The organism is Algibacter ulvanivorans, from assembly GCF_048381495.1.
GTDB classification, from domain to species: domain Bacteria; phylum Bacteroidota; class Bacteroidia; order Flavobacteriales; family Flavobacteriaceae; genus Algibacter_B; species Algibacter_B ulvanivorans.
Genome location: NZ_JBLWGD010000007.1, coordinates 115,343 through 203,673 on the forward strand (window position 1 = coordinate 115,343; position 88,331 = coordinate 203,673).

At 32.4% G+C, this 88,331-nt stretch carries 76 protein-coding genes, 1 tRNA gene and 1 pseudogene (1 of these 78 cut by a window edge); 30 read left to right on the plus strand and 48 right to left on the minus strand.

The annotated features are described in order from the left end of the window. The 18 genes and pseudogenes from ACNG5D_RS15110 to ACNG5D_RS15195 form a co-directional block, all read right to left on the minus strand. Positions 1–587, minus strand: the 5' end (the start) of a protein-coding gene (locus ACNG5D_RS15110; RefSeq protein WP_418184370.1) for a glycoside hydrolase family 2 TIM barrel-domain containing protein. The gene continues 2,275 nt to the left of window position 1, outside the view; the window shows 587 of its 2,862 coding nt (coding positions 1–587); the start codon lies at positions 585–587; its stop codon lies off the left edge, out of view. After that, entirely contained in the window at positions 574–1,338 is a 765-nt protein-coding gene (locus ACNG5D_RS15115; protein WP_418184371.1) for an SGNH/GDSL hydrolase family protein, read from the minus strand. Before ACNG5D_RS15115 ends, ACNG5D_RS15110 begins: the two co-directional genes overlap by 14 nt. A gap of 5 nt (positions 1,339–1,343) precedes the next feature. Then, positions 1,344–2,747 carry a sugar porter family MFS transporter gene (locus ACNG5D_RS15120; RefSeq protein ID WP_418184372.1) on the minus strand — a complete coding sequence of 468 codons (1,404 nt, stop codon included), beginning with the start codon at positions 2,745–2,747 and terminating at the stop codon, positions 1,344–1,346. A gap of 30 nt (positions 2,748–2,777) precedes the next feature. Then, a complete protein-coding gene (locus tag ACNG5D_RS15125; RefSeq protein WP_418184373.1) occupies positions 2,778–4,382 on the minus strand; it encodes a sulfatase in 1,605 nt (534 codons plus the stop codon). An 84-nt stretch (positions 4,383–4,466) separates the two neighbouring features. Then, on the minus strand, positions 4,467–6,038 hold the full coding sequence (locus tag ACNG5D_RS15130) for a glycoside hydrolase (protein ID WP_418184374.1): 1,572 nt from the start codon (positions 6,036–6,038) through the stop codon (positions 4,467–4,469). 117 nt (positions 6,039–6,155) lie between these two features. Then, positions 6,156–7,583 carry a hypothetical protein gene (locus tag ACNG5D_RS15135; protein ID WP_418184375.1) on the minus strand — a complete coding sequence of 476 codons (1,428 nt, stop codon included), beginning with the start codon at positions 7,581–7,583 and terminating at the stop codon, positions 6,156–6,158. 91 nt (positions 7,584–7,674) lie between these two features. Next, positions 7,675–9,300, minus strand: coding sequence for a glycoside hydrolase (locus ACNG5D_RS15140; RefSeq protein ID WP_418184376.1), 1,626 nt, complete (start codon positions 9,298–9,300; stop codon positions 7,675–7,677). Between the two features lie 19 nt (positions 9,301–9,319). After that, on the minus strand, positions 9,320–10,900 hold the full coding sequence (locus ACNG5D_RS15145; RefSeq protein ID WP_418184377.1) for a RagB/SusD family nutrient uptake outer membrane protein: 1,581 nt from the start codon (positions 10,898–10,900) through the stop codon (positions 9,320–9,322). A 4-nt stretch (positions 10,901–10,904) separates the two neighbouring features. Then, entirely contained in the window at positions 10,905–13,904 is a 3,000-nt protein-coding gene (locus ACNG5D_RS15150) for a SusC/RagA family TonB-linked outer membrane protein (RefSeq protein ID WP_418184378.1), read from the minus strand. Between the two features lie 61 nt (positions 13,905–13,965). Next, the gene (locus tag ACNG5D_RS15155; RefSeq protein WP_418184379.1) at positions 13,966–15,381 is read right to left on the minus strand and encodes a hypothetical protein; all 1,416 of its coding nucleotides are present in this window, start codon (positions 15,379–15,381) and stop codon (positions 13,966–13,968) included. A gap of 799 nt (positions 15,382–16,180) precedes the next feature. Continuing rightward, a pseudogene (locus tag ACNG5D_RS15160) lies at positions 16,181–16,448 on the minus strand (transposase); the annotation flags it as partial. Between the two features lie 190 nt (positions 16,449–16,638). Continuing rightward, on the minus strand, positions 16,639–17,985 hold the full coding sequence (locus ACNG5D_RS15165; RefSeq protein ID WP_418184380.1) for a GntP family permease: 1,347 nt from the start codon (positions 17,983–17,985) through the stop codon (positions 16,639–16,641). Positions 17,986–17,987: 2 nt separating this feature from the next. Then, positions 17,988–19,385, minus strand: a complete 1,398-nt coding sequence (gndA, locus tag ACNG5D_RS15170; RefSeq protein ID WP_418184381.1) for an NADP-dependent phosphogluconate dehydrogenase — start codon at positions 19,383–19,385, stop codon at positions 17,988–17,990. A gap of 5 nt (positions 19,386–19,390) precedes the next feature. Beyond that, entirely contained in the window at positions 19,391–19,870 is a 480-nt protein-coding gene (locus tag ACNG5D_RS15175) for a gluconokinase (RefSeq protein WP_418184382.1), read from the minus strand. Between the two features lie 4 nt (positions 19,871–19,874). Next, positions 19,875–22,118: a glycoside hydrolase family 3 N-terminal domain-containing protein gene (locus ACNG5D_RS15180; protein ID WP_418184383.1), complete on the minus strand. Its 2,244-nt coding sequence runs from the start codon at positions 22,116–22,118 to the stop codon at positions 19,875–19,877. Positions 22,119–22,158: 40 nt separating this feature from the next. Then, positions 22,159–23,277 (minus strand): glycoside hydrolase family 5 protein, encoded by a 1,119-nt coding sequence (locus ACNG5D_RS15185; protein WP_418184384.1) that lies wholly within the window; start codon positions 23,275–23,277, stop codon positions 22,159–22,161. A 785-nt stretch (positions 23,278–24,062) separates the two neighbouring features. After that, complete coding sequence (locus tag ACNG5D_RS15190; RefSeq protein WP_418184385.1) at positions 24,063–24,443, minus strand: hypothetical protein; 381 nt, start codon at positions 24,441–24,443, stop codon at positions 24,063–24,065. 289 nt (positions 24,444–24,732) lie between these two features. Next, positions 24,733–25,380 carry a hypothetical protein gene (locus ACNG5D_RS15195; RefSeq protein WP_418184386.1) on the minus strand — a complete coding sequence of 216 codons (648 nt, stop codon included), beginning with the start codon at positions 25,378–25,380 and terminating at the stop codon, positions 24,733–24,735. 100 nt (positions 25,381–25,480) lie between these two features. Between ACNG5D_RS15195 and ACNG5D_RS15200 the strand changes: the two genes are divergently transcribed. Continuing rightward, positions 25,481–25,705 (plus strand): helix-turn-helix domain-containing protein, encoded by a 225-nt coding sequence (locus ACNG5D_RS15200; RefSeq protein WP_418184387.1) that lies wholly within the window; start codon positions 25,481–25,483, stop codon positions 25,703–25,705. A 77-nt stretch (positions 25,706–25,782) separates the two neighbouring features. Here ACNG5D_RS15200 and ACNG5D_RS15205 read toward each other — a convergent pair whose 3' ends face one another. Beyond that, positions 25,783–26,220 carry a JAB domain-containing protein gene (locus tag ACNG5D_RS15205; RefSeq protein ID WP_338734015.1) on the minus strand — a complete coding sequence of 146 codons (438 nt, stop codon included), beginning with the start codon at positions 26,218–26,220 and terminating at the stop codon, positions 25,783–25,785. A gap of 48 nt (positions 26,221–26,268) precedes the next feature. Further along, the gene (locus tag ACNG5D_RS15210; RefSeq protein ID WP_418184388.1) at positions 26,269–26,697 is read right to left on the minus strand and encodes a hypothetical protein; all 429 of its coding nucleotides are present in this window, start codon (positions 26,695–26,697) and stop codon (positions 26,269–26,271) included. Between the two features lie 250 nt (positions 26,698–26,947). Between ACNG5D_RS15210 and ACNG5D_RS15215 the strand changes: the two genes are divergently transcribed. The 6 genes from ACNG5D_RS15215 to ACNG5D_RS15240 are packed head-to-tail and all read left to right on the plus strand — an operon-like array spanning position 26,948 to position 36,203. Next, on the plus strand, positions 26,948–27,241 hold the full coding sequence (locus ACNG5D_RS15215) for a helix-turn-helix domain-containing protein (protein ID WP_418184389.1): 294 nt from the start codon (positions 26,948–26,950) through the stop codon (positions 27,239–27,241). A gap of 4 nt (positions 27,242–27,245) precedes the next feature. Continuing rightward, a complete protein-coding gene (locus tag ACNG5D_RS15220) occupies positions 27,246–28,943 on the plus strand; it encodes a site-specific DNA-methyltransferase (RefSeq protein ID WP_418184390.1) in 1,698 nt (565 codons plus the stop codon). Positions 28,944–28,953: 10 nt separating this feature from the next. After that, positions 28,954–29,808, plus strand: coding sequence for a hypothetical protein (locus ACNG5D_RS15225; protein ID WP_418184391.1), 855 nt, complete (start codon positions 28,954–28,956; stop codon positions 29,806–29,808). After that, positions 29,808–32,489 (plus strand): DEAD/DEAH box helicase, encoded by a 2,682-nt coding sequence (locus ACNG5D_RS15230; RefSeq protein WP_418184392.1) that lies wholly within the window; start codon positions 29,808–29,810, stop codon positions 32,487–32,489. Before ACNG5D_RS15225 ends, ACNG5D_RS15230 begins: the two co-directional genes overlap by 1 nt. A 1-nt stretch (position 32,490) precedes the next feature. Next, positions 32,491–33,096 (plus strand): hypothetical protein, encoded by a 606-nt coding sequence (locus ACNG5D_RS15235; protein WP_418184393.1) that lies wholly within the window; start codon positions 32,491–32,493, stop codon positions 33,094–33,096. Between the two features lie 11 nt (positions 33,097–33,107). Then, entirely contained in the window at positions 33,108–36,203 is a 3,096-nt protein-coding gene (locus ACNG5D_RS15240) for an SIR2 family protein (RefSeq protein WP_418184394.1), read from the plus strand. Positions 36,204–36,244: 41 nt separating this feature from the next. On the opposite strand, the gene ACNG5D_RS15245 is transcribed toward ACNG5D_RS15240, so the two are convergent. The 7 genes from ACNG5D_RS15245 to ACNG5D_RS15275 all read right to left on the minus strand — a co-directional run bounded on the left by ACNG5D_RS15245 (position 36,245) and on the right by ACNG5D_RS15275 (position 43,867). After that, a complete protein-coding gene (locus ACNG5D_RS15245) occupies positions 36,245–37,267 on the minus strand; it encodes a DUF3871 family protein (RefSeq protein ID WP_418184395.1) in 1,023 nt (340 codons plus the stop codon). After that, the gene (locus tag ACNG5D_RS15250) at positions 37,236–38,102 is read right to left on the minus strand and encodes an AAA family ATPase (RefSeq protein ID WP_418184396.1); all 867 of its coding nucleotides are present in this window, start codon (positions 38,100–38,102) and stop codon (positions 37,236–37,238) included. The genes ACNG5D_RS15245 and ACNG5D_RS15250 overlap by 32 nt, the downstream gene beginning before the upstream one ends. 168 nt (positions 38,103–38,270) lie before the next feature. Continuing rightward, a complete protein-coding gene (locus tag ACNG5D_RS15255; RefSeq protein ID WP_418184397.1) occupies positions 38,271–39,008 on the minus strand; it encodes a hypothetical protein in 738 nt (245 codons plus the stop codon). Between the two features lie 161 nt (positions 39,009–39,169). Further along, complete coding sequence (locus ACNG5D_RS15260) at positions 39,170–40,381, minus strand: site-specific integrase (RefSeq protein ID WP_418184398.1); 1,212 nt, start codon at positions 40,379–40,381, stop codon at positions 39,170–39,172. 197 nt (positions 40,382–40,578) lie between these two features. Then, positions 40,579–40,651 (minus strand) — tRNA-Met (locus tag ACNG5D_RS15265). 382 nt (positions 40,652–41,033) lie between these two features. Beyond that, the gene (locus ACNG5D_RS15270) at positions 41,034–41,858 is read right to left on the minus strand and encodes a leucine-rich repeat domain-containing protein (protein WP_418184399.1); all 825 of its coding nucleotides are present in this window, start codon (positions 41,856–41,858) and stop codon (positions 41,034–41,036) included. 95 nt (positions 41,859–41,953) lie between these two features. Further along, a complete protein-coding gene (locus tag ACNG5D_RS15275) occupies positions 41,954–43,867 on the minus strand; it encodes an ABC-F family ATP-binding cassette domain-containing protein (protein WP_418184400.1) in 1,914 nt (637 codons plus the stop codon). 86 nt (positions 43,868–43,953) lie between these two features. Here ACNG5D_RS15275 and ACNG5D_RS15280 point away from each other — a divergent pair, with 86 nt between their 5' ends. Beyond that, positions 43,954–44,337: a DUF983 domain-containing protein gene (locus ACNG5D_RS15280; protein WP_418184401.1), complete on the plus strand. Its 384-nt coding sequence runs from the start codon at positions 43,954–43,956 to the stop codon at positions 44,335–44,337. Between the two features lie 143 nt (positions 44,338–44,480). Here the strand turns inward: ACNG5D_RS15280 and ACNG5D_RS15285 are convergent, their stop codons facing one another. From ACNG5D_RS15285 to ACNG5D_RS15330, 10 genes are all read right to left on the minus strand, one after another. Beyond that, the gene (locus tag ACNG5D_RS15285) at positions 44,481–45,530 is read right to left on the minus strand and encodes an NAD(P)/FAD-dependent oxidoreductase (RefSeq protein ID WP_418184402.1); all 1,050 of its coding nucleotides are present in this window, start codon (positions 45,528–45,530) and stop codon (positions 44,481–44,483) included. A gap of 126 nt (positions 45,531–45,656) precedes the next feature. Beyond that, positions 45,657–46,547, minus strand: coding sequence for a type IX secretion system ring subunit PorN/GldN (gene porN / locus ACNG5D_RS15290; RefSeq protein WP_418184403.1), 891 nt, complete (start codon positions 46,545–46,547; stop codon positions 45,657–45,659). A 69-nt stretch (positions 46,548–46,616) separates the two neighbouring features. Beyond that, the gene (gene porM, locus ACNG5D_RS15295; protein ID WP_418184404.1) at positions 46,617–48,179 is read right to left on the minus strand and encodes a type IX secretion system motor protein PorM/GldM; all 1,563 of its coding nucleotides are present in this window, start codon (positions 48,177–48,179) and stop codon (positions 46,617–46,619) included. A gap of 59 nt (positions 48,180–48,238) precedes the next feature. Then, a complete protein-coding gene (gene porL / locus ACNG5D_RS15300; protein ID WP_418184405.1) occupies positions 48,239–48,877 on the minus strand; it encodes a type IX secretion system motor protein PorL/GldL in 639 nt (212 codons plus the stop codon). Positions 48,878–48,967: 90 nt separating this feature from the next. Further along, the gene (porK, locus tag ACNG5D_RS15305; RefSeq protein ID WP_472249519.1) at positions 48,968–50,332 is read right to left on the minus strand and encodes a T9SS ring complex lipoprotein PorK/GldK; all 1,365 of its coding nucleotides are present in this window, start codon (positions 50,330–50,332) and stop codon (positions 48,968–48,970) included. A gap of 164 nt (positions 50,333–50,496) precedes the next feature. Next, positions 50,497–51,663, minus strand: a complete 1,167-nt coding sequence (locus ACNG5D_RS15310; protein ID WP_418184407.1) for a formimidoylglutamase — start codon at positions 51,661–51,663, stop codon at positions 50,497–50,499. A gap of 3 nt (positions 51,664–51,666) precedes the next feature. Then, complete coding sequence (topA, locus tag ACNG5D_RS15315; protein ID WP_418184408.1) at positions 51,667–54,177, minus strand: type I DNA topoisomerase; 2,511 nt, start codon at positions 54,175–54,177, stop codon at positions 51,667–51,669. A gap of 138 nt (positions 54,178–54,315) precedes the next feature. Next, complete coding sequence (locus tag ACNG5D_RS15320) at positions 54,316–55,101, minus strand: hypothetical protein (RefSeq protein ID WP_418184409.1); 786 nt, start codon at positions 55,099–55,101, stop codon at positions 54,316–54,318. Positions 55,102–55,210: 109 nt separating this feature from the next. After that, positions 55,211–56,446: an LVIVD repeat-containing protein gene (locus ACNG5D_RS15325; RefSeq protein WP_418184410.1), complete on the minus strand. Its 1,236-nt coding sequence runs from the start codon at positions 56,444–56,446 to the stop codon at positions 55,211–55,213. A 17-nt stretch (positions 56,447–56,463) separates the two neighbouring features. Continuing rightward, on the minus strand, positions 56,464–56,907 hold the full coding sequence (locus tag ACNG5D_RS15330) for a hypothetical protein (protein ID WP_418184411.1): 444 nt from the start codon (positions 56,905–56,907) through the stop codon (positions 56,464–56,466). Positions 56,908–57,056: 149 nt separating this feature from the next. Between ACNG5D_RS15330 and miaB the strand changes: the two genes are divergently transcribed. From miaB to groL, 7 genes are all read left to right on the plus strand, one after another. Next, positions 57,057–58,505, plus strand: coding sequence for a tRNA (N6-isopentenyl adenosine(37)-C2)-methylthiotransferase MiaB (gene miaB, locus ACNG5D_RS15335; protein ID WP_418184412.1), 1,449 nt, complete (start codon positions 57,057–57,059; stop codon positions 58,503–58,505). Between the two features lie 73 nt (positions 58,506–58,578). After that, a complete protein-coding gene (locus ACNG5D_RS15340; protein ID WP_418184413.1) occupies positions 58,579–59,850 on the plus strand; it encodes a sigma 54-interacting transcriptional regulator in 1,272 nt (423 codons plus the stop codon). A gap of 92 nt (positions 59,851–59,942) precedes the next feature. Next, entirely contained in the window at positions 59,943–60,449 is a 507-nt protein-coding gene (gene lptE, locus ACNG5D_RS15345; protein WP_418184414.1) for an LPS assembly lipoprotein LptE, read from the plus strand. 12 nt (positions 60,450–60,461) lie between these two features. Then, on the plus strand, positions 60,462–61,403 hold the full coding sequence (locus ACNG5D_RS15350) for a hypothetical protein (protein ID WP_418184415.1): 942 nt from the start codon (positions 60,462–60,464) through the stop codon (positions 61,401–61,403). Further along, positions 61,403–61,765: a preprotein translocase subunit SecG gene (gene secG, locus ACNG5D_RS15355; protein ID WP_418184416.1), complete on the plus strand. Its 363-nt coding sequence runs from the start codon at positions 61,403–61,405 to the stop codon at positions 61,763–61,765. The genes ACNG5D_RS15350 and secG overlap by 1 nt, the downstream gene beginning before the upstream one ends. A 144-nt stretch (positions 61,766–61,909) precedes the next feature. Further along, positions 61,910–62,185, plus strand: a complete 276-nt coding sequence (locus ACNG5D_RS15360; RefSeq protein ID WP_418184417.1) for a co-chaperone GroES — start codon at positions 61,910–61,912, stop codon at positions 62,183–62,185. 107 nt (positions 62,186–62,292) lie between these two features. Next, positions 62,293–63,924: a chaperonin GroEL gene (gene groL, locus ACNG5D_RS15365; RefSeq protein ID WP_418184418.1), complete on the plus strand. Its 1,632-nt coding sequence runs from the start codon at positions 62,293–62,295 to the stop codon at positions 63,922–63,924. Between the two features lie 77 nt (positions 63,925–64,001). On the opposite strand, the gene ACNG5D_RS15370 is transcribed toward groL, so the two are convergent. The 8 genes from ACNG5D_RS15370 to xrtF all read right to left on the minus strand — a co-directional run bounded on the left by ACNG5D_RS15370 (position 64,002) and on the right by xrtF (position 69,696). Next, positions 64,002–64,352: a ribose-5-phosphate isomerase gene (locus ACNG5D_RS15370; protein WP_418184419.1), complete on the minus strand. Its 351-nt coding sequence runs from the start codon at positions 64,350–64,352 to the stop codon at positions 64,002–64,004. A 21-nt stretch (positions 64,353–64,373) separates the two neighbouring features. Continuing rightward, positions 64,374–64,739, minus strand: coding sequence for a DUF2200 domain-containing protein (locus tag ACNG5D_RS15375; protein WP_418184420.1), 366 nt, complete (start codon positions 64,737–64,739; stop codon positions 64,374–64,376). Between the two features lie 3 nt (positions 64,740–64,742). Next, a complete protein-coding gene (locus tag ACNG5D_RS15380) occupies positions 64,743–65,138 on the minus strand; it encodes a heavy-metal-associated domain-containing protein (RefSeq protein ID WP_418184421.1) in 396 nt (131 codons plus the stop codon). Positions 65,139–65,188: 50 nt separating this feature from the next. Next, positions 65,189–67,441, minus strand: a complete 2,253-nt coding sequence (locus ACNG5D_RS15385) for a TonB-dependent receptor (RefSeq protein WP_418184422.1) — start codon at positions 67,439–67,441, stop codon at positions 65,189–65,191. A gap of 2 nt (positions 67,442–67,443) precedes the next feature. Further along, entirely contained in the window at positions 67,444–68,166 is a 723-nt protein-coding gene (locus ACNG5D_RS15390; protein ID WP_418184423.1) for a heavy-metal-associated domain-containing protein, read from the minus strand. A 98-nt stretch (positions 68,167–68,264) separates the two neighbouring features. Further along, the gene (locus ACNG5D_RS15395; protein WP_418184424.1) at positions 68,265–68,666 is read right to left on the minus strand and encodes an HYC_CC_PP family protein; all 402 of its coding nucleotides are present in this window, start codon (positions 68,664–68,666) and stop codon (positions 68,265–68,267) included. A 57-nt stretch (positions 68,667–68,723) separates the two neighbouring features. Continuing rightward, a complete protein-coding gene (locus tag ACNG5D_RS15400) occupies positions 68,724–69,152 on the minus strand; it encodes an exosortase F system-associated membrane protein (protein WP_418184425.1) in 429 nt (142 codons plus the stop codon). Further along, complete coding sequence (xrtF, locus tag ACNG5D_RS15405) at positions 69,145–69,696, minus strand: exosortase family protein XrtF (RefSeq protein WP_418184426.1); 552 nt, start codon at positions 69,694–69,696, stop codon at positions 69,145–69,147. Before xrtF ends, ACNG5D_RS15400 begins: the two co-directional genes overlap by 8 nt. A gap of 104 nt (positions 69,697–69,800) precedes the next feature. On the opposite strand from xrtF, the gene ACNG5D_RS15410 reads away from it, so the two are divergent. The 9 genes from ACNG5D_RS15410 to ACNG5D_RS15450 all read left to right on the plus strand — a co-directional run bounded on the left by ACNG5D_RS15410 (position 69,801) and on the right by ACNG5D_RS15450 (position 79,025). Continuing rightward, on the plus strand, positions 69,801–70,259 hold the full coding sequence (locus tag ACNG5D_RS15410) for a GAF domain-containing protein (RefSeq protein ID WP_418184427.1): 459 nt from the start codon (positions 69,801–69,803) through the stop codon (positions 70,257–70,259). A gap of 197 nt (positions 70,260–70,456) precedes the next feature. Then, a complete protein-coding gene (gene purH, locus ACNG5D_RS15415) occupies positions 70,457–71,989 on the plus strand; it encodes a bifunctional phosphoribosylaminoimidazolecarboxamide formyltransferase/IMP cyclohydrolase (RefSeq protein WP_418184428.1) in 1,533 nt (510 codons plus the stop codon). A 184-nt stretch (positions 71,990–72,173) separates the two neighbouring features. Further along, positions 72,174–73,202, plus strand: coding sequence for a rod shape-determining protein (locus ACNG5D_RS15420; protein WP_418184429.1), 1,029 nt, complete (start codon positions 72,174–72,176; stop codon positions 73,200–73,202). 22 nt (positions 73,203–73,224) lie between these two features. Then, a complete protein-coding gene (gene mreC / locus ACNG5D_RS15425; protein WP_418184430.1) occupies positions 73,225–74,040 on the plus strand; it encodes a rod shape-determining protein MreC in 816 nt (271 codons plus the stop codon). Continuing rightward, positions 74,041–74,547: a rod shape-determining protein MreD gene (locus tag ACNG5D_RS15430; protein ID WP_418184431.1), complete on the plus strand. Its 507-nt coding sequence runs from the start codon at positions 74,041–74,043 to the stop codon at positions 74,545–74,547. It abuts the gene before it with no gap. Then, entirely contained in the window at positions 74,544–76,481 is a 1,938-nt protein-coding gene (gene mrdA / locus ACNG5D_RS15435; protein ID WP_418184432.1) for a penicillin-binding protein 2, read from the plus strand. Before ACNG5D_RS15430 ends, mrdA begins: the two co-directional genes overlap by 4 nt. After that, the gene (gene rodA / locus ACNG5D_RS15440) at positions 76,481–77,758 is read left to right on the plus strand and encodes a rod shape-determining protein RodA (RefSeq protein ID WP_418184433.1); all 1,278 of its coding nucleotides are present in this window, start codon (positions 76,481–76,483) and stop codon (positions 77,756–77,758) included. The genes mrdA and rodA overlap by 1 nt, the downstream gene beginning before the upstream one ends. Positions 77,759–77,772: 14 nt before the next feature. Beyond that, positions 77,773–78,429 carry a peptide deformylase gene (gene def / locus ACNG5D_RS15445; RefSeq protein ID WP_418184434.1) on the plus strand — a complete coding sequence of 219 codons (657 nt, stop codon included), beginning with the start codon at positions 77,773–77,775 and terminating at the stop codon, positions 78,427–78,429. Between the two features lie 119 nt (positions 78,430–78,548). After that, the gene (locus ACNG5D_RS15450; RefSeq protein WP_418184435.1) at positions 78,549–79,025 is read left to right on the plus strand and encodes a hypothetical protein; all 477 of its coding nucleotides are present in this window, start codon (positions 78,549–78,551) and stop codon (positions 79,023–79,025) included. Positions 79,026–79,032: 7 nt separating this feature from the next. Here ACNG5D_RS15450 and gldC read toward each other — a convergent pair whose 3' ends face one another. Beyond that, complete coding sequence (gene gldC / locus ACNG5D_RS15455) at positions 79,033–79,368, minus strand: gliding motility protein GldC (protein ID WP_418184436.1); 336 nt, start codon at positions 79,366–79,368, stop codon at positions 79,033–79,035. Further along, entirely contained in the window at positions 79,368–80,330 is a 963-nt protein-coding gene (gene gldB, locus ACNG5D_RS15460; protein WP_418184437.1) for a gliding motility lipoprotein GldB, read from the minus strand. Before gldB ends, gldC begins: the two co-directional genes overlap by 1 nt. Positions 80,331–80,422: 92 nt before the next feature. Between gldB and nadE the strand changes: the two genes are divergently transcribed. After that, positions 80,423–81,220, plus strand: coding sequence for an NAD(+) synthase (nadE, locus tag ACNG5D_RS15465; RefSeq protein WP_418184438.1), 798 nt, complete (start codon positions 80,423–80,425; stop codon positions 81,218–81,220). Positions 81,221–81,308: 88 nt separating this feature from the next. Further along, positions 81,309–81,938, plus strand: a complete 630-nt coding sequence (locus ACNG5D_RS15470) for a response regulator (protein ID WP_418184439.1) — start codon at positions 81,309–81,311, stop codon at positions 81,936–81,938. Positions 81,939–81,943: 5 nt separating this feature from the next. Here the strand turns inward: ACNG5D_RS15470 and dnaG are convergent, their stop codons facing one another. Next, a complete protein-coding gene (gene dnaG, locus ACNG5D_RS15475) occupies positions 81,944–83,902 on the minus strand; it encodes a DNA primase (protein WP_418184440.1) in 1,959 nt (652 codons plus the stop codon). Between the two features lie 90 nt (positions 83,903–83,992). On the opposite strand from dnaG, the gene ACNG5D_RS15480 reads away from it, so the two are divergent. The 4 genes from ACNG5D_RS15480 (at position 83,993) to ACNG5D_RS15495 (ending at position 88,070) form a co-directional block, all read left to right on the plus strand. Then, positions 83,993–85,174 carry a tyrosine-type recombinase/integrase gene (locus ACNG5D_RS15480; protein WP_418184441.1) on the plus strand — a complete coding sequence of 394 codons (1,182 nt, stop codon included), beginning with the start codon at positions 83,993–83,995 and terminating at the stop codon, positions 85,172–85,174. Positions 85,175–85,259: 85 nt separating this feature from the next. Continuing rightward, positions 85,260–85,649 (plus strand): hypothetical protein, encoded by a 390-nt coding sequence (locus tag ACNG5D_RS15485; RefSeq protein ID WP_418184442.1) that lies wholly within the window; start codon positions 85,260–85,262, stop codon positions 85,647–85,649. Continuing rightward, positions 85,646–86,980 carry a hypothetical protein gene (locus ACNG5D_RS15490; RefSeq protein WP_418184443.1) on the plus strand — a complete coding sequence of 445 codons (1,335 nt, stop codon included), beginning with the start codon at positions 85,646–85,648 and terminating at the stop codon, positions 86,978–86,980. The genes ACNG5D_RS15485 and ACNG5D_RS15490 overlap by 4 nt, the downstream gene beginning before the upstream one ends. A gap of 160 nt (positions 86,981–87,140) precedes the next feature. Continuing rightward, positions 87,141–88,070 carry a hypothetical protein gene (locus tag ACNG5D_RS15495; RefSeq protein ID WP_418184444.1) on the plus strand — a complete coding sequence of 310 codons (930 nt, stop codon included), beginning with the start codon at positions 87,141–87,143 and terminating at the stop codon, positions 88,068–88,070. Positions 88,071–88,331: the final 261 nt, after the last annotated feature.

Below are 88,331 nucleotides of genomic sequence, written 5' to 3' on the forward strand. Positions count from 1 at the left end.
TTGTCCACTCGAATAGAAACAGTATGTTCTCCTGCCGTCAATTCACCTAAATTATAGTGATGAGCAGTAGCCAGACTGTTCTGCATTCCCAGTTTCTTGTCATCTATCCAAACTGCAGATTCCCAATGCACACGTTCCAGATTTAAGACAATATCTTTACCTCCCCAAGATTGTGGAATGGCTATTCTTTTCTGATACCAAGCAGACCCTTTATAATCTTTAACAGGCGTTAACCAAAACGACACTTTTACGTTGCCTTCTTGTCGGTACTTTTTCATCTCTTCAGATTTATACCATAGGCTATCATTCCACATGTTGCCCGTCCAGTTGGTTTTAACCGATATATCATTACCCTTACCATTTTCGGGCATTGAACCAGGTAATTTGATGCTGTCCCCTAAATTCAATTTGAACCACTTTTCTTTTTCTCCTTGGTCTAGCGAATCAATTTTAAAGCTCCACGTTCCAGACAAATCGATATAAGTAGTTTCATCACTTTTACAATTGCACAAAGTGAAGCTTAATGCGACTAATAAAAGAATGATGTGCTTTCTAAAAATCTTCATTTTTTGATTAATTGGTTTCACAATTCGAGGTTTTAAAATATTCGAAAATGGCATCCGCAACAAATTGATGTCCTTTCTGATTGATATGATTATTCTGCGACATATACCCTATTAGAGGTTCTGTTTCGGCTAGCTTTTTAAATAGCGCATAACTATCTATAAGACCTACCTTATGTTTTCTCGCCAAATCACGAATCATCTCACTATGTTTTGCCAATGGTGTTTCATTGGAAGCAATATCTTCTTTTAAATCAGGTGTTGGTGTTAGTAAAATCACCTTGGTTCCGTATTCTAAAGCTTCTAGAATCATTTGTTCCCAAGCTGCTTTTGCTCTATCCACGCCCATTTTCCTATCATTAAGCGCATAATCGATAAACAGCACATCTGGTTTATAAATTAAAACTTCCTCTTTAAAACGCTTAGCGCCTTGTTCTGCCTGCTCACCTCCAATAGAAGTGGTTATAGTATTCACCACAGCATAAGGATAAAAGTCATTAACCTTTTTTAGTGTGCGAAATGGATAAGCATTTATCCTATCCAACACACCTCTTGTAGTATATCCCGTAGGTACCGAATGCCCATGAAATACTAAATTTATAATGCGGTTATTTGGCCATTTTACTTTAAGCTCGGTTTTTAAGCTATCTAAGTAATGTACTGAATGAGGACAATCATTTATCGCATCATTAGCTATATCCTGAGCATAAGACTTACAGGCATTACAGATTAAAAACACCCCTAAAAACATGTATGTAACAAATACTTTCTTCATCGTTTCTATTCCTTATCTTTAGTCAATTCTAGTTCTATTTCTTCAAGACTTTTCCCTTTTGTTTCTGGCAACTTCGACTTAATAAATAAGAATCCAGCAATACATATTATACTATATACCCAGAACGTCCCTGAAGCTCCTAAAGCATCATTTAAAATTGGGAATGTAAAGGTTAAAACAAACGACGCTATCCATAAAGAAAACGTAGCAATAGACATGGCAACCCCTCTAATTTTATTCGGAAAAATTTCGGAAAGAACAACCCATGTAATTGGAGCTAAAGACATGGCGTAAATAGCAATTGCGGTAATTACTAACAATAGTACTGGCCACCCCGTAAACTGAAAAAAGTAAGCACCGCCTAGAATTAAATACACTATTCCTAAACCTATAGAACCAAAGAGCATCAATTTTCTACGCCCCCAACTATCTACAGTTTTCATTGCGATTAAAGTAAAAATTAAATTAACACTTCCTGTAATTACTATATTAAACAGCATATCTCCAACGCTGTAGCCTGCAGCCGTAAATATTTCTTCTGCATAATTGAAGATAATGTTTATACCGCACCATTGTTGGAAAACAGCCAATACAATGCCAATAACCAAAATAGGTTTAATTTTTGACGATTTTAAATCTGAACCACTAACTTTGGCTTGTCCACTTTCTTGCAAGGTTAACTTAATACTTTCCAACTCTTCTTCTGCGTAAGCTTCTCCTCCAATTTTTGCAAGTACTTTTTTGGCGGTTTCATACTGATTTATCTTTACCAAAAACCTAGGACTTTTTGGCACAACAAACATTAAAACAAAAAACAAAGTTGCCGACACTAATTCTGCCCAAAACATCCATCGCCAACCAGTTTGTCCGTTCCAAGAATTTAAAATCATTTCGGGAGTATTATTTTCCGGAATAGCTTCTGCGATAAAATAATTGACTACTTGGGCTGCCAAAATTCCAACGACGAGGGTTAACTGGTTTATAGCTACAAACTGGCCACGATATTTCGCTGGAGCTATTTCTGCTATATACATTGGCGATAATGTAGAAGCCAGACCAATTCCCAGTCCACCAATAAGCCTATAAATTATAAATGGTGTAAAACTATCCACATACCCTGTACCAAATGCAGAGATAATAAATAGAATTGCAGAAAAAATTAATGGAACTTTTCGGCCTAATTTATCGGCTACGAAACCAGATATTACTGCTCCAAAAATACAACCTATAAGCGCACTACTCATCGCCCACCCTTGTAAAGTAGGGTTTAAGGATATATCAAAAAACAGTTCGTAAAACGGCTTAGCTCCTCCAATCACTACCCAGTCATAACCGAACAGGAAACCGCCCATAGCAGATACAAGCGCTAGAAATAATAAATAAGTAAAATTAAATTTTGTTTTATTCATGGTGTTTAGTTAGTTGGTTTGTTTAAAACTTTAGTCTTTTGTATTTAAACTACTATCGTACCAATTATTATTGGGATTAAAATCTTTATTAAGAAAATCCATACGTTGTTTTTCTAAACGTTGCTTCATTTTAGTTTTTCGCTCTTCATACTTGACTTTTGCCTTGCTATCATCATACTTAGCATAAACTTTTGGAAATCTAGCATTTACACTCTCTAAATAAGCGTGCAGCTCCTTACTTAAATTTTGTGTTACCTCTGAGTTGTCTGAAGAAATATCATTTGCTTCACTTGGGTCTGATGATAAATTATATAGTTCATCATGTCCATCTTCCCAGAAATGAATAAGCTTATAATCTCCTTTTCTTATAATACTTACAGGATCGCCACCCTGATTTCCATAATGAGGATAATGCCAGAACAGAGGTCTGTCTTCTAATTCTCCACCCTTTAACAGCGGTACTAAACTTACTCCATCAATTATATGGTTTGGGTCTTTTTCTGCCCCAGCCATATCTAATAATGTTGGATAAAAATCTATTCCTGAAGCAGGATACTCAATTTGTTTAGGCACGTTTTTTATCATGGGTGCTTTAATTAGGTACGGCTCTCTAATACCACCTTCCCATTGGTATCCCTTACCACCTCTCAAAGGATAGTTTGTAGTAGAAAAGGCATCTCCACTAGCTACACCTCCATTATCAGATGTAAATACTACAATGGTATTCTCTTCTAAACCCAACTCTTTTAACCTATTGAGAACAACGCCTACTGCATCATCCATAGACTCTACCAAGCCTGCATAAATAGGGTTATCCTGTACGGTTCTAATAGGTAATCTAGCTTCCATTTCAAAACCAGATTCAGGAATTCCTTGTGATTCTGCCTTATCTCTGTACTTTTTCCATTTTGCCTCTGTTGTTTCTATAGGGCCATGTACCGCGTAAAAAGAAAGGTATGCAAAGAACGGTTTGTCTTTATTTGCGGTAATGAAATCAGCTGTTTCTAAGGCTAAACGCTTAGTAAGGTTTTCACCTTCATATTTATAATCTAACTTAGGATTTCTCCAAGGCGCATAATATCCACCTTTAGGACCTCCAACTTCCCAGCCTCCTTTGTTTATATCGAAACCATTGTTTTCAGGACCATATGGCACATCTCCTAAATGCCATTTCCCTGCAAAAAAGGTTTTGTATCCGTTTTGTTTTAGTGCTTCAGCTATAGTGATACTTTCTTCGGGAAGCGCGTGAACATATTCTGGTGGCATAACTTTGGTATTGTAATAATCGCCCCATTTTTCACCTGTAGCGGCTCCAATCCAGTCTGTTATACCATGTCGTGCAGGATCTTGACCTGTCATTAAACTGGCCCTTGAAGGACTACATACCTGACATGCGGCATAACCTTGTGTAAACTCAGTTCCTTCCTTTGCTATACGATCAATATTAGGTGTTTCATAATAGTTACTCCCTGCATAGCTTAAATCGTGTGCACCCAAATCGTCTGCAAGAATAAACAATACATTAGGTTTTTTATCTACTTTAACCACTTCGTTATCAACTTTGCTTTTGCAGCTATTAAAAACAATAGCCGCTAAGCAAAGTGCAACTAAACTAAACTTATTCCTATTTTTCATTTGTGTCATTATAATTTATTGGTACCCAAAATCTCCAACCTACTTTTGCTAATTCTTAGTGCTGTTTTGGTTTAGGGTGTTTTATTACTTTTTTAAAGACCCTGTTAGCGTATTTATTGATTTTGCTTTAAGGACAATGTCTTTGCCGTCTACTTTAAATGTTTCTAAATTGCTATTTTCGGAGGTAACGCTTATATTTTCAATTTTACAGTTGGTTACATTTAAAACCTGATCCTCGTTACTGTAATTAATCGCAACTAAAACCACCTCTGAAGTATCTTTATCAAGGTATCCTGAAACCATCATATTGTTGTATGCTTTTGTTAAAGCTTCTTTGTTTTGGTTTGACTCAACCTCTACCCTTACCACTCCAGGCTTTACAAATCTCGAATAGTTTCCCAACGCCCATAATAATTTAGAATCGTGGTATTCTCCATCATCTTTTAGCGATTGTTTATTATAGAGGTCATTTGGGTTACCTGTATCTAAATAAATAAGCCCGTCTTTAAAATTGGCTATGGTCAAGGCAGTCCACCATTGCCAAGAACTGGCATTGGCTAGAGTTAAATCGGCATGTATAACACGAGCTACGTATAGCGCAGTACTAATTCCCAAATCCCGTTTATGCCCTCCGCCTATGTCATCATTTTTTTCTAGAATACAAAACTCACTTTGCCAATAATCAAGACCTTGATATTCATTTAGTTTATGTTTCAACTTTTTTCGTATACCAATTAGGCTATCTACTGGCCAAGTTGTAAAATAGCTATGACCTGTAATTGTATTATCTAGATGCTTTAGTTCTTTCTTTTCGTCGAAAAAAAAGTCGATTTGATTACCTCGTTCTGACTTATTGTAGTTTGAGTATAACCAACGTAAATCGGCTGCTTCCCCCAATACTATTTTTGTAGACATACCACTCTCGTCTATACCCCTATCTAACATTTTAGTAAGTTCCAAAATATTTTGATTGGTTGCTGGTGTGCCTTCTTGAGATTTTTTCTCCCAGTCCCATTGCGGTTCGTTTATTGGGCTTAGATAATCAAAATGGATTCCTTTTGACTCAAAATGTTTTAAAAACTCTATCATGAAACTGGCATAATCATCAAAATGTTCTGGTTTTAAATTAATTTCACCATCTTTATTATCTCCATTATAACCCTTCCCATTTTTTGTCCACTGTACGGGGGCAGAAATTGAAAATGCTAAGAATTGATCTACACCATAATCCTTGGCCTTTTTCAAAAACCATTGCTGCCCCTCTTGTTTTTTCCAATTGTAATCTCCATTAGCATCTATAAAAGATTCTGCTCTTCTCCATTCATTTGTAATATTAGAATCATCACCTTTCTCAGCAGTTCCTGCTCCGATATAAAACCGCCACATAGAAAGCCCGATGCCTTTAGGATTTCCTTTTTCATCTGTTTCTTTACTAAAAAGCCATTCTGCTATTTTCTCCTTTTTATGTTCTGGCCAATTGCTGCCAACAAACTGACACCTCCAAGCATCAGAAGCTCCAAAACCTACAATAGTTTGATATTCCTTTTCAGTATTTAATTGTACTTTTATAGTTTGTGCCATACCAGCGTTACTGATAAAGCCTACAAACCATACCACAACAAAAACATGCACAAAAATTGCTTTTTTATATCTCATTTATAACACAGCAAATCACTTAAACATCTATTTTACATAAACAAATTTAAAAACATGTTCTTTCTTAAAAATAGACACAATAACTAAAAACATAGACAATAATATTTTCAACACTATTTAATTCCCTTTAACAACAATTTTATAGATTTGATACAAACCTTCTTTATTAACATCTACCACGACATGGTTTGAGCTAATTTTAGCTAACGCCGTTTCTACAAGATAAGGTTCTGCTTTTGCCGTATCATTATAATCTACTGGTACAAAACGTTCTACACTCTGTATAGAACTTATAGCAAACCCATTTACTTTAACTGCTACTTTTTTACCACTCTCCTTCGCTCCTGTAATATACATTACCATGGTATTAGTGTCTTGTAAAGCGGCTGCTAAATGAAATTTATTTGATGTTGTTTTTAAAGATTTCCCTTTATATGAAGCTGCCATATCTCCTAAAATTTGCCCTGTTGGTAACACTTTAGAATAGTTCCAGTTAGTTATACCCAAACCAGGCACAGGACTATTTATTGGTGGCCAATATGCTGCCGCTTGAGCTCCTGACCTAGCATAAATATGAATAATATCTGGTATAATATTAGCGGCTTCCATGTATAATGCTCTTTCGTTGTAATCTCGAGAGGGCATCCATTCTGATAGGTATTTAAAGTTCTTGTCAGGGTTGAAGTTATCGGCACATTTCTTTATTCTTTCTTCTAAATCAGCGATATTATGCGTATCAGTAGTATAACCTGTATAGGTATGTAAACCTACCCCATCAATAGCATCATAACCTCTAATAAACTTATTCTTCATGGTTGTAAATTCATGAGGCTCTGTATAATCTCCGTTAATTAACAACTTAAACTTACGGTTTGGATATTCATTAACTATATATTCCGTCAAGTCCATGGCAATGTTAACATATTTATCCAGTTTTTGCGACCTACTTACACCTCCTGCCCATTGCAACCACCATTCATTACCAATTTCCACAAGACCTCCGTTAACAGAGCTAATGCCAGACATGTCTAAAGCCTGTTTAGCTCTAGCCTTTAAGTTCGCAATTGCAAGGTTATATTGAGAAGAACCAACCGCTGTAATCATTGCTTCTTCCGTTGGTAGAACAATACTATAATTTGAAACATTGCTCTTTAACGTTTCTATTGAAGCTCCAGGCGTTTCGGGTGATTTGTCCCATCTAGGAGTTGTATTGGTTGTCCAGTCGTAAAATTCAGATTCCCAACCTCCAGGGTATCTTATCACTGTGCTACCAATTGTACCGAGTGTAGAAGCAAAAGCTGAAAAGGTATTATCTGGAACTAGACGCCAATCATTATTAACACCAAAAATTTCTGGACTTATATCAACACCATCAGTAGCATCGACCATAATAACCACATCTGCATTTACCTCTTCCTCACCTTCATCTTCGCCTCCTATTCCATCTTCAATATCACCAAATTTAGGGTCGTTAGGATCTGTAAAATCATTCGAAGTGCAGGAAAAAATTATTCCTAGCAATAGCATTAATATTGTCTTTTTCATTTTTTTTGTTTTTTTAAAATTTTATAATAACATCAAAAAAATTACACCATTTTTGTTGTAATTTAATAGCTTTAAAGCTGTTTTAACAAGCTTATTTTATCTGAGCCCTTAAAGTTACTATTGATTTAGACGGCACAACTATATTGTCATACGTAGTTGTAGATTTTTTTAAGTTCTTAGTAGATGATGTTGTATAAACCTCGAAAAGATCATTTACAACCTCAAATTGCGTCCCATATTCTTCTAATATAATTTCCCTATTACTATTGGTATTGTTAACACATACTAAAACCAAATCGTTGCCCGAGGTACTTTTGTAGCCCGAAATCATGAAATTTTCAACCGAAGTATTATCACTATAATCAGGGTCTTTAACTTCAAACCTTACCATTCCAGGCCTAACAAACCTACTATAGTTCCCTAGCGCCCACAATAACTTATTATCTTCAACCGTACCATCTGTATGTGCTGGACTATTGGAATTGGGTGTCCAAAGTACAAGGTTGAATCGGTATGGATGATCTCCGAAAGTAGAACTATTAAGAGCTGTCCAGAAGCTCCAGCCAGTAGCATTACCAAAAACTAAATCTGTGTGGATTATACGACTCATCCATAACGCATAGTCAATTTCTTGAAAAGTTGATACGTCTTTGTTTTGCTGATACGCAGTACCCAAAAGACTATACTCCGTTTGCCAATAATTCAAACCATAATTTTCTAGTGTTGTTCTCAAAGACTTGCGTTGCCTTAAAGACTCATTAGTGGTTTCATTACTGAAATAGCTATGTCCTGCTATATTTTTTGATAGATTAGTTAAATTACCTATATAATTAGCACTAGAAGGGTTAAAGAAATCATTAACCTGATTTACCGTATTACCGGAACCTTCAAACAGGTATTTTAACTGAGCCGCTTCAGGAATCATTATTTGGGCATTTACCCCCTTTTCCGTAAACCTCTCATCAATGATTCTGGTAACGGTGGCCACCTCGCTATTGGTAGCCCGGGTACCGGATTGTTGCGCACTACCAACCTCTGCGTTCCATTCATATTGCGTTTCATTAAACGGGCATACGGTTGCAATATTAAAACCTTTATTTTCATAATTTTTAACAACATCCGCAAGAAAATGAGCATAGTTATCATACTTATCGGAGTCGCAATTAAAGCCAGCAACATCAGCGGTACTAAACACATATCCGTTTTTAGACATAAAATATGGTGGAGCCGTAGCCCAGGCTGTAAATTTATTAACCCCATACTCTCTGGCTTTCTCCATAAACCATTGCTCTCCCGCTTGTTTTGTCCAGTTATAAGTACCATCTGGCGACAAATAACATTCTGTTTCACGGAACCAAGAATTTGACCTAAAACCACTATTTGCTTGATCGGCCGCACCATCACCAATGATAGTTCGCCATAGTGAAAGGCCGATGCCTTGAGGGCTACCTTGCCCATCAGTTTCAGAGCTAAAAAACCATTTGGCCACTTGGTTTTTTGTTGCTTCTGGCCATTTTCCAACCCATTGATCTTGAAACCCTCCAGACGCCCCAAAATGATCTATGATTTGAAACGTGTTATTTAAATTTAGTACTATTCCTTCTTCTGGATCATCAAACTTAGGATCGTTGGGATCTGTAGCCTTATCTGTACTGCATCCAAAAATCGCTAAAACTAATAACAAGCAAAATGATACTTTAAAAAATCTATACACCATACATCTCTGTTTTATTTTATTAATAGCCAGGGTTTTGCTCTAAATTACCTCTAGAAGCCTGTATCTCTTCAGGAGGAATAGGCCAAAGTAGATGTATACTCGGATCAAACAATACACCACTATCCTGAGACTCTTTTAAATTTGTTGTTTCAAATGGATCGGTACTTACCTCCGTATTATATTTAACAAAAGATCCCGTAGAACCTAGGATTAATGCAATTCTAGGTACTCCATTAATTTTTTGTCTTCTTAAATCATACAACCTATGCTGTTCCAAAGCCAATTCCAAACGTCTTTCTTTCCAAATTGCATCTCTCAAAGCAGAATCGGCCAAAGACATATTAGTACTTAAACCTACTCTATCTCTAATTAGCTTTAAAGAATTCTTAGCCGAAGTTTCATCGCCATTAAAAAATGCAGCCTCTGCGTGTATTAAAATAACATCAGCTAACCTTAAGTAAAGTACATGTCCTGGCAATTGACCTTGCACATAATTTGCTGGCCTTTCCGCTTTGGGTAAATAGTATTTTCTGTTGGTACGACCTGACTTATTTTCAGAAGGCTTGCCGTCGAATTCCGTAACCTCGGGGTCGCCAAAAACAGGTTCGCCATGTTTAATTATTGTTGACTGCAACCTGATATTATCGCCTTCACTTAAAAACGCATTTTCTAAATCGCTTGTTGGCGAGCCCCAGCCCCAGCCTCCGTCTCCACGACTTCCGTTGGTTTGAGAAAGATAACCTCCAACATCTACTAGATTAGGATTACTTACAAATTCTACACCGAATATTGATTCTACGCCATTGGCATTACCTACTTTATAAATATCGGCAAAATCAGGCTCTAAACTATACTCTCCCAAATCCATTACTGTTTTTGCCATAGCTTGAGCTTCTGCCCATTTTTCTTGAAATAAATACACTTTAGCTAATAAAGCTTGAGCTGCACCTTTGGTTGCTCTACCTAAATCTTCTGCTGCGTATTCGCTTTTTTCTGGCAATCCGTTTATCGCATCTTCTAAATCGTCCTCGATTAAAGCATAAACCTCTGCTACGGTTGCTCTTGTTTTATCATTAATAGATGGATCGAATAACTCACTGTAGGTGGTAACAATTGGTACACCTCCAAAATTCCTAACTAACTCAAAATAAAAAAATGCCCTTAAAAATTGTGCTTCACCTGTAAATCGACTTTTTAAATCTTCAGAAATACTACTCTCTGGAAGATTGTCTAACGCAATATTTACCCTTGTAATACCAATGTAATTATGCTCCCAAAATGCATTAAAATAAGTTGAACCGGCAAATACATTATATTGGGCTATTCCAAATATATCTGGTCTTGGCTGTGCCGTATTACCTGCCCAGTTATCATCGGTTGCCATGTCATTGATTTGACGCTGAAAATTAACCATCCACCATTTTTCTCCATTTACTTTCCTATACAAACCGTTAACAAAGCCTTCTAAGTTATCTGGATTACTTAAAAAATCATCTAACGTTTCTCTACCCTGTAGAGGCTGATCTAAAAAATCTTCTTTATCGCAACCCACTACAAAAAGGGCCGCCGTTATTGTTAATAATAATACTATCTTTTTCATAATTTTATAAACTTAAATTTAACCCTACCAAATACGTTTTTGATACTGGATTTCTACCAAAATCTACCCCTAAGCCATTAATAATACCTCCACTTTGAACTTCTGGATCAAATCCCGAATAATCCGTAAGCGTTATTAAATTCTGTCCGGACACATACAATCTACATTTTTCAAACCCTTTAACTTTAAAGTTGTATCCCAATTGTATATTACGCAACCTAACGTAGGTACCATCCTCAATAAAAAGATCGGATGGGTTTTTATAGTTTCCATTTAGATCAAGTTCTGTAAGTCTAGGGAAGCTCCCATCAGTATTGGTTGGCGACCATACCACATCTGTTGTCCCTGCCAAAACGTTTAGATTTTGAGTACCTGATCTTATATATTCTAAATTACCATTATAAACATCATTACCAAATGTACCGTACCACTGCATAGATAAGTCTATATTTTTATAGCTCATGTTTATATTTAACCCTCCAAAAAAGTCTGGAAACGGATTACCAATGGTCGTTAAATCTGCATCGTCAATTTTACCGTCTTTGTTTTGATCTACAAATCTCAAATCACCTACTTGAGCATTTGGTTGAATGATAGTCCCATCCTCTGAAGTATGCGAGTTTAATTCCGTTGGATTTTGAAAAATCCCATCTGTTTGATAGCCTTGAAATAAACCTACTATTTCACCCACCTCTGTAATTTTAACATTTCGATTACCTAAGGTTGCTCTCTTTTGCCCTAAAATGACCTCATTTGAGGGGTCGAGTTCTATTGTTCTACTTTCGTTAGAAGATAGTGTTAAGTTAACCCCTAAATTAAAGTCGTTCCAAGTTTTATTTAATCCTAAAGCGATATCGATACCTTTAGATTCTATACTTCCAACATTACGAGCAACTGTACCCGGAATACCGGTATAACCTGGTTGCTCTACTTGATTTAACAAGTCTTCAGAGGTTTTTACATAATATTCGCCCGAAAAAGTCAAGGCGTTATTAAACAGCCCAAGGTCAACGCCAAAGTTTTTATCTTTTACAGTTTCCCATCTTAAATCTTGATTACCAAACTGACTCAAGAAGTTAGAGACAACACTCTGCCCTCCTAGAATAACGTTATCTGAGCCTACTGTAAAAAACGAACCATCTCTATCTATATTTTGATTTCCCAATTCTCCTGCACCAGCTTTTAAACGTAAATTATTAATAGTTTCTGAAGTAAACCAATCTTCAGAATCTACATCCCAAGCTACCGAGGCACTAGAAAATATACCTGTTCTTCTATCCTTTGGAAAACGAGAGGATTGATCAACTCTTACCGATGCGTTTATTGTGTATTTATTATCAAAACTATAAATGGTTCTAAAAACTCCCGAAAGAATATTCTGCTTACCTTGATTTCCCTTAGCAGAAATAAGCAGTCCTTCATCATTAACAGCCGCATCCAACTGCCAAAGCCTTGAGTCCGTATCACTAGGTATGCCCTCTCTAGAACCTCTTAAATAATTAGTACTTTCTGAATCAAAAAGAACACCCCCAACAACATTTAAATAATGCTTATCGAGAATTGTTTTTTCAAAGGTGATTGTGTTGTTAATTACATAATCAAAATTCTGAGTAACATTTTTTGTGTATTGGTTAATCAATCGCCTTCTATTAGGATCAAATTCGTAGGCCGGATTAAATGTTTCCCAAGTTAGAGCATCTACATTTAAACCTACCTGAGACACGAAGGTAAAAGCAGGTGATATTTTATACTCCAATTGGGTATTAGACAACAAACCATAAAATTTATTTTCTGTAAACAGTTGAGCAATTTGAGCAACTGGGTTTGGCACTAAATTATTAGATACAGGGTATATGCTATATATATTGCGCCCTACTCTTTCACTTTGTGGAAGATATACTTCGGTTAAAGGATCTATTCTTATAGAATTAAATAATAAATCTGGCGTATTTTCCCATTTCTCCGACCTAGGGCTAAGATCTTGTTTTAAGGTAACTTTATCAGAAATCTTAAAATCTACGTTAAAACGACCTGTAACCCTTTGATAGTATCCTTTTGCATAATTGGATTGCTGATCGAAAAAACTTAAACTAGCCGCATACTTAAGTTTCTCATCTCCACCTGAAGCTCTTAGGTTTGCATTAACCACCGGTGTATAATCCCTAACTACCTCATCCCACCAATCGGTTCCTTCACCATAATCATTTGGATCGTAAAGTGGAGACGCATTATCATTTGTTCTCCTTGTGTTTATAACTTCTATATATTCTTGCGCCCCTGCCATTTCAATCTTGTCCCAGCTCTGAACACCGTAGTTAAAATCAAAACTTATTTTTGCCTTGCCTGATTTTCCTCTTTTTGTTGTTATCAACACCACTCCGTTTGAAGCTCTTGAACCATATATGGCTGATGCTGCAGCATCCTTCAAAATATCCATACTTTTAATATCTTGAGCATTAACAGCGTTTAATGAAGTGCCACTAGGCTGCAAAATACCGTCGATAACAATTAGAGGACTAGAAGACCCAAGAACAGTTGTGATACCACGAACCAAAATTTTTGGAGAAGCACCCGGAGAACCTCCCGAAGATAACACCTGAACACCTGCAGCTTTACCTTGCAACGCTTCTGCAGCATTACTAGCTACTTGTTTGGTAATTTCTTCGCCATCTACAGAAGCAATAGATGTGGCTATTTTATCTCTTTTAACCGCACCATACCCAATAACAACCACTTCATCTAATTGTGCACTATCTTCCTGAAGCGTAATGGATATATTTTGCCTACCAGAAACAGACACCTCCTGAGTTTTGTATCCAATATAACTAAACACCAAAGTTGTACCATCATTTACCGTTATTGAGTAATTTCCATCAAAATCGGACGCCACTCCCTTATTAGTGTTCATTTCAATAACATTTACACCAGGTAACGGCTGACCACTTTGGTCTGTAATAGTACCCGAAACGGTATTTTGGGCAATTACCTTGAATCCCAGCAACATAAAGCTGAGTATTATCAATTTTGTAAGTTTCATATAATCGTATATTAATTTAGTTGATTTTTTATCTCGCCAGAAATGACAATCTGTTTAGGTGCGTATCAAATACCACCTTATAATCCTTTCCTAAGGCATCATCTGGAAAAACATAGTTTGTTCCCCCGCCTGGGACAGTAGCTTCTGGATCGGCAGCATTATCAACTCTCCAGAAAGGAGCCCATCCAGAGGCATTTGAATTTAAAATAAACCCGTTAGCACCCTCATCGCCAGGTTGGTCATCAACACTAATATCTAAGGTCCATAGATAAGGGTTGCTAGAATCTACGTTAAAAGGTTTTCCTGAATTAAAGTGCCAACACTGTGTGGCTCCTGTTGTATTGTTTACGCAGGTAGAAGAATCTCCAACAAACACTCCTCGACCTAAAATGTACACTTGATCAAAAGCATCATCGGTTGGAATATAGGCATTTACCGTGTAGGTTAGATTTTTTACATCTATTATCACTTCGTAGTATCCTATTTGCGGCAGAACTATAGGAGTTACTGTATTATCCGAACCAATATCTAGCACTCCTGGCTGGTCTTGACTTGCACCGAAAGTATAAGGTTCAAAAGAGCCTTTCTGAGGAATGAATCGCAATTCGACATTCTCTGTAGCAGCATAATACCGGGCTGTAAACACATATCCGTCTTCGCCACTTAAGGTACTAGCCTCGGTTGCATAAGGCACCCCAAACAAATCAGTATTTAATTCTGCATCACTAGAGACATCTGCTAAATACATAGCATCAAACAACAATTCGTTAAGTACATTAACATAAAGCGTTTCCGTTGTTAAGTTTCCTGAGGCATCTGCAACAGTAATCGTGAAATCGTACCTGCCTTCATCTTCAATATCCAACGATTTCATATAATTATAACTTGTTCCCGAAACTGGAATAGTTTCGTTTAACATTGTACTTTCAATTTTAAACTCTGCCAACTCTTGATCAGTAATAACTATATCGAACTCTATTTCGTTTCCTTCACCAATTAAAACAGTAGTTCCATTAGTTGGGCTATTTACCTGAACAATAGGACTGGCTATATCCTGATCTAGAGTAACCACTAAGTTTTCGGTAGACTGATTTCCTCCTTGATTGATTACCGTTATAAGAATTAGATGCTCACTACCTTCAATAGCATCTTCTGGAACTTTAAACTTATAATCTAATTCATAAGTTTTATATACTGAATCATTTTTTGTTATGGTTTTATCTAAAAACCACGGTTCATACTTCAAATTTACAGATTGAATACCCGCTGGATCAACCAACGTTCCTTTAACAACAAAAGTTTCGCCTGGAAGCGAAGAAATACTCTTTGTTAACAAATTAATCTCCGGCACAGAATCTGTTTTAACCGAATCATCATCGCTACACCCAATAACCAATAACAATAGGCAAGCAATTATTAACACTCCTAGTTTTTTTGTCTTCATTTTTTAGTCAATATTTAGTTTAATTTCAAGATATTATATAGCCTAATACGATACGCTCACAATAGTGTGGTTTTAGCGAGCTGTTATTTTTCAACTATTTAGCATTATTAAATTCTAAAAAAAAGGTTAAAAAAAAGACATAATCGTAATAATACCGATATAATATTTCAAAATTAATAATAGCCATAAGCAAAAAAATAGACACAAAACCTCAATACATGGACAATAACATTCTTTTTTAATACAAACCAATGTTTACTGCTCTCTTTATATGAAAATAGCTTATTAATATTAATAATTTCGCACAATTCTTTTTTTCTTACACTAAGTCTACTCTCAAAACTAAGAGAACAAAATAAAAGGGTAACACCCTGTGCGATGTTATACATTTATATTTTATTGATTTTAAACCATTTCATATCTTATATTCTTTGTCTTTTTTATAATTTGTACTAAATCGCATACTGAGGTCTATAAAATTATGGTTTCATTGTAACGCAACAAAAAAACCCGATTAATATTTTGCTTATTCAGACTCATTTGGGTAATGATCTAATGATTTTCTTTGTTAGGCTCTATTGCTTTTAGTTTTTTACTATTCGAACAGTCTAAAACAGTAAATAATCCTATAATGGACTTTAAGTTGAATGACTAAGCTGATAGTTTCTGGTTCTATATATCTAAATTCAAATTCTCTTATAGTTTTGTGTTCTAAAAAGAAGTGTCTTCTTTTATTATTGCTCCAAGTTCCTAACCATGTAAAGATTAATAACTCAGCTTCGGGTATTTTCTTGATGGCCTTTTTTAAGATGTCACGTTCCAGTTTTGCTTCTTTTAAAGATTTCCTTAAATGGGCTATCTCTTTTTCCTCATCGGTCATTTTTGGTTTGCCTCGACCAGGAAAACTATTCTTGCCGTAATCTCTTAGCTCGCTATGCCAGCGTTACAGAGCGGAGGGGATAGATGTCTAGGTTTTTGAAAACCTGCTTCACATTATCTTTGGCTTAGCTCAATTCTACTGCTTATTGTTTAAACTCTAGAGCCTAGTATCTGGTGCGTTTTTTCATGATGCTAAGTAATTACTAACAGACAAAGTCTCTCAACATTTTGTCCAGTTTAATGTAGCAATTCCACAGGCGCTAAATAAAATCATCTTAGATGCAAAATTGGTTTTTTGAGATTCTTCATATTTCAATCAAAAAAAGCAATAAAGCAAAGAAAGGGATAAAATTCAAAAATTCCTTTTACCCATAATCCTTAAAATACTATTGACAAAATAAGAGTACTCACAAAACCAATTAAAGCCAATAGTGTTGTCATTACCGTCCAACTTTTAAAGGTTTGTTGTTCTGATAATCCCAAATATTTACCAACAAGCCAAAATCCGCTATCATTAACATGTGATAGAATACTTGCGCCTGATGCTATAGCAACAACTAATAACGCTTTTTGAGGTTCTGAAATAGATGTTGCCGTTAAGAGCGGTGCTGTAAGTCCTGCAGCTGTAATCATAGCAACGGTAGAAGACCCTTGTAAAATACGCACTAAAGCTGCTGCTAAAAACGCAAATAATAAAATACTCACGCCCTTATCGGCAAAATAATTAGCCAACATCTCGCCTGTTCCTGTATTAACCAACATTTGCTTAAAGACGCCTCCAGCACCCGTTAATAAAATAATAATACCAGCAGGCCCCATAGATTTTGTACTAATATCTAAAAGCTGTTGTTTTGTAAATCCTCTTCTTACTCCTAGTGCATACCATGCAATAAGATTTGCTATTATTAAAGCAGAAAATGGATGACCTAACATACCTAACCATTGTAACATGATTTCTGGGAGGTTATAACTTTCAAAAAACGGGCTTCGAATTACTGTATTTAGAACAATTAAAAAAATTGGTATTGCTATGATGGTAATTATAACAATTACTGGTGGTGTATTTTTTTCTATCTCTACAGTTTCACCTAATGGTGGTGCTTCTACCTGTATTTTCTTTGCTATATATTTTCCAAAAATGGGACCACAAACGATAGCAGTAGGAATTCCTGCTATACATCCAAAAAGAATTACCCAACCTAAATCTGCTTTTAAAATATCAGCTACTGCAACTGGCCCAGGTGTTGGAGGAATAAATGCATGTGTTATGGCCAAACCTGCTAATAACGGGATACCATAGAGCAATAATGATTTACCTGTTTTTCTTTGTAACGCATATATCATAGGCACTAAAATGATGAAGGCCACATCAAAAAACACAGGGATCGCTACAACAAAACCTGTTAACATTAATGCCCAAGATGATCGTTTTTCTCCAAACTTTTCTAACAAATAAGTTGCTAATGATTCTGCGCCTCCTGAATGCTCTAAAATAGCACCAAAAATAGCCCCTAATCCAACCACAACAGCTACAAAACCCAAGGTATTCCCCATACCTTCCTGCATAGTTTTAACAATGGTTAAGGGTGGCATACCTGCTAATACACCAACAACAATACTTGCTATAAGTAATGCAATAAATGCTTGTATTTTAAATCGTAAAATAAATACTAGCAATAATGCTACGCCTGCTAATACAGAGGTTAAAAGAGAAAAATCTATCATGACTAATACCATTTTGTGTGAAAAAATTGTCCTTCTGGTGCCCCAACACGCTCGTAAGTATGCGCTCCAAAATAATCACGCTGCGCTTGTATTAAATTTGCTGGTAGGTTTTTGGTGGTGAGTGCAATCCAATGATTATAAGCCGCCCAAAAGGTATCAAAAGCTATTCGGTGTGATACACCATAAATAATACAATCCTTAATATTTTTTTCATCAGAAATTAAAATATCCAAAATACTTTTATCGTCTAAATAACTTTTGTTGTTTTTAAAAAGATCTACGGTTCTTTCCATAAATTTTGATCTAATAATACAGCCATTAGTCCATATTCTTGCAATTTCAGATAGATTTAACTCCCAATCAAATTCTTCTGATGCCAATTTCATCAATTCAAAACCTTGAAAATGATTCATAATTCTAGCAAATCGGTATCCTTTCTCTAAAGCCATTAAATCAATTGATTCTGCTTTATTTGCAGACTTTTCTATAGACTTAGATAATTGCTCACGTTTAGACTTAAAAGATGATATATAGCGTGCAAAAACCGCAGCGGACATCATGGTGTTTACGCCTCCTAAATCAAATGCAGCCTTTGTAGACCACGATCCCGTTCCTTTATTCCCAGCTTTATCTAAAATGGTATCTAATATATAGCCATTACCTTCTTTTGCTTTGAGTATATTGATGGTAATTTCAAGCAAGTAGCTCGATAAATCGGTAGAATTCCATGTTTCTAATAACGCTGCAATTTCTGGATTAGTTTTTGTTGTTGAGAGTACTGCATAAACTTCTGCCAACAATTGCATTTCGGCATATTCAATACCATTGTGTACCATTTTAACAAAATGTCCTGCACCGTCTTTCCCTACATAAGCACTACAGGGTTTGTTGCTCTTGTCTTTTGCAGCAATTGCTTCTAAAACTGGTGCAATAATAGTATAACTTTCTTTATTACCCCCTGGCATTATCGAAGGTCCTTTTCTTGCTCCTTCTTCTCCACCAGACACACCACAACCTACAAAATGTAAGTTATTTGCATTTAAATACTTGCTCCTTCTATTGGTGTCTAAATAGTGGGAATTGCCGCCATCAATAATAACATCGCCTTCTGACAAAAGTGGTAGTAATGCGTCAATAAGATTATCAATAGCTGGTCCCGCTTTTATCATGACAAGAATTTTTCTGGGCCTTTGCAATGACGCAACAAATGCTTCGAGCTCATCAACTCCCTTAACAGTCATATCTGCATTTACGCTTTCCATAAAATTAGAAAGCATGTGTTCTTCTCCTAGACTTGTTCTATTATAAACAGACAAAGCATATCCCTTTTCTGCTATGTTTAGGGATAAACTACTTCCCATAACGCCTAAACCTATAACACCAAAAAATGAGGTACTCATATCTTTTATTTTAATTTTGAAACAATTGTGTTAATGATTTTTTCTGGGGTCTCAGAAACATCTATGTGAATACCATAATTCGGAACTTCCAAATCATGAAATTGTGAGTTTAGTAAATCGGAATTCATATAATGCCCGCTTCTCGCTTCAATTCTTTCTTTAATTAAGTTTTTACTTCCATACAAGTATACCCAAATAATATTAGTGTATTTAGAAGCTAAAATAACTCTGTAGTTTTCTTTAAGCGCTGAACACGCCAATACAGCTCCCTTATTGGATGACCACTCTAAAATATTATCGGCCAATAACTCCAACCATGGCAATCGATCATCATCGTTTAAAGAATTTCCTCGTGTCATTTTATCGATGTTAGATTTTGGGTGAAAATCATCAGCATCATAAAAAGGAATACCTGTTTTTTGAGATAAACGACTACCAATTGTAGTTTTGCCACATCCACTTACCCCCATGACTATAATAATCATACAACTACTTTTTTAAATAAAATCTTTCTTTTAAACCTGAAGATGAATTAGGTCCAACCCACACGTTAAAGTTCCCCTCCTCAGCAGCATAAATTGCTTTACTATTCGAAAACTTTAATTGCCCTGATGTAATTTTAAATGACACCTCTTTAGTTTCTCCTGCTTTTAAACTAACATGCTGAAAGCCTTTTAACTCTCTTACAGGTCTAGTAATGCTTCCAACAACATCTTGAGTATACAATTGTACAATTTCTTTTCCATCTCTTTTACCAATATTAGATATGGTAGCCTTAACAATTAAGTCTTCATTAAAGTTAATGGTATCCTTAGAAATTTTAATAGCATCATATTTAAACGCTGTATAGCCTAAACCATAACCAAACGGAAAATGAGGTGTAAAGCCTATGTCTAAATAATGTGAATCGTTCCCTAAAGAACTCTGCCACGCTTCAATTGGAATATCATACATGGCTACATAATCTTCATTATTTGCAGGTCGCCCTGTATTCTTATGATTGTAAAAATAAGGTAGTTGTCCTGCTGTTTTTGGCCATGATACGGGTAGTCTTCCCTCTGGTTCTCTCGATCCGAAAATTATTTCTTGTAAAGCTTCGCCGCCCATTGTACCAGGGTGCCAAGTCATTAAAACTGCATCAACATCATCAATTATATTTGTTATGGTAATGGGTCTACCTGCCATAATGACTAAAACAATAGGCTTTCCTGTTTTAGACAATTCTTTTATTAAGTCTTCTTGTGCTCCTGGTAGATCTATGTTAGCTCTACTATGTGCTTCTCCTGAAAGAATGGCTTCCTCTCCTGATACAAATACTATGACATCAGATTGTTGTGCGGCAGTAAGTGCCTTTTTAAATTGGGTTTTAGTTAAGTCTCGACTATGTGTTAAACCGGGTGCAAAAATATGATTTACATTTGCACTTTTAAAGGCGTCTAGTGGCGTTACAGTATGTGTTTTGTCTCCATCAAACGTCCAAGTTCCCATTTGCTCTAAAGGTGCATTTGCCAAAGGCCCTATTAAAGCTACTTTTTTGTTTTTAGACAATGGTAAAACTGCCTTGTTTTTAAGCAAAACAGTACTTTTTATAGCAGCTTCTTTTGCGAGTTCTAAATGCGATTTTGAATAAAAATTAGCCTCATTTTTTTTATCTCTATAAGGTTTGTCAAACAACCCCAATCTTATCTTTATTCTTAATATATTTTTTACGAACTCATCTAACTGTTGTTCTGAGACTTTACCCTCTTCAATAAGTTGTTTTAGATTATTTTCATAGGCTTTACTTGTCATTTCCATATCCATTCCTGCATTTGCTGCTAGTTCGCCTGCATGTTTTTCATCTCTAGCATAACCATGTGCTATCATTTCAATTGTTGAATCCCAATCACTAACTACAAATCCATCAAATTTCAATTCATCTCTTAAAACATCTTTTAACAGGAACTCATTTCCTGTTGCAGGCACACCATTTACTTCATTAAAGGATGTCATTACGGTAGCAGCTCCAGCATCTAAGGCTGCTTCAAAAGGCGGCAGATACACATTACGTAATAGAGGTTCTGGTATTAAAGCCGTGTTATAATCTCTTCCTCCAATAGCCGCACCGTAACCAATAAAATGTTTTGCACATGCTGCTATACTAGTTGAATTGCTTAATGAATCGCCTTGAAAACCTTCCACATAAGCAGTTCCTAAAACAGAAGCTAAATAAGGATCTTCTCCCGGTGATTCGGCTATTCTGCCCCATCGGCTGTCTCTAGCAATGTCTAGCATAGGTGCAAACGTCCAACGAATTCCGACAGAACTCGATTCTATTGCAGCAACTCTAGAAGATGATCTAGCTACATTCTCGTCCCAAGACGCCGCTAAGCCCAAAGGTATAGGGAATATGGTTTTAAAACCGTGTATAACATCTCTTCCAAAAACTAAAGGAATTTTATGCGGACTTTCTTCTACTGCTATTTTTTGAAGCTCGTCTACAAATTCAACGTTCATTACATTAAGTAATGCCCCTACTTTTCCCTGTCTTACAGCTTCTTTTAACGATTCGGATAGTGTTTTAGCCCTACTTGAAGTTCCTCTAAGGTTAGTTTGTCCTATTTTATCATCTATTGACATTTGTGCCAATATACTATTAATGCGTTTTTCCTCTACATCATTCTCTGTGTTAGTTACTTTAGTTTGAGAACAACTCATTAAAAATAAGACTATAATTACTAAATAATATTTCATTTAAACGGGTGTTTGAGGGTTAAAAAAACTATTCAACATACTAATTAGAAACTATCTTTATCAGGTTTTTATTTTCTTTACCGTTAGAAGATATCAATCCAAAATTATCGCTTTTATAATTCCAGTTTGCATATCCAATACCGGTTTCATTAAAAAGTTGAACTATATCTTGATACCAAATAAGACTTTCTTTGTTTGGTGCATTTGATATAATACCAAATTCACCACAATACAAGGGTAAGCCTAATGCTTTAGCCTTATGTATAGGCTTTTGCAACATTTCAAGTAATACATCTTTATCAAATTTCTTATCAACCCATTTCTCAACTTCAATTTTCATATTGTCTGGAAGGATTTCAAACTCGTTTTTAGTTAAAATTGTTCCGGGGTAGTTTACAGGCCCTTTGTAATTTCTTAAAGGCAACCATTTGGCTCCATAATGACTTAACAAAAAGGGTTCGTAAAAATGAAAACTTAATAAAATATTTTTATCATTTTCAGGTACTCTTAATGCATCAAAAGTTTCTACTGCTTGCCATCTATTAGAGCCTATTACTATGGTACGCTCACTTTCTAATTCTCGAATGGTTGCTACAGCTTTTGCCACTAAATTATTCCAGAATTCATGATTATCTGCTACAGCTTCATTCATAAGTTCGTAGGCTACTAAACTATTTGGAAATTTACTCAAGGTCTTTGATAAATCTCTCCATAAATCAAAAAACTTGTTTTGTTCATTTACATCTGTCCACAAAGGCTTTTCTTTGGCGTTAAAATGATGCGATCTTAAAATGTGTAAATCAACAATTACTCTAAGGTTATTTTCTTGGCACCATTCAATACAATTTTCCATTAAACGAAATGCATCATGATGTCTATTTCCATTTTCATCCCACATTTGCTCTTCATCAATAGGTAAGCGAATGTGATCAAAGCCCATGTTAGCAATTCGCTTAATATCCTTTTCTGTAAAAAAGGACGCTCTCTCAATACCTCTTCTATCACTTTGCGACAACCAATGTGCCACATTAGTACCCTTAACTACTTCAAAATTTTCTTTTATATCTCCATTTGAATTCGAAATAGATATTACTAATATTGTACATAATAGTGCTACAGCAACTATTCTAAATATTTGTATTTTACCTTTTGTTTGCATCTGTTATTTTATATTTCGTATTTAATTAATATTAAGCGCCAAAAATTCACAAAACTTATAAACAGCGAAAACAATAAAAATCCAATTAATAAAATTTCGAATATTAGTTTTGTATTTAATTTTTCAAGTACCATACCTAAAGATAGACAATGCTCAAACTTAACATTTTGTTGAGGTAATAATTATCACTCTAGTTTCAAAATATGAAACAATTACAGCATTTACATGCCTATTTAACACTATACTACATTTATATTAGTGTAAAAAAGGAGGTGAATAGAAAGAATTATCACGAAGTGGAAATAAAATTTATTAAATCAAAATTAATAGACTTCAATAGTAATATGATAAAATAGAGTTTAGATTTACTACAATTGAAAGAAGAAATTTATTAAGTCAGTCTTCAAAACATCTAATTATAAAATAATGAAGACAAGTTTTTAAAAATAGATTATAGATCATATAAATTCTTTAAACCCCATGTTTATCATAATAAAAGAATATTTAAAAACATTGTCTTTCCAGAAGGTTTTAGATTTTGATAAAACAAGAAATATTGAACCTACAAAACAAACTTATTCTTAGAATTAACATATCCATTTTAAACGATATACTATAAAAAAGAAAAGACTCAAATGCAAAAAAGCAAATGAGTCTCATTTAGTAGCGGGAACAGGACTCGAACCTGTTCCTTCTCTATATTGATTATCAAATTCTTACAAAAGCCATTCAAAAAAGGTTACCTAATAGTATGCCTTTTTAACCTCCTTTATTCTGTTTTAAATTTAAATGTTTTGATTAAATTTTTCAATAAGCTCAATTGTAGATTCAAAATCCTTTCCGTCTATAAATAACTCTATATCTTTATTTAGATAAGAAAATATCTTTAAGTGATATTCTTTATTGTCTCCCAAATAGTCCAAGTAGTTTACAGAAAAATGAATAAATTCCTCATAATAAAAGTTTTCATTGGTTCTTAGCCACTTCCCTACTTTTACAGTATCACTATTGATTGAAGTGTAAATCTCTAGTTGTTCTTTACAATAAGATTCAAACTTATGGTATCTTGACACCTCTTCTAACTGTTCAAATAAATCTACAAACTTATCTTCTGCTCTTGCATAATTGGATAAAGGTAGCAATTCACCTTCTCTAAGTGATTCCAAATGCCTGTATTCGTCTTGGTATTTGAGTAACCAAAACTCAACTTTATCTATTGAAATAATACTATCAGTAGAAAGAGATATTAATTCTTTAATAGATTTCAATTTAGTTTCAATAGGATTAAATTTTCATTTATCAGACTTTGAATCACCTGTAATTACAAAAATAGCAATGCAAACACCTATAACTATCACAGTATAAGCTATGATTTTTACAATAAGGTTATCTACTGAAGTTAAGTTGTAAGCTACATATAGAACTACTAAGAATAAGCCTATCTTTAGAGTATCTTTATTTAAGTCGCTCATTGAAAGTAATATTATGTGCAACCTTAACATATTCTCTAAAAAAGTTCTCTAAAGTCTTATCCTCAATATCCGAATAAAATACTAATGACTTCTCATTAAAACTATCTTTCTTTTTAAAGTAGATGTAGTTTTTCTGTTTTGTATTACTCAAGACTATTTCATCAAAAAAGAAAGCATGACTTTTTCTTTTAAGTCCACTTAGCTCATATATATAACCATTACTAATTATTAGAGCTTTTGGATAAGAAATAATAAACATTAGGCTACCAAACAACTTATAAATAAAGACTAGTATAATTGGTACAGTGATTAATAAACCTAACTCGTTACTTATGTAGTTATTCTTTTGAAGAAAATCTATCAGTAAAAACAAAATTATGATTCCTATTAAATAGGGTAAAAAGCCTTTAAGATTATTAAGTATTTTATTAAACTGATAATTGAAATCTTTGTTTTCAAAGTGGAACTTCTTTTTATTGGTTTTCACCTTGTCTTGTTCATAATTGATTATTTCAAAAGGCTTATTAACTGCCTCTTCTAAGTCAATAGCAATATGCTCATTAAACTTATCATCAAGTTTAAACTCAGCTTTTTCAACAGCATCATATGCTGTAATTCGCTTTAAATTCATAATTAATTAAACGTTTTAAATTCAAAAATAGCTATTTATCATATATGATAACCATTTAGTTATCATAAACAACAACTTTGTTTGTCACTAACATGCACTAATGACTGACAAAAAACAGCTTCAAATTGCCATAGGCAAAAGGATTAAATCAATTAGGGAAGAAAAGAATATCTCTCAACAAGATATTGCTGGTCTTTGTAATATTGAAAAATCCAACTTTAGCAGATTAGAAGCTGGTAATACAAATCCCACCATTTATACTCTAAGTAAAATAGCTGAGCATTTAGGGGTTTCTCTTAAAGATTTAGTGGATATAGAAAATTAAAAAATGGCTATTAATATATATCTGAACAATTCTATATTATCATATTTATAGCCTTAAAGAGTGGTTTGTAACTTCATTCACATTTGTGATTCATCTGCAAAACTATAATATCCTTCTCTTGATAGTATGATATGGTCAAGGACTTTAACATCTAAATAGTTTCCTGCTTCTTTAAGTTTTTTTGTTAGTCTTAAATCAGCTTCACTAGGTTTTAAATTTCCTGAAGGATGATTGTGAGCTATGACTATACTTGAAGCGTTACACTTTAAAGCTACACTAAAAACCAACTTAGCATCTACTACTGTTCCAGATACGCCACCTTTAGACAAAGGATAAATACCCAATACTTGATGGTTTCTATTTAGTAGTAACACCTTAAATTCCTCTTGTAACTCAATGATTTTCTGAGACCAGCAAGACAAAAGCAGTTCATAACTATCCTTACTGTTAGTAATCTTTACTTTATCTCTATTACCAGAAGTATAAGAGACTTTTATTTCCTGTATTGTATTCATAATTCAAAAAATAAATGCCCAAAACCATTAGTCTTGGGCATGTTGATTTTAACTAGATAGTAATGGGTGATGTTCCTCACTTGCAGTTTCACTAGGAACAAAATCATCAATTGTGGACTCACTCATATCATTTCTTCCTGATGGTGTTTCAGGAACATATTGATACCTGTGTGATAATTGAATAATTTCACCTGTTTCCTTGATTGTGTAATCATAAGGGTCACATTCAATTTTGGCTATTTCACCAGGAATTTCACTTCCTATTAGTGCCTTACAGGTTTCTTCATCAAATGTTGATGAAATGGATGCTTTTCTTGCAGTAGCGTAGAAGTTATTAGTTTCTCTACTTTGCACTAATTCTACACCACCTTGAATGATTAAAGCAAAGAACACATTGCCTTCATCAGATTCTCTTTGTTGATAGTTAACAATTCGTACCATGATTTTAAAATTTTTGAGTTGAACATTTCTTTTCATAAAACAACATCTTAAACTATCAGAAAAGGAACAGCTATCACCTTGTTCATTTTTTTCTTGACGACTAAAAAATTTTGTTTTATATACAAAGGGGTGGGGATTCCCCTTTGCTCAAGTATGGGTGGGGGTATTGAGAAGGTGATGCGTGTTTGAATTATTCTTGTTAGAAAAAAATTTTAAAAAAATTTTATATAACATTTAAACTCACTAGATTTAGACAATCTTTGACAAGAACTAATTTGACTAGCAAATGACACTCTCAGAATTACTAAAATCTAAAAGAGAAACTAAAAACCTATTATTGAGAGAAGTAGCCTCTATGATAGATGCAGATACTGCTCTTATAAGTAAAATTGAAAAAGGAGATAGAAAACCTACAAGAGAACAAATAGAGAAACTAGCTTTAGCTTTAGACATAGATTATAACAAGCTATTAACCCTATGGCTAAGTGAAAAAGTATATGAAGATGTACAAGGAGAACAAGTGGCATTAGATGCCATAAAACTAGCGTTAAAAAGAATTAAAACAGAAGTAAAGAACTAACCATATGCCAACACTTAACTGGATAGGAAAAGAAAAAGTAATAAACCACCACCAAGATGTACCTTATAAAATACTAGAGCCTCAATACACCTTTAGTAATGGTAAAGAAGCTAAAAACACGACTTCTGAAAACAAAATAATACATGGCGATAACCTAGAAGCCTTAAAAAGTTTACTACCAGAATATGAGGGTAAAATAAAATGCATCTACATAGACCCACCATATAACACAGGTAAGGAAAACTGGGTATATAATGATAATGTAAACCACCCAAGACTTAAAAAATGGTTAGGGCAAGTTGTGGGTAAAGAAAGTGAAGATTTATCAAGGCATGATAAATGGCTATGTATGATGTACCCAAGGCTAAAATTACTACATAAACTGTTAGCTGATGATGGAATTATTTTTATATCTATTGATGAAAATGAAATTCATCACCTAAGGATGCTATTAGATGATATTTTTGGTCATTCTAACTTTATTGAACAAATAACATGGAATAAAAGAGTTCCTAAAAATGATAAAGGAATAGGTAATATTCACGAGTATATATTATTATATGCAAAAAGAGATTCAAAATCACACAGATTTACTCAATTAAAAGAGGGTTTAGATGATATTTTTGAATTAACTCAAAAACATAAAAAAAAGAAAACTCCAATTGCTCAAGTAGAAAAAGAACTTAAAACCCTCTATAAAAAAAACGGATATGATAGAGGCATAACCCTATATAATTCTCTTGATAAAAATTATGAACTATGGGGAAAAATAAACTTGAGTTGGCCAAATGGACAAACATTTGGTCCAACATATGATGTCATACACCCAAAAACAGGCAAACCTTGTAAAGTTCCAGATAGAGGATGGAGGTGGAAAAAAGAAACTTTTGATGAATATTTAGATTATGACAATACTGAAATATTACATGACGGCTCTTTTAAATGTGGCAAAATATGGTTTGCTAAAGATGAAAATACACAACCTAGTTCAATTAAATATTTACATGAGGTAAAAGATTTCCTGTTAAGGTCTATCATTAGCTTAAAAAGCTCTGGAGGTATTGATTTAGAATCACTATTTAATAAAAGTACTTTTGATTACCCAAAGCCTGTAAAACTTTTAGAATTACTATTAAATTCATTTGAAGACAAAAATGCTATAATTTTAGACTCCTTTGCAGGTTCAGGAACTACTGCTCATGCAGTACTTAATCTTAATAAGCAAGATAGTGGTAATAGAAAGTTTATTTTAGTAGAAATGGAAGACTATGCCAATACCATAACTGCTGAAAGAGTAAAAAGAGTAATAAATGGTTATGGAGAAGGCTCTAAAACTATTGAAGGTACAGGAGGGGATTTTACTTACTATGAGTTAGGAGAGTCTTTATTTTTAGATAATGGCTTTTTAAATGAAGAAGTTTCTTTAGATAAAATACTAGAGTATGTTTGGTATAGTGAAGCTAAAACACCATTTACAAAACCAAAAGAAGATTATTTATTAGGTACTAAAAATGATACAGCTTATTATTTCTATTACCAAAAAGAGAGCTTAACCACATTAGATGAAAGTTTTTTAAGATCTATTAAAACTAAAGCTAGTCAATATATCATTTATGCAGACAACTGCTTATTAGACCAAAGCATAATGGATAAGTATAACATTGTGTTTAAAAAGATACCTAGAGATATAACTAGATTTTAATACTAAAAGAATGATTGAAGATTTATATTTTTTAGATGATGGTAAAGTTAAAATTAGTGCCGCAACAGTTGGTATTAGTAAAAAAAGATGGGAGTACATAGATGAATCAGAAGATGATGGTATTAATCACATTAAAAAAATGAAAAGTCAAAGATTTGACCATTTACCAATTGTTTCAAAAAATGGTAATATCAATGAATTTTATAAAACCAAAGCACCAGATAATTTTGAACATATAGAAAAACATACCATATCTTTTGAAGACATAATACCCTTAAATACAAATATTGAAACTATAATTGATAAGTTTTATAAAGAAAAGAGAACCTTTTATTTTCTTAGCTTTAATGATGATATTTCTGGACTAATTACTATAGGTAATTTAAATTGTAAACAGGTTCAAATCTATATATTTAGTTTAATCTGTGAATTAGAAAAAGAACTTGCATTATTTGTTAATTACCATTTATCTCATGAAGAAATACTTGATTGGCTAAATGAAAAGGCTATAGCATTTGAACAGGCTAATATAGAAGATAAATGTAAAACTAATAAATACCAAAGTATTATTAATCAATATGAAGAACTTGTTGAAAGTGGTCTTGAAAATTATTTAACTGAGCATTTTTTTCTTGTAGATTTATTTAACATCATTCTTAAAAAGAAACTATTTAAAAATCTTTCATATTCAGGAAAGAATTGGGAAGATATGAATAGTATAAACAACATTAGAAATAAGATAGCTCACCCAACAAGAAGTCTTTTAGATAAAAATAATACTATTGATAAACTATGGAAAAGACTACTAAAAATAAAAAAACTACTATTTAAATTAAATAGTTATAAAAAAAATCAGGGATATTAATGGAATTAAAACCATACCAACATAAAGTAATAAAAGATTTAGAGCATTTTTTGTCTTATGTACAAAAAGAAGCAACACCTGCTAGTGCTTTTAATAAATACTGGGAAGATAAATTAGGAATGCCTTATACACCACAGTTAGATGGTTCTTTTGAAGGTATGAAGCCTTATAAAGATAATATATCTAATGCTGTACACATTGCAGTAAAAGTTCCAACTGCTGGAGGTAAAACCTTTATAGCTTGTAATGCTTTGCATACCATAAACAAGCATTTTTATCAAGGTAATGCAAAAGCAGTGGTTTGGTTAGTACCTTGGTCTAATTTGTTGCAACAAACTGTAAAAAACTTATCGAACCCTAACCACCCATATAGAGAAAAACTAAATAGTTTATTTGGCAACAGGGTTGAAGTTTATGAAAAAGACCAGTTATTACAAGGAGCTAATTTTAACCCTACTTCTGTAACAGAACAGCTAAACATTTTTGTATTTAACTTTAGTAGTTTACGCATAAACTCAAGAAAGAAAGATGACAGAAAAGTGTTTCAAGAAAATGGGGCTTTAGAGGCTTTTAGAAATACTATTGTAGATAAAGACCTTGTTTTACCAGATACAGATGAAACTGCTTTAATAAATGTTATAAGAAGCCTCAACCCTATTGTAATTGTAGATGAGAGTCATAATGCAGAAAGCGATTTAAGTGTAGAAATGCTAAATAACTTAAATCCCTCTTTAGTACTAGACCTTACTGCTACACCTAAAGAAAACAGTAACATTATTTCTTTTGTAAATGCCTTGGCTCTTAAAAAAGAACATATGGTTAAGCTGCCTGTTGTGGTTTATAATCACCATAAAAAAGAGGAAGTCATCACAAGTGCTTTACATCTACAAAGACAATTAGAACTTTTAGCTATTGAAGAAGAAAAAGCTACAGGAAAATACATTAGACCAATTATATTATTTCAAGCACAATCTAATATTAAAGGAAAAAACAATACTACGTTTCAAAAAATAAAGGAACAGTTAGTAAAACTTCAAATTCCAGAAGAACAGATAAAAATTAAAACTAGCGGTATTGATGAGCTTAAAGGTATTGACCTAATGGCTAAAGATTGTCCTGTAAAATATATAATTACAGTAAATGCTTTAAAAGAAGGTTGGGATTGCCCTAATGCCTATATACTAGCTTCACTTGCAGATAAATCTTCAGCAGTAGAAGTAGAACAAATTTTAGGAAGAGTTTTAAGACAACCTTATGTAGTTAAACATAAAGAAGCATTATTAAATATGTCTTTTGTATTAACAGCTTCATCAAGGTTTAATGAAACACTAGATAGTATAGTTAAAGGATTACAAGAATCAGGATTTAGTAAAGATGATTATTATGCAGAAGAAGCTAAAGAAGAAGAGTTAACACCTAATGAGGTATTGACCCAAGACTTATTTGCAGATGAACCTAAACCAGATGACTATGTACAATCTGATGAAGATTTTGATGTAGATGCAGTTAAATTTAACCCTAATGAAGAGTTTACACTTGATACTATTAATCAGCAAAACACTTTAGTATCTCATATCACAGAAAAAGCAAAAGTTGAAGGACAAACTTTTGAGCAGAAAGTTAATGATATAGAGATTGATGATACGACTTCTATTTTTACAGATATTATGAAAACTGCACCAAAAGTCTATAAGCTAGACGCTCAATTTAAAGCTATTGCCAACACTATTAAATTACCTCAATTCTTTAAAAAAGTAGAAGAAAGTGAACTGGATGGTGTTAGTTTATTTGAAGAGTTAAATTCAGAAGACCAATATCTTAATAAGGTTAGTCTTTTAGATGGTTTTAAACTATCAAATTACAGTACACAAATTACTTTTGATGAACTTTCAAAAAAAATTACAGCAGTAGATTTTGATGAACACAAAAAAACGGCAACAGTAAAAAACTTCTCTAAACTTGCAAAGAGAATGTTAACAGACACAATTCTTTCAAAACCTAAAGAATCTCAAATAAATCAAATAAGTAGCATCATAGTTTCCAAATTGGGAGATATGACACCTATTTCTCAACAAGAATTACAAAAATATGTAAGTCGAGTTTTTGACAATTTATCTAGTGAACAAATCAGAGACATAGTAGATAATGACTTTATTTATGTAAAAAAGATTAAAGACAAAATCAATGAATTAACAGACACCTATGCTAAAGAGCGTTTTAAAATTCTTATAGATAGCAACAAGATTGTTGTAAAAGAAAATTTTGAGTTCCCTGAATCATTATCCTTTTTAAACCCTAGTACAACTATTAGTAAATCACTATATGATAGAGAAGCTAGTATGAACAACTATGAGCAAAAAATGATTATGGAAGTAGCTTCATTAGACAACATTGTGTTCTGGCACAGAAACCTAGAAAGAGGCAAAGGTTTTGCTTTAAATGGTTTTAGCTCTAATCATTATCCAGATTTTATACTTTACACTAAGAAAGGTAACATTATCTTATTAGAAACTAAAGGTGATGTTTATGATAATGATGATAGTAGAAATAAAAATATTTTAGGTAAAACTTGGGCTGAAAAAGCTGGAGATAACTATAAATACTTCATGGTATTTGAATCTAAACAAGTTGAGAACACTTATACAGCACATAGTGTAATTGAAGTGATTAAAGGGTTATAAAATGGCTACTGATTTATATATTATAAGTAACTGTAGGTCTTTTACAAAAAACACTATCAAAGAGAACAAAGATGAGTTTCTGGCTAATTTAAAGGCGTTAAAATTAGACCATATTACTATTATTGGTTCAGGTAAACTAACAGGAGATTGGGAATATGAATTTCCAGAAATTTATTGCGAAAAACAAGACAAGGTTATACCAGATAAAGATGCTAAAGAATTAATAAGTTTCAACAGTCCTTTTGTGTTTAACATAAGGGTTTATGAGAACTGTGTTGAATTGATAACTATATATAAGTATCGATTTTTATATGAAGATGAAAAGACTGATTACCTAAATGAATTTAGAAAAAATGTTTATGATATAATATCAATTTTTGGCGGTACAGAAATTATTTATCTAGCCAATAATGGTTGTGATAAATTAGCTGAATATTTAGAGTGCCAAGTCTGGGAAGGAGTATCATACCATGATATTAAAAAAGACATGATAAATAAAAAGTTGCCTTTTGTTTCTGATTATGACAACTTGAAATTAAACCATCTAACCTACAGAAATATAAAAGAAATAGTTTTTGATGATTTTAAAAAATCAACCACTAAGTAGCTCAAAAAGTAATGATAAATAAATTTTTAACTGATATTAAAATTATAAAAAAGGCAATAGCTACAAAAAAACTTGTAGTCTTTGCAGGTGCAGGAATTTCAATAGATGCTGGTGTTCCAAGTTGGGGGCAGTTAATTAATGAAATTAAGAAAGACCTTGATTTGCCTGATTATGAAAATGATTACTTAAAAATTCCTCAAATCTATTTTAATGAAAGACAAGAAAAAGAATATGTTGAAAAGATAAGGTCTGCTTTAGAACATAAGAGACTAAAACATAATGAAATACATGAAGAAATCTTTGAGTTAAATCCTGAACACATATTAACTACCAATTTTGAGGATTTATTAGAGCAAGTAATAAATAAAAAGTCACTTCCCTTTTCAATAGTTAAAAAAGATAATGACTTACCATATTCTAGTAATACTAAATTATTAGTTAAAATACATGGTGATTTAGATGACACTGACTTTGTTCTAAAAGAAGATGATTATTTAAACTACAGCAAAAATCATCCTTTAATTGAAGCCTTTATTAATTCTGTTTTTGCTTCAAAAGTAGTATTATTTATTGGCTATAGCTTTAATGATTATAATTTAAAACAAATAGTTCAGAACGTAAGAAATATTTTAGGGAATAACTTTCAAAATGCTTATTTGATTTCAATTGACAAAGAAATTCATACATCTCATAAGCTCTACCTCAAAAACAAAGGTATTAACGTTTTAGACTATTTTGATGCTATTTATACTGATAAACAAAATAAAAACTCAAATTATATTGAAGATTTCCTAAACAAAAAGAATATATATTCTGAGAACTATCTCAAAGAAGTTGAAAGTCTAAGTGAGAAAGGTCAATATTTATTAAATTTTTTGAGATTTATAAGATATTATGATGAATTGAGAATTGAAATTGAAAAGGAAAATGTTTTAGAACAAATCCACAAATCAATATCAAGGTTTTCAGAATTAAAATCTTTACCTCAATCTTTTATAGCAAAACTATATCCATTTAAAATCACAGATAAACCTGAGCCTCTAATTCAAAAAACAACACTTTTATTAAAAAACCAGAATGTTGTTGAACTTTTCTATAATAATTTAAAAATCGATAATGATAAAGTATTTTACAACTCAAATGAAGCTATATCTGATTCTAAAAAGAAAGAAAATGAAAAGAAGTTAAAAGAAATAATTATAAAACTAAATAACAGTTTAATTTTTAATGTAACTACTGAGAGAAAACAATCTGATTCATTTGGCTACAAAGGCTTTTCAAACAACTTAAAAAATATTAATTTAAAAAAAGACTCAAAATGTAATTGTACTAAATGTAAATACCAAAGATACCAACTAAATGATGTTTTAACAAACCTTAATAGTTATTCAATAAATGAAAAATCTGACATAAAAGAAGACTTGCAAATTGCATATTTAAACTATAAGATTGGAAACTATTTTCTATCATATAACATGTTTGAAGAAATTGCTACAAAAGCATGGCAAACAGGAAAATACTTAACTTATTATATTTCTTCAAAAAACAAAAAATCTCTGAAAAATTTAATCAGGTACAATGAGAATTTACCTGAAAAGAAAAAAGAAGATTTGATAAAAGAGATAAACGATATTGACATTGATAAATTAATCTTCCAAATACCTTACAATAGTGATGAAGAATTAAAATTATTAATCACTATTAGAGATGATTCTGTTTTGCAAGACTATAATAATGAAATAGAGGAACTTTATTCTAAAGTTGAAGAATTATATATAAACTATAATAGAGACAAATACTTTAATTCTTATGGTCCATACTATCCTCAATTAATATATATAGAGCTTTATAAAGTAATTAATTTCTATGTTGAAAATTATATCATAATAGATGTCTTTTCTGATTTTAAAAAGGCTATTCAAAAAGGAATAAAAGCACTTATTCTAAGTCATATTACAAATGAGGCTTATAATCAAAAGTTAGACTCTCTTTCAGGTGACTTATTTCGCTTCACTGTAAATTATAGTAATCCTAGTGACTTATCATCTTTTTTACAGAAACATAAGATTGATTCCTTGAAATTTGATAAAAAAGAAATTGAAAATGTGGTCGAATATTGTATTAATTATTTCAATTCATTTTTCACAAATTCAAAATTGTTTTTTAATGGTAATTACAAAAATCAATCTATTTTCAATCAGTTAAGTAATAGGGCTTTTGGTGGTAATATGGGAAGCATCTTTAGTAACATGATGCTTCTTTTGATTTCAATTGAAATTCCAGAAAAGGATAAGTCAAAATTTTCAGATAATCTCATTTCTTTTTTAGAACATGAAGATTTTTTAAATTGGAGTGACCTTAAATATCTTAAATGGTTAATTGAGATGAAACCATCTCTATTGAATAGAGAAAACTGCATCAAAATTTTAAAAATCATTCAATTAAAAACAAAGAAATATAGTTCATCTGACCTAATTGAAGGAATTGCAAAAGTATTTGATAAAAACGGATTTGAGCCAATTGATGATAAAGATTTAATACTTAAACTTTTATCTGATTATGATTATAATGACCCTAACAATATCTTAATAATTGATTTATGGCATATTTCAAATGAGGAAATTAAAAGTGAACTAAAATCAATCATAATAAATAGACTGAATTTAAAGTTTAATGAAAAACTATATGTATTTAGCTGTTATGATAAAATTATTGACTACAACCTATATTTTGAGGAATATATTAAAGAACTAAATATTTACAGCCCAAATGAAAATGAAGACATAATTGAAAACAATAATGGTAAAATTAAACTTAAAAACTTTGTTTTCCACAATGCTATTATTTTTATATATAGTATGAAAGTGAAAAGTAGTGATGAAAGGCTCAAACTGGTTCACAACCCATCAGATGTAATGAAGTTCCTTTTGTTCAGAGAAAACTCAGATTTATCATTATTTAAAGTTGAATGGCTTAAACTTTTTGACAATAAAATTATTTTAAATGAGATAGGAAAAATTAAAAAACTGAGTGCCATAATTAAAAAAGAATTAAAGGAAGCATTTGATGAAGAGCTTTCAATTATTTATGCAAAATATTTCATTTAAAATAACCCTACCCTACATAAGTAGGGCAAGGTCTCTTCAACTCAATTCAAAAACCAAGAGTACTTGGAATCCCCATTGAGAGTTTGTGCCAATCCATTTGTGAAATCAAAAGCATTGACAGTTCTATCCAGAAAAGCATCTATATAAGAACTCTTATTAGCTGATGTGAAAAGATTATAGACATTCCATAAGTTGATGTTTCCGTTTTCATCTTTACAAAAGCTCTTATCTTCATAATAGTCTTTTGCTATGGTATTCATTTGCCTATCTGCAAAGTCCATTTGTGGCAGTTCCTTTCTTTGTTCTTTGGGTAGGTAATTATACAATCTTGCTTTACCAATTAACTGTGCAAATTGATGTTCTGTAATACTCTGCTGTGTCAGGTTTCTCATTGCTTGTAAATGATTCTCTGCTTCATAGCCTTGTATAGTTTCCATTATTTTAGCTTGAAGCTCATCATAACCACCTACTCTCATTTCTGATACAAAGCCATCAGATGATATACACATATTGCAGCACACCATATTCTGAAATCCTATGAAGAACTTGAATTTTTCATAGGTCTTCTTACTGTAAAGATTTTCATGATTATAGGCTCTAACACCACCTACCATCAAGGATAAAGGATTACCATTAATAGTTTCTGTTATTGATGATATTCTTACCATAAACGCCATCCTTTCAAAGTATTGTGTAACTTCTGTATCTAATAATTCATTTGCTGACTTGTGTATAGCATCACTGGTTCTACCTTTAATTTGATGACTTACCCTTATTTCTGGCTTATCAATCTGCTGGTTATTAAAAACTCTACTAACACAGTCTTGAGTTATTTCTATGAACTCTTGATGTGCTATTGTTCTTTCATTATCTTTTGCAAATACTGGGATAATACATTCCTCTTTTAAACAAGAAAGGCTAACATCCTTTGTGTTAGCCTCTATAAATGGATTCTGTTTAAATTTTCTCTTTTCTGATAGTGTGCGAGAATCTTGAGAAGATTGTTTTATACTATCAGGTAAAGAGGAAATATTATTGTTTTGGGTTACTGTTATAAGTTCCATTTTGACTGTGTTTTGGTTGTTTAACTAAATTTTCTAATTGTTCTTTTTTCTTAATGAAATCTGCATTAAGAGTTTTCTGAAATTCTGGATTATCCTTATATAACTTCATAAGCTCACTTACAGATAAACATTCATTTATGCTTTTTAAGACATCTTCCTGAGAGTTTGGTGCATTACACCATTCCAAGATTTTTTTACCTGTAGCAGTGCTTATCATAAACTCTGGCTTACCATTAAATAGATTGGTTCTGTCTTTACTGGCAGTTGCAAAATGTTTTGAGTCAATGTCAAACACTAATGTAAATTCATATTCCACTCCATCCCTTTGTACTGCTTTGAGTCCTACTTTCTCAGGAACATACTTTCCGTTTTTCTGATTAAGCACATAATCCTGTTTAGTCCTCATGGTAGAAACAAAGTGAGCTGGTGATTGTAGAATCTTATCTACAAATGCTTTTTGCCTTGGTGTGACTTTATTCCAATTCGTAAAGCTGTTTCCTGGCAACTTGCTATGGAAGTCTAAAAGTTCATCCCAGCAGTGACTGATACTATCAATGATAATAACTTCCATACCTGCTTCAAGACAAATATCTATTGCCTGTATGTATTTCTCTGGTGTATAAGGTGGCTGCATATTTAGTACATTATAGCTTCCTAAATGAGCATAGAGGTCTGAACTTCCATTTTCTGTATCTATGACAGCGACTTTAGATAAGTTGTCATTAGTAAGTCCTTTGGCAAGTAATAGAGCTGACATCGTTTTACCAGCTCCTGCACTTCCTTGCAAAGCCATTTTAATCTTGGCTTGTTTTCTTTCTGATTTTCTTAATTGCATATTTTAAAAGGTATTTATAATTGTTTTTTCATTAATGGAAATCCTCTAATAAAAGAGTATTACTTTGAAAATTAATTTATATAAATAAGTAATCTTTAATGATGGGAAATCCATTGATGAAAACCTATTGCATAAAAAAAGAGGAACATTTCTGTCCCTCTTATCTTACTATTGCATTTGACTTTTCTTTGAATCATTTAATGTTTTACTTCTTTTTACTTTGGGTTTTAGATACTTCTCAATATCATGTTTAATATCCCATTCTGTTTCTTCATCTAAGTAAATTTTTGGAAGTAGATTAATAATTATATTCGTATGAAGACAATAATAAGTAACTTGTCTTTGTTTTCCTTCAATCAATGACTTGACTACCTCAGATTCCAAAAAACCCAATCCTTTGAATTTTTTTATTATAGAAGTGGCTCTATCTATTTTGATTCCCATTTCTTTAGTAATTGTTGCAAATGAGAGATAGAAAGGCTTAAATCCAAAATATTTGAATTTCATAACTAAAAATTCAAATAGTACTCTTTCATCACATGAAAAAAAGTCACTATTATAGTTTTTAAACCGATTAAGTCTTAATCCAAACATTGTTGCATAATCAACTACGAGTAAATCGCTTTCATTATTATAATCTAGCCATTCTTCTTCATTGGAAACAATTTTAGTGAACTCACTTAATAATTGTTCATTTTCAACTTTACCAAAACCATCACTACTTATTGGAATTAATAAATATTTTACACCTGTTTGAAGGTTTTCTTCTTTTGTTTTATTAAAGTCATAAAGTGAAATCTCTTTTACTTCAGAAACTTCATCATTTTCATCTATCTCTTGTACTGTTAAATCATCATCAATACAACTTTCTGGCTCTATAAAGCCAAATCCTTTCTTTTCTAACATAATTTATAGAATTTAGGATTAGTAATAAATTATAAAAACTCGTAAAAATTCCTTGGGATAAGGAATATAAAAACTCATTGTGCTTCAAGAAGAAGCAAAAAGTAAATTCGAAGTAGTATGTTAATACTTAAAAACAAAATTAATAAATTTTCATTTATGGTTTAATTATTTTTAAGTTTTTTCTGAAGACGATATATTTCTTCACTAATTTTCTGCTGGACCACTTTTCCATAATGTCTTTGTGTAATAGTCATTTTAGAATGACCTAAAAGCTCACTCACAATTTCCATTGGCACATCATTATATAGCAATACAGTAGTTGCAAATGTTTTTCTGGCAATATGGTGTGTCAATTTCTTTTTAAAGCCTAAAATCACTCCTATTTCCTTTAAGTAGGAATTAAATTTTTGATTGGTGACAACAGGTAGTAATCTATCTTCATGATAGTACTTCTCAAGAATTGAAATAGCTTTAGGTAAAAGAGGAATATTAACTGGACTACCTGTCTTTTTTCTAAACATTTTAATCCATTTATTTCCATCAAACCCTTCAATTATATGTTCTTCACTTAATGCTTTCATTTCAGCATATGCTAAGCCTGTATAACAGCAGTACACAAAACAATCTCTAATCCTTTCCAATCTTAAATTATAGGAAAAATCATGTTTCTCTAGCTTTTCTAATTCATCAGAACTGAGATATACTACTTCAACCTTATATCTTTTAGGTTTATAAAGAATAAAAGGGTCTTTTTGTAGATAACCTTCAGCTAGAGCTAACTTTATTATTTTACGTAATCTTTGTATAGATTTATTTATGGTAATCTGTTTATGTCCTAATTCTGACTTTAAATAGAAATCAAAATCATCTAGAAACTTTAATGTAATCTTAGATAACAAAATATCATTACGCTTATATTTAAATTTTAAAAAGTTAGAGAGATGATTTTTAGCTTCTTTAAACTTATAATAGGTTGATTTGGTATATTCCTTCCCAATAAGTTTAGACATGTTCTCATTGTGAGTTTTAAATACTTCCATTAAAGTTTTTTCTTTGTTTATATTTTCTCCCTTATACTTTAAATAAATATCCTCAACATCAAACACATCCTCTTTAACTCGTAATAGTAAAGAAGCCTGTTGCAATTTTTGTTTAATTAAAGTAAGCTGGGTATTAATGTAGTTGCATTCTTCTTCTGATTGTTTAACAAGTTGCTTTTTACTATCCCAAGATTTAGAACTCACAAAAAGACCAGTTGCAAATTGCTTCCTTTTTTTATTAAAAGTCAACCTACAAAATAATGGTGCTTTATCATCTGTTCTGGTTTTATTCTTTGCAATAATAAAGCGTATAGTTAGCTTTAATAATTCCATGTTTTATTAAGGTTTTAAAGAATAAAGGAAGATGAAATACAATGGTTACCTTTTTTTTTGAGAATGGTTACCTTTTTGTATGCCTTTTATTTGATAGTATTATACAATGCTTAAAAAGTAGATTTTTATTAAAACATTGTATTACAATAAGTTATTAAACAAAAAAAGAGCTAACATTGCTGTTAACTCTTACTTAGTAGCGGGAACTGGACTCGAACCAGTGACCTTCGGGTTATGAGCCCGACGAGCTACCTACTGCTCTATCCCGCGATATATTATCTAAAATAATTTACTTAGCTTTTAACTTTCGGTTCATAATGCCGATAAAATTATTTCGGACTGCAAATATACAACCCTTTTTGGTTTCTACAAGAATAAAATTAGAAAATATTGCAAATACTAACTATACAACTGAAAATATGCTAGTTACAAAATAAAAATTAAATTACTATCTAAATTGGGTTACAGTATACTTTTTAATCTTCAACATAAACCTCTTACTTAACTATAAAACTGTTTAAAAGTATAGAAATAGGCTTCTAGAAACTAAGAATATATAAAACAACACGCTACTTATTATTTACCTAAATTAATAAAGCCATTACTAATGTAGTAATGGCTCTAAAATTAACTAAATTTATTAAAACTCTATTTACTCTTTTTCAATATCCATCGTAGCTGTTGAATTTTGTAACTCTAACTGCATTAATGATGGAGGATTTTTTCCAGATACACTAATATATTCTTGGTTTAAGTTATTATCGCTAACCATCATTGTATTTAGCTTTGTTAAGTTCATAAACTCTTTTGGTAAATCTCCACTAAATTGGTTTGTAGATAATAATAACTCTTCTAGATCTTTTAATTGTGCTATCTCTACAGGAATTTCGCCATCCATTTTATTATCCATTAAACTAAGCTTTTGCAATTTTGATAGGGCATAAATCTCTGTAGGAATGCTTCCTGTTAAAAAATTACTTCCCATTAACAATTCTTTTAAATTGGTTAGCCCCATTAACGAGCTAGGAATTTCTCCAGTAAGTTTATTACTATACAACTTTAACGATTCTAAGTTTTTTAGCTCTCCTAATTCAGAAGGTATATCGCCTTCAAACCCATTCATAAACAACTCTAATGCGGTTAATGCCTTTAATTTCTTTAAAGATGTAGGTATATTTCCTTTTAGCTTATTAAAACCTAAATTTAAAACTTTCAAGCTTGTTAAGTTTCCTATTTCTTGGGGTAGCTTTCCGTTTAAATTATTAAATTGTAGATTAACTTCTACTACTCTATTATTTTCTATTTTTACACCATACCATTTATCAACTGGTGTATTTAAATCCCAAGAGGAGTTCCATTGTGCTCCATTTGTACTATTATACAAAGCTATTAAAGCGTCCTTATCTGATGCAGAAACGTTTGCAAACGAATATGCTGTAATTAAGAAACATATGGTTAATAATTTTAAAGACTTCATGTTTTTGGTTGATTTGGTATTAATTCTTGTACGAATATAAGCCTAAATCAGACGAAAAACTATTTTTATCGCTGAAATGCTTAAAATTTTAACATTTAATAATCGACAAACTGTTCAATTTCTAGCTGAATAGCCTCCCATTTATCCATTAAGTCCTGTAACTCTTCTTTCTTTTTTTGATAATCATTAAAGAAATTGGGTTTTGCAGTAATTTCTTCATAATTAATTTCAAGCTCAAAATCTATATTCTTGATATCGCGCTCTAATTCATTAATTTTAGATTCTACATTACTTAATTTATTATTTAAAGATTTCAACTTTTTTTGATCTTCGTATGATTGTTGCTTTTTTACCTTTGGCGTTTCTTTAACAACAGTTCGTTTTTCAACCTCTCTTAAACTTTCAACTTTGCGTTTTTCTAAATAATAATCAATATCTCCTAAATATTCTTTTAATTTATGATCTTTAAATTCGTAAACTAAATTTGTTAAACCTTGAAGAAAATCTCTATCGTGCGACACTAGTATTAATGTACCTTCAAAACGTTTTAAAGCCTCTTTTAACACATTTTTAGATTTAATATCTAAATGGTTTGTAGGTTCATCCATAATAAGCACATTAAATGGTTGTAACATTAACTTTGCTAAAGCTAATCGGTTACGTTCGCCACCAGACAATACTCTTACATACTTATCTACCTCGTCGCCTCTAAACAAAAAAGAACCTAAAATATCTCGTACTTTACTTCGGTTGGTTTCATTGGCAGCATCAATCATGGTATCATGTACCGTTTTATTACCATCAAGGTATTCTGCTTGGTTTTGTGCAAAGTATCCTATTTGCACATTATGCCCTAACTTTAAAATCCCATCGTGTTTAATATCGCCTACTATTATTTTAGCTAGTGTAGATTTTCCTTGGCCATTTTGCCCAACAAAAGCGGTCTTGCTATCGCGTTCTATTAGTAAATCGATATTTTTTAAAACCTGATTATCTCCATAATTTTTAGAAATTTTATTAGCCTCGACTACAACCTTTCCTGGCGTTATAGATACAGGGAAATTAAGTGTCATTACACTATTATCGTCTTCATCAACCTCTATTCTATCAATTTTATCAAGTTTTTTAATAAGCGATTGTGCCATTGTTGCTTTTGATGCTTTAGCACGAAATTTTTCAATTAACTTTTCGGTTTGTTCAATTTGTTTTTGTTGGTTTTTTTGTGATGCTAACTGTTGGGTTCTTAACTCTTCTCGTAGTACTAAATACTTTGTATAGGGTTTAGGATAATCATAAATACGTCCTAAAGAAATCTCAATAGTTCTGTTAGTAACATTATCTAAAAACATTTTATCGTGCGACACAATAACTACGGCGCCAGCATAATTTCTTAAAAATCCTTCAAGCCAAATTATAGATTCTATATCTAAATGGTTTGTAGGCTCATCTAACAGCAAAATATCATTACTTTGCAGTAAGAGCTTTGCCAGCTCAATACGCATACGCCAACCTCCAGAAAACGTATCGGTAAGTTTATTAAAATCTGAGCGCTTAAAGCCTAAACCTTGAAGTATTTTTTCGGTATCGCCTTGATAATTATACCCGCCCAGAATTTCGTATTGATGTTGCAACTCATTAATATCAATCATTAATTGATTATAAGCCTCGCTTTCATAATCTGTACGCTCTGCTAATTGGGCATTTACTGTTTCCATTTTAGCTTCGAGTTCTTTTATTTCTGTAAAAGCCTCGTAAGATTCTTCTAAAACAGTTCTGCCTAAAATAAAATCAATATCTTGTTTTAAAAAACCTATTTTAAGCTCTTTATCTGCAGCAATTTGCCCGGTATCAGGCTCCATTTCTTTAGATAAAATTTTAAGCATTGTAGATTTACCAGCTCCGTTCTTTCCTATTAACCCAATTCTATCGCCATTACCAAGTTTAAAGGTAATATCTTCAAACAAATATTCGCCTTGAAAAGAAATCGATAAATTATGAATATTCATCATAAAAATGTAACTTTTGTAACATTGCCTAATTATTAAAACAGTAATTTAGCATTGTTAAATTTGCATGCAAAAGTACACTAATTTATATGTTTAAAAAAGGCACAAAACTATATAGCGTTTTAACTGGCAAATGCCCTAAATGTCATGAGGAATCTATGTATACCAACAAGAATCCGTATATTTTATCTGAAGCGCTAAGCATGAACGAAAAATGCAGCAATTGTAATACTAAATACAAAATAGAGCCTTCTTTTTTTTACGGCGCCATGTATGTTAGCTATGCTGTTGGTATTGCTTTTGCTGTAGCTGCTTTTGTAATTAGCTTTTTTGTTTTTAATGCCGGACTTAATTATATTTTTATTTCTATAGTTGGCACACTTGTTATATTTATGCCAGTAATAATGCGCTTATCAAGAAACATTTGGATTAACTTTTTTATGAGTTACGACAAATCTTTAAGAAAAAAATAAAATTTTGGGCGTTACCCTAAAGGGTCAGGCTTTACATTACAAGTCCTCGCCTCGTTCCTCGGCTGTGGGCTTTTCATTACAATCCTTAACGCAGGCATAACCGTTTAAGTAAGTTTTAATACCATTTGTAAAATAACAACCTGTTAAGTATTGTTTATAAACCTATCAATATTAATTTCTGTATCAAGAGCCATATTGTTTTCAATAAAATTATAAAGCTGCTTAGCAACGTAAGGCCCTATCATAACACCACGAGTACCAAGCCCGTTTAAAATAAATATGTTTTTATGTTTTTCGTGCCTACCAACTAGAGGTCTTCTATCTTTAACGGTTGGCCTTATACCAGCTACCTGATTAACAACCTTAAAAGGACAATTTATAAGTTTTTTAAGTTTATTTAAAAGCTCTTCCTTTGCTTTATTAGTAATATTATATGTTAAATCTTTCCATTCGTAAGTTGCTCCAACAATATAAAAATCGTCTCCTAATGGAATTAAAAACACACCAGCTTTTAAAACATAATTAATTTTTAAATGAGGAGCATAAATAGTAACTAACTCGCCTTTAGCTGGCTTTAAAGGTAAATTATTAAAATAAGGATTATGTTTAACACCAGAACCTTCAGAAAAAACGATATGTTTTGCTTTTATATTTTTATAGTTAACACGTCCTTCATGCAACTGTAACGCAGTATAATTAAATGACGATTCAATTAACAAATTATCTTTTAACAAGTCTGTTTTATAAGCCTCAATCATGGTTTTAACATCAATCCTTCCTGTTGTTAACACTTCGCCAAAACCAAAATTTGCATTTACAGCATCATTGTTATTTTTAATAATATTTTCTGAAAGATAGCCCGACAACAACGGCTTATCTGAAGCCGAAAACCAATTATTTTGCTCTTCTAACGAAGTAAATTTTCTATAAACAGGTATTTTATAATCTAACTTAACCTTTAATCTTTTTTCTATAGACTGGTATAATGGCAAAGCTTCCTCTAATTGTTCTGAGCTTTTCCATACCGATGTAAACCGCTTTAAAACCACAGGATTATATAAACCTCCAGCAACGGTTGATGATTGTTGCGACTCATCATCAAAAACAACAAAAGTTTTACCGTGCGTTCTTAACTGCTCGCAAAAACTAATACCAGCAATTCCAATACCTACTATAATATAATCTACTTGCATAATTGTTTGCGAAGATAAATAGATTTTAATTTGCCGTTTCTATTACTAACAATCTATTTAATTTTAAATAAACAAAAAACGCTCACTTTGTTAAGTGAGCGTTTTTTGTTTTATGATTATTATGGTTTAATAAGTCCACATATCCAATTCAAAATCTCTAATTTTATCCTTGATTCTTTCAGATTCAAGTAACTGCATTAAAGCGTTTTGCGATACATATTCTGAAATTGCTCTATCGCCTTGTACATTTTCTTCTTTAAAAATATAACCTTGAAAACGTCTAGCATTTAACACATGATCGTATGAAAATGGCATAGAACTATTTTGATTGTTAAACGATTTTGCCTCGTGTAAAACTGCTCTAGCATCTGGAAAAAATATCCAGAATAAAGGCACTAAATCTGGCTCAGCATCATCAATAAAGTTAACATCTGGCGCCACAGGTGCAATACCTAACAATCTATATTTCATTTCTGCCTGTCGTTTATCAAAATACCAAAGACCTTTAATATGGTATTCTTTAATATCGGCAGCAGTAATGCTTCTAGTATTAATATACTCTGGAGATAATGCTTCGCCAGCATTAATTTGCTCGATACCTAACTCGGTAGTATCAACCATTGTTAATGCAGATTCAATATCTTTTAAAGTACGTTTTGTTGTAAAATAAGAATCATCATAAAGATTTTTAATGTTTCCGTTTTTAATGTTTTTCATTAACACATCATACAACGATCTTCTATCGCTACCAATATTATTAGTATCTATAGGGTAGTAAAGTGGGAAGTTTGCACGTTCATCAAGAACTACTTTTTCCCAAACCATTTTAGAAAACAGAATATCTCTATCATCAACATAACCATATTCTAAAGGTTTATCATTGTCAACTGCCTTTTGGGCTTCAGTTCTTACGCCAATTTCCTCTGGGCTTTTAGCATTAAGTATATTAGCTTGAGCTAACATGCTAGATGCTGTAAAAACTGTTGCAACGGTTAATAAAAAACTTTTTACGTTCATCTTAATTTTATTTTATATTCTAATTATTAGAGATGGCTTACTATAAAAAGCCATCTCTAATAGTTTATTTTAATTTGTAAGCTCAACAAATACTGGCGATACTTTTTTAAGTATAACGCTAACACCACTTGCTTTAGCTTCTATATCAAATATTTGAACTCCAGATCCACGTTTAGCTTTAGCTAATGCTTTCTGCGCTCTACTATCTAACTTGTTTCCTCTAACATTTATTGTTGGTTGTCCCGGAACTTTAAATTTAAATCCAGAAACGCGTAATGGTAATTCAAAATCAAAATCATCAAATTTAGCACCAATAGTAGATATTTTAAGGCTATTACGTTGCATTTTAATTGCTCCATCTTCACCTCTTACGGTTCCTGTTGGTTTTGGTAAATCTTTAATTCTAAATTTAGCATTATCGCTAACTTTTTTACCATCTGGTAATGTACCTGTAACGTTAATAGTTACCTCTCTACCTTTAATTCTAGAAGCATCCATTACATATTTACTACCTCCTGCTCTAGAAAGACCTTGAGCACTAGCTGTTACTTTGTTATCTGGAACACCAGCAAAAGAAATTGTCATTGGGTTTTTTACACCTCTATATACCACATTCATTTTATCTGCAGATATTGTTGCAGAGTTTGGTTTAGCAACTGTTGCGAATGAAGATTTTACTGGCACTTCAATTTCTTCTCCATCTTGAGCAAATATTAATTTACCTTCAATTCTATGCTCTCCAACGCCACCTGTTCCTATTTTCAGTTTTACTTTACCATCTTCAATAACATATTGCTTTTCTGTAAGTTTTCTACCATCTAGAGTTAATTCTACTCTACTTGGCTTTGTAGATGCATCTTTACGACCTAAAACGATTTGTCCATCAAATTGCTCTCCATTAAAGTAGGCAGATTTTGATGTTTCCATTAAGGTTGTATAGTTTGTCATAGATACCTCGCTAGATAATGTACCTTGCAGCATGTTTGATAAAACTTCAGACTCGGTCGTTTTAATATCGGCTTGAAGTTGTGTCATTTTTGTTAAAGATGCTACTAAAGGGAACCCTTTGTAGTGGTAATCTAACCAATCTACTTTTATACCGTCTCTGTTTACTTCTTGGTCGGTACTAAACTTCTCTTTAACTTCTTTAATGATACCTTCCATACCTTTTTCGGTAGATAAAATCTTTACAACACCTTCTCTAAATCCGTTAATTTGATTTAAAAATTCTTGTCCGTCTTCTTTTATCTTATCTCCTTTAAAGAAATTTTGGTCTAGGTAATCGCCTTTATCCATAATTTCATAATCTGTAGGATCATCTAGTTTAGCGGTCATTTTTCCTTTTAAATCTTCTAGATAATCATCAAATTTATGAGCTAAGGCATCTATTTGATCTGCTTTGGCTTTTAAAGGTTTGTACTTTTCTGGTTGGTCTTCTGCTTTAACATTTAAACTAGCAACAAAACTAGCATTTCTAGCTTCTGTAGCTTCGTTTGATTCTGTAAGCTTTTCGTTCATTAATCCGAAGGCCGAAAGCACTTCTTTAGACATATTTAAAGCTAGCATTGCTATAAATATTAAATACATCAGATTAATCATCTTCTGTCTTGGTGATAAATTATTTCCTGCCATTTTAAATTAGGTTTTTTTGGTTAATTAATAGTAATTTGGGATTTATACTAACCTCCTAATTATTTATTCATTGCAGATAACATACCTCCATATACACCATTTAATGATGATAAGTTAGACGCTAAAGATTGCATTTGCTCTTTTAATTTTGCTGCATTTTCTACAGACTCTTCGTTTATAGATTGTTGTTTACTAGCACTATCTAATTGTACTTTATATAAACTGTTTAATGATTCCATTTGAGCTGCTGCTAAAGATAACTCTTCACCATACTTTTTTGATGCTTCAATAGAATCGACAGTAGAAGACATGTTTTTTGCAGCGCCTTCAAAACCTCTAATGCTTTCTCCTAAGCTAGAGATTAATTCGCCATCAATTTTAGCTTCTTTTAATAAGTTATCTAATTTTTGTGATAATAAGCCTTGAGCATCTTCGTTTCCGCCTTTTTTAGCTGTTGATTGTCCTCCTGCTAATTCTGGATATACTAAAGACCAATCTAATTCATCATCAACTGGTTCAAACGCTGATAATGCGAATATAATTGCTTCTGTTACAAGACCAATAGTTAACATAACGTTACCTGTTAAAGGTCCAATTTCGAAATGAATAATTTTGAATAGTGCACCAACAATTACAATTGCTGCTCCTAATCCGTACGCCATATTCATGAATTTCTTACTTGCTTTTGACTTTGCCATAATTTTCGGTTTTTAATTTTAAGTAGGTTTTTTTCTTACTTAAGTAGGTTAATTAATAGTTTTTATTATTTATTGATTTGGATTAAATTTTTAGTTACCGTTTTTTGTTACTTGTGTCCCCATATAATCTTGAACGGTTCTGAATCCTATATAACTTCTTGCAGAATCTGCATATTCGTAATCTCTTGAGCTTACTTGTAAAAAGTATGCGACATCTTTCCAAGAGCCTCCTCTTACAATTTTACGTTTATTACTTTCGTCGTTAACGCTAGGGTTTATACTTGATGTATACTCGTATGATGACGGATCGTATGAGGCGTTTACCCATTCTGATACGTTTCCTGCCATGTTATATAAGTTGTAATCGTTAGGCTCGTAAGATTTTGCTTCTACTGTATACAATGCTTGGTCTGCAGCATAATCTCCTCTTACTGGTTTAAAGTTTGCCATAAAGCAGCCTCTATCACTTTTTGTATAAGGCCCTCCCCAAGGGTATGTTGCTGCTTGTAACCCTCCTCTTGCAGAATACTCCCACTCTGCTTCAGATGGTAACCTAAATGTGTTTACTAATTGTGCTCCTTTTTTAGATTTTTGGTAAGCGTTTTTATTAATTGTTCGCCACTCGCAAAATGCTTTTGCTTGTTTCCAGGTAACTCCAACAACTGGATAATCGCTATAAGCATCGTGCCAGAAATAATCGTTGTGCATTGGCTCGTTATAAGAATATGCAAAGTCTCTTATCCAAACAGTAGTATCTGGATATACTTCAATTTCTTCTTTTATAATAACATCTTTACGTTTTACCCCTCTGTTTCTTGCAGCTTCTTGTATGTCCATATGGCTGTATTGAAACTTAAATTTAGTGACATCCCAGGTGCGTTGCCCGTTATAAGATTCTTCTAACGGTAAGTACATCGTATCCATAACTTCGGCATAATACTCATCTAAATATTCTGTAGTATCGAAAATTAAATCTACATCTTTATTTATTTTTCTTCCTTCGTAACCCGTTGGACCTAAACCTGTATAGTTATCGTACATGTATTTTTCGTAAACGGTCATGTTTTCTGGATCGGCATCGCTAAAAGCAAATTCGCCAATAGTACCTTCGTCGGCTTGGGTTAAACCAACCTCATCAGCTAAAACAGCTAATTTCATTCTTACAATTGAGTCTCTTACCCAATTAACAAATTGACGATACTCGCTATTTGTTATTTCTGTTGCATCCATATAAATGGCTCTTACAGTTACTGTTTTTGATGGTGCATCATTTACACCAGCTAAATCATCGTCTGCTTTACCCATTATAAATGCGCCTCCAGGAATAAGCTCCATACCATAAGGCTTTTCTGGATGCCATTTTTTTCCTTGAACACCAACTAGTTCGCCCCTATCTTTAGAGCCGCAACTTGCTAACATTGCAAATAGTGTGGTTAGTAATATAAACTTCTTAATATCCATAGAAAACTTGAGGTTAATTATTTTAAGCTTCGTTTTTGAGAGCGTAAACATATTTATATATTTTTAATAAAACAACTTTTTGTCTAAAAAAATAACATTTCATCGTGAAAAAATAGCATTTCACCGATGAAATTGGTAGTTCAACCTACACGTCTTTTTTAAACACTATTCTTCTGTAACGCTTTATACCAGCGTTCTGGCACCTTATTGTTACAAGCATCAATATAATCTTGATGCATGCATGGTAATAACGTATGTCTTTTTAATTTATTATTAACATTTGCTAAAAAAGGGATTTCAATCCACCATCTTCCTGTTTTATTACTCTTATAAAAAATAAGTTCTTGAGAGTCAACTAATGTAATGTATTTTATAAAGCTATTTTCATTTGAAAAATCGTCGTCATTAACTCTATAGTTTACGCCTTCAATAAAATACCATAATATTTGCGCTATGAGCATTGATGTAAGCTCATCGTCTTTTGATGGTTTATATTCATAAACTCCAAATGATGATACTTTATTACTTATGCCAGCATATCGTGCTATGGCACAAATTTCTTTACCATCTAAACCGTTAGGAGAATATTTTTGTTTGGAGCTAACCTCTGAGCCTTTTACCGAATTTAAGTCTATACTAACTATATTAGCATCTCTTAAAACGGGTTCTACGACAGTTATATCGTTAGAAACTGTTCCTAGCCTATAAGATTCGAAATATAAATTATCCATCAAATCTTTTTCTTCTTGCGAATTGAAATAAGTTTGATAGCCTATTGTTGAATAGTTGAATAAGTTATAAGGTTGATCTAAAATAATTTTACCTACAAAACTATTGTTTTTAATAGGTTTTGTTGAATCTCCTAGATTAAACTGCGCATCTACATTTACAATATTAACCATCGGGATTAAATCGTCATAAGCTCTGTAATTTGCATAGGTTAAGTCTTGAGAACCGCCTAAAACTACTGGTATAATTTTTTTCTTAACCAGTAAACAAATAGCTTCTTTTAAAGCAAAGTAGGTGTCTTGAACGCTTTCGCCTTTTTCAATATCTCCTAAATCTGCAACCGTGGTATTCCAACTACCAGGAAATAGGCCATAAAAAGATTTTCTAATTTCGTTTATTTGAAATTCTTCGCCTATATAATTTACATCGTTTCTGTTTTCTAAAACGCCAATTATTGCTATTTGCACTCCATCTAAATCTGGAATTCCGTGTTGAATAGAATGAATTTTAAGTTTTCTGCCAAGTGCTTGAGCTGATAGTAGCTCGTTATGTGCTAAAACCGAATCTGAAACAGGAGATAAAAAATTAAAGTTCATTTTTTACTTTTTCTTTTTTGCTGGTGCTTTCTTTTTGGTTGTTGTTTTTCTTTTGGTAGCTTTCTTTTTGGGTGTATTGGCTTCTATTATGCCTTTTGCTTCTTCTAGTGTCATTTCAGAAACATCAACCGTTTTTGCTAGCTCTACTTTTACTTTGCCTTTAATTACATTGTGTCTTCCCCAACGGGCTTTTTCTACACGAATACCTTCGTCTTCCCAGTTATGAATAACTTTATCGATTTCTTTTTGAATTTTAATTTCGATAAGTTCTACAATATCGTCATCGGATAAATTATCCCAATCGTATTTTTTATTTACATTAATAAACATATTGTTCCATTTAATGTATGGTCCAAAACGTCCTTTACCTTTTTGCACAGGTAAATCTTTGTATATATAGATTGGCGCATCGGCTTTTTGTTTTTCTTTTATTAAAACAATAGCATCATCTATCTCTACACTTAATGGGTCTGTTCCTTTAGGAAGCGATACAAATGCATCGCCAAATTTTACATAAGGTCCAAATCGGCCATTATTTACTAATACTTCTTCGCCTTTATATTCACCTAATGTTTTTGGAAGCTGAAACAAATCCATTGCTTCTTCGTAGGTAATCGTGTTTAATTGTTGGTCTGGACTTAAACTTGCAAACTGTGGCTTTTCTTCATCATCTACGGTTCCTATTTGTACCATAGGCCCAAATCTTCCTAAACGAACACTTACTCGTCTGCCTGTTTTGGGGTCTTCTCCTAAAATACGTTCGCCAGATTCTCTATCGGCGTTTTCTTTTACATCTTCAACTACCGGGTGAAAGCTTTTATAAAACTCTTTCATCATTTTAGTCCAATTTTCATTGCCTTCGGCTATTTCATCAAAATCGGCTTCAACTTTTGCTGTGAAGTTATAATCTAAAATGGCATCAAAATGATTTACTAAAAAGTCGGTTACAATCATTCCTATATCGGTTGGAACCAATTTTCCTTTATCCGACCCTACTTTTTCGGTTAGTGTTTTATCTTTTACAGTTCCTAACTGTAGGGTTAACTGAGAATAGTTTCGTTCTTCGCCTTCTACAGTACCTTTTTCTATATAATTTCTGTTTTGAATGGTTGAAATGGTTGGCGCATAGGTAGACGGACGGCCAATACCTAACTCTTCAAGCTTTTTAACTAAAGAAGCCTCGGTAAATCTGGCTGGCGGACGCGTATATCGTTCTGTTGCTGTAATGTAGTTGTTTAGCAAGGTTTCGTTAGTTTTCATTGCTGGCAACATGCCGTCTTGTTCTACATCTTCATCATCTGTACCTTCTAGATATACTTTTAAAAACCCATCAAAAGTAATAACCTCTCCGTTTGCTGTAAAGGTTTCTTGATGAGTTGATGCGCTTATCTTAACGTTTGTACGTTCTAATTCGGCTTCACTCATTTGCGATGCTATAGAGCGTTTCCAAATTAAATCGTATAATCGTGCTTGGTCTCTATCTATATCTACAGAATGTGTAGCGAAGTTGGTAGGCCTAATAGCTTCGTGAGCTTCTTGCGCGCCTTTGGCTTTGCCTTTATAATTTCTTGGTTTACTGTATTTATCGCCATAAGCATTTTTAATTTCGGCTTCGGCGCCTTTTTTAGCTTCATCAGATAAGTTTACACTATCTGTTCTCATATAAGTTATTAAACCTGCTTCGTAAAGGCGTTGCGCCATTGTCATGGTTTTACTTACAGAAAAATACAGCTTTCTAGAAGCTTCTTGTTGTAATGTTGATGTTGTAAATGGTGCAGCTGGCGATTTTTTGGCTGGTTTTTTTGTTAAATCGGCTACTTTAAAATTTGCTGAAGCATTTTGCTCTAAAAATTTTTGTGCTTCTGCTTTTGTTGAAAAATTCTTTGGTAACTTAGCTTTAAATGTTTGTCCGTCTTCGTTCGAAAATTCGGCATCAATTCTATAAGAACCTACTGGAGTAAACTCTTGAATTTCCCTTTCTTTTTCAACAATTAGTCTTACAGAAACCGATTGTACACGACCTGCCGAAAGCCCTCCTTTTACTTTTCGCCAAAGTACTGGTGATAATTCGTATCCTACAATTCTATCTAATACACGACGGGCTTGTTGTGCATCAACCAAATCGTAATCAATACCTCTTGGGTTTTCTATAGCTTTTAAAATAGCCGCTTTTGTAATTTCATGAAAAACAATACGTTTCGTTTTTTCTTTATCTAGCTTTAAAGTTTCTGCCAAATGCCATGCAATAGCCTCTCCTTCTCGATCTTCATCACTTGCCAACCAAACCGTTTCGGCTTTTTTAGCTAAGTCTTTAAGCTTTTTTACAACTGCTTGTTTATCTTTTGATACTTCGTATTTTGGTTTAAAATCACCATCTACATTAACCCCTAATTCTTTGGAAGGTAAATCGGCTATATGCCCAAAACTAGATTCTACTTTAAAATCTTTTCCTAGAAATTTTTCTATGGTTTTTGCCTTTGCAGGTGACTCTACTATCACTAAATTCTTCGCCATACATCATTTTTTGAAGCTACAAATGTATATCAAAAAAAGTTTATCTGTAGCATTTTATGGATTATCTGTGTGTTATTTCAACAAAAAAACCTGCTATTAACACAACAACAGCAGGCTTTTAGGTGTTAAAAATTAATTTTATTCTTCGGTTGTTGTTCCTATCTCATCAATAGCCGTGTGTGTATTAAAACCTATTACATTTTTATAAATTAAGTAAATAGGATGATACGTAAAAGCTGCTGTAAATAACAAACCTATACCACACAACAAATAACCTACTAAATTTGATAAAAGTGATGCTACTATTATTAATCCAAAAGATATTAACCATTTTTTATGCCCCAATTTAAAACTTGCTTTTACAATTTCGCCTACCGTTAACTCTGGGTTAAACGCAAAGAATACTGCAAAAAAGGATAATGGCACAATCATATAAATTAACGGAATGTAGCAAAGTAAAGCTGAAGGTATAGCTATACCTATTGATGCCAACATAATCATAAATGTTTTTCCTAAATATTGCTTTTTAACAAAATAAAAGAAATCTGGTGTGCTTACTTGCTCATTATTATCTATTTTATTCATAATTCTATAAAAACCAGCGTTTATAGCTACAGAAACCGCACCTAATACTAAAGCTGCTATAACAACCACTATAATATATAAAACAGACATACCTGCAAAAAAGCCTTCGAAACCTGCAGCGTCAGAATATCCTGATTCTTGCTGTGCTATAACCATACCTATAAATGGCACATAAAACACAATAATTAGTGGTAACATAATTAACATGGTAAACAACAGCATTAAAAAGCCTTGCAACCAAGTTTTTTTAAATAACTCTATAGATTCGCTAAAAATGGTTCCAAAATCTAAATCTTTAGCGCTTTCTATTTTTTTTAATAAAGTGTCAATTGTATTCATTTCTTGTAATTGGTTAGTTATAAAAATATCTTTATACTATGGTTAATATTTTACAATTATACATAAAAAAATCTGCCCAAAGGCAGATTTAATATAACATGAGTTTAATTTAGTTTAGTTTGAATGTACTTATTAAACCTATGTTATTTTCGTTATATTGGTATTGGTAAATTGTATTTCCTCCAATCATTATTAGTTTATCCTCTAAAGGAATAACATCTTTTGCTTGAATATTTTTTAATGTATTTACTAATTTTAAATCTTTTGGTGTTTCTATTTCAAATAGTTTTAACCCTGCTACACCATCGCAAACGTATAGCATATTACTTTTAATACCTAATCCATAAGGATTCTCCAAATTATACCTTGTTGCTAATGTTGGATTGGCTTTATCGCTAATATCTATAACCTCTAAAACACTTTCTAGTTGCCCACAAAGGTTACCTCCTCTTAGTGTTAAATATGCATAGTTTCCATTTACTACCACAGGATCGCAGCCTTCCCAATGCGTAAACTCTGAAACATATTCTGGAGCCGATGGATTTACTAAATTATAAATATACATACCGTTTGTGCTTCCTAAATACAAATACCCGTCTGCTTGAAACATAGTTTCTATATTCCATCCTGCATATTGAGTGCCTTCTATAACTGGTTCGGATAAATTTTGAATGTTAAAAATTGTCATCTCATAATTTCCTACAGCATACAAATAGTTTTCTACAATTTGAAATCTTGCTAACGAGCCTCCAACTCCTGTTACAGACTCTGCGTTTGAAATTGGCACAAAACCATCATCCAAAGCTAAATTAGTATTACTTTTTTTACGTCTTTCTGTACTTACGGTCCATCCTACAATAATTTCTTCATCTCTATCAAAATTACCATACTCGACAGTTTCAGCTTCAACAGGAATCGCATAGTCGTAAACACTAAATACGTCCTCCAAACGTTCAACAAAGGTTACATTATTAATATCTGAGATATTAAAAACCACTAAATCTGTAGCGCTATCGGCATACAAAAAGTTATCTTTTACAGAAATATCTTCATTACCAGGAATTTCAATAAACGCTATTGTTTTTGGTATTTCAGGATTAGTATTATCAATAATATGTATGCCCGAATCTTTATCTCCAACAAAAATATAATCTTGGTACACATAAATTTTACCTGGTTCTTCTATAGTTTTAGGTGCATTAATTTTAACCGAGCTTCTAAAAGCAGATTTACTCATTAATTGCGGTGTTGCAACTTGTACAAACTCGTAATCGGCATCATCATTTTTATTACATGATATTGAGGCCATAAAAACAAGAGCCAAGAAAAAATATTTTAATTTCATAGGTAGGTTGTTTTATTTTAATAATTATAAGTTAAAGACATTTCTAAACCATCAATATGCAATATTATTTTATTGCTTCCATTAATTTGTAACGGTGTTAAATCGAACGATATATATTTTTCAAAATAAGCTAAACACGCTTCATTATTTATAAGCTGCAGTTTTAAATAACGTTGTTCTGGAGACGACTCTGCAACAACTCCAGAATCTACTAATTTAAACGCCCAGGTATTACCATCGCAACCAGACGCACCAATTTTAATATTTAAACAATTATCTACAACTTCGGCATTAATTAAAGTAACATTTTCTGAGCTTATACTTTTATATAAGTTACTATCTACAACTGCTACTTCATCACAATTTCCTTGATACGGTATACCATCATCTTCATGACATTGCATATTTATAAAACACAGGGTTATTGCTAAGATAAAAAAGGGCTTTTTTACAAAATTCATTAATTAGATATTTGGCGTTTATTTATAGATGGCTAAAATAGTTTTTGGTTGCGTTAATTATAATATAAAATTCGACTGCCACTTTGTCACAAAACATAAATTAATAGTATCTTTGCATACTTATTGACCGGTAGAGATATCGATATACTATGGAAAAAATAATAGACGAAAATAAACAAGGCCAATCCTTATTGGTTAAACAAAAAGAAGGCAACACCCGTAAACTTTTTATTGAAAGTTACGGCTGCGCTATGAATTTTAGCGATAGCGAAATTGTAGCCTCAATAATGGCCAACCAAGGTTTTAACACAACACAAAAACTAGAAGAGGCCGATTTAGTTTTAGTAAACACTTGCTCTATTCGAGATAAAGCAGAGCAAACCGTACGTAAACGCTTAGAAAAATATAATGCCGTAAAACGAGACCATAACCCAAAAATGAAAGTTGGTGTTTTAGGATGTATGGCAGAACGCTTAAAAACTAAATTTCTTGAAGAAGAAAAAATTGTTGATTTAGTAGTTGGCCCAGATGCATATAAAGATTTACCTAACCTTTTAGCCGAAGTTGACGAAGGTAAAGATGCCATAAATGTTATCTTATCTAAAGAAGAAACCTATGGCGATATTTCGCCTGTTCGATTACATACCAATGGCGTTACTGCTTTTGTTTCTATAACACGTGGTTGCGATAACATGTGCACGTTCTGTGTGGTACCTTTTACTCGCGGACGCGAACGAAGCAGAGACCCGCAAAGTATTATTGAAGAAATAAACGATTTATGGAACAAAGGCTATAAAGACATTACTTTACTTGGGCAAAACGTAGACAGCTATCTTTGGTATGGAGGCGGCCTAAAAAAAGATTTTGATAAAGCTACCGATATGCAAAAAGCTACTTCGGTAAATTTTGCTAAACTTTTAGACATTTGCGCCAAAACACAACCTAAAATACGCATTCGTTTTTCAACATCAAACCCGCAAGATTTAACTCTAGATGTTGTTGAAACCATGGCCAAACACCGCAACATTTGCAACCATATACACTTACCTGTGCAAAGCGGTAGCAATCGTATTTTAAAAGAAATGAATCGTTTACACACACGAGAAGAGTATTTTAAATTAATAGACAATATTAGACGCATACTACCAGATTGTGCCATTAGTCAAGACATGATTGTAGGCTTCCCTACCGAAACCGAAGCCGATTTTCAAGATACCATCTCCTTAATGGAATATGTTAAATACAACTTTGGGTATATGTTTACTTACTCTGAACGCCCAGGAACTATGGCTGGCAGAAACATGAAAGACGATGTGCCTGAAGCAACAAAAAAACGCAGATTACAAGATATTGTAGATTTACAAAGAGCCCATAGCGAAATAAAAACAAAAGAGTGGCTAGGAAAAACCGTAGAAGTATTAATTGAAAAACAATCAAAAAAATCAAATTCGCAATGGTCTGGGCGCACGCCGCAAAACATTGTTTGTGTTTTCCCTAAAGCCAACTTTAAAATTGGTCAATTTGTAAATGTAAAAGTTACTAATTGCACAAGCGCAACGCTTATTGGAGAAGCCGTAGGGTTAAGCGAAAACAACTAATCTATGTGCTCTTAACAAATAAAAAATAAAACCTTATCACTTAAACGAGAATAAAAAAAGAAGTATATATAACATGGAATCTGTTCAAGCTATAAAACAACGTTTTGGTATTATTGGAAACACACCATCACTAAATCGAGCTATTGAAAAATCTATACAGGTTGCACCAACCGATATTTCTGTATTAGTAACTGGCGAAAGTGGTGTTGGAAAAGAAAGTATTCCCAAAATAATACATCAATTATCTCACAGAAAACACAACAAATACATTGCCGTTAACTGTGGTGCAATACCAGAAGGCACAATAGACAGCGAATTATTTGGGCACGAAAAAGGCGCATTTACAGGTGCAACTCAAACCCGCGAAGGTTATTTTGAAGTAGCCAATGGAGGCACCATTTTTCTAGACGAAGTTGGAGAACTTCCCTTAACCACCCAAGTGCGATTATTAAGAGTTTTAGAAAATGGCGAATTTTTAAAAGTAGGATCCAGTAAAGTACAAAAAACAGATGTACGCATAGTAGCAGCTACAAACGTAAATATGCTTCAAGCTATCGAAAAAGAAAAATTTCGTGAAGATTTATTTTACAGATTAAGCACCGTAGATATTAACCTGCCACCACTAAGAGAACGCCAAGAAGACATCCATCTATTATTTAGAAAATTTGCTAGCGATTTTGCTTTAAAATATAAAATGCCAACGGTAAAACTTACCGATAACGCCATACAAGTATTATTAAAACACCGCTGGGCTGGTAACATTCGTCAACTACGTAATATTGCCGAGCAACTTTCTGTACTAGAACAAAACAGAACCATTACTGCCGAAGTTTTAAAAAGCTATTTACCCGCAACATCTAGCACCAACCTACCAGCAATTGTTAAAACATCAAAATCTGAAAGCGATTTTAGTAGCGAACGCGAAATTTTATACAAAATCCTTTTTGACATGAAAGCCGATTTAAATGATTTAAAAAAGCTTACCATGGAATTAATGAAAAATGGCAATATAAAAGACATAGAAAAAAACAATGAAGGCCTAATTCAAAAAATATACGGAAACAATAATGAAGACGAAATTGATTTTGAAGAAACAACAAACAATAACGACATTATAGCCATTGCAGAACACACCCCAAACGAAGAAGAAACCAACCCTGTTCAAGACAAATATTACTTTGCCGAAGAAATTGAAGAAGAAGAGACCCTATCTTTACACGACAAAGAGTTAGAATTAATTAAAAAATCGCTTGAACGTCACAACGGAAAACGTAAATTAGCAGCAGCAGAATTAGGAATAAGCGAACGCACTTTATACCGAAAAATAAAACAATTCGACCTATAAAAAGGCAGCTTACACAACATACAACAACACACCAACGTTAAAATGTAGCCAAGTTAAAATTGCTAAAACGTTAAAAAAATGAATTTTAAAAAATGAAATACACCAAATACATACTAATTTTATTTTTATCCACCACCGTTTTAGCATGCGGCATATACTCTTTTACAGGAGCATCAATCCCTCCAGGCACAGAAACATACCAAGTAAACCGTTTTGAAAACACATCATTACTTATAGAGCCAGGACTAGAACGCGATTTTAAATTAGCCCTTGAAGATTTAATACAAAACCAAACCAATTTAACCCTCGTACCATCAAAAGGCGATTTAATTTACGAAGGCGAAATAACCGATTATAGAATTTCGCCAACAACAGCCACATCTGATAATACCGCAGCACAAAACAGACTAACAATAAACGTTAAACTTCGTTTTTTTAACACAAAAAAAGAAGAAGACGATTTAGAACAAAGTTTCTCTTTCTTTTACGACTATCCGGCTAGTGCCGTATTAACAGGCTCGCAGAAAACCACAGCACACGAAGAAATTTTTGAACGCATTACCCAAGATATTTTTAATGCTACACTAGCTAAATGGTAAATAAAACACCTCATGAAACAAACAGATTTTACACACATATTACAAAACCCTCAGGTTATTTCTCACCAACAAACCGAGGCCGTAAAATCTATTATTAAAGAATATCCTTATTTCCAACCAGCACGTGCCATATATCTTAAAGGCTTAAAAAACCAAAATAGCATTAGCTACAATCAAGAACTTAAAAACACGGCAGCCTATACAACAGACCGAAGCATTCTGTTCGATTTTATAACTTCGGAAGCCTTCATTCAAAATGAAATTTCAGAATTCATTAAAAAAAATACCGAAAATTTAAAAAGTTTACCCGTTGATGCTGAAGATATCTCGGTAAACAAAAGCGTAACCATTGACGATGCTTTAAAACAACAGATAAAAGACACCGATGGCGTTTTAGATCCCGCATTATTTCAACCCAAAGAAGCACGACCAAAAAAAACACAAAACTTTATTTTAGACGAATCTGAAACTATTGAAAACGCAACCAACAAAACAAAAACACAAGAAGCAACTGCTGAAGATATATTAAACCTAGGCAAACCACTTCAGTTTGACAAAAAAGAAACACACTCGTTTAACGAATGGTTAAAACTAACACACTTTAAACCTATAAATAGGCAACCTGCAGTAAAAGAACCAGCACAAGAAAAAAAAGCCACCAATATAGGAAAAGAAAAAAAGTTTGAACTTATTGACAGGTTTATATCAAAAAACCCAAAAATAAGTCCTGTTAAAACGGCACCAAAAAAAGGCAACTTAGCTAAAGCACAAATGATACAACCAGAGTCTTTAATGACAGAGACTTTGGCTCGTATATACGTAGAACAAAAAAACTACAAAAAGGCAATTCAATCTTATAAAATTTTAAGTTTGAAATATCCAGAAAAAAGTAGTTTCTTTGCAAACCAAATTAAAGCCGTAGAGCAATTACAAGAACAAAACAATAAAGAATAATGAGTACGTTTACAATATTTCTAGTCCTTATAGTCGTTGTAGCATTTTTACTAGTTGTAGTAATTATGGTTCAAAACCCTAAAGGTGGTGGGTTATCATCATCATTTGGAGGTGGCGGCACCCAACAATTAGGAGGCGTAAAAAAGACTACCGACTTTTTAGACAAAAGCACATGGACATTAGCAACACTTTTATTAGTATTAATACTAGTATCAAACATTGCTATAGACAGAGGTGGTGCTGGCACAGAATCTAAAGCTTTAGATCCTGATGCACAATCAACACAACCACTACCAGCAGTTCCTGCAAACACTAATACAGATGCAACAACTGCAACACCAGAAGATTCAACAGAAGAATAATTTCTGAAAAACTAATTAAAAAATGCCAACTTTATAAGTTGGCATTTTTTGTTGCTGTAAGTTTGTCAGTTTACAAGCCATGGCACATTTTTAGCAACATACAAAAACATAAACTTTAATATTTTAAAATTAAAACATATAACAATGGCATTAAACATTAAACCATTAGCAGACAGAGTTCTTATTGAGCCTGCTGCTGCTGAAACTAAAACAGCATCAGGAATTATTATTCCAGACAATGCAAAAGAAAAACCTCAAAAAGGAACCGTTGTAGCTGCCGGAAAAGGCACTAAAGACGAGCCTATTACTGTAAAAGTTGGAGATACTGTTTTATATGGTAAATACGCCGGAACAGATTTAAAACTAGAAGGTAAAGATTATTTAATTATGCGCGAAAGCGACATACTTGCAATTATCTAAAAAAACAAACCGCTATTAGCCCTTTGGCTTTTAGCTCTACAAAAAACAATTAAAAACTTAGCCAACAGCTAAAAAAGCTAATGGCAAAAAGCTAAAAAATTAAAAAAATGGCAAAAGATATAAAATTTGATATTGAAGCACGCGACGGACTAAAACGTGGTGTTGATGCATTAGCAAATGCAGTAAAAGTAACTCTAGGTCCTAAAGGACGTAATGTAATTATTTCAAAAAGCTTTGGTGCTCCTTCTGTAACTAAAGATGGTGTATCTGTAGCAAAAGAAATAGAACTAGAAAACGAGCACGAAAACATGGGCGCTCAAATGGTAAAAGAAGTTGCAAGTAAAACTAACGACTTAGCTGGAGATGGTACAACAACTGCAACCGTATTAGCCCAAGCTATTGTAAAAGAAGGTTTAAAAAACGTAGCTTCTGGTGCAAACCCAATGGATTTAAAACGTGGTATAGACAAAGCCGTTGAAGCCATTACAGCAGATTTAGAAAAACAAGCTAAAAAAGTTGGTAACTCTTCAGAAAAAATCCAGCAAGTAGCTGCTATTTCAGCAAATAACGATAACACTATTGGCGAATTAATTGCACAAGCCTTTAGCAAAGTTGGTAAAGAAGGTGTTATTACTGTTGAAGAAGCCAAAGGTATGGAAACTTATGTTGACGTAGTTGAAGGTATGCAGTTTGACAGAGGATATCTTTCTCCTTACTTTGTAACAGATTCTGACAAAATGATTGCCGATTTAGAAAATCCATACATTTTATTATTCGACAAAAAGATTTCTAACCTACAAGAAATTCTTCCAATATTAGAGCCAGTAGCACAATCTGGCCGTCCGTTATTAATCATTGCCGAAGATGTTGATGGGCAAGCCTTAGCAACATTAGTAGTTAACAAGTTACGTGGCGGATTAAAAATTGCTGCTGTAAAAGCGCCTGGTTTTGGCGACAGACGTAAAGCTATGCTTGAAGACATTGCTATATTAACCGGCGGAACTGTAATTTCTGAAGAAAGAGGATTTACATTAGAAAATGCCGATTTAAGCATGTTAGGAACTGCCGAAACCGTAACTGTAGATAAAGACAATACAACTATTGTAAACGGTTCTGGTGATGCAGATGCCATTAAAGCACGTGTAAACCAAATTAAATCGCAAATAGAAACAACAACCTCAGATTACGACAAAGAAAAGCTACAAGAACGTTTAGCAAAACTAGCTGGCGGTGTTGCTGTACTTTACGTTGGCGCTGCAAGTGAAGTTGAAATGAAAGAGAAAAAAGACCGTGTTGACGATGCTTTACATGCAACAAGAGCAGCCGTAGAAGAAGGCATTGTTGCTGGTGGTGGTGTAGCTTTAGTAAGAGCAAAAGCTGTATTAGCTAAAATTACAACAGATAATTTAGATGAAACCACAGGCGTACAAATAGTAAACAAAGCTATTGAAGCACCTTTAAGAACTATTGTTGAAAATGCAGGTGGCGAAGGCTCTGTAGTTATCAATAAAGTTTTAGAAGGTAAAAAAGATTTTGGTTACGATGCTAAATCTGAAGCCTATGTAGATATGCTTAAAGCTGGTATTATCGACCCTAAAAAAGTAACACGTATTGCTTTAGAAAATGCAGCTTCTGTAGCTGGAATGATTCTAACAACAGAATGTGCTTTAATTGATATTAAAGAAGATGCTCCTGCTATGCCTCCAATGGGAGGTGGCGGAATGCCAGGCATGATGTAATCGAGACCCCTCAATACACAAGTTATAAAAAAACGCTCCTCAATGTTTTGAGGAGCGTTTTTATTTAAATATAAAATTTAATTAAACCAAACCGCATAACGTTGCCTGCGCAACTCTAACGCTAAAGTCTCTTCCATTTTTAAAGCTTCAGCCCTAGAACTTATTGGATCTATATGGTTGTACAAACTTGGCCTTAAATACGAACCATATTTTTGTACAATACTAGACGATAATTTATAACCTTTCTTATTTCTATACCCTGTTTTGTGTTGCATAAAACGTTCTTTAGGCGTTTTACTTGTCATACCAACATACAGACATTCTAAAACGCCATTAAACTGCGGATTCGCTGCCCGAAACCTAGCGTTTTCTGTAAATACCCGCTTCGATAATTCTACAACATAAATACGATATTGAATTTTAGGCATACTTTAAAACTGTATTTAAAACTAAGCGGTTCTTAATATTTTTTCCATTTTTCTACCTTTAGCTAATTCATCTACCAACTTATCCAAATACCTTGTTTTTTTGGTTAAAGCATTATCTATTTCTTCTATTCTGTATCCGCATATTACCCCTTTTATAAGCTTAGCATTAGGGTTTAATTTTGCTTCATTAAAAAAGGTTTCAAATGTTACTTTATCATCAATAAGCTTTTGTAATTTACTTTCATTAAAACCAGTAAGCCACTCAATGACTTGTAACAACTCCTCTTTTGTTCTACCTTTTTTTTCAACTTTTGTAATATAATGCGGGTAAACCGATGCAAAAGTCATTTTTGCAATTCGTGCATTATGCTCTGGTGTGGTTTTCATATTTTAATGATTATGTTTATCGTTTTCATTATGCTTTTTGTTATGATTTGGAGTATGATCATCAATCACAGCCTCATCTCGGTATTTACAACATGGATGCACTTTGGCATAAGCCTCGTCTGTAGCTTTAAGTTCTTTTGTATCATGTCCTGCAGCTAACACTTGTTTTTCAATGGTTTTTATATTGGTTTTTCTATCATCATAAATTAATTTTAATTCGTGAGTATCTACATTCCATTGTGCAAATTTCACACCTTTAGTGTTTAAACATGCTTTTTCAATACGAGCTTTACACATGCCACATACTCCATCTACTTCCATAGATGCTTTTGCATTTTTATTTTGGGCAAAAGTGGTTGATGCTATTAAAATTAATGCTATAACTATTAAGTTTTTCATAATTATTAGTCTTTAAATTCTGAATTAAATTCAGGATAATATTATTAGTTTTATTTTATTTTATACCGTAAACCAGCATAATACATGCTTCCAAAAACTGGACCATATACAAAGGTAGAATCAAAATTCGCACCAAAAGGGTTATTAGCTCCTAAAATAGGGTTAGATTGCCTAAGGTTTGTTATGTTTTCTCCACCTAAATATACTTCAAATTTTGGAGAAAACACTTTAGTTATTTGGGCATTTAATGTAGCTACAGATGGTGTTCTGCCTGGCAATTGATATTCGGCAGGATTACTTGCTGTATTTGCAAACCGCTGGTCGCTTAACCAATTAAAGGTTGCATCGAACTTCCAAAACCCTGGCTTACCTTCATTTTTATGCATTTCGTAACCAATATTAGTAAAAAACCTATGCTTTGGTGTTAAAGGACGCTCTAACTTTCCCGAATTATAATCGGTTTTAACATCGTAAAATTTATAAGCTGTTCGTAAATCTACATGTTCCAAAACATTATAATTTAATTCTGCTTGAAAACTATTTGCATAACTTTTTCCGTTAAGGTTATAAAAACTAATTTGGCTAGGCGTTTCCCAATCTACTACAATTTGATTTTTAAAATCGGTTTTATAGTAATCTAACGTTATATCTGCTTTTCTCCCAAAAAGATTGAAGCCTTGTAAATACGAAACCCCATAATTCCAAGCTATTTCGGGATCTAAACCATAAACAGTTCCGCCAGAATTAAAAATATTAATTTGTCTAGATGTTGAAAACAATTGCTGGTTTTCGGTAAAAATATTAGCGCTACGTTTACCCCTTCCAAAAGAAGCTCGAAAAGCAGATTTGCTCCATGGCGAATACCTTGCATGCACTCTTGGTGTTACAAATGTGCCCAATAAATTATGGTTATCAATTCTAACTCCTGCTGTTAAATTAAACAGCTCTAAATTATCGAAGCTATACTCAAAAAAAGCACCAACTGAGTTTTCGGTTCTTTCAAAGTCTGTATCTAAACCGCCAGCATCTACAAACTCATCATAATGGTCGTATGTATAACTTAGTCCTGTTTTTATTTTATGCCTAGAATCGCTTATAATCGAATTATAAATTGCATTTGCATACAAACTGTTATGAGTAATATTATATGTGTTTAAACCAAAATACGACGCTTGCTTATGACTACTAAAAGCTGTTTGCACCCCAATACTTTGCCAAGGTATATTAGGGTTTACATAACCTAGTTTTGAAGATATCTCGTAGCGTTTAGTATCTATCTCGCCGCCCCAATAGTTTGTTGTTAACTTATCGGTTTTGGGGTTAAAGTCTAGCTCTCCAGTTTGTTTTTTATCGTTTAAAAATTTTAGATTTATAAAACTTAAAAAACCTTTTTTTGTATCAATATATTGCCAACGGTTCATGATATTTATTTGGTTAAATAATGGCATATCTAAAAAACCATCGTTATTTACATCATGCTTTTTATTATGAGTATTACCATGCAAATATAATCCGGTATGCCATTTATCGTTAACTTTAGTATTAATGTGCGTGTTTAACTCTAAGCGCTCGCTTGAGGCTCCGTATAAATTAACAAACAATGTATTATCTGTTGATGGTTTTACTAACTCGGCATTAATTTGCCCTGCTATACTTTCAAAACCATTAACTACACTACCCGCGCCTTTTGTTATTTGAATACTTTCTACCCATGTGCCGGGAATAAAACTTAATCCATAAGCTTGAGAAGCGCCGCGTATAGACGGAATGTTTTCGGTAGCAATTAAAATATAAGGACTGGTTAAGCCTAACATTTTAATTTGACGCGTACCGGTAATAGCATCGGCAAAATTAACATCTATAGATGGATTAGTTTCGAAACTTTCAGAGAGGTTACAACAGGCTGCTTTTAACAGCTCGTCGCTACTTACATTTATAACATTTGCAGCTTTAAAATACGATTTTACAGTAGTTTGCTTTCTCGATTTTAATACCACAGTATCTAAATTATCTGTTGGTTGCAACCAATGTTTAATGTTTTTTGTTGTATTTATTGTTAGCGTATCTGTTTTAAACCCAACATAGCTAATAACCAACTTGCTGTATTCTGGCTTGTATAGTATTGAAAAATTCCCATCAATATCTGTTACGGTGCCTACTTCTGTATTTAGCCAATACACATTAGCACCTACCAAACCAATTTCGTTATTTGTTTCGTTTGCGTCTAGAATTTTACCTGTAATACGTTCTTGAGAAACCAACAAACAAGGAAATACTATTAGTATATAAATTAAATATTTCATTTTTAGTTATAGGTTTTTATAAGCATTATAATTGCCATAACTATCATAATACTATTTTCAATAAACGTAGCTTTTGTCATAGGAAGTTTTAATGCTGTACCCAAACATGCGCATTGAATTGTTTTTTTATCAAGCAATATTTTAGTAACGCCAATAGTAGTTATTCCTAAAATAATTACAGTTGCAATTAGCACTACAGGTATTTCTATACGCATTAAAAACATAATACCAAGAATGGCTTCTATAAATGGATACACCCAACCATAAACAGGCATCACTTTTGCAAGCGGGTCGTACATTTTAAACGATTCTGGAAAGCCTTTTAAGTCTAAAAACTTAAAAAAGCTAAAAACAATATAGAATAACCCCATAAAATCGAGCATAAAACCATTGGTTTCCCAAGGTTTTACGTTTAGCATTACAGATGCGGCAATTATGTAACCAAATATTAAAAACAATGGAAATAATTGCTGCAAATCGCTTTTCTCTTCAATGCTATTTTTTGAAGCTGAATTAAAAATATTCTTTTCTGATATTGAATATTTGTTAGAAATGGTTTGTTGTAGCGTTTCTGTTGAAATGTGGTTAGCCATTTCTATTGTAGCTTCTGAAGTTTCTAAATTTACAGAAGCTTTTATAACATCTGGCAGCTTATTTAGCTTTTCTTCCACCGATGTTCCACACCCGTTACAGGTCATGCCTGAAACTGTATAAATATGTTTCATTTTGTTAAAAATTTGAATTAATAAATATTTTATTTCCGCGAAAGCGAAAACTTTACCAGAACCCTAATTTTAGGGCATCAATAAAAACATTTATTAAATCAAATGATGAATACTTGGTCTAACACCAAAATATCGTAAACCAAATTTGGTGGCGAATAATTTTTATGAGGAATTGTGTGTTTTGCTAAACTCTCAAAACAACTTAAATAAGCATATGCAAATGTTGTAATGAATTGTTGCTGCTCGAAATCTAAATCTTCAAACGAAGATACTTTTAATTCGTCTTGCCCTTTCACAACATTTGTTTCGTCCTTACAGCAAGTTTTCTTCTGGAGTATTTCTAAAGCTTCGGTAGCACATTTTTCGGCCTCAGTAAATACCGAAACACCAACTAAAACATCACCACAAAAATGCTTTTCAATAGTAAAAGATACTGTTGAAAACAGCACTAAAAGCGCCATTATTATAGTAAAACTTTTATGTAAGATTTGTTTTATCACTCTACAAAATTACAAAAAATGAAATTTTAACAATACATTTTATCGTATGTTTAACACTTATTTTTTTAGTTTATGGTAGTAAAATGCTGGAAGCAAAAGTATTAAAATTATAGGCTGAATTAAAAAACGACGAATATTAAAAAACAAGTAATAATCTTCTTGCCTCGGGTTAATAACAAAATACAAATAAACCGTAATTAAACCTGCAAAGGCAACACCATAAATAACAACAGAGAATTTTATTATATGTTTATCTCTAAAAACCACATATAAAATAGCTAATGAAATAAACGCATTTATAATATACCGCAAGGTAGTATAACCTATCAATTTAGCTATTTCTCGCCTAGGACTATCAATATACAAATAGTCGTTTTGAAAAAATGTTAAATATGGATCGTAAAACAATACATCTTCAAAAAAACGTATTAAAATTAGCATTAAAACTAAAACAAAAAGCCATATATACTTAATAATTTTACGCATGCTTTTTGTTTAATTTAGAAAACCTATTTACCCAAAAAATCCATAACAAAAACACTAAACCGTAAATTATTCCTGGAAAAACAACCGTATGTAAAACATCTTCATACGCTGGGTAATGATACATACTTATAGTTAAAAACACTATGCGCAATAAATTTATAGCATAAATTAAAACGCTACCAGCAAGCAAGTAAAAAAAAGTTGTTTTCCATTGTCCAGAAAAAGCAACAATAAACGATACAAACAAAATAATTACACTTATACCATTACAGCCTTCTATAATTCTAGCTAAATATTTTCCATTTAAAATTACCTTCATAGATGGCTCGTTTGGGTGCGGCAACATTTGTACTTGATACCCCAAAGTATGTAATAACGCTTCTGTTTGCACCGAAACTAAATGCGTCATGAAATCTGGATAAAATACAGCCCCATTAGAAAATTGTAAATAAAATTTGTAAACAACAGATAACAGCCCATAAACCAACAAAAATGTAAGTATAAATTTTATTACCAGCTTATATTTTATAAAAAGTGTTTTCAAGTAATATTTTAGCTATTTCTTAAAAAAAGAATTGTGTTAATTTTATTAAAACGGAATATCGAAATTACGCCTTTTTAAATACTTTTGCCAAAACTTTTGAATTTATGATTTTCGAAAAACTAAAACCACAGGTAGAGCGTATTGTTTCTGAAACCGAAAAAACTGTTAACGAACGCCTTTTAAACATTTGCAAATTACTTGAAACTCATGTAGAATATTATAACTGGGTTGGGTTTTATTTTAGTAACGCCAATAAAAAAGAACTACACTTAGGTCCTTATGTTGGTGAGCCAACAGACCATACTGTAATTCCTTTCGGAAAAGGTATTTGTGGGCAAGTTGCCGTTAGTAACGAAAATTTCGTGGTACCTGATGTTGCTGCGCAAGACAATTATATAGCTTGCAGCATAACCGTTAAAGCCGAAATTGTAGTGCCTATTTTTGTTAATGGTAAAAATATTGGACAAATAGATATTGACTCTAACACACCAGATCCTTTTACTAAAAACGACGAAGATTTTTTAGAATTTGTTTGCAGCAAAGTATCTAAATTACTTGCTTAAACCCCAAAAACATAAATTTAAATTTTCAACATCCTTATTTCTTGTTTTAAAGAATTAAAGCATACTGTTAACAACTTATGTTTTTCGTTAAAAAAACGCATTTATTTTTAAGGCATCCTCATTTATTTTGTTAGATGAAATAAGTACTTTTGCAATTATTTACAAAATTCATTTTCAAAAAAAATAACACAACACAAATGAGCAACGAAAAAACTATTAAATCGGCATTAATATCTGTATTTAGCAAAGACGGTTTAGAGCCTATTGTAAAAGAACTTGACAAACAAGGTGTAACCATTTATTCTACTGGTGGAACAGAAAAATTTATAAACGATTTAGGGATTAAAGTTGTACCTGTTGAAGATGTAACCTCTTACCCTTCTATTTTAGGTGGTCGTGTAAAAACATTACACCCAAAAGTTTTTGGAGGTATTTTAAACAGACAAAATCATGACGGCGATGTTGCCGAATTAGCCGAGTATGAAATTCCGCAAATAGATGTTGTAATTGTAGATTTATACCCATTTGAAAAAACAGTAGCATCTGGCGCTAGCAATCAAGATATTATTGAAAAAATTGATATAGGAGGAATTTCCTTAATCCGTGCCGCTGCTAAAAACTATGCCGATGTAATTTGTGTGTCATCGGTTAATGATTATGCCGAGTTTTTAGAATTAATTTCTGCTAACAACGGTGCTATTTCAGAAGAAGACAGAAAACGTTTTGCTGGCAAAGCATTTAATGTCTCTTCTCATTATGATACTGCAATATTTAACTATTTTAACCAAAATAACGAGGAAACTGTTTTAAAATTAAGTGAAACTAATGGTAAAACATTACGTTATGGAGAAAATCCACACCAAAAAGGTTTTTTCTTTGGAAATTTTGAAGAATTATTTACAAAACTTCACGGTAAAGAACTAAGTTATAACAACCTTTTAGACGTTGATGCTGCCGTAAATTTAATGCTAGAATTTAAAAACGACGCGCCAACATTTGCTGTTTTAAAACACAATAACGCTTGTGGTTTAGCACAACGCGACACCTTACATCAAGCCTATATTGATGCTTTAGCAGGCGACCCTGTTTCGGCCTTTGGAGGTGTTTTAATTGGAAATAAAGAAATTGATTTATCTACAGCAGAAGAAATTCATAAATTGTTCTGCGAAGTTGTTATAGCGCCATCATTTTCAAATGAAGCCTTAGAAGTTTTAAAAGGAAAGAAAAATAGAATTCTATTAAAAATTCATGATATTGAAATGCCAAAAACAAACGTAAGAAGCTGTTTAAATGGTATTTTAGTTCAAGACAGAAACAACATTACAGACAAAGCCGAAGATTTAAAAAACGTAACAAACACAGCACCTACACAAGCACAGATAGACGATTTAATATTCGCTTCAAAAATTTGTAAGCACACAAAATCTAACACTATTGTTTTAGCAAAAAACAAACAACTTTGTGCAAGCGGAACAGGACAAACAAGCCGTGTTGATGCTTTAGAACAAGCTATACATAAAGCAGGAACTTTTAAATTCGATTTAAACGGAGCTGTTATGGCTAGCGATGCATTTTTTCCGTTTCCAGATTGTGTTGAAATAGCAAATAATGCTGGTATAGCAGCCGTAATTCAGCCAGGTGGTTCTATAAAAGACCAATTAAGCATAGACTATTGCAACGAAAACAACGTAGCTATGGTAATGACAGGTACACGCCACTTTAAACACTAAAAAACCCATAAATTAACACATAAATTCATCGGTTTTTAATAATCTAAAAATCGATGAATAACGTATAAGTAAAAGGCAATAAATTTTAATACGAATTTTGAACCTCTTAAAAGTCATATATTTATTAACTTTTATTACATTTACGGGATTCGTTTTTAAAACCACTTTAAATTTTTAATAACACATGGGATTTTTTGATTTCTTAACAGAAGAAATTGCAATAGATTTAGGTACTGCAAACACACTTATAATTCACAACGATAAAGTTGTTGTTGACGCTCCTTCTATAGTAGCTCGCGACAGAATATCGGGTAAAATAATTGCCGTTGGCCAAGAAGCCAGTTTAATGCAAGGTAAAACCCATGAAAACATTAAAACCATTCGGCCACTTAAAGATGGGGTAATTGCAGATTTTGATGCCTCAGAACAAATGATTAGTATGTTTATAAAAAACATACCAGCATTAAAAAAGAAATTTTTCACTCCCGCTTTACGCATGGTCATTTGTATCCCTTCTGGTATTACAGAGGTAGAAATGCGAGCAGTAAAAGAAAGTGCAGAACGCGTTAATGGTAAAGAGGTTTACTTAATACACGAGCCTATGGCAGCTGCAATTGGTATTGGTGTAGATATTATGCAACCCAAAGGTAATATGGTGGTAGATATAGGTGGCGGTACTACCGAAATTGCTGTAATTGCTTTAGGCGGTATTGTATGCGATAAATCTGTAAAAATAGCAGGTGATGTATTTACAAACGATATTGTATATTATATGCGTACGCAACACAACCTTTATGTTGGCGAGCGAACTGCCGAAAAAATTAAAATACAAATTGGTGCAGCTACCGAAGATTTAGAATTACCTCCAGAAGATATGAGTGTACAAGGTCGAGATTTGTTAACAGGAAAACCCAAACAAGTTTCTATCTCATATCGAGAAATTGCTAAAGCATTAGACAAATCTATTTTACGAATTGAAGATGCGGTTATGGAAACCCTATCGCAAACCCCTCCTGAATTAGCTGCCGATATTTATAACACAGGTATTTATCTAGCTGGTGGAGGCTCTATGTTACGTGGTTTAGACAAACGTCTATCTCAAAAAACAGATTTGCCTGTTTACATAGCAGAAGATCCTTTACGCGCTGTTGTAAGAGGTACTGGTATAACACTTAAAAACTTAACTAAATACAAAAGCGTATTGATAAAATAAGCGCAAAATAGGCAGATAAATCATGCAACAGATTATTAACTTTATAATAAGAAACAAAAACTTTTTGTTATTCTTGTTGCTGTTTAGTGTTTCACTTTTATTTACTATTCAAACACACTCTTATCACAAAAGTAAGTTTATTAATTCGGCCAACTTCCTAACTGGTGGTGTATACAATTCAGTTAATAATATAAGTGGTTACTTTAATTTAAAATCTCAAAATCAATTATTATCCGAAGAAAACAACAGGCTTAAAGCATTGCTTTACAACGCAACCATTAAAACAGATTCTATTTTTACAGATAGTTTAGCTTTTAAAGCATCATATCGTTTTTATAGCTCTAATATTATTAAAAATAGCTACTCATTAAACAACAATATTTTAACGCTAAACAAAGGCAAAAACGACAGTATAAAACAAGATTTTGGTGTAATTTCTTCAAAAGGTATCATTGGCATTGTAGATAAAACAAGTAACAACTACTCTACAGTTATTTCAATATTAAATACAACAAGCCAAATTAGTGCGCAATTAAAAAAAACAAACCATTTTGGCACTTTAACATGGAATGGTAAAGACCCTAAATTTGCTCAACTTATCGATATTCCTAAAATTGCCCCCGTTAGTAAAGGAGACACTATAGTTACATCTGGCCGTTCTTCTATTTTTCCTAAAGGAGTTCGTGTTGGTATTGTTGAAGCCTTTAAACTAGATTTGGCCGAAAACTATTACGAAATTAATGTAAGACTTTTTAATGATATGACGAGTATAGAACATGTTTATATTATTAAAAATGTAGATAAAGAAGAAATAACTAACCTACAAAACGGCAATTAAATGAATAGTGTTTTTTCTGTACATACCATTCGTTTTATAACTTTAGTTTTAACACAGGTTTTAATATTAAATCACATTAATTTTTTGGGGTATGTTAACCCTTATATTTATATTTTGTTTATTGCTTTATTTCCTGTAAAAAACAATCGAATAATACTAATGTTATTAAGTTTTTTAATTGGTATAACAATAGATATGTTTTTAGACACGGGAGGTATTCATGCAGCCGCATCGGTATTTATAGCTTACTTTAGGCCTATAATATTAAAATCTTCTTTCGGAATGATGTACCATCATCAAACCATTAGGTTTAGTAATGTTGAGTTTGGCTCTAAACTCACCTATTTCACATTACTTACTACGTTGCACCACGTGGTTTTATTTTCTTTAGAAATTTTTAGCATTTCAAAAATACTTTTAATCTTTCAAAAAACGTTATTCTCAAGTATATTTACTATTTTATTAAGCATTGTTTTTACCATAATTTTTAGTAAAAAACCTAAATGAGACAACTTTTACTTTTTTTTTCTATAATTGCTGTTGGCTTACTTTTTATTGCTAGATTATTTTACCTTCAAGTATATAACTCTAGTGGGCATAATTTGTATGAAGACAACGCTATTAGAAAAGTTTACGACTACCCAAAACGCGGCTTTGTATACGACAGAAATGGCGAATTACTAGTTGCCAACCAACCTTCTTATGATGTTATGGTTATTCCTCGTGAGGTTGAACCTTTAGATACCCTTGAGTTTTGTAAATTATTAAAAATTGATAAAGAACGATTCATAAAAAACTATGAAAAAGCTAGACATTATTCTCCTAGATTGCCATCGGTTTTTGTGTCTCACCTATCAAAAGAAGACTATGCCGTTTTACAAGAAAAAATGCGTAAGTTCCATGGATTTTATATACAAAAACGATCTCTTAGAAATTACGAAACAACAATTGGAGCCAATGTACTAGGCGATATTGGAGAAGTAAACAACGCTATAATTAGAAAAGACCCATACTATAAAATGGGCGATTTAATTGGCAAACAAGGTGTAGAAGCATCGTACGAAAATACACTTCGAGGCGTAAAAGGCATTAAATTTATTCAAAAAGATAGATTTAACAGAAATATTGGCCCATATAAAAACGGTAAATTCGATACCATACCAGAACAAGGTAAAGATATTACTATAACTATCGATGCGCAACTTCAAGCCTATGGCGAATTACTAATGAAAAATAAACGCGGCGGTGTTATTGCTATTGAACCATCGTCGGGCGAAATTTTAGCAATGGTAGCAGCTCCAACCTACAACCCCAATATTTTAGTAGGTAGAGAGCGATCAAAAAACTTCACAAAACTTTATAATGATACTATTGCAAAACCACTATTTAACAGAAGTTTACAAGGTGTTTACGAACCAGGTTCGCCTTTTAAGTTAATGAATGCCTTAATAGCGCTTCAAGAAGGCGTTATAACTCCAGAAGAAACCGTTACCTGTTATGCAGGATATAAGTACGGAAACAGATTTATGAAATGCCATTGCAATAGAGGCACAAGAAACGACATGACCGGAGGTATACAACGCTCTTGCAATGCCTATTTTGCTACAACATACAGAAAAATACTAGACAAAAGCGGAAGTGCTTCCGATGGGATAAATACTTGGAGTAAGCACGCTAAAAGTTTTGGTTTAGGCAATTTTTTAGGTTACGATTTAAAAGTTGGACAAAAAGGAAGAATACCAGACCGAAATTATTATAAACGCTTATACCCTAATACTTTTTATTCTACCTATACCATATCAAACGCTATTGGACAAGGCGAGGTTGCAACAACACCTATCCAATTAGCTAACATGACTGCTGCCATAGCAAACAGAGGGTATTACTTTACACCGCATATTATAAAAAATATTGAAGGAGAAGAGCTTCCCGAACAATATACAAAACCCAAACACACAACAATTGATAAACACAATTTTGAACCTGTAATTGAAGGCATGCTACAAGTTTATAAAAAAGGTACTGCTGCTACTTTACAAGTAAAAGACATTGAAATTTGCGGAAAAACCGGTACCGTTGAAAATTTTGTAAAAATAGATAGTGTAAAAACACAACTAACAGACCACTCTATATTTGTTGCTTTTGCACCAAAAGACAACCCCAAAATAGCCATTGCAGTATTTGTTGAAAACGGTTACTGGGGAAGCAGATTTGCAGGTAGAATAGCTAGTTTAATGATTGAAAAACATATAAAAGGCCACACCACTAGAAAAGACTTAGAAGATTGGCTTTTAAAGCACAGTCTAGAAAATGAATATGCCAAACCTTATTCTGGCCAACCCTTTAAAATAAATGGCTATACAACTTTACAAGTTATTGAGGAGCAGGAATACTATAAATTAAAAAAAGAATTAAACAGAATTAATAAATCTGATAATTAATGGTTAGAGATACTAACAGACATTTTAAGTTCGATTGGATTACTATTATACTTTTTTTATTATTAGTAGGTTTTGGTTGGCTTAATATATTATCTGCATCGCATACAGGAACAACAACTAGCTACTTCGATGTCTCTCAACCATTTGGCAAGCAGCTTATTTTTATTTTTCTAACCTTTGGCTTAATTATACTATTATTGGCAGTCGATGCTAAGTTTTACGAACGTTTTTCTAGCGTTATTTACATTATATCAATGCTCTCTTTAGTTGGGCTTTTTATTTTTGGAAAAAATGTAAACGGCGCCACATCTTGGTATGGCATAGGCGGCATGACACTACAACCAAGCGAGTTTGCAAAAACAGCTACCGCACTTGCGGTTGCCAAATATATAAGCGATTTAAACACTAATATTAAATTGTTTAAAGACCAAATTAGAACTTTTGCTATAATTATAATTCCTGCCTTATTGGTACTACTTCAAAACGACACAGGAAGCACCATTGTTTATGGCGCATTCTTTTTTGTATTATACCGCGAAGGGTTACCTAAATATTATTTAACCATAGGCATATCATTAATTTTACTATCTGTTTTATCTTTAAAATTTGGGGCTATTATAACATCCTGTATAGCTGTATTACTTGTTATTAGTTTTCACTTTATAAGTAAAAAAAAGTTAAGAATATTTCAATCTATTTTAATAATTATTATTGCATTTGCTGTTTCTTTTGGTATAAAATTTTTCTATCAAAGTGTATTAAAACCTCATCAACAAGACCGTATAAGCCTTTGGTTACGCTTAGAAAAAGACCCTAAAAAACTAGAACAAATGAAACGAACTTTTGCCTATAACCTTAACGAATCTGAAAAAGCTATTAGCTCTGGAGGACTTACAGGGCGTGGTTTCATGGAAGGCACTAGAACCACAGGAAAGTTTGTACCAGAGCAACATACAGATTATATTTTTAGTACCGTAGGCGAAGAATGGGGCTTTTTAGGTAGTGCCTTTGTGGTTATTTTATTTGTATTGCTACTGCTTCGTATTTTACACTTAGCCGAATTACAAAAATCGCAATTTAGTAGGGTTTATGGTTATGGTGTTGCCGCTATAATTTTCATCCATTTCTTTATTAACATTGGTATGGTTATGGGCTTAATTCCTACTATAGGCATACCTTTACCTATGTTTAGCTATGGAGGTTCAGGACTATGGGCCTTTACCATTCTTATTTTTATTTTCATAAAATTAGACTCGAACAAAATAAACGAATGGTAATTTAAAAACCAATAATGAAAAAACTAACAACACCATATACAAATGGAGTAAAAAAAACTACGTTTTTTATTTGGTGTATATTAACTATTGGCTGTTCTACACAAAAAAGCATTATTAACAAATCGTTTTCTAGCAAGCAAGTAGCTTTAATAACAATTGCTGATAGTTTAACACCTATGCGTGTTTATAAAATTAACAATACCAAAGACTCTTTGTTGTTAAGAACTAAAAGTAATTACATAAAGCCAAACCCAAAAGACCCTATATTACAAACTTTTGTACAACGATTATATGCAACTGTAAGAGACAGCATGTCTATGGGCGTTGGTATTGCGGCTCCACAAGTTGGTATATTAAAAAATATTATTTGGGTACAACGATTCGACAAAGAAAATTTTCCTTTTGAAGTTTATTTAAACCCAAAAATTATTTCGTACTCTAAAAAAAAGCAAACCTTAAAAGAAGGTTGTTTATCCATTCCTAATAGAACGGAAGCATTAAATAACAGATCGTATGCTATAACCATTGAATATGATACGATGAAAAATGAACATAAAACAGAAACTATAAATAGCTTTACTTCGGTAATATTTCAGCATGAGATAGACCATTTAAATGGTATTTTGTATTTAGATCATTTACAAAAAGACATAAAAGATATTAAACCATAACGCGATTTAATATACTTTAGTAAAGAAACACTTTTTATAAAAGAAAAGTTATTCCATATATTTGTTAATAAGCAACTTAAAAGCTTCAAAATCTACTTTTTAACCTAAATGTATTAATAATGAAAAACTTGATTTTAATTCTAATTATAACATTATTTATAACACCGTTTTGTAATTCGCAACAAATTAACACAGAAAAAGTATTTGGCGGCTATAAATACACCTATAATGATGAATTAATATCTATAGGCGATTTAGCATCTATTATAGAATCTAACACCAATGCCTTTAAATTAATTAAAGAAGGGCGAACCAACAGAAGCTTATCTGCTGCTTTAGGTTTTATTGGTGGCGGATTAATAGGATGGCCAATAGGTACGGTTTTAGGTGGCGGCAAAGCAAATTGGACTATGGCAGGCATTGGTTCTGGCCTTATAATTTTGGCTATCCCAATTTCATCTGGCGCTAACAAAAAAATTAATCAAGCTGTAAAACTTTACAATGCATCTTTTAAAGCGACATCTAAAAACACACTAAAACCAGAATTTAGCATTATTGCAAACCAAAACGGTTTTGGTTTATCTATGTGTTTTTAAAAGTATTTTACTTTTTAAGCTCTAGCTTCTCGGCAAAATAATCGCAAAAATCTTTCATGGTTGCACTCATTTTTTCGTCTTGAGTTGCCCTTAAAAAGGTATCGCTCATAGCAACTAGGGTTTGATGAAAAAACACTTTCATTTCGTCTACTGGCATATCTTTTGTCCATAAATCTATACGAAGTGTTTCTTGAGCTTTAGCATCCCAAACGGCAAGCATCATTGCTTTAGCTTCTTGGTTAGTTATACCTCCATCTTGAGCTGTCCAATGTAGTTTTTCTGGCACACGATTTTCGTCCAATTCAACATTAAGTTCTATTTTCGATGTTTGAGTATTTGCCATTATTTACGGGGTTTAAACTTTGAGTTATTAAAAATTTCTTCGGTACTTTTTATTAGCATATCTTTAAAAGACACATTATTTTGTTGCATATAAGCTCTTACAATTTGCCAACCTATATATTGCCCTAATCTTCCTGGCGAATCGGCATCAATCTCTTCTAAATAAAATTTTGAAAAAGGTGCAGGGTTTATAAATCGTCGGGGCAATTTAGTATCTGTACTAAACAATAATTCTCGACCTACAAAATAGCGCCAAATATAGCTTTCGTTTGCTATTGCCCAATTTAACTCTTCATTAGAATACTCTATACGTTCTGCTTCGGTTTTAAAAGGTATTACTTTGTCTTTAAAATAAAGTAACTTACCATGATAAATCATTTCGTCTAAAAGGGTTTTACGAGGAGCTTGGTAGGTATATTTCTTAGCATATTCGTTAGCCAAATTAATTACAATATGTGCTTTATTAAAATGTGCTTTTAAATAATTAGCAATACCGCCATAAAACTTATGTTTACTACCTAAATACGAGTCTAAAGCTATCACAGCAATGGTGTCTGTTACTATAACTCTATTTCTATAATCTACATCGTTGGTTGTTGTAATGATTCGAGGCGGATTAAACTCAGGAAAATAGTATTTTAAATGATTAAATAAGGATTCAATTTCGGTTTCAACAGGCTTAAAATTAGCAAATGTTTTTTCAACCTCTTCAAACAATTGCGTTTGTAAGGTATCGGCTTTTTTTTCCAACCAAAAATCATCTGGGTACAAGTTAGAAAACATAAAAGGATATGCCTTTTTTAAATCTGGTAAACTATTATGTGTAACTTCAGCAAATAGCCTATCAAAACGTTCTATAGTAACATCTGTATTTATTTTGGCTATATCTAGCTCTTGAGTATTTTCATTTTTACAAGAAAATGTAATTAGCAGTAAACCAAAAAGAAATAATATAAATCTCATAGAAAACTTAAACGTCATAAATTTTTATAAATTGAGCGGATGGTTTATTTTTGTTTGCAAAGGTACTATTATTACACATAAATTCATTTAAAATGCAAACAGAAAAAGTTGTAAATCACATTGTAAATTGGTTAAAAGATTATGCTACAAAAGCAGGTGTAAACGGTTTTGTTGTTGGCATTTCTGGCGGTATAGACTCTGCTGTTACCTCTACACTTTGTGCAAAAACGGGTCTTAATGTGTTATGTGTAGAAATGCCAATTCACCAAGCAGAAAGCCATGTAAGCAGGGCTCATGAACATATTGCACAACTTAAACAACGTTTTAGTAATGTTGATGACACTCGTGCCGACTTAACTCCTGTTTTTGAAGAGTTTAAAACCGAGGTGTTTATGGATGGCGAGCAAGCTACAATTGATATGGCTTTAGCCAATACCCGTGCTAGATTAAGAATGACTACACTTTATTATTACGCAGGGCTTTACGGGTTATTAGTTGCTGGAACTGGTAATAAAGTTGAAGATTTTGGTGTTGGTTTTTATACCAAATATGGTGATGGCGGTGTAGATTTAAGTCCTATTGCCGACCTTATGAAATCTGAAGTTTATAACATAGGCGAATTTTTAAAAGTACCAGATTCTATAATGAAGGCAGCCCCTAGCGATGGATTATTTGGAGACGCCAGAAGTGATGAAGACCAAATAGGTGCCTCATACCCAGAGCTTGAATGGGCCATGAAAATGGACGATAAAGGAAAATCGAATAGTGATTTTTCTGGAAGAGAATTAGAGGTATTTAAAATTTACAAACGTTACAACAATAACAACAAACACAAAATGATTCCTATACCTATTTGCATAATTCCTAGTAACTTACTGTCAATTTTGTGAATTGCATAAAAAAACCTTACTTTTACCGCAAGCTTATTCTCTCAACCTAACTATTCTCTCAAAATAGTTTTTAAAAAAAGCTTATATTATGATAAAATTATTAGTAGCAGACAACCACCCTATTACTAGAAAGGGTCTTGAAGTACTTTTCTCTGCATCGCCAAACATTCAAGTTGTTGGTAGTGTAAATGATGGAGAAGACATTTTAGATTTTGTAAAGAAAAATCCAGTAGACATTGTTTTAACCGAAGCCGATTTTCCTAAATTAAATGGATTAACGGTGCTACGTTATTTAAAAAATGATTTCCCTGATGTTAAAACCATTATTTTAAGCTCACAACCCGAAGAAGTTTATGCCATTAACGCCATTAAAGCTGGTGCTGCTGGATACATAAACAAATCTGAAAATGTTATTACTATTAGCGAAGCCGTTACCAAAGTTTATGATGGCGGAATTCATTTAAGTAACGACTTAACACAGCAATTAGCTTTTGGTACAAGGGTTAATAAAAGTGGTAATTTTTACAAAAAACTTTCTACAAGAGAGTCTGAAGTATTAAAACTTCTTACTATTGGTAGAAAAAACAAAGAAATTTCTAAAGAACTAGATATTAACGAAAAAACGGTTAGCACTTATAAGGCTAGACTTATGAGAAAGTTAAAAGTTACAAATTTAGTAGATTTAGTAAACCAAGCTAAACTTAGCCAACAGGTTTAAGCTTTTTACAACACCCTGTTTAGTTTTCTAGACAGTAACATTTTTAGACCCGAATAGTCTTTTACTTCTTCAAGTATATTTCTATTCGAGTCTATTTTATTTTGTAGTGTTTCTTGTTGAAATTCTTTTACTTTTAAATCGATTAAAAAGCATCGTAAGCTTAAAATGGTTTCGCTAACCAGTTGTGCTACTGTATTTATTTTTTCTTTCGGAAAAATATTCATTCTTTTCCAATCGTCTAAAGTATAACGTTCGTCTTCCATTAAAATAGTGGTTATTTCGTTGGCCATTTCTTGGTCTACAGAGTTAACAAAGGTTTTTAATTCAAACTCTTGATCTTGGTTTAAACGGTCTATTATGGTATAATATAGTGTTTTAAATTGCGGATTTGAAAATTGCATTTCATCATCTTGTAGGTCTAGAAATATTTTTTCGAATACTTTTGCTTCATGAATTACTGGCTCTAACCCTAATTCTCCTTTTTCATTTTCTTTAAGCACTAAATCTTCAAAACTTTCGGTTTTGTTTCCGTAAAGCAATAAAATTTCTATTATTTTACGTTCTAATAAGTACTGTACGTTAACTTTTTCTACTGGTGGCTTATGTTTTATAACATTGAAAGCTTTTTGCTGTGTTTTTAATTTATTATTTTCTTCTTGGGTTTCTTTTTTATTTATTTGAGCTAAAGTACTAAAAAGTACTTCTTCACTTATATCCATAATTCTGGCACATTCTTGAATATAAATTTCTTTTTTTATTCGGTCTGGTATTTTAGAAATACTGTTTACAATGTCTCTTACTGTATCGGCTTTTTTTATGGGGTCGTTTTTAGACTCTTCAAATAATATTGAGGCTTTAAACTGAATAAAATCTTTTGCATTATCATTTAAATAAGCTGATAATTCATTTAAAGTGTTTTGTTTTGCAAAGCTATCTGGATCTTCTCCTTCTGGAAATGTACAAACTTTTACATTCATACCTTGCTCTAAAATTAAATCTATACCACGAAGTGAGGCTCGCATACCTGCTGCATCACCATCAAAAAGTACTGTAATGTTTTTTGTTAACCTATTTATAAGTCTTATTTGTTCTGAGGTTAATGCGGTTCCGGAGGATGATACTACATTTTGTATTCCGGTTTGATAAAATTGAATAACATCTGTATAACCTTCAACTAAATAACAATTATCTTCTTTAGCTATACTTTGTTTTGCATGATATATGCCATATAATACTTTACTTTTATGGTATATTTCGCTTTCTGGAGAGTTTACATATTTAGCTGCTTTTTTATCGGTAATTAAAATGCGACCTCCATAACCTAGCACGCGACCACTCATACTTTTTATTGGAAACATAACACGCCCTTTAAACCTATCGAAACGTTTATTTTCCTTAACTATGGTTAATCCTGTTTTTTCTAAAAAATCGATATTATAACCTTGCTTTAAAGCTTCGTCTGTAAAGGCTTGCCACTCGTTTAACGAGTAGCCTAGGTTAAATGTTTTTATAGTTTCTTCTGTAAAACCACGTTCTTTAAAATAACTTAGTCCTATAGATTTTCCTTGATCTGTTTTATGTAATATTTTTTGAAAATAGGTATTTGCAAATTCGCTAACCAAGTACAGGCTTTCCCTTTCGTTTGCTTTTTCTTTTTGCTCGTTAGATTGCTCGGTTTCTTCAATTTCTATATTATACTTTTTGGCTAAATACCTAATAGCTTCTGGGTATGTAAAATGCTCATGTTCCATTAAAAACGAAACTGCGGTTCCGCCTTTACCGGTCGAGAAATCTTTCCAAATTTGCTTAACAGGAGATACCATAAAACTTGGCGAGCGCTCGTCACTAAAAGGGCTTAATCCTTTAAAATTACTTCCTGCTTTTTTAAGTTGAACAAAATCTCCAATAACTTCCTCTACTCGAGCGGTTTCAAAAACTTGATCTATGGATGATGGTGATATCAATTATAAACATTTTTAAAGTGTAAAATTACGTATTAACTATCGATTTTTGAAATATAAATATTTGTTGTATTTTTATTACAAATCCCATTTATGCAAACTCTTCCGTTAGTTACTTTAAAACGTCAATACCACAGAAAAGCTCATCAAATTACCATTAATTTTAAATATAATGATACTTTAATAAATATTTTACGTAAAAAAACCGAGGCAAAATGGAGCCAAACACTCCGAGCTTGGTATTTACTAAATAACCAAAAAAATTTAAATACAATTCTTAACTCTTTTAATAGCTATGCTACTGTTAATGCTGATGAAGTTTTTGACAAAAGGTTACCTGTAAAAAAATTTCCAAAAAAAAGAGTTAGACAATTAAATAATGAAAACCGAACATTATTAAACAACTTTTATAAATACTTAAAAGGAAAACGATATAGCGACAGTACGGTGCATACATATACGCAATTGGTGGCCGATTTTATTGAGTTTTACAACGATAAGATTATTAATAACTTAAATAACCGGAGTGTTGAGCTTTATATTGAAACTGTTTATGTTAAACGAAATTATGCTATTAATACGCAACGCCAATTTATTAGCGGGCTAAAATTATTTGTTGTTTTTAACAAAAACACTAAAATTAATAACTTACAGCTACAACGACCAAAAAAGGCTAAACAACTACCTAATGTGCTTTCGTTTAATGAAATTATTAGTCTTATACAGGTTACTAAAAACTTAAAACATCGTATAGTAATTGCTTTAATATACTCGTCTGGGTTACGTATAAGCGAACTTATTAATTTAAGAGTAGCTAATTTAGAAATTGAACGTCGACAAATTTTTATTAAAAATGCAAAAGGCAAAAAAGACCGCTATGTTAGTTTAGCCGAAAGTATTTTACCACTTTTAAAGAATTATTTAACAACGTATTGCCCGCAGGACTACTTAATTGAAGGTCAGAATGGATTACAATACTCGGATAGTAGTATTCGTAAATTTTTAAAACATTCGTGTAAACTCGCAAATATTAAAAAAGTGGTTTCGCCACACACTCTGCGCCATAGCTATGCTACACATTTACTTGAACAAGGGGTAAATTTAAGACATATTCAAGAGTTATTGGGTCATGCGCGCCCTGAAACCACCATGGTTTACACTCATGTTGCAAGGAAAGATTTACTAGATATACAAAGCCCTTTGGATAAAGCTATAAACCATTTAAAGCATATTGAAAAAAGAGAAGATAAATTCCTATTATACCGTAAGAATTGATGGGTATTTTACTATATTTATCCGGATATAACTAGTTGTAAACAATGCTGAAAATCGAGATTCATTGAAAAACCTATTGACAAAAATGTTTAAATCTTCCAAAAAAAAAGAGTGGAATAAAAACCATATTATTAATTGGAAAAAACCTTTAGAATTAAACGATTCAGGTTTTAGCAGATTCCAAAATGAATTAGTTTCTAAATTAGAAAACGTTTTAGCAGATTGCAGAATTTCATATGAAACCGAAATAACGGAGCATTCCGATTTAAATAACGAAAATAGAATTGTGAAAATGATTACGCTGACTTCTGACAGAAATTCTAAATTCTGGATTTATCACGATATGGCTGAATTGGAAATAACAAAACAACACGAAATTTATGAAGAATGGGGATATTTAAAACCCGAGGATTTGATTAATGAATATTTAAAATCGACAAACGAATTATTAAAATTTAAAAATAATCGGAATTGAATAATGGAACTGAAAAAAGCACAGTTTACAACACCGTATATAAAAAATTGCTATTTTTAGCTAAATCAAAAGGTCGTTGCACGTTTGCTACGTCTGATTTTCCTTCGGAAAATCCTCGCACGCAAACACGCAACTTTCCATATACAAACACGTTGTATGCAATTAAAAACCAAAATATGAACCAAGCAAGAACAATAGCAACAATGACTTTTTTGTTCATTAGTTGTCTGATTTATAGCCAAACTACAACTACGGAAAGCAAAAGTTGTGGAGCTTGCGGAAAAGCAGTTTCGATTTACTCAAAGGTTGGAGATACTTGTCCACATTGTGGAGTACGATGGGGAGATGAAAATACTCGAACAACAACTGTAACTAAACCTTCCTATACTCTACCAAGGACGAATTATCCTAGTTATTCAAACACTAATACTTTTCCAAAAAAGACAGTTGAAAAGAAAAAACCAAATCCATTTGCTTCTAAAAGCAAAGATTATACAATTAAATGGTTAAATGATAAACTCAATACATATAAACAAAACTATTTGAGTTGTTCTTCCGATTTTGGAACTTATAATTGTCTGGAATATAAAGATTATGACTTCAAATTTCAAGATGGCTATCTAATTGTAAAATACAATTATAAAGAAAATGACATTGTGAATTATATACCTCTGTACGACATAAATTACGCATACGGAAAAAGCTACAGCGATGATTTTAGTATCTCAACTAACGCTAAAACTATTGTGAGTATAAACAAAACAACTGGTAAAAAAGAATTTGATAATTACATTCAAATAGGCTTTGAAGCTACAAGAGAAAGTGGTTTAATGGATAAAGTCATCCTAGCATTTGAGAAAATTTCTTCTGTCAGCACAAAACCATCAAGCAGTAGTCTTCCAAATTATACAACGGAAATGGATACTAATAGACCAACTTCTTATGAAACTAAAGAGTGGATTATATCAAAATTCAGGAAATATGGAAGTTCGGAATATACTTACCAAATATCAGGCTGGAATTTAATAATGCAAAAGGATATTAACAACAACTATTATGGCAGAACATACACTATACCGCTTTGCGATTGTAGTGTTTACAAAATAGACAACAGATACAATTTTAATAAAAAAGAGAATTTTGCCATTAGTTCAAGAAATAAAAGCATAATAAATAAATCCAATTACAAGAATAAAGTGTTTTACAATCAAAAAGTGGAAATAGTATTTGAATTGGGCAGAGAGAAAGACCTTGTTGACCGAATAAATAAGGCTCTGAACAATTTAAAATATTACTGTCCGAAAAAGACTGTAACTAAAGAAAAATTCTAAAAATAACTGCATACAACAATGGCTATAAGTAATTGCTTGTTCTCGCCTACTTCTGAAAATCCTTGCGGATTTTCAGCTTGGTGTGTACTTGCAAAGTTATGTACTAAACCACGCAACTACTCATAGCCGAGACCGTTACCTATAATTGAAAAAAACAATTGTGACTACATTACTAATTTTAGAAATGAATGATAATGCTTGGGGAAGAATAATTGTGGCAGGAGTCGCCTCTTTTATTATTTTCGGAATTGTAGGCATAGTCCGTCACATAAAATATAGCAAGTCCGAAGAAGGAAAACTTCACAAAAAAATTGACAAGAAAAAATCAGCATTATCACAATTATCTAAATACAAAAATCAAAAAGATTTTGTCAATAAAGATTTAATTGACAGAAAAAAGAAAGAGTTATATGGAGAAATTGAAGATGATATTTTTCGATATAAATTAAATACAAATAAGGAATACATTCAACTTAAAGAACTTAAAAAACAAGGGATTTTAGATAACGAAGCTTTTAACGAAGCTGTGAATAATATCAAAAAATCGATTGACAAAATTCCTGAAGAGAATAATGAAATAATAACATTAGACAACGGAGAGAATTTAGAAGTCAAACCTTATTTAAAAAATACTCTAAAGAATTCTAAACTTATATCCAATTTGAATACTTATAATGAACAAGTCGTGCGTTCAGGGAAAAACCTTTACTATATTTCAGACAACACAATTAAAAATGTATATCAAGAACGTGTTTATGACAACGGACTGATTTTTGGACAACAGAGAAACATCATTAGTTATGGAGATATTTTATTAAATCCAGAACAACAATTTGATAATGACATTATAGACGTTCTATCCTTTTGCAAAGTTCGTATCAAAAAAAATAAAGTAAATCAAGTCTATTGGGTTAAAAAGGGAAAAACCATAAACAAAAAAACTATTGAACTTTATCAAAAAAACAAGAATAAAATTACACTTAATGATTTAGTTTTTATCGACTCTGTAAAAGCAAAGAATGGATTTCATTTTGCGAATTTATATGGTAGTTTCAAAGTTATAAAAACAAAAAATGGAAAAGTATCTTGAAAACAACTATAGGTAACAACGGCTATAATTCATTGCGGCTGAATTCCTAATCGGAATTCAACGCAATTTTACTATCTTTCGGCTACGGCGGAAAGAATCCTGCGGATTTTTCCGCAACGAAATCATAGCCCAAAACGTTGGCAACAAATATGGAATACCATTACTACATACTTCAGAATGGATTTTCCACAGATAAACAGAAGTTGAAATCAGGAACATTTATTGTGAGAATTCCGACTTATTTCCCCATTAATTTTTCTG

What these genes read in the sequence shown, in the direction of transcription:
- ACNG5D_RS15115 (WP_418184371.1), bottom strand. Translation starts at nt 1,338, where the DNA reads ATGAAGAAAGTATTTGTTACATACATGTTTTTAGGGGTGTTTTTAATC.
- ACNG5D_RS15120 (WP_418184372.1), bottom strand. Translation starts at nt 2,747, where the DNA reads ATGAATAAAACAAAATTTAATTTTACTTATTTATTATTTCTAGCGCTT.
- ACNG5D_RS15125 (WP_418184373.1), bottom strand. Translation starts at nt 4,382, where the DNA reads ATGAAAAATAGGAATAAGTTTAGTTTAGTTGCACTTTGCTTAGCGGCT.
- ACNG5D_RS15130 (WP_418184374.1), bottom strand. Translation starts at nt 6,038, where the DNA reads ATGAGATATAAAAAAGCAATTTTTGTGCATGTTTTTGTTGTGGTATGG.
- ACNG5D_RS15135 (WP_418184375.1), bottom strand. Translation starts at nt 7,583, where the DNA reads ATGAAAAAGACAATATTAATGCTATTGCTAGGAATAATTTTTTCCTGC.
- ACNG5D_RS15140 (WP_418184376.1), bottom strand. Translation starts at nt 9,300, where the DNA reads ATGGTGTATAGATTTTTTAAAGTATCATTTTGCTTGTTATTAGTTTTA.
- ACNG5D_RS15145 (WP_418184377.1), bottom strand. Translation starts at nt 10,900, where the DNA reads ATGAAAAAGATAGTATTATTATTAACAATAACGGCGGCCCTTTTTGTA.
- ACNG5D_RS15150 (WP_418184378.1), bottom strand. Translation starts at nt 13,904, where the DNA reads ATGTTGCTGGGATTCAAGGTAATTGCCCAAAATACCGTTTCGGGTACT.
- ACNG5D_RS15155 (WP_418184379.1), bottom strand. Translation starts at nt 15,381, where the DNA reads ATGAAGACAAAAAAACTAGGAGTGTTAATAATTGCTTGCCTATTGTTA.
- ACNG5D_RS15165 (WP_418184380.1), bottom strand. Translation starts at nt 17,985, where the DNA reads ATGATAGATTTTTCTCTTTTAACCTCTGTATTAGCAGGCGTAGCATTA.
- gndA (WP_418184381.1), bottom strand. Translation starts at nt 19,385, where the DNA reads ATGAGTACCTCATTTTTTGGTGTTATAGGTTTAGGCGTTATGGGAAGT.
- ACNG5D_RS15175 (WP_418184382.1), bottom strand. Translation starts at nt 19,870, where the DNA reads ATGATTATTATAGTCATGGGGGTAAGTGGATGTGGCAAAACTACAATT.
- ACNG5D_RS15180 (WP_418184383.1), bottom strand. Translation starts at nt 22,118, where the DNA reads ATGAAATATTATTTAGTAATTATAGTCTTATTTTTAATGAGTTGTTCT.
- ACNG5D_RS15185 (WP_418184384.1), bottom strand. Translation starts at nt 23,277, where the DNA reads ATGCAAACAAAAGGTAAAATACAAATATTTAGAATAGTTGCTGTAGCA.
- ACNG5D_RS15195 (WP_418184386.1), bottom strand. Translation starts at nt 25,380, where the DNA reads ATGAATTTAAAGCGAATTACAGCATATGATGCTGTTGAAAAAGCTGAG.
- ACNG5D_RS15200 (WP_418184387.1), top strand. Translation starts at nt 25,481, where the DNA reads ATGACTGACAAAAAACAGCTTCAAATTGCCATAGGCAAAAGGATTAAA.
- ACNG5D_RS15205 (WP_338734015.1), bottom strand. Translation starts at nt 26,220, where the DNA reads ATGAATACAATACAGGAAATAAAAGTCTCTTATACTTCTGGTAATAGA.
- ACNG5D_RS15210 (WP_418184388.1), bottom strand. Translation starts at nt 26,697, where the DNA reads ATGAAAAGAAATGTTCAACTCAAAAATTTTAAAATCATGGTACGAATT.
- ACNG5D_RS15215 (WP_418184389.1), top strand. Translation starts at nt 26,948, where the DNA reads ATGACACTCTCAGAATTACTAAAATCTAAAAGAGAAACTAAAAACCTA.
- ACNG5D_RS15220 (WP_418184390.1), top strand. Translation starts at nt 27,246, where the DNA reads ATGCCAACACTTAACTGGATAGGAAAAGAAAAAGTAATAAACCACCAC.
- ACNG5D_RS15225 (WP_418184391.1), top strand. Translation starts at nt 28,954, where the DNA reads ATGATTGAAGATTTATATTTTTTAGATGATGGTAAAGTTAAAATTAGT.
- ACNG5D_RS15230 (WP_418184392.1), top strand. Translation starts at nt 29,808, where the DNA reads ATGGAATTAAAACCATACCAACATAAAGTAATAAAAGATTTAGAGCAT.
- ACNG5D_RS15235 (WP_418184393.1), top strand. Translation starts at nt 32,491, where the DNA reads ATGGCTACTGATTTATATATTATAAGTAACTGTAGGTCTTTTACAAAA.
- ACNG5D_RS15240 (WP_418184394.1), top strand. Translation starts at nt 33,108, where the DNA reads ATGATAAATAAATTTTTAACTGATATTAAAATTATAAAAAAGGCAATA.
- ACNG5D_RS15245 (WP_418184395.1), bottom strand. Translation starts at nt 37,267, where the DNA reads ATGGAACTTATAACAGTAACCCAAAACAATAATATTTCCTCTTTACCT.
- ACNG5D_RS15250 (WP_418184396.1), bottom strand. Translation starts at nt 38,102, where the DNA reads ATGCAATTAAGAAAATCAGAAAGAAAACAAGCCAAGATTAAAATGGCT.
- ACNG5D_RS15255 (WP_418184397.1), bottom strand. Translation starts at nt 39,008, where the DNA reads ATGTTAGAAAAGAAAGGATTTGGCTTTATAGAGCCAGAAAGTTGTATT.
- ACNG5D_RS15260 (WP_418184398.1), bottom strand. Translation starts at nt 40,381, where the DNA reads ATGGAATTATTAAAGCTAACTATACGCTTTATTATTGCAAAGAATAAA.
- ACNG5D_RS15270 (WP_418184399.1), bottom strand. Translation starts at nt 41,858, where the DNA reads ATGAAGTCTTTAAAATTATTAACCATATGTTTCTTAATTACAGCATAT.
- ACNG5D_RS15275 (WP_418184400.1), bottom strand. Translation starts at nt 43,867, where the DNA reads ATGATGAATATTCATAATTTATCGATTTCTTTTCAAGGCGAATATTTG.
- ACNG5D_RS15280 (WP_418184401.1), top strand. Translation starts at nt 43,954, where the DNA reads ATGTTTAAAAAAGGCACAAAACTATATAGCGTTTTAACTGGCAAATGC.
- ACNG5D_RS15285 (WP_418184402.1), bottom strand. Translation starts at nt 45,530, where the DNA reads ATGCAAGTAGATTATATTATAGTAGGTATTGGAATTGCTGGTATTAGT.
- porN (WP_418184403.1), bottom strand. Translation starts at nt 46,547, where the DNA reads ATGAACGTAAAAAGTTTTTTATTAACCGTTGCAACAGTTTTTACAGCA.
- porM (WP_418184404.1), bottom strand. Translation starts at nt 48,179, where the DNA reads ATGGCAGGAAATAATTTATCACCAAGACAGAAGATGATTAATCTGATG.
- porL (WP_418184405.1), bottom strand. Translation starts at nt 48,877, where the DNA reads ATGGCAAAGTCAAAAGCAAGTAAGAAATTCATGAATATGGCGTACGGA.
- ACNG5D_RS15310 (WP_418184407.1), bottom strand. Translation starts at nt 51,663, where the DNA reads ATGAACTTTAATTTTTTATCTCCTGTTTCAGATTCGGTTTTAGCACAT.
- topA (WP_418184408.1), bottom strand. Translation starts at nt 54,177, where the DNA reads ATGGCGAAGAATTTAGTGATAGTAGAGTCACCTGCAAAGGCAAAAACC.
- ACNG5D_RS15320 (WP_418184409.1), bottom strand. Translation starts at nt 55,101, where the DNA reads ATGAATACAATTGACACTTTATTAAAAAAAATAGAAAGCGCTAAAGAT.
- ACNG5D_RS15325 (WP_418184410.1), bottom strand. Translation starts at nt 56,446, where the DNA reads ATGAAATTAAAATATTTTTTCTTGGCTCTTGTTTTTATGGCCTCAATA.
- ACNG5D_RS15330 (WP_418184411.1), bottom strand. Translation starts at nt 56,907, where the DNA reads ATGAATTTTGTAAAAAAGCCCTTTTTTATCTTAGCAATAACCCTGTGT.
- miaB (WP_418184412.1), top strand. Translation starts at nt 57,057, where the DNA reads ATGGAAAAAATAATAGACGAAAATAAACAAGGCCAATCCTTATTGGTT.
- ACNG5D_RS15340 (WP_418184413.1), top strand. Translation starts at nt 58,579, where the DNA reads ATGGAATCTGTTCAAGCTATAAAACAACGTTTTGGTATTATTGGAAAC.
- lptE (WP_418184414.1), top strand. Translation starts at nt 59,943, where the DNA reads ATGAAATACACCAAATACATACTAATTTTATTTTTATCCACCACCGTT.
- ACNG5D_RS15350 (WP_418184415.1), top strand. Translation starts at nt 60,462, where the DNA reads ATGAAACAAACAGATTTTACACACATATTACAAAACCCTCAGGTTATT.
- secG (WP_418184416.1), top strand. Translation starts at nt 61,403, where the DNA reads ATGAGTACGTTTACAATATTTCTAGTCCTTATAGTCGTTGTAGCATTT.
- ACNG5D_RS15360 (WP_418184417.1), top strand. Translation starts at nt 61,910, where the DNA reads ATGGCATTAAACATTAAACCATTAGCAGACAGAGTTCTTATTGAGCCT.
- groL (WP_418184418.1), top strand. Translation starts at nt 62,293, where the DNA reads ATGGCAAAAGATATAAAATTTGATATTGAAGCACGCGACGGACTAAAA.
- ACNG5D_RS15370 (WP_418184419.1), bottom strand. Translation starts at nt 64,352, where the DNA reads ATGCCTAAAATTCAATATCGTATTTATGTTGTAGAATTATCGAAGCGG.
- ACNG5D_RS15375 (WP_418184420.1), bottom strand. Translation starts at nt 64,739, where the DNA reads ATGAAAACCACACCAGAGCATAATGCACGAATTGCAAAAATGACTTTT.
- ACNG5D_RS15380 (WP_418184421.1), bottom strand. Translation starts at nt 65,138, where the DNA reads ATGAAAAACTTAATAGTTATAGCATTAATTTTAATAGCATCAACCACT.
- ACNG5D_RS15385 (WP_418184422.1), bottom strand. Translation starts at nt 67,441, where the DNA reads ATGAAATATTTAATTTATATACTAATAGTATTTCCTTGTTTGTTGGTT.
- ACNG5D_RS15390 (WP_418184423.1), bottom strand. Translation starts at nt 68,166, where the DNA reads ATGAAACATATTTATACAGTTTCAGGCATGACCTGTAACGGGTGTGGA.
- ACNG5D_RS15400 (WP_418184425.1), bottom strand. Translation starts at nt 69,152, where the DNA reads ATGCGTAAAATTATTAAGTATATATGGCTTTTTGTTTTAGTTTTAATG.
- ACNG5D_RS15410 (WP_418184427.1), top strand. Translation starts at nt 69,801, where the DNA reads ATGATTTTCGAAAAACTAAAACCACAGGTAGAGCGTATTGTTTCTGAA.
- purH (WP_418184428.1), top strand. Translation starts at nt 70,457, where the DNA reads ATGAGCAACGAAAAAACTATTAAATCGGCATTAATATCTGTATTTAGC.
- ACNG5D_RS15420 (WP_418184429.1), top strand. Translation starts at nt 72,174, where the DNA reads ATGGGATTTTTTGATTTCTTAACAGAAGAAATTGCAATAGATTTAGGT.
- mreC (WP_418184430.1), top strand. Translation starts at nt 73,225, where the DNA reads ATGCAACAGATTATTAACTTTATAATAAGAAACAAAAACTTTTTGTTA.
- ACNG5D_RS15430 (WP_418184431.1), top strand. Translation starts at nt 74,041, where the DNA reads ATGAATAGTGTTTTTTCTGTACATACCATTCGTTTTATAACTTTAGTT.
- mrdA (WP_418184432.1), top strand. Translation starts at nt 74,544, where the DNA reads ATGAGACAACTTTTACTTTTTTTTTCTATAATTGCTGTTGGCTTACTT.
- rodA (WP_418184433.1), top strand. Translation starts at nt 76,481, where the DNA reads ATGGTTAGAGATACTAACAGACATTTTAAGTTCGATTGGATTACTATT.
- def (WP_418184434.1), top strand. Translation starts at nt 77,773, where the DNA reads ATGAAAAAACTAACAACACCATATACAAATGGAGTAAAAAAAACTACG.
- ACNG5D_RS15450 (WP_418184435.1), top strand. Translation starts at nt 78,549, where the DNA reads ATGAAAAACTTGATTTTAATTCTAATTATAACATTATTTATAACACCG.
- gldC (WP_418184436.1), bottom strand. Translation starts at nt 79,368, where the DNA reads ATGGCAAATACTCAAACATCGAAAATAGAACTTAATGTTGAATTGGAC.
- gldB (WP_418184437.1), bottom strand. Translation starts at nt 80,330, where the DNA reads ATGAGATTTATATTATTTCTTTTTGGTTTACTGCTAATTACATTTTCT.
- nadE (WP_418184438.1), top strand. Translation starts at nt 80,423, where the DNA reads ATGCAAACAGAAAAAGTTGTAAATCACATTGTAAATTGGTTAAAAGAT.
- ACNG5D_RS15470 (WP_418184439.1), top strand. Translation starts at nt 81,309, where the DNA reads ATGATAAAATTATTAGTAGCAGACAACCACCCTATTACTAGAAAGGGT.
- ACNG5D_RS15480 (WP_418184441.1), top strand. Translation starts at nt 83,993, where the DNA reads ATGCAAACTCTTCCGTTAGTTACTTTAAAACGTCAATACCACAGAAAA.
- ACNG5D_RS15485 (WP_418184442.1), top strand. Translation starts at nt 85,260, where the DNA reads ATGTTTAAATCTTCCAAAAAAAAAGAGTGGAATAAAAACCATATTATT.